Annotated in this window: 87 protein-coding genes, 3 rRNA genes and 6 pseudogenes (2 of these 96 cut by a window edge); 74 read left to right on the plus strand and 22 right to left on the minus strand. The window is 68.9% G+C overall.

Annotated elements, in window-relative coordinates:
* The 4 genes from yajC to J4H86_RS25735 all read left to right on the plus strand — a co-directional run.
* Positions 1 to 244: the 3' portion of a preprotein translocase subunit YajC gene (gene yajC / locus J4H86_RS25720; protein ID WP_394356421.1), read on the plus strand. Its footprint begins 143 nt before the window's first position; only the last 244 of its 387 coding nucleotides appear in the window; its start codon lies beyond the left edge, outside the window; it ends in the stop codon at positions 242 to 244.
* Positions 245 to 775, plus strand: coding sequence for an adenine phosphoribosyltransferase (locus J4H86_RS25725; RefSeq protein ID WP_236540893.1), 531 nt, complete (start codon positions 245 to 247; stop codon positions 773 to 775). It abuts the gene before it with no gap.
* Between the two features lie 184 nt (positions 776 to 959).
* Positions 960 to 3,350, plus strand: a complete 2,391-nt coding sequence (locus J4H86_RS25730; protein WP_394356540.1) for a RelA/SpoT family protein — start codon at positions 960 to 962, stop codon at positions 3,348 to 3,350.
* A 108-nt stretch (positions 3,351 to 3,458) separates the two neighbouring features.
* Positions 3,459 to 3,791: a cupin domain-containing protein gene (locus J4H86_RS25735; protein ID WP_236540894.1), complete on the plus strand. Its 333-nt coding sequence runs from the start codon at positions 3,459 to 3,461 to the stop codon at positions 3,789 to 3,791.
* Here the strand turns inward: J4H86_RS25735 and J4H86_RS25740 are convergent, their stop codons facing one another.
* A complete protein-coding gene (locus tag J4H86_RS25740; protein ID WP_236540895.1) occupies positions 3,792 to 7,112 on the minus strand; it encodes an SCO7613 C-terminal domain-containing membrane protein in 3,321 nt (1,106 codons plus the stop codon). It abuts the gene before it with no gap.
* An 890-nt stretch (positions 7,113 to 8,002) separates the two neighbouring features.
* Positions 8,003 to 9,225 (minus strand): annotated as a pseudogene (locus J4H86_RS25745) (DUF349 domain-containing protein).
* 289 nt (positions 9,226 to 9,514) lie between these two features.
* Between J4H86_RS25745 and J4H86_RS25750 the strand changes: the two are divergent.
* Positions 9,515 to 10,189, plus strand: coding sequence for an MBL fold metallo-hydrolase (locus J4H86_RS25750; RefSeq protein ID WP_236540896.1), 675 nt, complete (start codon positions 9,515 to 9,517; stop codon positions 10,187 to 10,189).
* A 119-nt stretch (positions 10,190 to 10,308) separates the two neighbouring features.
* Positions 10,309 to 12,057: an aspartate--tRNA ligase gene (gene aspS / locus J4H86_RS25755; RefSeq protein ID WP_236540897.1), complete on the plus strand. Its 1,749-nt coding sequence runs from the start codon at positions 10,309 to 10,311 to the stop codon at positions 12,055 to 12,057.
* A gap of 93 nt (positions 12,058 to 12,150) precedes the next feature.
* Here the strand turns inward: aspS and J4H86_RS25760 are convergent, their stop codons facing one another.
* Complete coding sequence (locus J4H86_RS25760; RefSeq protein WP_236540898.1) at positions 12,151 to 13,137, minus strand: DUF4352 domain-containing protein; 987 nt, start codon at positions 13,135 to 13,137, stop codon at positions 12,151 to 12,153.
* A gap of 275 nt (positions 13,138 to 13,412) precedes the next feature.
* On the opposite strand from J4H86_RS25760, the gene J4H86_RS25765 reads away from it, so the two are divergent.
* Positions 13,413 to 14,777: a replication-associated recombination protein A gene (locus tag J4H86_RS25765; RefSeq protein ID WP_236540899.1), complete on the plus strand. Its 1,365-nt coding sequence runs from the start codon at positions 13,413 to 13,415 to the stop codon at positions 14,775 to 14,777.
* Here J4H86_RS25765 and J4H86_RS25770 read toward each other — a convergent pair.
* Positions 14,765 to 16,339 carry a protein kinase domain-containing protein gene (locus J4H86_RS25770; protein ID WP_236540900.1) on the minus strand — a complete coding sequence of 525 codons (1,575 nt, stop codon included), beginning with the start codon at positions 16,337 to 16,339 and terminating at the stop codon, positions 14,765 to 14,767. The genes J4H86_RS25765 and J4H86_RS25770 overlap by 13 nt on opposite strands.
* Before the next feature lie 311 nt (positions 16,340 to 16,650).
* Between J4H86_RS25770 and J4H86_RS25775 the strand changes: the two genes are divergently transcribed.
* The 17 genes and pseudogenes from J4H86_RS25775 to J4H86_RS27745 all read left to right on the plus strand — a co-directional run bounded on the left by J4H86_RS25775 (position 16,651) and on the right by J4H86_RS27745 (position 35,389).
* Entirely contained in the window at positions 16,651 to 17,055 is a 405-nt protein-coding gene (locus tag J4H86_RS25775) for a DUF948 domain-containing protein (RefSeq protein ID WP_236540901.1), read from the plus strand.
* Complete coding sequence (locus tag J4H86_RS25780) at positions 17,052 to 17,273, plus strand: hypothetical protein (RefSeq protein ID WP_394356422.1); 222 nt, start codon at positions 17,052 to 17,054, stop codon at positions 17,271 to 17,273. Before J4H86_RS25775 ends, J4H86_RS25780 begins: the two co-directional genes overlap by 4 nt.
* Positions 17,274 to 17,582: 309 nt before the next feature.
* Positions 17,583 to 20,249, plus strand: a complete 2,667-nt coding sequence (alaS, locus tag J4H86_RS25785; protein ID WP_236540902.1) for an alanine--tRNA ligase — start codon at positions 17,583 to 17,585, stop codon at positions 20,247 to 20,249.
* A gap of 55 nt (positions 20,250 to 20,304) precedes the next feature.
* Complete coding sequence (gene ruvX / locus J4H86_RS25790; RefSeq protein WP_236540903.1) at positions 20,305 to 20,787, plus strand: Holliday junction resolvase RuvX; 483 nt, start codon at positions 20,305 to 20,307, stop codon at positions 20,785 to 20,787.
* Complete coding sequence (gene mltG / locus J4H86_RS25795) at positions 20,784 to 22,364, plus strand: endolytic transglycosylase MltG (protein ID WP_236540904.1); 1,581 nt, start codon at positions 20,784 to 20,786, stop codon at positions 22,362 to 22,364. Before ruvX ends, mltG begins: the two co-directional genes overlap by 4 nt.
* A 565-nt stretch (positions 22,365 to 22,929) precedes the next feature.
* Positions 22,930 to 23,814: a shikimate dehydrogenase gene (locus J4H86_RS25800; RefSeq protein WP_236540905.1), complete on the plus strand. Its 885-nt coding sequence runs from the start codon at positions 22,930 to 22,932 to the stop codon at positions 23,812 to 23,814.
* Between the two features lie 400 nt (positions 23,815 to 24,214).
* Positions 24,215 to 24,781: a translation initiation factor IF-3 gene (gene infC / locus J4H86_RS25805; RefSeq protein WP_236544184.1), complete on the plus strand. Its 567-nt coding sequence runs from the start codon at positions 24,215 to 24,217 to the stop codon at positions 24,779 to 24,781.
* A 102-nt stretch (positions 24,782 to 24,883) separates the two neighbouring features.
* Positions 24,884 to 25,084, plus strand: a complete 201-nt coding sequence (gene rpmI, locus J4H86_RS25810; RefSeq protein WP_236540906.1) for a 50S ribosomal protein L35 — start codon at positions 24,884 to 24,886, stop codon at positions 25,082 to 25,084.
* A 112-nt stretch (positions 25,085 to 25,196) separates the two neighbouring features.
* A complete protein-coding gene (gene rplT, locus J4H86_RS25815) occupies positions 25,197 to 25,580 on the plus strand; it encodes a 50S ribosomal protein L20 (RefSeq protein WP_236540907.1) in 384 nt (127 codons plus the stop codon).
* Positions 25,581 to 25,591: 11 nt separating this feature from the next.
* Positions 25,592 to 26,403, plus strand: a pseudogene (locus J4H86_RS25820) (TrmH family RNA methyltransferase).
* A gap of 371 nt (positions 26,404 to 26,774) precedes the next feature.
* A complete protein-coding gene (locus J4H86_RS25825) occupies positions 26,775 to 27,818 on the plus strand; it encodes a sensor histidine kinase (protein ID WP_236540908.1) in 1,044 nt (347 codons plus the stop codon).
* Positions 27,819 to 27,935: 117 nt separating this feature from the next.
* The gene (pheS, locus tag J4H86_RS25830; RefSeq protein WP_236540909.1) at positions 27,936 to 29,054 is read left to right on the plus strand and encodes a phenylalanine--tRNA ligase subunit alpha; all 1,119 of its coding nucleotides are present in this window, start codon (positions 27,936 to 27,938) and stop codon (positions 29,052 to 29,054) included.
* The gene (gene pheT / locus J4H86_RS25835; RefSeq protein ID WP_236540910.1) at positions 29,054 to 31,552 is read left to right on the plus strand and encodes a phenylalanine--tRNA ligase subunit beta; all 2,499 of its coding nucleotides are present in this window, start codon (positions 29,054 to 29,056) and stop codon (positions 31,550 to 31,552) included. Before pheS ends, pheT begins: the two co-directional genes overlap by 1 nt.
* Before the next feature lie 308 nt (positions 31,553 to 31,860).
* Positions 31,861 to 32,457, plus strand: coding sequence for a TIGR00645 family protein (locus J4H86_RS25840; protein WP_236540911.1), 597 nt, complete (start codon positions 31,861 to 31,863; stop codon positions 32,455 to 32,457).
* 58 nt (positions 32,458 to 32,515) lie between these two features.
* Positions 32,516 to 33,559 carry an N-acetyl-gamma-glutamyl-phosphate reductase gene (gene argC, locus J4H86_RS25845; protein WP_236540912.1) on the plus strand — a complete coding sequence of 348 codons (1,044 nt, stop codon included), beginning with the start codon at positions 32,516 to 32,518 and terminating at the stop codon, positions 33,557 to 33,559.
* 348 nt (positions 33,560 to 33,907) lie between these two features.
* A complete protein-coding gene (locus J4H86_RS25850) occupies positions 33,908 to 35,251 on the plus strand; it encodes an L-lactate MFS transporter (RefSeq protein ID WP_236540913.1) in 1,344 nt (447 codons plus the stop codon).
* A 30-nt stretch (positions 35,252 to 35,281) separates the two neighbouring features.
* Complete coding sequence (locus tag J4H86_RS27745; protein ID WP_449451340.1) at positions 35,282 to 35,389, plus strand: MFS transporter small subunit; 108 nt, start codon at positions 35,282 to 35,284, stop codon at positions 35,387 to 35,389.
* Between the two features lie 275 nt (positions 35,390 to 35,664).
* Here J4H86_RS27745 and J4H86_RS25855 read toward each other — a convergent pair whose 3' ends face one another.
* Entirely contained in the window at positions 35,665 to 37,917 is a 2,253-nt protein-coding gene (locus tag J4H86_RS25855) for an FdhF/YdeP family oxidoreductase (protein ID WP_236540914.1), read from the minus strand.
* A gap of 96 nt (positions 37,918 to 38,013) precedes the next feature.
* Here J4H86_RS25855 and J4H86_RS25860 point away from each other — a divergent pair, with 96 nt between their 5' ends.
* The 16 genes from J4H86_RS25860 to rrf all read left to right on the plus strand — a co-directional run bounded on the left by J4H86_RS25860 (position 38,014) and on the right by rrf (position 58,656).
* Entirely contained in the window at positions 38,014 to 38,970 is a 957-nt protein-coding gene (locus J4H86_RS25860; protein ID WP_236540915.1) for a LysR family transcriptional regulator, read from the plus strand.
* 213 nt (positions 38,971 to 39,183) lie between these two features.
* Positions 39,184 to 40,335 (plus strand): bifunctional glutamate N-acetyltransferase/amino-acid acetyltransferase ArgJ, encoded by a 1,152-nt coding sequence (gene argJ / locus J4H86_RS25865; protein ID WP_236540916.1) that lies wholly within the window; start codon positions 39,184 to 39,186, stop codon positions 40,333 to 40,335.
* Positions 40,332 to 41,276, plus strand: a complete 945-nt coding sequence (argB, locus tag J4H86_RS25870; protein ID WP_236540917.1) for an acetylglutamate kinase — start codon at positions 40,332 to 40,334, stop codon at positions 41,274 to 41,276. The genes argJ and argB overlap by 4 nt, the downstream gene beginning before the upstream one ends.
* Positions 41,277 to 41,335: 59 nt before the next feature.
* Positions 41,336 to 42,505, plus strand: a complete 1,170-nt coding sequence (locus J4H86_RS25875; protein WP_236544185.1) for an acetylornithine transaminase — start codon at positions 41,336 to 41,338, stop codon at positions 42,503 to 42,505.
* Positions 42,506 to 42,507: 2 nt separating this feature from the next.
* On the plus strand, positions 42,508 to 43,470 hold the full coding sequence (argF, locus tag J4H86_RS25880) for an ornithine carbamoyltransferase (RefSeq protein ID WP_236540918.1): 963 nt from the start codon (positions 42,508 to 42,510) through the stop codon (positions 43,468 to 43,470).
* Positions 43,467 to 44,015, plus strand: coding sequence for an arginine repressor (locus tag J4H86_RS25885; RefSeq protein WP_236540919.1), 549 nt, complete (start codon positions 43,467 to 43,469; stop codon positions 44,013 to 44,015). The genes argF and J4H86_RS25885 overlap by 4 nt, the downstream gene beginning before the upstream one ends.
* Positions 44,016 to 44,149: 134 nt before the next feature.
* On the plus strand, positions 44,150 to 45,568 hold the full coding sequence (gene argH, locus J4H86_RS25890) for an argininosuccinate lyase (RefSeq protein ID WP_236540920.1): 1,419 nt from the start codon (positions 44,150 to 44,152) through the stop codon (positions 45,566 to 45,568).
* Positions 45,569 to 46,432: 864 nt separating this feature from the next.
* Positions 46,433 to 49,000, plus strand: a complete 2,568-nt coding sequence (locus tag J4H86_RS25895; RefSeq protein ID WP_236540921.1) for a sensor histidine kinase — start codon at positions 46,433 to 46,435, stop codon at positions 48,998 to 49,000.
* Positions 48,997 to 49,446: a roadblock/LC7 domain-containing protein gene (locus J4H86_RS25900; protein ID WP_236540922.1), complete on the plus strand. Its 450-nt coding sequence runs from the start codon at positions 48,997 to 48,999 to the stop codon at positions 49,444 to 49,446. Before J4H86_RS25895 ends, J4H86_RS25900 begins: the two co-directional genes overlap by 4 nt.
* On the plus strand, positions 49,443 to 49,805 hold the full coding sequence (locus tag J4H86_RS25905; RefSeq protein WP_236540923.1) for a DUF742 domain-containing protein: 363 nt from the start codon (positions 49,443 to 49,445) through the stop codon (positions 49,803 to 49,805). Before J4H86_RS25900 ends, J4H86_RS25905 begins: the two co-directional genes overlap by 4 nt.
* Positions 49,786 to 50,394 carry a GTP-binding protein gene (locus J4H86_RS25910; protein WP_236540924.1) on the plus strand — a complete coding sequence of 203 codons (609 nt, stop codon included), beginning with the start codon at positions 49,786 to 49,788 and terminating at the stop codon, positions 50,392 to 50,394. Before J4H86_RS25905 ends, J4H86_RS25910 begins: the two co-directional genes overlap by 20 nt.
* Before the next feature lie 83 nt (positions 50,395 to 50,477).
* Positions 50,478 to 51,389 (plus strand): sirohydrochlorin chelatase, encoded by a 912-nt coding sequence (locus J4H86_RS25915; protein WP_236540925.1) that lies wholly within the window; start codon positions 50,478 to 50,480, stop codon positions 51,387 to 51,389.
* Positions 51,390 to 51,549: 160 nt separating this feature from the next.
* Positions 51,550 to 52,848 carry a tyrosine--tRNA ligase gene (gene tyrS, locus J4H86_RS25920; RefSeq protein ID WP_236540926.1) on the plus strand — a complete coding sequence of 433 codons (1,299 nt, stop codon included), beginning with the start codon at positions 51,550 to 51,552 and terminating at the stop codon, positions 52,846 to 52,848.
* Positions 52,849 to 53,462: 614 nt separating this feature from the next.
* Positions 53,463 to 55,001 (plus strand): 16S ribosomal RNA (locus J4H86_RS25925).
* Between the two features lie 311 nt (positions 55,002 to 55,312).
* Positions 55,313 to 58,404 (plus strand): 23S ribosomal RNA (locus J4H86_RS25930).
* Positions 58,405 to 58,539: 135 nt separating this feature from the next.
* Positions 58,540 to 58,656, plus strand: a 5S ribosomal RNA gene (rrf, locus tag J4H86_RS25935).
* Together the 16S, 23S and 5S rRNA genes form the textbook arrangement of a ribosomal RNA operon.
* 158 nt (positions 58,657 to 58,814) lie before the next feature.
* On the opposite strand, the gene J4H86_RS25940 is transcribed toward rrf, so the two are convergent.
* From J4H86_RS25940 to J4H86_RS25960, 5 genes are read right to left on the minus strand one after another with little or no spacing between them, the layout of a single operon-like run.
* A complete protein-coding gene (locus tag J4H86_RS25940) occupies positions 58,815 to 59,567 on the minus strand; it encodes a LytR/AlgR family response regulator transcription factor (RefSeq protein ID WP_236540927.1) in 753 nt (250 codons plus the stop codon).
* A 3-nt stretch (positions 59,568 to 59,570) separates the two neighbouring features.
* Positions 59,571 to 60,863 carry a sensor histidine kinase gene (locus J4H86_RS25945; RefSeq protein ID WP_236540928.1) on the minus strand — a complete coding sequence of 431 codons (1,293 nt, stop codon included), beginning with the start codon at positions 60,861 to 60,863 and terminating at the stop codon, positions 59,571 to 59,573.
* The gene (locus J4H86_RS25950; protein WP_236540929.1) at positions 60,860 to 62,548 is read right to left on the minus strand and encodes a sodium/solute symporter; all 1,689 of its coding nucleotides are present in this window, start codon (positions 62,546 to 62,548) and stop codon (positions 60,860 to 60,862) included. Before J4H86_RS25950 ends, J4H86_RS25945 begins: the two co-directional genes overlap by 4 nt.
* Positions 62,545 to 62,892 (minus strand): hypothetical protein, encoded by a 348-nt coding sequence (locus J4H86_RS25955; RefSeq protein ID WP_236540930.1) that lies wholly within the window; start codon positions 62,890 to 62,892, stop codon positions 62,545 to 62,547. Before J4H86_RS25955 ends, J4H86_RS25950 begins: the two co-directional genes overlap by 4 nt.
* A gap of 3 nt (positions 62,893 to 62,895) precedes the next feature.
* On the minus strand, positions 62,896 to 63,312 hold the full coding sequence (locus J4H86_RS25960; RefSeq protein WP_236540931.1) for a hypothetical protein: 417 nt from the start codon (positions 63,310 to 63,312) through the stop codon (positions 62,896 to 62,898).
* A 283-nt stretch (positions 63,313 to 63,595) separates the two neighbouring features.
* Between J4H86_RS25960 and J4H86_RS25965 the strand changes: the two genes are divergently transcribed.
* From J4H86_RS25965 to J4H86_RS25975, 3 genes are all read left to right on the plus strand, one after another.
* Positions 63,596 to 63,973 (plus strand): DUF4212 domain-containing protein, encoded by a 378-nt coding sequence (locus tag J4H86_RS25965; RefSeq protein ID WP_236540932.1) that lies wholly within the window; start codon positions 63,596 to 63,598, stop codon positions 63,971 to 63,973.
* Positions 63,970 to 65,667, plus strand: a complete 1,698-nt coding sequence (locus tag J4H86_RS25970; protein ID WP_236540933.1) for a sodium:solute symporter family protein — start codon at positions 63,970 to 63,972, stop codon at positions 65,665 to 65,667. Before J4H86_RS25965 ends, J4H86_RS25970 begins: the two co-directional genes overlap by 4 nt.
* Before the next feature lie 144 nt (positions 65,668 to 65,811).
* Entirely contained in the window at positions 65,812 to 66,804 is a 993-nt protein-coding gene (locus tag J4H86_RS25975; protein ID WP_236540934.1) for a tetratricopeptide repeat protein, read from the plus strand.
* Between the two features lie 1,039 nt (positions 66,805 to 67,843).
* Here J4H86_RS25975 and J4H86_RS25980 read toward each other — a convergent pair.
* The 3 genes from J4H86_RS25980 to J4H86_RS25990 are packed head-to-tail and all read right to left on the minus strand — an operon-like array spanning position 67,844 to position 70,057.
* A complete protein-coding gene (locus J4H86_RS25980) occupies positions 67,844 to 68,284 on the minus strand; it encodes an ester cyclase (protein ID WP_236540935.1) in 441 nt (146 codons plus the stop codon).
* 37 nt (positions 68,285 to 68,321) lie between these two features.
* Positions 68,322 to 69,227: a GNAT family N-acetyltransferase gene (locus J4H86_RS25985; protein WP_236540936.1), complete on the minus strand. Its 906-nt coding sequence runs from the start codon at positions 69,225 to 69,227 to the stop codon at positions 68,322 to 68,324.
* Positions 69,228 to 69,286: 59 nt separating this feature from the next.
* Positions 69,287 to 70,057, minus strand: coding sequence for an alanyl-tRNA editing protein (locus tag J4H86_RS25990; protein ID WP_236540937.1), 771 nt, complete (start codon positions 70,055 to 70,057; stop codon positions 69,287 to 69,289).
* Positions 70,058 to 70,208: 151 nt separating this feature from the next.
* Here J4H86_RS25990 and J4H86_RS25995 point away from each other — a divergent pair, with 151 nt between their 5' ends.
* Positions 70,209 to 70,808 carry a TetR/AcrR family transcriptional regulator gene (locus tag J4H86_RS25995; RefSeq protein ID WP_236540938.1) on the plus strand — a complete coding sequence of 200 codons (600 nt, stop codon included), beginning with the start codon at positions 70,209 to 70,211 and terminating at the stop codon, positions 70,806 to 70,808.
* Between the two features lie 83 nt (positions 70,809 to 70,891).
* A complete protein-coding gene (locus J4H86_RS26000; RefSeq protein ID WP_236540939.1) occupies positions 70,892 to 72,160 on the plus strand; it encodes an MFS transporter in 1,269 nt (422 codons plus the stop codon).
* Here the strand turns inward: J4H86_RS26000 and J4H86_RS26005 are convergent.
* A complete protein-coding gene (locus J4H86_RS26005; RefSeq protein ID WP_236540940.1) occupies positions 72,144 to 72,617 on the minus strand; it encodes a GNAT family N-acetyltransferase in 474 nt (157 codons plus the stop codon). The genes J4H86_RS26000 and J4H86_RS26005 overlap by 17 nt on opposite strands.
* A gap of 4 nt (positions 72,618 to 72,621) precedes the next feature.
* Complete coding sequence (locus tag J4H86_RS26010) at positions 72,622 to 73,395, minus strand: MerR family DNA-binding transcriptional regulator (protein WP_236540941.1); 774 nt, start codon at positions 73,393 to 73,395, stop codon at positions 72,622 to 72,624.
* Positions 73,396 to 73,689: 294 nt separating this feature from the next.
* Here J4H86_RS26010 and J4H86_RS26015 point away from each other — a divergent pair, with 294 nt between their 5' ends.
* Entirely contained in the window at positions 73,690 to 75,987 is a 2,298-nt protein-coding gene (locus J4H86_RS26015) for an ATP-binding cassette domain-containing protein (protein WP_236544186.1), read from the plus strand.
* Positions 75,988 to 76,121: 134 nt separating this feature from the next.
* On the opposite strand, the gene J4H86_RS26020 is transcribed toward J4H86_RS26015, so the two are convergent.
* Positions 76,122 to 77,792: a DUF885 domain-containing protein gene (locus tag J4H86_RS26020; RefSeq protein ID WP_236540942.1), complete on the minus strand. Its 1,671-nt coding sequence runs from the start codon at positions 77,790 to 77,792 to the stop codon at positions 76,122 to 76,124.
* A gap of 90 nt (positions 77,793 to 77,882) precedes the next feature.
* A complete protein-coding gene (locus tag J4H86_RS26025; RefSeq protein WP_236540943.1) occupies positions 77,883 to 78,881 on the minus strand; it encodes an MBL fold metallo-hydrolase in 999 nt (332 codons plus the stop codon).
* A 173-nt stretch (positions 78,882 to 79,054) separates the two neighbouring features.
* Between J4H86_RS26025 and J4H86_RS26030 the strand changes: the two genes are divergently transcribed.
* Together J4H86_RS26030 and J4H86_RS26035 are read left to right on the plus strand one after the other, a co-directional pair.
* A complete protein-coding gene (locus tag J4H86_RS26030; RefSeq protein ID WP_236540944.1) occupies positions 79,055 to 79,426 on the plus strand; it encodes a single-stranded DNA-binding protein in 372 nt (123 codons plus the stop codon).
* A gap of 852 nt (positions 79,427 to 80,278) precedes the next feature.
* Entirely contained in the window at positions 80,279 to 80,596 is a 318-nt protein-coding gene (locus J4H86_RS26035) for a MerR family transcriptional regulator (protein WP_236540945.1), read from the plus strand.
* A gap of 77 nt (positions 80,597 to 80,673) precedes the next feature.
* Here J4H86_RS26035 and J4H86_RS26040 read toward each other — a convergent pair whose 3' ends face one another.
* Positions 80,674 to 81,669 carry an HAD-IIA family hydrolase gene (locus J4H86_RS26040; protein WP_236540946.1) on the minus strand — a complete coding sequence of 332 codons (996 nt, stop codon included), beginning with the start codon at positions 81,667 to 81,669 and terminating at the stop codon, positions 80,674 to 80,676.
* Between the two features lie 74 nt (positions 81,670 to 81,743).
* Positions 81,744 to 82,085 (minus strand): SCP2 sterol-binding domain-containing protein, encoded by a 342-nt coding sequence (locus J4H86_RS26045; protein ID WP_236540947.1) that lies wholly within the window; start codon positions 82,083 to 82,085, stop codon positions 81,744 to 81,746.
* Positions 82,086 to 82,226: 141 nt separating this feature from the next.
* On the opposite strand from J4H86_RS26045, the gene J4H86_RS26050 reads away from it, so the two are divergent.
* Genes J4H86_RS26050 through recN form a run of 5 tightly spaced genes read left to right on the plus strand, consistent with a single transcriptional unit; the run spans position 82,227 to position 86,754 of the window.
* A complete protein-coding gene (locus tag J4H86_RS26050) occupies positions 82,227 to 82,997 on the plus strand; it encodes a hypothetical protein (RefSeq protein ID WP_236540948.1) in 771 nt (256 codons plus the stop codon).
* Positions 82,994 to 83,164, plus strand: a complete 171-nt coding sequence (locus J4H86_RS26055; RefSeq protein ID WP_236540949.1) for a hypothetical protein — start codon at positions 82,994 to 82,996, stop codon at positions 83,162 to 83,164. Before J4H86_RS26050 ends, J4H86_RS26055 begins: the two co-directional genes overlap by 4 nt.
* A 3-nt stretch (positions 83,165 to 83,167) precedes the next feature.
* Positions 83,168 to 83,968 (plus strand): TlyA family RNA methyltransferase, encoded by an 801-nt coding sequence (locus tag J4H86_RS26060; protein WP_236540950.1) that lies wholly within the window; start codon positions 83,168 to 83,170, stop codon positions 83,966 to 83,968.
* A gap of 51 nt (positions 83,969 to 84,019) precedes the next feature.
* On the plus strand, positions 84,020 to 84,982 hold the full coding sequence (locus tag J4H86_RS26065; protein ID WP_236540951.1) for an NAD kinase: 963 nt from the start codon (positions 84,020 to 84,022) through the stop codon (positions 84,980 to 84,982).
* Positions 84,983 to 85,041: 59 nt separating this feature from the next.
* Complete coding sequence (gene recN, locus J4H86_RS26070) at positions 85,042 to 86,754, plus strand: DNA repair protein RecN (protein ID WP_236540952.1); 1,713 nt, start codon at positions 85,042 to 85,044, stop codon at positions 86,752 to 86,754.
* On the opposite strand, the pseudogene J4H86_RS26075 reads toward recN, so the two are convergent.
* Positions 86,751 to 87,628 (minus strand): annotated as a pseudogene (locus J4H86_RS26075) (IS5 family transposase). The gene recN and the pseudogene J4H86_RS26075 overlap by 4 nt on opposite strands.
* Before the next feature lie 117 nt (positions 87,629 to 87,745).
* Between J4H86_RS26075 and J4H86_RS26080 the strand changes: the two are divergent.
* Positions 87,746 to 88,620 (plus strand): annotated as a pseudogene (locus tag J4H86_RS26080) (IS5 family transposase).
* Here J4H86_RS26080 and J4H86_RS26085 read toward each other — a convergent pair.
* Positions 88,617 to 89,609, minus strand: a complete 993-nt coding sequence (locus J4H86_RS26085) for an IS481 family transposase (RefSeq protein ID WP_236539480.1) — start codon at positions 89,607 to 89,609, stop codon at positions 88,617 to 88,619. The pseudogene J4H86_RS26080 and the gene J4H86_RS26085 overlap by 4 nt on opposite strands.
* 629 nt (positions 89,610 to 90,238) lie before the next feature.
* Here J4H86_RS26085 and steA point away from each other — a divergent pair.
* From steA to J4H86_RS26130, 9 genes and pseudogenes are all read left to right on the plus strand, one after another.
* A complete protein-coding gene (gene steA / locus J4H86_RS26090) occupies positions 90,239 to 91,093 on the plus strand; it encodes a putative cytokinetic ring protein SteA (protein WP_236540953.1) in 855 nt (284 codons plus the stop codon).
* Positions 91,090 to 92,070 carry a copper transporter gene (locus J4H86_RS26095; RefSeq protein WP_236540954.1) on the plus strand — a complete coding sequence of 327 codons (981 nt, stop codon included), beginning with the start codon at positions 91,090 to 91,092 and terminating at the stop codon, positions 92,068 to 92,070. The genes steA and J4H86_RS26095 overlap by 4 nt, the downstream gene beginning before the upstream one ends.
* Positions 92,071 to 93,641: 1,571 nt before the next feature.
* Complete coding sequence (locus J4H86_RS26100) at positions 93,642 to 94,511, plus strand: hypothetical protein (protein WP_236540955.1); 870 nt, start codon at positions 93,642 to 93,644, stop codon at positions 94,509 to 94,511.
* Positions 94,508 to 96,136, plus strand: coding sequence for a murein biosynthesis integral membrane protein MurJ (murJ, locus tag J4H86_RS26105; protein ID WP_236540956.1), 1,629 nt, complete (start codon positions 94,508 to 94,510; stop codon positions 96,134 to 96,136). Before J4H86_RS26100 ends, murJ begins: the two co-directional genes overlap by 4 nt.
* Before the next feature lie 102 nt (positions 96,137 to 96,238).
* Positions 96,239 to 97,351, plus strand: a complete 1,113-nt coding sequence (locus J4H86_RS26110; RefSeq protein WP_236544187.1) for a glycosyltransferase family 4 protein — start codon at positions 96,239 to 96,241, stop codon at positions 97,349 to 97,351.
* Between the two features lie 174 nt (positions 97,352 to 97,525).
* The gene (locus J4H86_RS26115; RefSeq protein WP_236540957.1) at positions 97,526 to 98,572 is read left to right on the plus strand and encodes a TerC/Alx family metal homeostasis membrane protein; all 1,047 of its coding nucleotides are present in this window, start codon (positions 97,526 to 97,528) and stop codon (positions 98,570 to 98,572) included.
* Between the two features lie 201 nt (positions 98,573 to 98,773).
* Positions 98,774 to 101,607: pseudogene (gene uvrA / locus J4H86_RS26120) on the plus strand (excinuclease ABC subunit UvrA).
* Positions 101,608 to 101,660: 53 nt separating this feature from the next.
* Complete coding sequence (locus J4H86_RS26125; RefSeq protein ID WP_236540958.1) at positions 101,661 to 102,290, plus strand: RDD family protein; 630 nt, start codon at positions 101,661 to 101,663, stop codon at positions 102,288 to 102,290.
* Positions 102,291 to 102,388: 98 nt separating this feature from the next.
* The gene (locus J4H86_RS26130) at positions 102,389 to 103,633 is read left to right on the plus strand and encodes an RDD family protein (protein WP_236540959.1); all 1,245 of its coding nucleotides are present in this window, start codon (positions 102,389 to 102,391) and stop codon (positions 103,631 to 103,633) included.
* 187 nt (positions 103,634 to 103,820) lie between these two features.
* Here the strand turns inward: J4H86_RS26130 and J4H86_RS26135 are convergent, their stop codons facing one another.
* A complete protein-coding gene (locus J4H86_RS26135) occupies positions 103,821 to 104,897 on the minus strand; it encodes a mechanosensitive ion channel family protein (RefSeq protein WP_236540960.1) in 1,077 nt (358 codons plus the stop codon).
* A gap of 312 nt (positions 104,898 to 105,209) precedes the next feature.
* On the opposite strand from J4H86_RS26135, the gene uvrC reads away from it, so the two are divergent.
* The 11 genes and pseudogenes from uvrC to J4H86_RS26190 form a co-directional block, all read left to right on the plus strand.
* On the plus strand, positions 105,210 to 107,204 hold the full coding sequence (uvrC, locus tag J4H86_RS26140; RefSeq protein WP_236540961.1) for an excinuclease ABC subunit UvrC: 1,995 nt from the start codon (positions 105,210 to 105,212) through the stop codon (positions 107,202 to 107,204).
* A complete protein-coding gene (gene rapZ / locus J4H86_RS26145) occupies positions 107,194 to 108,096 on the plus strand; it encodes an RNase adapter RapZ (RefSeq protein WP_236540962.1) in 903 nt (300 codons plus the stop codon). The genes uvrC and rapZ overlap by 11 nt, the downstream gene beginning before the upstream one ends.
* Positions 108,097 to 108,128: 32 nt before the next feature.
* Positions 108,129 to 109,118, plus strand: coding sequence for a gluconeogenesis factor YvcK family protein (locus tag J4H86_RS26150; protein ID WP_236540963.1), 990 nt, complete (start codon positions 108,129 to 108,131; stop codon positions 109,116 to 109,118).
* Positions 109,119 to 109,150: 32 nt separating this feature from the next.
* On the plus strand, positions 109,151 to 109,531 hold the full coding sequence (locus J4H86_RS26155; protein WP_236540964.1) for a DUF488 domain-containing protein: 381 nt from the start codon (positions 109,151 to 109,153) through the stop codon (positions 109,529 to 109,531).
* 125 nt (positions 109,532 to 109,656) lie between these two features.
* Entirely contained in the window at positions 109,657 to 110,637 is a 981-nt protein-coding gene (gene whiA / locus J4H86_RS26160; RefSeq protein ID WP_236540965.1) for a DNA-binding protein WhiA, read from the plus strand.
* A gap of 272 nt (positions 110,638 to 110,909) precedes the next feature.
* Positions 110,910 to 111,916 (plus strand): annotated as a pseudogene (gap, locus tag J4H86_RS26165) (type I glyceraldehyde-3-phosphate dehydrogenase).
* Positions 111,917 to 112,090: 174 nt separating this feature from the next.
* Positions 112,091 to 113,290: a phosphoglycerate kinase gene (locus tag J4H86_RS26170; protein WP_236540966.1), complete on the plus strand. Its 1,200-nt coding sequence runs from the start codon at positions 112,091 to 112,093 to the stop codon at positions 113,288 to 113,290.
* 126 nt (positions 113,291 to 113,416) lie between these two features.
* A complete protein-coding gene (tpiA, locus tag J4H86_RS26175; protein ID WP_236540967.1) occupies positions 113,417 to 114,196 on the plus strand; it encodes a triose-phosphate isomerase in 780 nt (259 codons plus the stop codon).
* 149 nt (positions 114,197 to 114,345) lie between these two features.
* On the plus strand, positions 114,346 to 114,582 hold the full coding sequence (secG, locus tag J4H86_RS26180) for a preprotein translocase subunit SecG (protein WP_236540968.1): 237 nt from the start codon (positions 114,346 to 114,348) through the stop codon (positions 114,580 to 114,582).
* Between the two features lie 87 nt (positions 114,583 to 114,669).
* Entirely contained in the window at positions 114,670 to 115,041 is a 372-nt protein-coding gene (locus J4H86_RS26185; protein WP_236540969.1) for an RNA polymerase-binding protein RbpA, read from the plus strand.
* Positions 115,042 to 115,238: 197 nt separating this feature from the next.
* Positions 115,239 to 115,343: the start of a ring-cleaving dioxygenase gene (locus J4H86_RS26190; RefSeq protein WP_236540970.1), read on the plus strand. 846 nt of this gene lie beyond the right edge of the window; only the first 105 of its 951 coding nucleotides appear in the window; the start codon lies at positions 115,239 to 115,241; the stop codon falls past the right edge of the window.

Here is a 115,343-nt window from a genome sequence, read left to right on the forward strand (position 1 = left end):
CCAGATGCAGAACTCGCTGCTGCCCGGTCAGGAGATCATGACCAAGAGTGGCATGTTCGGGACCATCGTGGACGTACACGACAATGACATCGAGGTCGAGGTGTCGCCGGGAACCCGAATCCGCATGATCAAGGCGGGCATCGCCGAGGTTCTCACGCCGCAGGACCCGAGTGGGATCGAGGACCACCCCGACTTCCCGACCACGGGCAGCGACGACGATCGCGACAACCCGAACCGGCCCTGAATGTCGCAGGATCTCGCCACACTCATCGACAAGCGCGTACGCACCATCCCCGACTATCCGAAGCCGGGGGTGGAGTTCAAGGACATCACTCCCCTGCTGGCCGATCCCGCGGCCTTCCGGGCGGTGGTGGACGGCGTGCGGGAACGCTACGACGCCGAGTCGGTCGACGCGGTGGTGGGGATCGAGGCACGTGGCTTCATCCTCGCGGCGCCGATCGCCTACGCGATGGGGGCGGGATTCGTTCCGATCCGTAAAAGCGGGAAACTTCCCGCGCGGACGCTCGACGCGACCTATGATCTCGAGTACGGAACCGAGACCATGGAGATGCACGCGGACGGCGTCTCGCCCGGCGATCGAGTCCTGATCGTCGATGACGTCCTCGCGACCGGTGGTACCGCGGAGGCCGCGGTGCGACTGGTCCGGGCCGCGGGTGGAACGGTGGTCGGACTCTCGGTCCTGATGGAACTCGGTTTCCTGAACGGGCGTCAAAGACTCACAGACGTCGAACCCTACGCGTTGACCGTCGCCTGATCCGGGCCGCCTTGAAGGCGGTCGATAAACTAGCTGGTAAGCGGCGGTCGGCCGTACTCTCACAGCGCCGTGCGGTCACGATGAGTGTCCGCACTCGCTGTGTTCTCCACAGGTGCGCGGCTCCCGCCGCGCATACCCGGCCGCGGGAGGTGTGTCCATGCAACGCGACACGGTTTCGACTGACATGCCCCTCGCGCACGGCGCGCCGGACCCCACCGAGGTGGACAGCGCGGCCAGCGCGACCGACGACGCCACGCCGCCGACCACGGAGTCGACGAGCCAGAGTGCGCCCACCCCCGCGGCTGAGCCGGAGGCTCCCGCGGCGCCGACGCCGGCGAGCGTCGCCGCGGCGAACACCACGGGCGCGCGGCGCAGGCGATCGTGGCTGGGCGCCCAGCGTGGGGTCGCGATGAATCCGATGCTCGAGCCGTTGCTGAACACGGTGCGGGCCACCCATCCCAAGGCCGACACCCGACTCATCGAACGCGCCTACGAGGTGGCCGCTTACCACCACCGCGACCAGCGGCGCAAGAGCGGTGATCCCTACATCACCCACCCGCTGGCGGTGGCGACGATCCTCGCCGAGCTCGGCATGCAGGAGCCGACGCTCGCGGCCGCGCTACTCCACGACACGGTGGAGGACACCGAGTACACGCTGGACGAGCTGCGATCTGAGTTCGGTGACGAGATCGCGGAACTCGTCGACGGAGTCACCAAGCTCGACAAGGTGACCTACGGTGAGGCCACCCAGGCCGAGACCGTCCGCAAGATGGTCATCGCGATGTCGCGGGACATCAAGGTGCTGCTCATCAAGCTGTGCGACCGACTGCACAACATGCGGACACTGCGCTTCCTCCCCCAGCACAAGCGGGAGCAGAAGGCGCGGGAGGCCCTGGAGATCTTCGCGCCGCTCGCGCACCGCCTGGGCATGAACACGATCAAGTGGGAGCTGGAGGACCTCTCCTTCGCCACGATCTACCCCAAGCGGTTCGACGAGATCGCCCGGCTGGTGTCGGAGCGGGCGCCTCGGCGGGACGTGTACCTCCAGGAGGTCATCGAGTCGGTGTCGTCGGACCTGGCCGACGCGAAGATCAAGGCCGTGGTGAAGGGCCGCCCGAAGCACTACTACTCGATCTACCAGAAGATGATCGCGCGCGACGTCGGGTTCAAGGAGATCTACGACCTCGTCGGGATCCGCGTCCTGGTGGACAGTGTGCGTGACTGCTACGCGGCGTTGGGAACGATCCACGCGCGGTGGAATCCGGTACCGGGACGGTTCAAGGACTACATCGCGATGCCGAAGTTCAACATGTACCAGTCCCTGCACACGACGGTGATCGGCCCGGAGGGCAACCCGGTCGAGTTGCAGATCCGCACGCACTCCATGCACCGGCGCGCCGAGTACGGGATCGCGGCGCACTGGAAGTACAAGGAGGACCGTCAGGCCGGCGGAGGCAAACCGGCCGGGGACATGGAGTGGCTGCGCCAGTTGATCGACTGGCAGCAGGAGACCACTGACCCCGGGGAGTTCCTGGAGTCGCTCCGGTTCGACCTCTCGGTGCAGGAGGTCTTCGTCTTCACACCGCAAGGCGACGTCATCGCCCTGCCGCAGGGTGCCACTCCCATCGACTTCGCCTACGCCGTGCACACCGAGGTGGGACACCGCACGGTGGGGGCGCGGGTGAACGGGCGCCTGGTACCGCTGGAGAGCGAACTCGGCAACGGCGACACCATCGAGATCTTCACCTCGAAGTCGCCGGAGGCGGGGCCGAGCCGGGACTGGCTGACGTTCGTCAAGAGCGGGCGCGCGCGTAACAAGATCCGGCAGTGGTTCACCAAGGAGCGGCGAGAGGCCGCGATCGAACAGGGCAAGGACGCGATCGCACGGTTCATGCGTAAGCAGGAGCTGCCGATCAAACGCATGCTCACCAGCGAGTCCGTTCTCGCCCTCGCGCGCGACCTGCGCTACCCGGACGTGTCCGCCCTGTACGCGGCCGTGGGTGAGGGGCACATCAGTGCCCAGAACGTCGTCCAGAAGCTCGTGGACTCCCTCGGGGGGCTCGCCAGCGCGGAGGAGGACCTCGCCGAGACGGCGCTGCCGACCCGTAAGCGCGGGCCACAGCGGATGCACGGCAACCCCGGGGTTGTGGTGGACGGCGATCCCGACGTGTGGGTGCGTCTGTCCAAGTGCTGCACCCCGGTTCCCGGGGACGAGATCATCGGTTTCGTCACCCGTGGCAACGGTGTGTCCGTGCACCGCTCCGACTGCGCGAACACCACGCACCTGGATCCGCAGCGCCGCGTGGCGGTGGAGTGGCGTCCCACCGAGGACTCCATGTTCCTCGTCGCTCTGCAGGTGGAGGCGTTGGACCGGACCCGACTGCTGTCCGACATCACCCGGGTTCTCTCCGACCAGCACGTCAACATCCTGTCGGCGACGGTGCAGACCCGCCGTGACCGCGTGGCGCTCAGCCGGTTCACCTTCGAGATGGCCGACCCGGCGCACTTGGGACACGTGCTCAAGGCGGTGCGCAAGGTGGACGGCGTCTACGACGTCTACCGGATGCGTAGCTGACCCCGTGCCGGCCGCGCCCGCGGTGCCGGCGGGGGCCTGAGGGGCGCTGTGATCGGCGAGCCAAGTCGGTGACCTTGAGGTGGGCGTCATCGGGGTAGTTATCCAGGCATGGGAAACAAGCTGTCCCTGCAGGCCCTCGTGCGGTCCCTCACCGAGCAGGCGGCCTCGGCGCCGTCGGGTCGGAGCGCGGACACCGTGTACGGCGGGCACGAGCGGGCGCTGCGCCAGACCGTGATCGCGTTGCGTGCGGACGCGGGGATGGCCGAACACGGAAGCCCGGGGGAGGCCACCTTGCAGGTGCTCCAAGGGCGGGTGCGCCTGGACGCCGAGGAGACCAGTTGGGAGGCACGGACCGGTGATCTGCTCATCATCCCGGAGGAACGGCACTCCCTGACCGCACTGGAGGATTCCGTCGTCCTGCTCACGGTCGCGCGGACCTGACTACTCCAGCGACCGGAGCGCCGATCCCGCGCGCCGCAGTTCGGCGACGGTCCGTTCGAACCGCGTGGCGACCACCAGGATCACGACTCCCGCGAAGCCGAGCGGCACCCACGCCGGTACGGCGACCACGAGTTCCCACAGTGGGGTCCCAAAGGCGCGCTGTGCGACCAGCGCCAACACGGCCGCACCCACGACGAGGGGGCACTGCGAACGCCGCCACGCCCCGACCAGCGTGCACGCCAGGCCAGCGACGGCCAACGCGCCGAGCCGTATCGGATCGGGGTCCGGCGCCAACACCAGTACGGCCGTGGGGCCGAGCAGCGCCAGGCCGGGACCCGCGCTCAACCACGACGAGGGTGCCGGCCGGCCCGCCACCACCGCCCGGCGACGCCAGTCCCAACCGAGGACGAGCGCGGCCAGCCCGGGCGGAAGCAGATACGGCTCGGGAATCGTGACCCGGAGCCAGCCCATCGCGCACCACAACGCCGCGAGCAACAGGATCCCCGCGACCGGAACGTACCAGCGGCGTTCGGGGCGGGTCGCGCCGCCCAGCGCGATCACCCCGAGGACGGCGAGACACACACTGGTGAGCTCCAGCCGCTGCGTCCCCGCCAGGGTGAGACAGACGGCCACGAGCCCCAGCAGCCCCGAGGCGACCTCCACCGACATCGACAACGGGCGCGGTAGCGAGACGGTGCTCGTGACCCCGATCCCCCCGGCCACGACCGCGACCGCTCCCAAGGACGCGACCTCGGCGGGCTGGCCGAAGGTGAGCATCAACGCGACGGCGAACCCACCGGTGGCCAACGTACACAGGGCCGCCGCCCCGGAGACGAGCGGGACGTCACGCCCCAGGATCTGTACTCCCAGGCCCGCCCCCACCACGACGACGAGACCGACCAAGGTCGGAGTGGACTCGGCGAGGGACCACGACAGCATCGTGAGCAGCACCCATACCGAGCCCACGGCGGCGACGCGGCCGGCGAGGGGCGTGGGCCGGATTCGCGGCGGGAGCGCCGGGACACCGAGAAGCGTGAGCGCCAGGACGACCAACACCAGGATGACGAGCCACACGGGTGCGTTGGCCATCACCGGGAGTGGGGCCAGCACGACCGCGAAGACCGCGCCGGCGACCGGCGCCGCGAGTCTCCGCCGCGTCGCCCACACGCCGAGCGTGATCGCCGCGCCGACCGCCGGGAGGGCGAGAAGATCCGGCCACGAGGCGGGGAGAACCGAGTCCACCATGAGGGCGTCAGCCGCACGGGATCCGAGGATTCCGCGCTGCGACCACGGGGCGACGACCCAACGCCACGTCCCGAACTGCGCCGTGAGCCACGGACCGGCCATCGTGGCACCGGCGGCGATCACCAGTCCGGCCGTGACGGTGAGTCCGACGGGCCGCACCCTGCCAGCGGAGAGCGCGGCCGAGCTCGCCGTGACGACCGCGGCGCCGGCGAGAAGGAGCGGTGGGATACCGGTACCGACCCACGAGATCACGGCACTCGCCCCGGCGAGCGCGACAACGGTCCAGGCCAGATCGGTGCGGCGGTTGCCGTTCGCGCGCCGTGCGAGCCACGTCACGGCCAACGCGCCGGCCGCCACGGTCAGCACGGGCGCGGAGAACCAGCGGGGGTCCAGCTCGACGCCCCGGTCGTGGAACGCGAACCACGCCGCCGCGCCGGCCAAAGCGAAGCTGACGGTGGCCGTGACCGAAAGCGCCGCCGGGGCGGTCCGCGGACCGCCGCTCGCGGACCGTGTGGTGAGGATCGGGAGAACAGCGCCAGCGACCGCGCACACGCCCAGCGTCACCAGTACGAGCGTCAGGAGGAGCGGGTCGAACGCCGACCACGCGACCACCACGTAGCTCGTGACGAGACCAGCCCACACCACCAGTCGGGCCCGCCAGCCGGCGAAGACCGGGACGGAGGCCAGGAGGGCGCCAGCGACCACCACGCTGACCGTCAGCGCGACACCGTACGGAACGGGCACGGCCGCGACACTCGTGGGCAGGAGAACCGAGAGGCTGGACAACGCCGTGGCACCCGCCGCCCAGCGGCCCGAACGCCAGCCCGCCCACCCCACGAGCGTGGCCGTCGCCAGGGCGAGTGTGGTGAGCAGGAGGGGGTGCCCGGCGTGCTCCATGAGCGCGAGGGTGCCGGGCCGCTCGAACGTGAGGATCCCGACGAGCGGCGACGCCATCACCTCGACCAGTCGAGGGGCCACCAGAGTGGGAACGGCGCAGGCGGCCACGAACGCGACCGCGCCGACCGCGACCCGATCCGGTTCGGCGAGGCGCGGCCCCCACACCGCGAGGAGCATCGCGGGCAATGCGACCAGGGTGAGCGTGAGAACCGGGAGGACGGGGACCTCGGCGAAGATCACCGCCGCGGGCGCCACACCGAGAGCCAGTGACGTCGTCGCCACCACCAAGGCACCACGATGGCGGCTGCGCGGCCAGAGTACGAGGCAGGTGACACCCACGAGCGCGCACCCCAGGAACTGAACCGGCGGGGCCCATCGGATCCCCCCTGTCGCGACGTCCAATCCATGGACGTCCGGGGGCAACGCCACCCAGGCCAGCGCGACCACGATCGCGGCGGCCCAGGAGAGCAGGAGGCTCCAGCGCGCGACCGTCCCCACGACGCGGCCCGGAGCGGGAAGGGTCCGCAGGCCGAGGCCGAGCACGACGGCGTTGATGATCGGGGCGAGACCGAGCCACAACGCTGGATCGCCCCACAGGGCGAGCGCCGGAGCGACGAGTTGGCCGACGACGACCGCGAGCACCCGAGGGGCCCGCAGTGGGACGGCCCACGAGTATCCGACCAACACCACGGTGATCACGGCCGCCGCGGACGCCACGTAGGCCGGCGTACCGATCCGGTCGACCGGTACCACGCTCCACAGCGCCAACGCGTCGATCACGAGCAGAGCGGCGCCCAACGCGCCCAGAGTCTCGGCCGTCGCCGTCAGCCGGTACCGAAGGAACACCAGCGGCAGACCGGCGACGAGCACGGTGACGCCGCCCAGGATCGTTCCCCGGGTCGCGACGGAGAGCTCGCTCCAACTGACGACCGCGAACACCAACGACGCGACGCCGAGCAGCACCGCGCCCAGGACGAGCAGCAGGTTGCGCACCGATGTACTGGTGAACTCCCACCGACGCGCGCGGCTCGGTGCCGGCACGGAACCCGAGTAGACGGGGCGCGAACCCTCCACCGGAGGACGGGCGTCGGCGACCGGCGGTGCGGCGGTCTGTGGCCGGGACACGGCGGAGAGCAGGGAGTCGCGCACGAACACCAACTCGGCCCGCTCCCGCTCCAACGCCCCGAGCCGATCCTCAACGGCCCGAAGCCGCGCCGAGTGGACGGGCGCCCACGGGGCCCCACACCCGGGACACGTCGACGGAGCCCCCGGGAAGACGCCCCCACAGTGGGGGCACTGCGTGTGTAGCGGCCGTGGCATCACGCCATGCTCCCAGGTCATCATCGGTCCGCCCTACTCGGGTCCCGGGAGTTCACCGCCCGGTCGGTCAACGGAGGCGGGGTCTCAAGGTGGGGACGAGGCGTCCGTTGGACGCGCCGTGGTGGACACCCGGTTCCGGCGGAGACCGGCGGTGTGTCGAGGGTAGTCGACCCGGCGAATCCGCGCGGTGCGTCCGGTCGCGGGGAGAGGGACCGCTCGGCGGGCGGGTGGGCGTTCGCGGAGGCCGGTAGGCGTTGGCCGTGGCGTCGCGTCGTGCTCCCGGGTGAGCGTCGGGGTCCGCCCCCGTTCGGGTCCAGGCGTTGACCGCCCGTCGGTCCACAGGACGGGTGGTGCCCAGGCTGGCCGAGGAACCGATCGCGGGGAGGTCGTGGGGCGCGTCGTGGCGAACCCAGGGTCGGTGGCTGGGAACTCGGCGCGTTTGGCGTTGGGCGTGCTGTGGGCGCATCACAGGAGGTGGCCTGGCCCCAGTCGCGCACCGTCGTCCGAGGGGGGAACGGTGCGCAGCGGCCGGCCGGGGGACCGAGTCCGGTGATGCCCCCGGTGGGCGCACCGTTGGACGTTCGCGCGGGGCGGTGCGAGGGCGTCCCCGTGGGCGACGGACGTCGGTTGCCGTCCCCACGGCGTCCACGTGGCGGGTCGTCGGCCTGGCCGTCATTGTCGGGAGGCCGTGGGGGCGCCGCTGGCGACGCCAGCGCCGGGACCCCGTGGAGTGCCGGCACTGGCGTCGGTCAGCGCATCTGGCCCATCTGGCGTTCGGCCGCGCTCAGGAGGGACTGGCCGTTGTCCAGGGCCTTCTCCGCGGCACGGATCTTGCCGGTGTCGCCGGTGGCCTTGGCTTTCTCGAGGTCGTCCTGGAGACGTTGTACCGAGGCCTGCAGCTTCGCCACCATGGACTCGGCGTGCGCCGGCCCGCTGCGGCGCCACTCCTTGTCTTCGGAGTTGCGGACCTCGTCCTCGATGCGGCGGAACTCGCCTTCCAGCCGGTCACGCGACTCGCGTGGGACCTCTCCGGCGTCGTCCCACCGCTGCTTGAGGTCGCGGAGTTGCTGGCGCGCGTCGCGTGGATCGGACACCGGCAGCAACCGCTGCGCCTCGGCGAGCAGCGCCTCCTTCGCGTCGGCGTTGACCTGAAGTTCGGCGCGACGCTCGGAGAACGCGGCCTCACGTGCCTGGAAGAAGACGTCCTGGGCGCCCTTGAACCGGGCCCACAGTTGGTCCTCGCTCGCGCGGTCCGCGCGGCCGGCCGAGCGCCACTCGTCCATCAGGTCGCGGTAGCGACCCGCGGTACGGCCCCAGTCGGTGGAGTCGCAGATCGCCTCCGCCTCGGAAACGATCTTCTCCTTGAGCGCTCGGATGTTCTCCCGCTCGGAGTCCAGGTTGGCGAAGTAGGCCTTACGCCGCTTGGAGAAGGCGTTGCGCGCGCTGGACATGCGTCGCCACAGAGCCTGCTCCGTGGCGCGGTCCGTCCGGGGCGCCGCCTTCCACTCATCCATCAGTTGACGCATCCGCTCCCCACCCGACTTCCAGTGGGTGGTCTCCTCGGCGACTCGTTCCGCCTCGGCGACGATGCGTTCCTTCGTTTCTCGGGCTTCGGTTCGCGCTTCTTCCTGCGCCTGGCGCTGCTCCACCTTGCGCTGTTCGGCGGTGCCGGCGAGGCGATCAGTCGCGCGACGAGCGAGTCGAGGTCACCGACCGCGTTCGCCCGCACGATCTCCTCCCGCAGGCGGGTGACGCTGTCCAGCGCCTGTCCCCCCGCGATGTCGGTGTTACGAAGGCGCTGTTCGAGCAGCTCCACCTTCGTGCGCAGATCGTCGTACTTGCGTCGGAAGAAAGCCAGCGCTTCTTCGGGGGCACCTGCCTGCCACGAACCGACGATGCGTTCGCCCTCCGCTGTGCGCACGTAGACCGTTCCGTCCTCATCTACGCGGCCCCAAGGGTCCGTCGAGGTCACCGTGTCCTCCCCAATGTGAAGAGCACCCACCCTGACTGGTGCGGTGCGTCATGAGCGGCGGACGGTCACAGCCCGGCTCATCGTGGCATGGACCAATATGTCACTGCGACGGCGTTTGGCAAAGAGTTGATGTGCCGGAGGTGACCGATTAGTGATCAGCGGTGCTGCGACCGTGGCCCGGAGGGGGTCACCATCTCGGTAAGCTCGGGCGCGAGGTCGGGCCGCCACAACGCCGTTCCAGCAGGTCGGTCCCTCGCGTACCGAGACCAACCAGACCAGTGAGGTCAGTGTGCTCATCGTCGAACGTCCCGTCGGTCCGCTCGCCGCGAACTGCTTCGTCGTCGCGTCCGGGCCGGACGCGACGTGTGTCGTCATCGACCCAGGTCAGGAAGCGGAGGACGCCGTCGCGGAGAGCGTAGGCGAGCATGGGCTGCGGCCTGAGGCGGTCCTGCTGACCCACGGACACTTCGACCACGTCTGGTCCGCCGCGGCGCTCTCGGAGCGGTACGGGATTCCCGTGTACGTCCATCCGGAGGACGCGGCCCTGCTGAGTGATCCCGCGAAGGGACTCGATCCCGCTCTCGCCGCGCAGTTGACCGCGCTCTTCGGCGACGGCCAACTCAACGAGCCGGAGAACACCTACCACCTCCGGGGCGAGCAGACCCTCGCCCTCGCCGAGATGACGTTCACCGTGCACCACGCCCCTGGACACACCCCCGGTTCGGTCGCGTTCTCCACGGACGACGACGGGACACCGACCCTGTTCGCGGGGGACCTGCTCTTCGCCGGATCCATCGGCCGCACCGACTTCCCCGGCGGCGATCCGGAGGCGATGGCGGAGAGCCTACGGCGCGTCTGCCTGGACCGGCCCGACGAGACGGTGGTCCACCCAGGACACGGCCCGGTTACGACGATCGGACGGGAACGCGTCAGCAACCCGTTCCTGCGTGGCCTCACCTCATGAGCGAGGCACATCCGGTCCGGTCGGTCGCCGCCTTCGGCGCTCGAGATAGCGGCGCCGGCGCCACAAGCCGGAGACCACGCCCAGGGACTGCCGAAGAGCTGAGACAAGGAGACTGAAAGTTGATCCGCAACGCAGAAGCCGGTGAACTGCGGGCCGAGGACGCCGACCGCACCGTGGTCCTGGCCGGGTGGGTCGCCCGCCGACGGGACCACGGGGGAGTGGTCTTCCTCGACCTGCGTGAGGCGTCGGGCGTGGTCCAGGTGGTGGTACGTGAGGACGACCTCGCGCACGACCTTCGCGCGGAGTACTGCCTGAAGGTCACCGGGCGCGTCCGGGTGCGTCCCGCGGGAAACGAGAACCCCGAGATCCCCACGGGGGACATCGAGGTCGTCGCCGACGAGATCGAGGTCCTCAGCGAGTCCGCACCGCTGCCCTTCCCCTTGGACGGCAGCCAGGAGGTCGCCGAGGAGACCCGGCTGCGGTACCGCTACCTCGACATGCGCCGCCCGGAAACCGCCGCCGCCCTACGGCTGCGGTCCACGGCGACCTACGTCGTGCACGACGTCCTGCGTGACAACGGGTTCGTCAACATCGAGACGCCCTACCTCACCCGATCCACCCCCGAGGGAGCCCGGGACTTCCTGGTGCCCGTCCGACTGCAGCCCGGCCACTGGTACGCACTGCCACAGTCCCCACAGCTCTTCAAGCAGCTCTTGATGGTGGGCGGCATGGAGCGGTACTACCAGATCGCGCGCTGCTTCCGTGACGAGGACCTCCGCGCCGACCGCCAGCCGGAGTTCACCCAGATCGACATCGAGATGAGCTTCGTCGACCAGGAAGACGTCATCGCCGTCAGCGAGGAACTCGTCGCACGCCTGTGGCGGGAGACGCTCCGGGTCGAGCTGCCCACGCCACTGCCCCGCATGGCGTTCCTCGAGGCGATGGACCGCTTCGGTTCCGACAAGCCCGACCTCCGGTTCGGTCAGGAACTCACCGAACTCACCGACGTTTTCGCCGACACCAGCTTCCGCGTGTTCCAGGCACCCTACGTCGGCGCGGTCGTCATGCCGGGTGGCGCCAGCCAGACCCGCAAGGAACTGGACGGCTGGCAGGACTGGGCCAAGGCGCGGGGCGCCAAGGGGCTCGCCTACGTGCTCGTGCAGCCCGACGGGACGCTCACCGGCCCCGTCGCCAAGAACCTCACCGAAACCGAGATCACCAACCTGGTGAACCGCGTCGGAGCCGACCCCGGAGACGCGGTGTTCTTCGCGGCGGGCAAGCGCCGTCCCTCCCAGGAGCTCCTTGGCGCGGCGCGGCTGGAGATCGGCAACCGACTCGGCCTCATCGACGAATCCCAGTGGTCCCTGCTGTGGATCGTGGACGCCCCGCTGTTCGAGGAGGACAGCGAAGGGGGGTGGACGCCGGTGCACCACCCGTTCACCAGCCCCAAGCCCGAGTGGGTCGAGACGTTCCACAAGGACCCGGGCAACGCGCTCGCCTACGCCTACGACCTGGTGTGCAACGGCGTGGAGATCGGCGGGGGCTCGGTCCGTATCCACCGCGGCGACGTTCAGCAGCGGGTGTTCGAGGTGTTGGGCATCGACCGGGCCGAGGCCGAGTCGAAGTTCGGGTTCCTGCTGGAGGCGTTCAAGTACGGTCCACCCCCGCACGCTGGGATCGCCTTCGGGTGGGACCGGATCGTCAGCCTGCTCTCGGGCGGCGAATCGATCCGCGACGTCATCGCCTTCCCGAAGACGGCCTCCGGTGGTGACCCCCTCACGGGTGCGCCTACCCCGATCACCGCCGTACAGCGCAAGGAGGCGGGAGTCGACGCGGTACCGGTGACCCCGGAGACCGCCGAGAGCTGATCCGACGACCGGCACCACACGGATCGCATACGCCACGGGGTGGGTTCCCAACGTTGGGAACCCACCCCGTGTTCGTCGTTCGGCCCGTGGGCCTCACGAGAGGTCGACGTAGACCTCGTTCCCGCCGTAGGTCTCCGAACTGAGGCCGATGTGCGACACGTCTGACGCGCTGGGCACGTCGAAGACGATCGTGACCTCCTTCGTCGAACCCGTCCCGATGTCGTCGTACCAGGACCCGCCGTTGCTCTCGTGGGCGTCCTCGGCGTAGCCCTGGACGGTTCCGTCCTCCAGGTAGATGTTCTGCTCGTCGGACCAGAAGCTGCGCTGGATCGTCCCGATGTTGGTCACCTCGACGGTGACCGCGACGAACTCCCCACTGGCGGTCGCGCCGGAGACGTCGACCGTCTCGAAGTCCGTGACGACGAACTCCATCGGGTCACGGGTCGCGGTGTCACCCATGGCGACCAGGTCCTCGTCCGAGGAGTCCGCGTCGGAGTCGGAGCTCCCCCCGGACAACTCGGCGACCTCGTCCAGGAGCTGAACGTCGACCTCGTCGCCGCCGAGCGTCTCCTCGCTGAGACCGATGTGGGAGACGTCCGCCGCGCTGGGAACGTCGAACACGATGCTCACCGTGGTGGTCTCGTTCGGCGCGATGTCGTCGTACTGGGATCCACCCAGAGCGGAGTTCGCGCCGGTGTCGTAGCCGTGCGCGGAGCCGTCGGTCGTGTAGAGGTTCTGCTCGTCGGACCAGTACGTCCACTCCGAGCTGGAGGTGTTGGTCACATCCAGGGTGACGGCGACATACTCGCCGCTCGGAGACTCGCCGCTGACCTCCACCGCCTCCGCGAACTGGACGGTGTATTCCAGGTTCCCGGTGCTGACGGTGTCACCGATGCCCGCCTCGGAGGAGCCGCCACCACCGGCGGGTGGGGGCGGCGGGTCCGGCTCGTCGTTGCCGAGGCGCCCGATCACGAGCACGATGGCGACGATCACCAATACGACGACCAGGACACCGCCCAGGATGACGATCAGGATGGGAGAGGTCGAGCGCTGCGGGGGAGGGGGAGGTCCCGGCGGCATACCCTGCGGTCCAACGCCGTATGGCGGCATACCCGGCTGGGGACCAGGTGGTGGCCCATAGGGGGGTTGACTCATAACGGCACACTTTTCCTTCCCGCATGCTGCGAAATGTGTGAATTGATCACGATAGTGCAGGACAACGCACCATACCGTTCCCTAGTGACCGGAGTGGCCGATGGGCCTGCGGGCGCCCATGTGACCAACCACGGCACAGCATTGGACGCACGAGGACGCCGCGGGGTTTCCCTACCGACGGCACGGATACGCTGGGGAATGTGTCCGAAACACTGTTCGACGACGCCGGCGCGGAGGCGCAACGGGCGGAGGAGCCGCTGGCGGTCCGTATGCGTCCCCGCACCCTGGACGAGGTCGTGGGCCAACGCCATCTGCTGGGGCAATCCAGCGCGCTACGCCGCCTGGTCGAGGGTGACGCCCCGATGTCGCTGTTCCTTTGGGGTCCACCGGGGACGGGGAAGACGACACTCGCCACGGTGGTCAGTCGCACCACCAAACGGAAGTTCGTCGAGCTCTCCGCGGTGAGCTCCGGAGTGAAGGACGTTCGGGCGACCATCGACACCGCCCGTCGGGAGATGGGGATGCGCGGCACACGCACCCTTCTCTTCATAGACGAAGTACATCGCTTCAACAAGACACAACAGGACGCGTTGTTGCCCGCGGTCGAGAACCGTTGGGTGAGTTTCATCGGCGCGACGACGGAGAACCCGTTCTTCTCCGTCGTCTCACCGTTGTTGTCGCGCTCGTTGATGTTGACCCTGGAGCCGTTGACGGACGAGGACGTCCGCTCCGTCATCCAACGCGCCCTGACCGAGGAACGCGGCCTGAACGGGATCTACGTCCTGGACACGGAGGCCGAGGACCATCTGGTGCGGCTCGCCGGGGGCGACGCCCGCCGCGCCCTGACCTACCTCGAGGCCGCCGCTCTGGTGTCCACCCGGGACGGAACCCACAACACGATCACCACGGCGGACGTGGAACGCGCCGCGGACCGCGCGGCGGTGCGATACGACCGCGCGGGAGACCAGCACTACGACGTGATCAGCGCGTTCATCAAGAGCATCCGCGGGAGCGACGTCGACGCCGCCATGCACTACCTGGCGCGTATGATCCACGCCGGCGAGGACCCTCGGTTCATCGCGCGGCGCCTCATCGTGCACGCGAGTGAGGACGTCGGCATGGCCGACCCGACGGCGCTGCAGACCGCGATCGCCGCCGCGCAGGCCGTCGAGTTCGTCGGGCTGCCCGAAGCACGGATCAACCTCGCCCAAGCCGTCATCCACCTCAGCCTGGCCCCGAAGTCCAACGCCGTGATCAGCGCGATCAACACCGCGGCGAGTGACGTCACCCAGGGCCGCGTCGGAGCGGTTCCCCCACACCTGCGCGACGCGCACTACTCGGGCGCCGACAGTCTCGGACACGGCGAGGGCTACAAGTACGCCCACGACTACCCCGGCGGCGTCGCCCCACAGGTGCACGCGCCCGACGCCGTCGCCGGTCGGCACTACTACCAGCCGACGACGCACGGCGCGGAACGCCGCTACGGCGAGGTGTGGGAGCGGATCCAGGGCATCCTGCGGGACGGCCCGCCAACGCCTGACTCCCGCGGGGGTCACGGGTCGTAGAGCTCGACGACCTCCACGATCAACGGGAACCCGTCCTCCGTGGCCTCGGGCGCGAACTCGACCTCGGCGATGATGTCCTCGCCGTACTGCAGGTAGTTGATGAAGTCGCGGCCGGTCAGCTCCGCGCCCTCGGTCTCGCCGTAGGTGCCCCGGCCGTCCTCGTCGACCGTGACATCCCCAGGGTTGTGGCAGTACTGCGCGCACAGGACGACGGCCTCGGGATCGATGTCGGCCTCGAACAGGGAGTCGTCCGAGGCCTCAGCCCAGCGATCCAACCACGGGGCGTCCGCCGCGGCGTCGTCGTCGGCCTCCACGATCGTGTAGGCCCAGGGGCCTGACTCGGGGTTCTCCTGGTTCTCCGCTCCGAGCCGGATCACGATCGGCGCCTCGTTCTCGCCCGCCTCCTCGTCCACCTGCGGTTCGTCCCCGGCCGCGGCCTCCGCGTCGTCGTCACCGCCCAGGAGCGCGTGTACCCCCGCCCACACCCCACCCCCGACCAGGGCGATGGCCAAGGCCCCACCCGCCGCGACGACCACGGCCCGAGGCAACGGTCCCTTGGTTCCGTCCTTCTGCCTCGGGTCGGAGAGGTAGTACACGCGGGGGAGGCCGACCGGCTCCACGACACTGTTCCACTCGCGGGTGAGAATCCGCTCCAAGCCGCCGGACAGGGATCCCTCGTCGGTCTCGTCGCCGTCGTCGGGGTCCTCGTCCTCGGAGCGCAGCGCCTCCCACGCGGCGAGCGAGGCTCCCAACAGCTCCCGGGCGGATGGTCGCTCCGCGGGATCGGCGTCCAGCGCTCGCGCGACCAGCGGGCGCAACTGTTCGGTAACGGTGTCGAGGTCGAACTCCCCCGACCGGACACGCTCGGAGACGTCCTCGGCCGTCCCGTCGCCGAACGGCAGGGAGCCCGACGCGGCGAACGCCACCACCGCACCCCAGGAGAAGACGTCCGACGGAGGTTCGGCGGGCGTGTCCACGGCACGTTCGGGACCCGCCCATCCCGTCTGTCGCCGCAACTGGTCCTCGTCCGGTGTGAGCTCCACGCCGAGCAGGCGCGGACCGGACGCGCTGAGCACGATGTTGTCCGGGCGTACGGCGCCGTGTGCGACGTCGGAGCCGTGCAGACCGACCAACGCGTCGGCGATGCCGGCGGCCAGCGCGATGAGCATCCCGGAGTTCAGGGCGCCCCGCTTGCGTACGTGGTGTGCCAGGGAGAGGCCGGGAACGTGGGGTTCCACGACCCAGGGTGGATCTGCGTGGACGTCCACGGCGATCGGGCGGGCGTCGTTCCGCCCGGAGACGGCCTCGACCTGACTCAGCCGTTGCGCCAGGGCGTCACGGTCGGAGTCCGGGGGCCAGTGCGCGGGGTCGAGGATCTTGACCACACGTACCGCGTCGGTCCCGCTCGTGGCGCTGATCGCCGCGTAGGTGACACCGTGCGGCCCGCCACCGAGTCGTCCGACGAGGACGTGGTCACCAATCGTCCGCGGGTCACCGTCGGTCAGGGCGGCGACATCCGGCGGGAGGGTCACAGAGACGGAACGTTGCGTACGTCGGCTCATGCTGGTCCTAGACGATGAGGGCGGGGGGTGCGGGCGGGTGGTGTTCGGACGGAGAGTGGCGCGCGGCCGGTCGAAGTGGGACAAAGCGCCGTCCCGCACATTATCCGCTGATCGTTCACGAACGTCGACCGAGCGACGGAATCGGTGGGAGGGAGTGAAACTCGCCCGGGGAGCGGACACCGACGACGCGTGAAGCGGTAGGGTCGACCCCAATCCCCGCCCAGTCCGCCGCGACCGTCGCGCGACGCAGCGCCGTGAGGCCGCGACACTGGGCACGACCACCATCGACGTCGCGCTGTGCGGAGCCGCTCATGACCGTGCTGGAACTGGTCGCCTTCATTGGCGTGGTGTTGTTCGCCGTACTCGTGGGAGCTCTCTGTGTCGTCCTGGTGCGGTTCAATCGACTGATCGGTGAAGCCACCCGGGTCGTCGAGGTCCTCGGCGACCGTACGGGCCCGATCCTCGACGACGCCGCCGCGACCGTCGCCCGGACCGGGGAACAGCTCGACCGTGTGGACGAGATCACCGGGAACGTGGCGACCACGTCGGAGGACATCGCGAGCGTCACCGCGTTGACACGGTCGGTGGTGACGGGGCCCCTGGTCAAGGTGGCCTCCTTCTCCTACGCCGTGCGTCAGGTGGTGGGCCAACGTCGCGCCCTGGCGTTGATCCGCACACGCCGTCGGCGTCGGGAACTGGAAGGGCGGCTGCGGTGATGCGGCGTCTGATCTATCTCGCCGTGGGCTTCGCGCTCGGAGGGTACGCGGTGCACCGTCTCAACCGTTCGGCCCGGTCCTGGGGGCCCAACGGGTTGGCGCAGCGGGTCGAGGGCCGGGTGGCCGACTACCGCAGCGGGATCCGGGAACTCGGTGAGGACGTCGCGGATGTCATGGCGGAGCGTGAGTCGGACCTGCGGCGACGTTACGGAGGGTGAGATCGGCCCGCCAAACGTGGCGATCAAGGCCGCGACCGCCGATGGAGTCCTGATAACGTCGTCCCGTCCACAGGCCCGCGGGTGGGGCAACCGCCGCGACAGCGACGTTGGTGACCCTTCGGAGTCGATAGCCTGGTAGGTAGCGGAACGCCTGGTCCGGAGCCTTCCCGACCGGCGTGAGTCCTGCCGACGTCCAACGTCATGGTGTCGCCCGTCCGACCTCGGTGGTCGCGGCCCGCGGACTGGACGTGACGACCGACCAGGTCGGCACCCCGCACGGGGCACACAACCCATGGGAGCGCATTAAAGATGGAGACCGCGGAGATCGCGCGCCGATTCCTGTCCTATTTCGAGGACAACGGCCACGCAGTGGTGCCCTCGGCCAGCCTCGTCGCCGAGGACCCGACACTGCTGCTGGTGAACGCCGGAATGGTGCCGTTCAAACCGTACTTCCTCGGTCAGCGCATCCCCAAGTGGGACCGGGCCACCAGCGTGCAGAAGTGCGTGCGGACCGTCGACATCGACGAGGTCGGCAAGACGTCCCGCCACGCTTCCTTCTTCCAGATGCTCGGGAACTTCTCCTTCGGGGACTACTTCAAGGAGCGCGCGATCCCCCTCGCGTGGGACCTCCTGACCCGTCCCGCCGACGAGGGCGGCTTCGGCCTCCCCGCCGAGCGCCTCTGGGTCACCGTCTACCACGACGACGACGAGGCGGCCGACATCTGGGCCGACAGCGTCGGTGTCGCCCCCGACCGCATCCAGCGGTTCGGCATGGAGGAGAACTACTGGTCCATGGGCGTTCCCGGCCCGTGTGGTCCGTGCTCGGAGATCTTCTGGGACCGGGGCCCCGCGTTCGGCGAGGAGGGGGGTCCCCTGGCCGACGAGGACCGCTACATCGAGCTGTGGAACCTGGTCTTCATGCAGTTCGAGCGGGGACCGGGTGGGGTCAAGAAGGACTACCCCATCCTCGGCGAGCTTCCCAAGAAGAACATCGACACCGGGATGGGGCTGGAGCGTCTCGCCGGCGTCCTGCAGGGCGTCGACAACATCTACGAGACCGACACCCTCGGCCGGATCCTGCACCGCGCCGCGGTCCTGACCGGAACCCGGTACGGCGACCACCACACCTCGGACGTGGGCCTGCGCGTGATCGCCGACCACATGCGCACCGCGACCATGCTCGTGTCCGACGGCGTGCAGCCGAGCAACGAGAAGCGCGGATACGTGCTGCGTCGCATCCTGCGCCGGTCCGTGCGCAACCTGCGGCTGCTCAGCGGTGAGGACCGGAACTACCTGCACGACCTCACCGAGACGTCCATCAACGCGATGGCCGACATCTACCCGGAGCTGCGGACGAAGGCCGACGCGATCCACAACGTGATCGACACCGAGGAGAAGAACTTCGCCGACACCCTCCGGTCGGGCACCACGTTGTTCAACCGGGCGGCGGAACGCACCAAGTCCACCGGCGGAAGCGTGGTGTCGGGTGCCGACGCGTTCCAGCTCCACGACACCTACGGCTTCCCGATCGACCTGACGCTGGAGATGGCGGCGGAACAGGGACTCAGCGTCGACGCCGACGCCTTCGCCGAACTCATGCAGCGTCAGCGCGACGCGGCCAAGGCGGACGCGCGGGCCAAGAAGCAGGGCAACGCCGACCTGAGCACCTACTCCGCGCTGGTGGACAACGCGGGCGCCACCGAGTTCCTCGGCTACAGCGAGTCCGAGGCCGAGGCGCGCGTCCTGGGGATCATCTCCGGCGGGGAATCGGTGCCCGCGGCGCGCGAGGGTGACAAGGTCGAGCTCGTCCTGGACCGCACCCCGTTCTACGCCGAGTCCGGTGGGCAGTTGGCCGACCACGGGACCATCGAGGTCCCCGGGCAGGGGGTCGTCGACATCGCCGACGTCCAGCGCCCCGTCCCGGGGCTCTCCGCCCACCGGGGCACCGTGCGCAGTGGCGTCATCACCCTGGACGACACGGTGCGCGCGGTGATCGACATCGACCGCAGAGCGTCGGTCTCCCGGGCCCACTCGGCGACGCACCTCATCCACTCCGCGCTGCGCAACCTGCTGGGCACCGGCACCGGTCAGGCGGGGTCGGAGAACCAGCCCGGCCGGCTGCGCTTCGACTTCACCGCCAACAGGCAGCTCGGTAACGCCGACCTCGCCCAGGTGGAGGAGGAGGTCAACGCGGTCCTCGCCAACGACATCGAGGTCCGGGACTTCCAGACCACACTGGACGAGGCTCTGTCCATGGGCGCGCTCGCCATGTTCGGCGAGAAGTACGGCGACCGGGTGCGCGTCGTGGAGATGAGCGACTACTCGCGCGAGCTCTGCGGTGGCACCCACGTGAACGCCACCGGACAACTGGGCCTGGTGAAAGTCCTCGGCGAGTCGTCGATCGGCTCCGGTGTGCGACGCGTGGAGGCCGCGGTCGGCATCGACGCCCTGCGTCGGGTCTCGCGGGAGTCGCTTCTGGTCAGCCAGCTCTCCGAACAGCTCAAGGCGCCCCGGGAGGAACTGCCCGAGCGAATCGACGGACTGGTCGGCCGGCTCCGCTCCGCCGAGAAGGAGATCGAGCGCCTGCGCGCCGAGCAGGTGTTGGCGTCCGCGCCGCGTCTGGTGGCAGAGGCACGGGAGCTCGGCGACACGCTGCTCGTCGCCCACCACGCACCCGATGGCACGACAGGCGACGACGCTCGCAGACTCGCCCTGGACGTGCGGGGTAGAATCCCCAGCGATCGTCCCGTTGTCGTCGCTGTCGCGGCGGTGCCGAAGGACCGTCCAGTCGTCGTCGTCGCCACCAACGAGCCCGCGCGCCAGCGCGGATTGCGGGCGGGTGACCTGGTCGGGGTCGCGGCGCGCGCCCTGGGAGGCGGCGGAGGCGGTAAGCCCGACGTCGCTCAAGGCGGTGGCACCGATGCGGGAGCTGTTGACGCGGCGCTGCGTGCCGTCACGGAGGCGGTCGCACAATGACTTCCTGGTTAGAACCGCACGGACCGGTGTGTCCGTGGGGCGGAAGGCACGCCCGTTGAGGCACGGCGTTCGGCTCGCGATCGATCCCGGCGGAACCCGGGTCGGCGTGGCCCGCAGCGATCCCGCGGGGATGCTGGCCACACCGGTACGCACACTGCGTCGGGGCGACGGCGACATCAAGGAGATCGGTGCGCTCGTCGAGGAGCTCGACGTGTGTGAGGTCATCGTCGGCTACCCGGCCTCTCTCTCCGGAGACGAGGGCCCCGCGGCGCGAAAGGCCCGCGGTTACGCCGGTGCCCTGGCCAGCAAGCTGGCCCCGGTTCCGGTCCGGCTGGTTGACGAACGCCTGACCACCGCGACCGCGCAGGCCCAGCTTCTGGGCAGCGCGGGCCACGGGGGGCGCGGCCGTCGCGCTGGGGAGCAGCGACGCGCGGTGGTGGACCAGGCGGCGGCGACAGTCCTGTTGCAGGGGGCGTTAGACACCGAGCGGCGGACGGGGCGGCCGCCCGGCGAACTTGTCGGGAGTCCACTGTCATGAACGGTGCCGGCCATGGCGACCGCGAGTATCGCGGCACCCGACGGCGTACCGAACCCACACCCGAGATCGACCCCGCGGCGGCTCCCGAATGGGAACAGTTCCGGCCACGGGGACGTCGGCACAAGCCACCGACGGACGAGCGCGAAGCGGTGACGCCACCGCCCCCCGCGCCGGCGGCGGCCGAGCCGCGGGCCGCGCGTGCCGGGCAACGTCGCCGCGCCCCAGATCCCGAGTCGGTCTTCACCCCACCGCGTCGAGGCGGACCCGCGCCAACCCCCGACCAGGGGTTCGAGTCCGCTCCGCCGGAACCGCCACAGCCGTCGGTCCCGGACGTACCGGAGCCACCGCCCTACGCCCTACCGGCCGACGGTCCCGCGCAGGAGCCCGAGCGGCACCGCGAAGAGGCACAGCTCGCCTCCCTCGGCTTCGACGGCGAAGACGACGGGGGAGACGAAAGGTCCGGGCGGCGCCGGCCGAAGGACCGATCATCCTCGCGTAAGCGCAAAGGCGGCAAGGCGCGGCCCCGACGTCGCGTGTTCCCGCAGGTTCTCGCGCTCGTCATCCTGCTGGTGTTCGTGGTCGGCGGGGGCGGTGTCGCCGTGATGTGGATGCGCGGCTACTTCGCGCCGCCCGACTTCGAGGGTGACGGTAGTGGCGAGGCGCAGGTCGTGATCGAACCCGGCCAGACGGGGGAGCAGATCGGGGAGATGCTCGTCGCCGAGGGCGTCATCGCCAGCACCCGTGCGTTCACCAACGCGCTGCGGATCGAGGGCGTCAACGACATGCGTCCCGGAACCTACATGCTCCGTCAGGAGATGAGCGCGGAGTCGGCCGTCGGCCTGCTGACGGACCCCGCGGCGCGCATCGGGTTCCAGGTGACGATCCGCGAGGGCCTGCGCCTCACCCAGATCCTGGACGAAGTGCACGAGGCCACCGAGGTGCCGCTGGAGGAGTTCGAGGAGATCGCCGAAGACCCGGAGAGCTTCCTGGAGATGCCCGAGTACGCCGACGCGCGCCTCGACGGGTATCTCTTCCCCGACACCTACACCTTCGAGCCCGACGTCGAAGCGGTGGAGATCCTGCAGAAGATGTTGGACCGCTACGAGGCCGCGAACGAGGAGATCGACTTCGAGGGACGTGCCGAGGAGCGGGGATACGATCCACAGGAGATGATGGGAATCGCCGCGATCGCGCAGGCCGAAGCGGGCAGTGCCGAGGACATGCCCAAGATCTCCCAGGTGGTCTACAACCGGTTGGACGCCAACATGGAACTGGGGATGGACAGCACCTGCTTCTTCGTCATCAACGACTACGGCATCGCTCTCACCGGCGAACAACTGCGAGAGTGTCAGCAATCCGGGAGCGAGTACGCCACCTACGGTCGGGACGGTCTGCCGGCGGGGCCCATCGTCAACCCCGGACTGGACGCGATGAACGCCGCGTTGGACCCTGAGGTCGGGGAGTGGCTGTTCTTCGTGACCACGGACCCGGAAAACGGGATCACGGAGTTTGCGGAGACCGAGGCGGAGTTCGACGAGTTGGTGCGGCGCTTCCGTGAGACGCAGGAGGCGGAGTGAACGGGGGCGGATCCGGAAAACGGACTCTGCTGCGGTGTTCGCTGAGACCGAGGCGGAGTTCGACGAGTTGGTGCGGCGGTTCCGTGAGACGCAGGAGGCGGAGTGAACGGGGGCGGATCCGGAAAACGGACTCTGCTGCGGTGTTCGCTGAGACCGAGGCGGAGTTCGATGAGCTGGTGCGGCGCTTCCGTGAGACGCAGGAGGCGGAGTGAACGGGGGCGGATCCGGAAAACGGACTCTGCTGCGGTGTTCGCTGAGACCGAGGCGGAGTTCGACGAGTTGGTGCGGCGCTTCCGTGAGACGCAGGAGGCGGAGTGAACGGGGGCGGATCCGGAAAACGGACTCTGCTGCGGTGTTCGCTGAGACCGAGGCGGAGTTCGATGAGCTGGTGCGGCGGTTCCGCGAGACGCAGGAGGCGGAGTGAACGCGAGTGTGCGCCGGTGTTTGTCGGGTTCGAGGTGGGGTGAGCGCGGATCCGGAGAACGGGCTGTGTCGCGATGTTCGCGGAGACCGAGGCGGAGTTCGACGAGTTGGTGCGGCGCTTCCGTGAGACGCAGGAGGCGGAGTGAACGCGGGTGAGAACGGGGTGCGAACCGGGGTTCGCCAGGCAGCCGTGCTGGGGTCACCCATCGGGCACAGCCTCTCGCCCGTCCTGCACACGGCGGCCTACCAGGCGATGGGCATCGCGGACCGGTGGTCCTACGTCGCCCAGGAGTGCACCGAGCCTGAGCTCGCGCACTGGCTGGACTCCCGCGACGAGAGCTGGGCCGGTGTCTCGCTCACCATGCCGCTGAAGCGGCACGCCATGTCCCTGGTGGACTGGTGCGACCCGGTTGGTCGTGAGGTAGGCGGAATCAACACGGTGGTGTTCACCTCCGCCGGGCGTCGTGGGTACAACACCGACGTGAGCGGGATCGTCGCCGCGATTCGGTCCGTGGGGGTGCGCTCGGTCCGCTCCGTCACGGTGCTGGGGGCGGGAGCCACCGCGGCGTCGACGATCGTCGCCATGCGGACACTGGGCGTTGAGGACCCGGTCACGGTACTGGCGCGGGACCTCACTCGCACCGACGCGCCGCGCGCCGCCGGGGAACGGGCCGGGGTGCCGGTGCGGTTCGCGCCGCTCACCGACATCGCCGATCACCTGGACGTGGACCTCGTCGTCTCGACGCTGCCTGCGGGGGGCGCCGACGCGATCGCGCCGATCGTCGCGGACAGCCCCGCCGCCGTGTTCGACGTCGCCTACGGAGCGGAGCCGACCACACTCGTCCGGGCGGTCACCAGCCGGGGGCGTCCCGCGGCCGAGGGATTCACGATGTTGCTGCATCAGGCATGCGCCCAGGTCGAGCTGATGACAGGACTCCCCGCACCGCTGGACGCGATGCGACGTGCTGGAGAGGCCACGCTGCGACGCGAGGATCCAACCAGCCATGGCACCGCGAGGGGGCGCTGACACCCGCGCGGGTGCCCCCAGAGCGCATATGGCGCGAGGGAGTCGGATCCGCGCGGCTCGGACGAATTCCCCGCCCGGCGCAGTTGGTCGGCCTCGGCGGCGCGCATGGTATCGTGAGAGGCGAAACTTAGTCTGGACAACGCAGCACGACAGGTCCAGACGCGTAAGCGGAGGAGATCCTCCCACCTGGCGGGACGAACCCGTTCCAGGTCTCGGTCCGGAACCCTGTGGTGTTCCGCCGCCCAGTGCTGTCGCTGGGCGCCGCCGATGGATCAACCCCGCTTGCGTTATCGCTGGCGGGGTTTCTGTGTTGTTGGACCCACACAGACCCCACCCATGATCGACCACCTAATAGTGAGGGAGGGGTCCCATCACCGCTGAGCCCCGCATCAACGACCGTATCCGCGTCGCCGAGGTCCGTCTTGTCGGTCCTAATGGCGAGCAGGTCGGAATTGTTCCGGTCGGTGACGCTCTTCGGCTTGCGCAGGAAGCCGAACTCGACCTGGTCGAGGTAGCTCCGACCGCGCGGCCGCCCGTCTGCAAGCTCATGGACTACGGAAAGTTCAAGTACGAGTCGGCGGTCAAGGCCCGCGAGGCGCGCAAGAACCAGGCGAACACGATCATCAAGGAGATCAAGCTTCGGCCGAAGATCGACCCGCACGACTACGAGACCAAGAAGGGTCACGTCGTGCGGTTCCTGAAGGCCGGGGACAAGGTCAAGGTGACGATCATGTTCCGTGGTCGGGAGCAGTCCCGGCCCGAGTTGGGGTTCCGTCTGCTCCGCCGGCTGGCGCAGGACATCGAGGACCTCGGTCAGGTGGAATCTCAGCCCAAGCAGGACGGGCGCAACATGGTCATGGTCGTGGGTCCGCACAAGCGTCGCTCCGAACGAGGTGGCGGCCGCGGCGGTGGCGGCAAGTCCCGCGCCGCGGAACCCGCGCCCGCCCAGGCCGAGCAAACTAGCTGAGTCCAGTTCAGTTCCGGCTTCTTCCCCGCCGGATTGGCAAGTACGTACGGTGCTCTGGCCCACGTGTGCCCAGACACCTCCACGAGAGGAGACGACGGCCTCATGCCGAAAGGTCCCAAGAACAAGACCCACAGCGGTGCCAAGAAGCGCTTCCGTGTGACCGGCTCCGGTCGCATCATGCGTCGTCAGGCCAGCCGGGCGCACTACAACGAGCACAAGCCCTCGAAGCGCACGCGGCGTCTGAAGGACGAGGTCGTGCTGGCTCCGAGCGACGTCAAGGCGATCAAGAACCTGCTCACCTGAGCGTCTGACAGCACCACCCCCAACCGCGGCGGGTCGGACCGGCCAGCCGTAGGAGACACGTGCGGGGCGTCAGACGCCAAGCACCCGAAGAAACGTTCGTGAGGGAGTCACAGTGGCACGCGTGAAGCGAGCGCTCAACGCCAAGAAGAAGCGCAGGGTAGTCCTCGAGCGCGCGAAGGGTTACCGCGGTCAGCGGTCACGCCTGTACCGCAAGGCCAAGGAGCAGATGCTCCACTCGATGACCTATTCCTACCGGGACCGCAAGGACCGCAAGGGCCAGTTCCGGCGTTTGTGGATCCAGCGCATCAACGCGGCCGCGCGTGCGAACGGGCTGACCTACAACCGTTTCATGCAGGGGCTGAAGGCCGCGGACATCGACCTCGACCGTCGTGTCCTCGCCGAGCTCGCCGTGAACGACCCGGCCGCCTTCACGGCCCTGGTCGAGAGCGCCAAGAAGGCCCTGCCGGAGCTGCCGGCCGCCTCCGCCGCGGCCTGAGTCGGTCGGAAATGGCGGGTCACGAGTTCACGAGCCTGCGGTCACCGCGCATCAAGGCAGCTCGGCGGCTCGCCAAACGCACTTTTCGATCACGCGAGCGGCGCTTCCTCGCGGAGGGCCCCCAGGCGGTGCGGGAGGCTCTCGCGAGAGACGGTGTCGTCGAGGAACTCTTCGCCGTTCCCGACGCCCAGCAGCGCTACGAGGACCTGATCGCGCTCGCCCACCACGGGGACGTCCCCGTCAGTTGGGTGAGCCGGAGGTCATGAGTGGTCTCGCGCAGACCGTCACCCCTCAGGGTGTGGTGGCGGTCTGCCGTTTCATCGACGTCCCGCTTCCGTCACGGCCGACAGCCGACCTGGTCGTCGTGTTGTCCCACGTCCGTGACCCGGGGAACGCGGGAACCGTCCTGCGCACGGCGGACGCCGCCGGCGCCGGACTCGTCGTCTTCACCGACGCCTCCGTGGACCCCTACAACGGCAAGTGCGTCCGCGCCTCGGCCGGCAGCCTGTTCCACGTGCCCGTGGTGATGGGGTGTCCGCTGGAGGAGGCCGCGGCCATGCTCCGTGCCAGTGGGCACCGCGTGTTGGGCGCCGACCACGCCGGAGCCGCCGACCTCCACAGTGAGGCGGAGTCGGGTGCCCTGCGCGCGCCCACCGCCTGGGTCTTCGGCAACGAGGCCTGGGGCTTGCCCGAGACGGCCCGCGCGACGTGCGACGAGATCGTCAGCGTGCCGATCTACGGGGAAGCCGAGAGCCTCAACCTGGCCACGGCCGCTGCCGTGTGCCTGTACGCCACGGCCCGGGAACAACGTCGCCCACGCTGACCCTGGCCGAACGGACGACCCTCACGCCGTCCACCGTCCCAAGCGTGGTCCGCCGGAACGGCCACACCACCTCTCGAGCCTAGGGCCCGGTTGACACACGGGGACGTTCGTGGCCCGGTCATCGGGGCCCGCCCGGACGTGGCCGCCGTCGCGGTCCCTCGGCGCGGCTCGGTCACGGTCCTCGGCGCGCGCGTCCGCCCCAGGAACCAAGTTAGGAATTGCGGTGCGGAGAGCCCGTCGCTTCGATAAGGTCAAGTCTGGGTTCCAGTGGAGGCGTGGCCGAGGCTCCTTGTCGTCACGCGTGGGCACTCGCCTGGGGAGGGCCGACTGTGGGCGCTGATCCGTCAGCACGCCACGCCGATGGACGCGACGTGGCTGGCGAGGCTGATGTGTTCACGCCCGACGAACTTCCCGACGGACTCGTGGTGGTCAACGACCAGGGCCGTGTCAGCCTGTTCAACCGCGAGGCCGGCCTCATCACCGGGCTGAAGCCCAAGGAGGTCCTCGGGGAGCCCGCCGCCGTGGTGCTCCCGCTCTACGACGCCGGTGGACGTGACTGGTGGCAGTGCGGCAACTATCACCACGTCGTCCCCGCGCGGACCCGACACCCCGAGCGCAGCCTCCACCTGGTGGACGGAACCGAGGTCCTGGTGACAGGACGGTGTGTCCGGGACGACACCGGAGCGACCATCCGCCTCGTGCTGACCCTGCGCAGCGTGGAGGAACGTCAAGAGCACGTCCGGGACCAGGCGGAGCTCGTCTCCACCGTCGCCCACGAGCTGCGTTCTCCCCTCACCAGTGTGAAGGGCTTCACCGCGACCCTGCTCACGAAGTGGGACCGCCTCACAGAGAAGCAGCGGATCTTCATGCTGCGCACCATCAACGCCGACGCCGACCGGGTGACCCGATTGATCACGGAGCTGTTGGACGTCTCCCGTATTGAGTCGGGACGACTGGAGCTACGCCGGCAGTTGGTCGACCTTCCCGCGCGGGCGCGCAGCGCGATCGCGGGGCGCGTCGCCTCGGGCGACGAGGAGGAGCGGTTCCGGTTGGAGATTCGCGGCCCCCTCCCGGAGATGTGGCTTGACCTGGACAAGATCGACCAGGTTCTGAGCAACCTCACGGAGAATGGGGTCCGGCACGGCGCTGGTACGGTGAGCATTACGGTCGAGCCGTGCGAGGAAGGAGCAGCGGTGTCGGTGCGCGACGAGGGCGAGGGGATCCCCGCGGACGAAGTGTCGCGTGTCTTCCGCCAGTTCTGGCGTGGTGAGCGCCGTGGCGGCACCGGTCTGGGCCTGTTCATCGTGAAGGGGCTCGTTGAAGCGCACGGCGGAACCATCTCGGTCGGGCGCGCGCCCACGGGTGGCGCCGAGTTCCGATTTACCTTGCCCGCCGGCACCCCCGAGTTCGTCTGAACAAGGGCGGAGCGGCGGGCAGCTCCCAGTTCTGGCCCTGTCCGATCGGGTTCGGTGCCGCGCGCACGCGGACCCTGGCGGCCGTCGGCCTGTGCGCGACGGCGAGGCGATCACATCATGTCTGCACCCAACAGTTCCTATGATCCGGTTGAGGTCACTCCGCTGCATCCCGAGGAGGTCGACCGCATGCGGGCCGAAGCGCTCGCGGCGATCACCGCGGCCAACGACCTCGGCGAGCTGAAGGAAGTCCGGCTCGCCCACGCCGGAGACCGTTCACCCCTGGCCCTGGCCAACCGCGAGATCGGCGCGTTGCCGCCGACGGCACGCAAGGAGGCCGGACAGCGTGTCGGCACCGCGCGCCGCGACGTCTCCGACGCCCTGAAGCGGAGGGAGGCCGACCTCGAGGCCGAGCGCGACGCCCGCGTCCTGGTGGAGGAGGCCGTCGACGTCACCCTGCCCTGGGACCGGACGCCGCGCGGGGGTCGGCACCCCGTCACCACCATCGCCGACCGGATGGCGGACATCTTCGTCGGTATGGGCTTCGAGGTGGTCGAGGGGCCCGAGATCGAGGCCGAGTGGTTCAACTTCGACGCCCTGAACTTCCTCCCCGACCATCCCGCGCGGGCGATGCAGGACACCTTCTACGTCGCCGACGACGAGGGCGGTGAGTCGGGGCGCCTGCTGCGGACACACACCTCACCGGTCCAGGTGCGGGCCCTGCTCGACCGAGAGCTGCCGGTCTACGTGGTGGCTCCCGGTAAGACGTTCCGCACCGACGAGCTGGACGCCACCCACACGCCGGTGTTCCACCAGCTCGAGGGCTTGGTGGTTGATCGCGGCATCACCATGGCGCACCTGCGGGGCGCGATGGACGCATTCGTCGCCGGCATGTTCGGCGCCGGACTGGCGACCCGGTTCCGCGCGTCCTACTTCCCCTTCACCGAGCCCTCGGGCGAGGTCGACATGCAGTGCTTCGTGTGTCGGGGGGCCTCCGTGGGCGACCCGGACGCTCCCTGCCGCACCTGCTCGTCCGAGGGGTGGATCGAGCTCGGAGGGTGTGGGCTCGTCAACCCGCGCGTCCTGCGGGCCGCGGGAGTCGACCCCGACGTGTACAGCGGTTGGGCCTTCGGCGTGGGTGTCGAGCGCACCCTGATGTTCTCGCAGGGGATCGCCGACATGCGGGACATGGTCGAAGGTGACGTGCGGTTCACCCGCGCCTACGGGATGGAGATCTGATGCGCGTTCCAGTGTCCTGGCTTCGGGACTACGTGGACATCCCGGAGAGCACGACGGGCCGCGACCTGGCCGCCGCCCTCACCCTCGCGGGACTGGAGGTCGAGACGGTCGAGGACACCGCCGCCGGGATCGACGGATCCCTCGTCGTGGGCACGGTGCTGGCCATCGAGGAACTGACCGGCTTCAAGAAGCCGATCCGGTACTGCCAGGTGGACGTCGGCGACGCCAACGGTACGGGTGAACCCCAGAACGTCATCTGCGGCGCCGTCAACTTCGCGGTCGGCGACAACGTGATCGTCGTGCTCCCCGGATCCACCCTGCCCGGCGGATTCGCCGTCGGCGCCCGCAAGACCTACGGCCGCATGTCCGAGGGCATGATCTGTTCCGCGAAGGAACTGGGCATGTGGGAGGAACACGCCGGCATCCTCGTGCTCGGGGACGCCGCGCCCGCACCCGGGACCGACGCGGTGCGCTACCTCGAACTCGACGACGAGGTACTGGACATCGCGGTGACGCCCGACCGCGGGTACGCCCTGTCACTGCGTGGCGTGGCCCGCGAGGTCGCCGTCCTCTACGGTCTCGACTTCCGTGACCCGGCGGAGCTGGTGGTGGACGCCTCGGAGGAGGATAGCTACCCCGCCGAGGTGGAGGCCCCCGAGGCCTGCTCCCATTACGTGTTGCGCGCCGTCCGTGATTTCGACCCCGACGCCGAGTCGCCGCTGTGGATGAAACACCGACTGGCCAAGGGCGGGGTTCGGCCCATCTCGCTGGCGGTGGACGTCACGAACTACGTCATGTTGGAGCTCGGGCAGCCGCTGCACGCGTGGGACCGCCGCGCGCTCAAGGGCCCGCTCCGGGTGCGCCTGGGACATGCGGGGGAGACCCTGGAAACCCTGGACCACGTCACCCGGTCCCTGGACACCGACGACATCCTGATCTGTGACGACACCGGGCCGGTGAACATCGCCGGCGTCATGGGCGGACTGACCACCGAGATCGGGCCGACCTCCACCGACGTCGTGATCGAGGCCGCGCACTTCGAGGCCGCCCACATCGGCCGCACCTCCCGCCGCCACAAGCTCAGCTCGGAGTCCTCCCGACGGTTCGAGCGCGGTGTGGACAACGCCGTGCAGGAGGTGGCCGCGACCCGCGCGGTGCGACTCCTCGCCGACCTCGGTGGAGCGGTGCTGGAGCCCGGGATGACGGTCGTGGACAACACGTCGCCCCCCGCCACGATCTCGGTGGCCGAGAGCCACGCCGCCGCCGTGTCGGGAGTTGACTACGCTCCCGGGACCTCCCAGCGGCGGTTGCGCCAGATCGGGTGCACCGTGGAGGAACTTGGCGAGGAGTTGCGGGTCACGCCGCCCAGTTGGCGGCCAGACCTCACCGACGTCAACGACTTCGCCGAGGAGGTCGTGCGGCTCGAGGGCTACGACCTGATCCCCTCCGTCCCGCCGCGCGCACCGGCGGGTCGTGGCCTCACCCCTTCCCAGCGCCTCCGGCGTGGCGTCGGTCGGACCTTGGCGGAGTCCGGCTTGGTGGAGGTCCTGAACTATCCCTTCATCGGGGAACGCGACTTCGACGCGCTGCAGTTGCCGGCGACCGACGAGCGTCGCCGCGCCAACCGCCTCGCCAACCCGCTCAGCGAGGACGAGCCGCTGCTGCGTACCACTCTGCTGCCGGGCCTGTTCACGACCGTGACGCGCAACGTCGGTCGAGGCTTCCCCGACGTGGCGCTGTTCGAGCTGGGCCTGGTGTACCGCCCGCGCGCCGGACAGCCCTCCGTGGCGCCGGTCCTTCCGGTGGACCGGGGGCCTTCGGCGGCGGAACTGGAGTCGATCGCCGCGGCGCTGCCCGACCAGCCTCGAATGGTGGGCGCCGTGCTGACGGGTGACCTCCAACCCGCCGGCTGGTGGGGTGAGGGGCGGCCGGCGATCTGGGCCGACGCGATCGCGGTCGCACGACAGGTGGCGCGAATCGCGAACGTGGACCTACGGGCCGTCGCCGCGAGCTACGAACCGTGGCACCCCGGGCGCTGCGCCGCGCTCTACGCGACACTTCCCGACGGTGCGGAGGTGCTCGTGGGGCACGCCGGGGAGTTGCACCCCCGGACGGTGAGCGCCTTCGGTCTCCCCGAGCGTACGGTCGCCATGGAACTCAACCTCGACCTCGTGGAGCGGGCCCGCCAGACGGTGAGTCCACCTCGCGTGTCGTCCTTCCCGGTCGCCACGCAGGACATCGCTCTCGTCGTCGACGCGGGCACCCCGGCGGGGGACGTCGCACGTACGCTGCGCGAGGGCGCTGGGAATCTTCTCGAGGATCTGCGGCTCTTCGACGTGTTCAGTGGGGAACAGGTCGGCGAGGGCAAGAAGTCCCTCGCCTACACCCTGCGTTTCCGCGCCGCCGACCGGACCCTGACCGGTGAGGAGGTCGCCGTGGCCCGCGACGCCGCCGTCGCGGCGGCGACCGAGCGCTTCGGGGCGGCACTGCGGTCCTGACCGGGGCTTCCACCTGGATCGCGCCGGACGCGCCTCGTGTGACGAGTTGGCCACCGACACCCCGTGTCGGTGGCTAATGGCGTCCCGGCGGGCGGGTTCTCGGTCCCGCGTGGGGACGAGCACCCGGAGTCGTGGGGTGACCACTTGTGGCAAACCGGCGTGTGGCGGCCGGCCTCCCGGATCATGCCAGGTGACAGGGGCGGTGCCGTCTCTGGGAGGACCGCGACCGTCCGGTCATGGCACCACCGCGCACTACTCTAGGGACGTTTCCCCTCAGACATCCCCCCTGTCGCAGGAAGTCCACAGGTATGCCACAAATCGCGTCCGTGCCGGGTCTGGACCGCCGTCACCTCGGCTACGTGATGTTCGTGAGTCGTTGGTTGCAGGCCCCGTTGTACTTGGGGCTGATCGTGGCGCAGGCTCTCTACGTCTGGGTGTTCGTGCAGGACGTGTGGCATCTCGTCCTGGAGGCGTTCCACGGCAGACTCGACGAGACCTCCGTGATGTTGATCGTCCTCGGGCTGGTGGACGTCGTCATGATCGCCAACCTCCTCATCATGGTGATCATCGGTGGCTACGAGACGTTCGTGTCGAAGGTGAAGGTGCGCGGGCACCCGGACGAGCCGCAGTGGTTGGACCACATCAACCCCAACATCCTCAAGGTGAAGCTGGCGATGGCGATCGTGGGCATCTCCTCGATCCACCTGTTGCAGACGTTCATCGAGGCGGGGGAGAAGGAACCGCACACGCTGTTCTGGCAGACGATGATCCATCTGACCTTCGTCGCCTCCGCGTTGGCCCTCGCCGTGATCGATCGGATCCTGCTGCCGCCACCGGCGCCGGCGCGGGATCAGGACGGTGCCGCCGCGGATCCCGAGACACCTGATCGAGTGTCTATGCAGTGATTTGCATAAATTTACATCCTCCTCCATGATGTGCGGAGACGATGCGCGAGGAGGGTTCATGACTTGGTCGGCCGCGGTTGCTGGTGCCAGCGGGTACGCGGGCGGTGAGGTGCTTCGGTTGCTGTTGGGGCACCCGGAGTTCGCGATCGGTACCGTGAGCGCCGCCAGCAGCGCTGGCAGTCGGTTGGGCGAACACCAGCCGCACCTGCCGGACCTGGCGGACCGGACCATCGCGGAGACGAACGTCGAGACCCTCTCCGGGCACGACGTCGTCTTCCTCGCGCTCCCACACGGCCAGTCGGGCGTCATCGCGCACGCGCTGCGTGAGCGCGGAGAGAGCCCACTGATCGTGGACTGCGGTGCCGACTTCCGACTGAGCGACGCCGCCGCGTGGGAGACCTTCTACGGTTCCCCGCACGCGGGGACCTGGCCCTATGGGCTGCCGGAGCTTCCGGGGGCGCGGGCGGCGCTGGCCGGAACCGACCGGATCGCGGTCCCGGGATGCCACGTCACCACCGCCACGTTGGCCCTGATGCCGGGTGTGCGCAGTGGTCTGGTGGATCCGGTGGCCACCATCGTTTCGGTGACGGGCACCTCGGGTGCGGGGAAGGCGCCCAAGGCCCATCTCATCGGCAGTGAGGTCATGGGCTCGGTGAGTCCGTACGGAGTGGGCGGAACGCACCGTCACCTCCCCGAGATCGTGCAGAACCTCCGCCACGTGGCCACCGGTCCCGACGAGCCCCGTGTCTCCTTCACCCCGGTTCTGGCGCCGATGTCGCGGGGGATCCTCGCGACCTGCACCGTTCCCCTTCGTAGCGGGGCGACCCTGGACACCCTGCGCCGCGCCTACGAGGACCAGTACGCCGACGAGCCGTTCGTGCACTTCCTGCCCGCCGGAACGTGGCCGACGACGGCGATGACCGCCGGCGCGAACACGTGCTACGTCCAGATCGCGGTGGACGAGGCCGCGGGGCAGCTCGTCGCGATCGCCGCGCTGGACAACCTGACCAAGGGCACCGCGGGGGCGGCGCTGCAGAGCGCGAACATCGCCCTCGGCCTGCCCGAGGCCACCGGCCTCCCCAGCGCGGGCCTGGCCCCGTAGGCCATGCGGCTCCTGGTGACACGCACGGTCACCAGGAGTCTTCGCTCACCCGAAACACTCCCGTGGGTGGCGAACGATCACGGCTGGTTATGGAACGGTCGCTGCCCTCGACGGATCCATACGGTACGTGTGGCGTACCACGGAGCTCCGTCCGGGTGAGTCGTGATCCCCGTGGGTTCCACCGTCCGACTCGCCGGCGGCCTCGCCACCACCGTCACACAAGTTCTCCGCCGCCCCGTGGTCGCGCCGGACCGGGACGAAAGGGCGACATGTAATAACTTGTGGTTATGGAAGATGCTATGGAATCTATTTGCCATGATCGTCGGTAGGTCGGGAAAATCATGATTCATGCTGACATTCCTGGACCGCGAACGGTCCGTGGCCCCGCATGGATTCAATCGCTGGTTGATCCCGCCCGCCGCACTGGCGGTCCACCTGTCGATCGGACAGGTGTACGCCTTCAGTGTCTTCAACAACCCACTCGCTGAGCGTTTCGGCACCCAGCAAACCCCCATCGCCGTCATTTTCAGTATCTCGATCGTCATGCTCGGCCTGTCCGCCGCATTCGGTGGAAAATGGGTCGAACGGAATGGCCCACGCAAGGCCATGTTCGTTTCCGGGTTGTGCTGGGTTTCCGGATTCCTGGTGAGCGCGGTCGGTGTCGCGACCGGCCAACTGTGGCTCGTGTACCTGGGATACGGGTTCATCGGAGGCATCGGCCTGGGGATCGGGTACATCTCCCCGGTCTCGACGCTCATCAAGTGGTTCCCAGACCGTCCCGGCCTCGCCACGGGCATGGCCATCATGGGCTTCGGCGGCGGCGCCCTCATCGCCTCACCGCTCTCCGACGCGCTGATGAACGCGCTGGGTGCCAGCCCCTCCGAGGCGATCGTTCCCACATTCCTCGTCCTGGCGGGGGCCTACCTCGTCGCGATGATGCTCGGCGCCGCCACGGTCCGCGTACCTCCCCCCGGCTGGACGCCGCAGGGCACGCCGGCCGACGCCGACCGCCCCAAGAAGGACCCGGCCACCGAGGGAGTATCGGTCGAGGACGCGTTCCGCACCCGCCAGTTCTGGCTGTGCTGGATCGTGCTCTTCTGCAACGTCACCGCCGGAATCGGCATCCTGCAGCAGGCCGCGCCGATGATCCAGGACTACTTCCCCGCGGTCACCGCCGCCGCGGCCGCGGGCTTCGTCGGGGTGCTCTCCCTGTGCAACATGGGTGGCCGGTTCATCTGGTCCTCGACCTCCGACATCATCGGGCGCAAACCCACCTACATCATGTACCTCGGTGTGGGCGCCGTCCTCTACCTGCTCGTCCTCACGTTCGGTACGAGCTCCGTAGTGCTGTTCGTGGCGCTGACCGGGATCATCCTGACCTTCTACGGCGGTGGCTTCGCCACGGTGCCGGCCTATCTGAAGGACCTGTTCGGCTCCCGCAACGTCGGCGCGATCCACGGCCGTCTGCTCACGGCCTGGTCCGCCGCGGGTGTCGCCGGCCCCCTGATCGTGAGCGCGATCGCCGACCACCAGAAGGACGCCGGATATGAAGGCGCGGACGTCTACACCCTGTCGCTGCAGGTCATGATCGGGGTCATGGTGGTGGGCTTCATCGCCAACATGCTGATCCGCCCCATGGCCGAGCGGGCGAAGAACACTCGTGGCGACACCCGCGTCGCCACGGAGGTCTAGGTCATCGAGAGGTCGGAGAGGAGCGCGGCAATGGGATCCACCCTCGCGTCCAGTGTGTTGTGGGTGCTCGTGATCGCTGCCCTGGGCTACGGAGTCGTCATGACGGCGATCCAGGCCGCGGCACTGTTCACGGCGTAACCGGAGGAGGCCTCGGTCGCCGGGCCGCTGGGATCGCGGTGTGTGGCGCGCCCACCCCGCGATCGTCCGGGTGGTCGGCGGCAGGGGCCTCTCCATCGCGGCCAGGAATCAGGACGCCCGCCCCGCGAAGAGAGCGGGACAAGGCGCGACCTGACGACGGTCGCGGGCGATCCGAGACACTGAGGGGCCCTGGGGGTGATCCCCAGGGCCCCTCAGTGCTTGGGCCTGTCGATGGTCGTCCCCCACCGGCGAGGTGGGGATCCGGACCGGTCGCGTCAGCCGGTCGCCGACTCCAGTCGAATGATGACGGACTTCGAGGTCGGCGTATTGCTGCCCTCGGCCGTGCTGTCCAGCGGAACCAGGGCGTTGGTCTCGGGGAAGTACGCCGCCGCGCACGACCGCGCCGTCGGGTAGGCGACGACGCGGAAGTTGTCCGCCCGGCGCTCGCCCGCGACCAGGTCGACCATGTCGCCGTCGGCGAAGCCGAGCTTCGCGAGGTCGTCGGGACTCACGAAGACGACCCGTCGGCCCTGTTTGATGCCCCGGTAGCGGTCGTCCAGTCCGTAGATGGTGGTGTTGTACTGGTCGTGGGAGCGCAGGGTCTGCAGGATCAGCTCGTCCTCCTCCACGTTCAGCACGTGGAGGGGGTTGACGGTGAAGTTGGCGGCGCCGGTGGATGTGGTGAACCGGCGCTCGTCACGCGGCGGGTGGGGGAGGACGAAGCCCTCCTCCGCGCGCGCGTTGAAGTCGTCGAAGCCGGGAATGACCCGCTCGATGCTGTCACGGATCAGGGAGTAGTCGCCCTCGAAGTCGCTCCACGGGGCGCTGTCCTCGCCGAGGACCGCGCGCGCCATTCGGCACACGATCGCGATCTCGCTCAGCAGGTGGTCCGACGCGGGAGCCAGGCGCCCGCGGGACGCGTGCACGACCGACATGGAGTCCTCGACCGTCACGTACTGCGGTCCGGTGGCCTGGACGTCGGTCTCGGTACGTCCCAGCGTGGGGAGGATCAACGCCTGGCGGCCGGTGACGCCGTGTGACCGGTTCGGTTTCGTCGAGATCTGCACGGTGAGTTCGCACCCGCGCAGCGCGGCCTCGGTGACGGCGGTGTCGGGAGTGGCCGAGACGAAGTTGCCGCCCATCGCGATGAAGACCTTCGCCTTGTCGTCCCGCATCGCGGCGATGGAGTCGACGACGTCGTACCCGTGCTCCCGCGGCGGTTCGAAGGAGAACTCGGCGCCGAGCGCGTCCAGGAACTCGCTCTTGGGCTTCTCGTAGATGCCCATCGTGCGGTCGCCCTGCACGTTGCTGTGGCCACGGACCGGGCAGACCCCCGCTCCGGGCCGGCCGATGTTGCCGCGCAGGAGGAGGAAGTTCACGATCTCGCGAATGGTGGGTACCGAGTTGCGGTGCTGCGTGAGGCCCATGGCCCAGCACACGATGATGCGCTCGGAGTTGGTGACGAGCTCCAGGAGGGCGTCGATCTCCTCCCTGTCCAGGCCGGTGGCGTGGAGTACCTGGTCCCAGTCCAGTGTCGCGAGGTGCTCGCGATACGCCTCGTATCCGGCGGTGTGGGAGTCCACGAACTCCTGGTCGACGGCGCCGGCCTCGACCAGCAGGGTGTTGAGCGCCTGGAAGAGCGCGAGGTCACCGTTGAGGCGGATCTGGAGGAACTGGTCGGTGAGGGTGGTGCCCTTCCCGACCACACCCGACGGCTTCTGGGGGTTCTTGAACCGGGTCATCCCCGCCTCGGGCAGCGGGTTCACCGTGACGATCTTGGCGCCGCGCTTCTTGGCGGCTTCCAGGGTGGACAGCATCCGGGGGTGGTTGGTGCCCGGGTTCTGTCCGACCACGAAGATCAGGTCGGCCTGTTCCAGGTCGTCGACGCTGACGCTCCCCTTGCCGACGCCGATGGTCTCGGTGAGGGCCACGCCGCTGGATTCGTGGCACATGTTCGAACAGTCCGGCAGGTTGTTCGTGCCGGCCATCCGGACGAACAACTGGTAGAGGTAGGCCGCTTCGTTGCTGGTCCGGCCCGAGGTGTAGAAGACGGCCTCGTCGGGGGAGGCGAGGTTCCCCAGTTCCCGCGCGATGACCGTGAAGGCCTCGTCCCAGGCGATGGGTTCGTAGTGGTCGCTGTCGGCGGCCTTGTACATCGGGTGGGTGAGCCGGCCCTGCTGGCCGAGCCAGTAGTCGCTGCGCTGGGCCAGGTCGCTCACGGGATGTTCGGCGAAGAACTCCGGTGTGACCCGGCGAACGGTGGCCTCCTCGGCGACCGCCTTGGCGCCGTTCTCACAGAATTCGGCGGTGTGTCGCTTGCCCGGCTCGGGCCACGCGCAGCCGGGGCAGTCGAAGCCGTCTTGCTGGTTGACTTTCAGCAGGGTCAGCATGGTCCGCTTCGGGCCCATCTGGTCCAGGCCGTGACGGAGGGACGAAACCACCGCGGGGATGCCGGCGGCGGAACTCTTGGGGGCGGACACCGACAGATGGTCGTCGTTGACGTCTGCTTTTGGCGCGTGACGAGGCATAATGTCAAGCTTCCCGAGAGGGACCGTGAGAGGTCAAAACGATTCCACGACTCACACCATAATCGAGATGTATCAAACGCCAGGTAACCTGCGATTATGCTTCTGCGCCACCTTGAGTACCTCGCCGCGCTGGCTCGGGAGCGACACTTCGCTCGGGCGGCGCAGGCGTGCTTCGTCTCCCAACCAGCCCTCTCCTCGGGTATTCGCAAGCTGGAGGCCGAGTTCGGCGTGATGATCGTCCGACGGGGGAACCGGTTCATGGGGTTCACCTCCGAAGGCGAGCGCATCGTCGAGTGGGCCCACCAGGTGCTGATCGACCGGGACCAGCTCGTCAAGGACGTCAACGCCCTGGACTCCGAGGTCTCTGGCCGGCTCAGGGTCGGCGTGATCCCGACCGCCCTGAGCACCGTCTCCATGTTGACCACGCCCTTCTGTCACACCTATCCGCGGGCGCAGGCCACGGTGGCGTCCCTGTCGTCCATCGAGATACAGCGGCAGATGCTCGACTACGAGATCGACGTGGGCATCACCTACATCGACAACGAGCCGCTGTCGGGTGTCCGTGGCGTCCCCCTCTATCGGGAGCGCTACGTCCTGCTCACCAGCGCGGCGCTGCAGTTCGCCGGCCCGGTGACCTGGCGGGAGGTCGCGGAGCTGCCGTTGTGCCTGCTGACGCCGGACATGCAGAACCGACGGATCATCAACAACACGTTCCGTGGTGTCAACGTCGAGCCCTACGCGACCATCGAGACCAACTCGGTGACGGCGCTGTGCGCCCATGTGCGGGACGGCGGGTGGGCGACGGTCATGCCGCACGCGTGGCTGCACCTGTTCGGGCAGCTCGACGGTCTGCGTGCCGTGGCCCTGCGCGACCCCGAGGTGTCCTACACCGTGGGACTCGTCGTCCCGGACCGCAAACCCGAACCACCGCTGGTGCGAGCCTTCCGCGAGCACGCGGTCAAGGTCGGGCTCCAGGAGAAGCTGGACCGCTTGCTCCACGGCGCGAGCGGCACGACGGTCCATCCGGACACCGCGAAGCCCCGCCTCTCCTAGCGTTTCTCCAGCGATTCCAGTTCAGCGCGTTGGTGACCTGCCCCGGGGGTGTCGCCGGTAGGGCGGTCGCGTCGGGGTCTCGTTCCCGGATCCCGCCCTCAGGGCTGATTGTTTATGCATTGATTTGCATATGATTTCATGCGGCTGGCATGATGGATCCACCGTCCGGACCGCTCGTGCGACCGGTCGGCCACCGACGCAAAGGGGTAGAACGTGAGCGTGACCGCCGCGCGTGGTTTTCGGGCGGCCGGAGTGACCGCCGGTCTGAAGGACTCGAACAACAGAGACGTCGCAGTCGTCATCAACGACGGACCGTCACGCGCCGCCGCCGGCGTCTTCACCCGCAACCGCGTCCGTGCCGCCCCCGTCCTCTGGTCGGAACAGGTGCTCGGTGGCGGTCGGGTGCGCGCGGTCGTCCTCAACTCCGGCGGAGCCAACGCCTGCACCGGGCCCGCGGGCTTCCAGGACACCCACGCCACCGCCGAGCACGCCGCGGACGCGTTGGCCGACTCCGCCTCCGAGATCGCCGTCTGCTCCACCGGACTCATCGGTGAGCGCCTGCCGATGGAGTCCCTGCTGCTGGGAGTCACCGACGCCCTGTCCTCCGCCGACGTCAGCGGAGGGCTCGCCGCGGCCGACGCGATCCGCACCACGGACACCGTCGCGAAGATCGGGTTCCGCCGCGGAGAGGGCTACAGCATCGGCGGCATGGCCAAGGGGGCCGGAATGCTCGCCCCCGGTCTCGCCACCATGCTCGTCGTGCTCACCACCGACGCCGATCTTCCCTCCGAGCGGCTGGACCACCTCCTGCGGGCGGCGACGGCGACGACGTTCGACCGGCTCGACTCCGACGGCTGCATGTCCACCAACGACACCGTCCTCCTGCTGGCCAGCGGCGCGAGTACCGTGCGCCCAGAGGAGGAGGACTTCGCCGCGCTGCTCACCGAACTCTGCCAGGACCTGGCCGAACAGCTCCTGGCCGATGCCGAGGGAGCGTCGCACACCATCGCGATCCAGGTGGTCGGGGCGGCGAGCGAGGACGAGGCGGTGGACGTGGGCCGTGCCGTCGCCCGCAGCGCCCTGTTCAAGACCGCCATCTACGGACGCGACCCCAACTGGGGACGCATCGTCTCCGCCGTGGGAACCACCGACGCGCGCTTCGAACCCGACCGGATCAACGTCGCGGTCAACGGGGTGTGGGTCTGCCGCGCCGGAGCCGCGGGCGAACCCCGTGACAAGGTCGACCTCAGCGGGCGGGACGTCGACGTCACCATCGACCTGGGCGCCGGATCCCACGGCGCCACCGTCTGGACCAACGACCTGACCGTCGACTACGTCTACGAGAACTCGGCCTACAGCACATGACGCACCCCAACCCCCACACCGACGCCCAGGAGAAGGCGGCCACCCTCATCGAGGCCCTGCCCTGGTTGAGGCGCTTCCACGGCAGGATCGTCGTCGTGAAGTACGGCGGCAACGCCATGGTCGACGAGGAGCTCCGCGTGCGGTTCGCCGAGAACATCGTGTTCCTGCGCTACGCGGGCCTGCGCCCGGTGGTCGTGCACGGCGGCGGCCCCCAGATCAACGCCCAGCTCGACCGGCTCGGTGTCGAGAGCACGTTCACCGCCGGCTTGCGGGTCACCACCCGCGAAACCCTGGACGTGGTCCGCATGGTGCTCACCGGGCAAGTGAACCGCGACATCGTCGGCCTCATCAACGCCCACGGCCCGCTGGCCGTCGGCATGTCCGGTGAGGACGCCCAGTTGCTGACCGCCGAGCGCAAGACCGCCGAGGTCGACGGTGAGACCGTCGACATCGGCCACGTCGGCGAGGTAGTGCGCGTGGACCCCAGTGTGCTCACCACGCTGCTGGACGACGGCCGGATTCCGGTCGTCTCCAGCATCGCGCGCGCCCCCGAGGGCGTGTACAACGTGAACGCCGACACCGCCGCGGCGGCTCTCGCCGTCGGCCTGGGCGCGAGCAAGCTCATCATGCTCACCGACGTCGAGGGCCTCTTCGCCGACTACCCCCAGAACACCGACCTGATCAGCCGACTCACGGCGTCCCGGCTACGGGCGATGCTGGGCGACCTGTCCGCCGGGATGGTGCCCAAGATGGAGGCGTGCCTCCGCGCCGTCACCGGCGGCGTTCCCCAGGCGCACGTGATCGACGGCCGCGTCCCGAACTCGATGCTCCTGGAAGTGTTCACCAACCGAGGGATCGGCACGATGGTCGTCCACGACTCCGAGCAACCGGCCGGCGCCGACACGTCGGCTCCCACCTCCCCTGACCAGGAGCCGACGTGAACACGAACGAAGCCGACGACACCACCGGCGGGCTGCGGGAACGGTTCGCGGCCGCGCTGATGCCGAACTACGGGTCACCGTCGATCGCGCTGGCCCACGGCTCGGGACGCCACGTCACCGACGTCGACGGCCGCACCTACCTCGACATGTTCGCCGGGATCGCGGTGTCCTCCCTCGGGCACGCGCACCCCGCCCTGGTCCGCGCGGTCAGTGACCAGGTCGCGCGTCTCGCCCACACCAGCAATCTCTTCCTGCACGAGGGAGAGGTCGTTCTGGCCGAACGGCTCCTGCGACTGGTCGGCCACGACGGGCGGGTGTTCTTCGCCAACTCCGGGACCGAGGCCAACGAGGCGGCACTCAAGGTGGTGCGTCGCGCACGCCCCGACCGCCAGGTCCTCGTCGCCGCCACCAACGGTTTCCACGGGCGTTCCTTCGGCGCGCTCGCGGTCACCGGTAAGGACGCCATCCGGACGCCCTTCGGTCCGTTCGGGATGGACGTCCGGTTCGTGCCCTACGGTGACCCGGTCGCCCTGCGCGACGCCGTCGACGAGTGCTGCGCCGCGGTGTTCCTCGAACCGACCCAGGGGGAGGCCGGCGTCGTCCCGCCTCCGGCCGGCTACCTCGCCGACGTGCGAGGTGTCTGCGACGCCGCCGGCGCGTTGATGGTGCTGGACGAGATCCAGTCCGGCATCGGCCGCACGGGACACTGGTTCGCCCACCAGCCCGCCGGTGTCCTCCCGGACATCCTCACGCTGGCGAAGGGACTCGGGGGAGGGCTTCCGATCGGAGCCTGCGTCGGGCTGGGCGACGCGGGCACGGCACTCAGCCCGGGTGACCACGGATCCACGTTCGGTGGCAATCCCGTCGCCGTCGCCGCCGCCTTGGCGGTACTGGACACCATCGAGGAGGAGAACCTTCTCGCCAACGTCGTGGAGCAGGGCGAACTTCTCGCCCGTCAACTGCGCGCCACCGCCGTCCCGCCCGTCACCGACGTCCGGGGGAGCGGGCTGTGGCTGGGGGTGACCCTGAGCGGTCCCGTCGCCGCGGAACTCCAGCGACGCGCCGCCGAGCACGGATTCCTCGTCAACGCCGTCGCCCCCGCCGTGATCCGGCTGGCACCCGCGCTGAACATCACCGGATCTGAGATCACCGAGTTCACGGACGCGTGGCCGCGCATCCTCACCGAGGTCGACGAGCGGACCACGAACCAAGGGACCGAAGGAGCCTGAGCATGACAGAGCTGACCCAGAGCCACCCCGGGGTCCGGCACTTCCTCGCCGACAACGACCTCACGCCCACCGAGCAGGCCCAGGTCCTCGACCTCGCCGACGAGATGAAGGCGAACCGGTTCCGGCACCGGCCCCTCGAGGGCCCGCATACGGTCGCCCTCCTGTTCGACAAGCCCTCGACCCGGACCCGGGTCTCCTTCGCGGTCGGCGTCGCCGACCTTGGCGGAATCCCCCTGGTCATCGACGCCCAGACCAGTCAGCTCGGCCGCGGAGAACCGCTCGACGACACCGCCCGCGTCCTGGACCGCCAGTGCGCGGCCATCGTGTGGCGCACCTTCGCGCAGTCCCGCATCGAGGACATGGCCGCGGCGAGCGCGGTCCCCGTCGTCAACGCCCTGACCGACAGCTACCACCCCTGCCAGATCCTCGCCGACCTGCAGACCATCCGGGAACGCCGCGGGAAACTGGCCGGACTCACCCTCACCTACTTCGGTGACGGCAGCAACAACATGGCCCACTCCTACCTCGTTGGCGGAGCGACCGCCGGGATGCGCGTCCGCGTCACCGCTCCCCCGGAGTACGCCCCCGACCCGGAGATCTTCGCCACCGCGCAGCGCATCGCCGCCGAGACCGGCGGTTCCGTCGAGATCATCACCGACGCCACCGACGCGGCCAAGGGCGCCGACGTGCTCGCCACCGACGTGTGGACCTCGATGGGCCAGGAGGCCGAAGCCGCCCAGCGCAGCACACCGTTCCGGCTCCACTCCGTGGACGCCGCCAAACTGGCGGTCGCCAACCCCGACGCCATCGTGCTGCACTGCCTGCCCGCCCACCGGGGAGAGGAGATCACCGCCGAGGTGATCGACGGCCCCGCCAGCGCGGTGTGGGACCAGGCGGAGAACCGGCGCCACGCCCAGAAGGCCCTGCTCGCCTTCCTCCTGGACGGTGGTTCCGGATCCCGATGAGCACGCCGGAGCCCAACCACGGGGGGACAGCACCGAGCCCCGTCACCAAGGCGGCGCGGCACGCCCGGATCACGGGACTCCTCAACCAGCACGCGGTGCGGTCCCAGGGGGAACTCGCCGAGCTGCTGGGCATGGCGGGCGTTCAGGTCACCCAGACCACGCTGTCGCGTGACCTCGACGAACTGGGCGCTGTGAAGCTCCGGACCGGGGACGGGGACCTGATCTACGTCCTGCCCGGCGAGGGGGGAGAGCGCCTGGAGCGGGCGCGACCCACCACCGACGGGCTGGACTCGGTGTCCAACGCACGCCTGACCCGCCTCGCCGAGGAACTCCTGGTGTCCGCGCGCGCGTCCGGCAACCTTGTGGTGGCCCGCACCCCGCCAGGCGCGGCCCAGTTCCTCGCCTCGGCCATCGACCACACCGACATCCCGGAGATTCTCGGCACCATCGCCGGAGATGACACCATTCTGGTGATCGCCTCCTCCGCGGACGGAGGAGAGGAGCTGGCAACGGCCCTGCTGCGACTGGCGAACCGCCGGCCCTGACCACCGGTGGCCGGCGACCACCGGCGCGGGAACGGGGCCGCGCCGACGGGCACCACCAAGCAACGAAGAGACCCGTGGGGGGGGGGCACCGACGGTGCCCCCGCCCCACGGGACGGACGGAGAAGGGAAACGTCGTGACAGACAACACCGAGCCCACGCGGCTGTGGGGAGGCCGGTTCGCGGGAGGCCCCGCGGACGCGCTCGCGCGACTGTCCGACAGCACGAGCTTCGACTGGCGGCTGGCCCGACACGACATCGCCGGCTCCAGGGCACACGCCCGGGTCCTGCACGCCGCGGACCTCCTCACCGAGGAGGACCTGACCGCGATGCTCGCCGGACTCGACCGCCTCGAAGCCGACGTCGAGTCCGGAAACTTCCAGCCGGTACCCGACGACGAGGACGTCCACACCGCGCTGGAACGCGGACTCATCGAACGCGTCGGTCCCGTCCTGGGCGGGCGCCTACGCGCGGGGCGCTCCCGCAACGACCAGATCGCCACCCAGATCCGGATGTACCTGCGCGAGCAGGCCCGCGCGATCACCAACGACCTCCTCGACCTCGTCGACGCGATCGTGGACCAGGCCGAGGCGCACCCGCACGCGCCGATGCCCGGGCGCACACACCTGCAGCACGCCCAACCCGTGCTCCTCGCGCACCACCTGTTGGCGCACGCCTGGCCCCTGCTCCGTGACACCGAGCGGTTCCGGGACTGGGACCGCCGCGCGGACGCCTCCCCCTACGGCTCCGGCGCCCTCGCGGGGTCGTCCCTGGGCCTGGACCCAGAGGCGGTCGCGGTCGACCTCGGCTTCTCCGCGGCCGTGGGCAACTCCATCGACGGGACCGCGTCCCGCGACGTGGTCGCGGAGTTCGCCTTCGTGGCCGCCATGGCCAGCGTCGACCTGTCGCGCCTCGCCGAGGAGATCATCATCTGGGCGACCGCGGAGTTCGGCTTCGTCACTCTCGACGACGCGTTCTCCACCGGGTCCTCGATCATGCCGCAGAAGAAGAACCCGGACATCGCCGAGCTCGCCCGTGGCAAGGCCGGACGGCTGGTCGGCGACCTCACCGGTCTGCTCACCACGCTCAAGGGCCTGCCCCTCGCCTACAACCGAGACCTCCAAGAGGACAAGGAGCCGGTGTTCGACGCCGCGGACACTCTGCGACTGCTGCTGCCGGCGTTCACCGGAATGGTCTCCACCCTGACCTTCGACACCGAGCGCATGGCGGAACTCGCCCCACGGGGCTTCTCCCTGGCGACCGACATCGCCGAGTGGTTGGTGCGCCAGCGGGTGCCTTTCCGAGACGCGCACGAGATCGCCGGCGCCTGTGTCCGGGCCTGCGAGGAGCGAGGCATCGAACTCGGCGACCTGACCGACGCCGACCTGGCCAGCGTCTCCCCATACCTCACACCGGAGGTCCGCGAGGTTCTCTCCGTCCCCGGCTCATTGGCGTCCCGGTCCGCGAAGGGCGGCACCGCCCCGGCGCGGGTCGCCGAGCAGATCGCGGACCTGCGCGAGGCAGCGGGCACCATGCGTGAGTACGGCCGCGGGTAGTACCCCGGGACCCCTGTCCCGGTCTGTCCGTCCGCGTGGAGTCGCGGCGCCCTAAACGGACGGGCCGGGCGGGGCGCGCGTCGGGTCAGTACGGGCGTCCGGGGGGTCCCCGAACGCCCGCGTCCGCGGCTCCGACCGCGACTGACGGTGATCTCGTCGGGCGCGTGTTGGCGTCCGCTCGGCGAGAACGCGGGGGAGCGGTGCCGCCAGGGGTATCCATTCCGGTCCGGTGCTCTTGCCGCGCACGACAGGCGCCGTGCGTCCGCCCCGCGTCCTTCGCCACCACACGCACCGACTGACGAGCGGAACCGCCGGCTCGCGGTCCTCGGTTCGTCGGCACCTCTCCTCTTGGCGCCGCACCGCCCCGGAGACCGACGAACGGCTCTCCCCGCCCCGTTCTTCGGGTCCGGAGGGGACCGACGGAACGAGCGGTGGCCAGGACCGAAGAGGCGCCCACTCCACGTGGCGTCCACTCCACCCGCGCCCGACGCCCACCCGGGTGGGTGAACGTCCCCTCCGGCCAGTACGTGGCGGCGCGCACCAAGGGCTCCTCCGGCCGCCGGTGGGGTTCTTCGCGGCCCATGCCGTGGGGCGAACCAGTGAGGTCGCGGCGGCCTGTCCCAAACCCGCGAACGACTTTTCCCAAACGAGCCCGCGCGTGGAGTCGGTTGCGATAACGTCACAGCTCAGCGTGAATCCTTGGGTTCACACCGGGTCACATCGATGGACTTCGTTGTGCCGCGGACGCGGCGACGACGGGGTCCACACCATGGCGACGACCAACGCGACCGCTCTCGGGGGGAACGGCCGCCGTCGCCAGCTCGGCACGCGAGGGGGGTAGGGCGTTCCACCGCCATGATCCGTATGGGGCAGGGGCAACAGCGGGAGGAAGCCACCGGGATAAGGTCACAGCTTCGACGGATCGTACTGATCCCTGGCGTGACCTTCGTGGTGCTGTTCTGTGTGCTCAGCGGGGCCGCGCTCATTCAGGCGGTGTCGCTGAAGCTCGCAGCCGTGGACGGTCGCGCGGCGGCCGACCTTTACCAGGCGAGTACACAACTCCAGGAGGAACGACGACTCGCTCTCGTCTACCTCGGGGAGACCGACCAAGGGAGTGACACCGAGGACGAGCCGGCGGGCGACGCGCTGCGCTCGCAGTTCGTCGCCACCGACGACTCGCTGCGTGACGTTGGGGATCGGGCCCGAGGGCTCACCAGCCGGGGGGCACCCGAGGTCCGGGAACACGCGGCGGAGTTCCTGGACGCGTTGGAGGGCCGTGACTCCCTGCGGGAGGACGTCCTCAACGGGGAACAGGACCGGCTCGGGGCGTCGAACGCCTACACCGAGCTCATCGACGCGGGCCACCGCCTCTTCGACGCGTCGGGACGCAACGTCCAGGACGCCGAGGCCGTGGCGATGGCCTCCGCGACCCAGGACGTCGTGCGGGGCCAGGAGGCCCTGGCCCAGGCGGACGCCGTGTTGTCCGGCGCGGTCGCGGCGGAGGAGTTCACGCCGCAGGAACAAGCACGGATCACCGGGCTGGTGGAACACGGCACCGCGTCTCTGGAGACCGCCTCGGGGCGGCTCACCGACGACAACGAGGAGACGCTCACGGCCCTCGTCGAGGGAACGGACTGGCAGAACGTCCAGGCCACGACGAACGAGGTGGCGACCAACGAGCCGATCGCGACGGTCGACTCCTTCGGCGTCCCCAACTCGCCCGACAGGACCGTGCCGGTGGACATCGAACAGTGGCGTACGGACATGGACGCGGTGAGCGGCGGCCTTGTCGGCCTGGCCGAGGCGCAGTGGCGCGAGCAGCTTGACTGCGCCGACGTCGCCGGCACCAACCACCTGACCTGGTCGGTCGGCGGGGGGATCTTCTCCCTGTTCGCCGCCGCGCTCGCCTACGGCGTCGCGTCGCGCTCGTCGAAGGAACTCATCGACCGGCTGCGCCGCCTGCGTCGCGACGTCCTCGAACGTTCCGAGCGTGACCTTCCCCGGATCGTCGGCCAGCTCGAGCGGGGTGAGCGCGTGGACCCCGGCGACGACGTGCAGCCACTGGACCACGGGGAGGACGAGATCGGGGAGGTCGCCAACGCGTTCAACGCGGCCCAACGCACCGCCGTGGCCTCCGCGGTGCGTCAGGTGGAGATCCGGGAGGGTGCCAACCGCGTGTTCCTCGCCATCGCGCACCGGAACCAGTCGCTGGTCCAGCGCCAGTTGGAGCTCCTGGACCGGATCGAACGCGACCAGGAGGACCCCGACCTGCTCAGCGACCTGTTCCAACTGGACCACCTCGCGACCCGGGGCCGCAGACACGCGGAGAACCTCATCATCCTCGGCAACGGACGACCGGGGCGGCAGTGGCGTGACCCCGTCCCGCTGACCGACGTGATCCGCGGGGCGATCTCGGAGACAGAGGAGTACGCGCGGATCAAGCTCCGCAACGTGCCGGAGGTGTCGATCGTGGGGTCGGCCGTCGGCGACGTCATCCACCTCATCGCCGAACTCGCGGAGAACGCTACGTCGTTCTCCCCGCCACACACCGTGGTTCACGTCAGCAGCGAACTCGTCCCCAAGGGACTGGTGATCGAGGTCGAGGACCGGGGGCTGGGCATGGAGCCGGAGGACGTCGATCGCGCCAACCGCGCGTTCGCCTCCCCACCCCAGTTCGACGTGGTGGCGCCGAACAACGACTCACGACTGGGACTGTTCGTCGTCGCCCGGCTCGCCGCCAAGCACCAAATCGCCGTTCAGCTACGCGGATCGCCCTACGGGGGGATGCGGGCCATCGTGCTGGTCCCGGCGCGCCTGGTCGCCCAGGGCCGGCCTTCGTACCCCGCCACTCCCAGAGACGGCGTACCGCGACCCCCCACCGGGCCGAACGACACCGCCACCGGGGCACAACGACAGACGACACCCGGGACCTTCGAGCGGGAACCCGGGCGAAACACCCAGCCGGAGGGCGTGCCCTCCGCCGAGATACACACGCTCGGTGTCAGTGTTCCGAAGGACCCGTTCTCCGAACCGAACCGACGCCCATCCCCCACTGGTGGCGAGCAGCGGCCCGCGTTGCCGCGCCGGCAACGTCAGGCCAGTCTCGCGCCGCAGCTCAGGACGACGCCGACGGTGTCGGAGGGAGCGCCAGCACCGCGAACGGCGTCCGACGTCCGCCAGACGATGACGGCACTGCAGACCGGAACCCGCCGTGGACGTCAGCAGGACAGCGACCTTGTACGGCGTACGGAGGGCGAAGCGCGTCCCGACACCGCGCGACGGACGCGGTCGGGAGACAACGCCGAACCCGCGGGGGACGCGGAGCACACCGAGAACGTGGAGCACACGGAAGGGACGGACCCGGGCACTCGACCAGTCGAGGTCGAGACCACCGAGCCGTCCGTGGGGACACGACCCGAGGAGGGTGCATGACGACGCAACGAGAAGGCGCCAAGGACGACTTGGGCTGGGTGCTCGACGATCTCGCGAACCGTGTTCCGGGCATTCGGCACGCCATCGCACTGTCCGCCGACGGACTCCTGCTCGGTCGCTCCCAACAGTTGTCCACAGCCGACGCCGAACACCTTTCCGCGGTCTCCTCGGCACTTCAGAGCCTCGCGTTGGGGACCGGCCGCCACTTCGGCGGGGGAGCGGTGCGCCAAACCGTCGTGGAGATGGAACACGCCTATCTCTTCGTGATCGCCGCCGGATCGGGCGCCTGCCTCGCGGTCCTCGCGGAGCAGAACATCGACGTCGGCCTCGTCGCCTACGAGATGAACCTCCGGGTTCGCCAGGTCGGCCGTAGTCTCTCGGCCCCACCCCGTGGCGACGCGCGCGACGCCGTTCCGCCCTCCTCACCCGCGGCGGCCCCCTCATGAGACCCCCGCAACCGAGCCAGGACACCAGCCCCCTGGTTCGGCCCTACACCGTGACCGGCGGACGAACCCGTCCCGTCCAGCCCGGTCTCGACATGATCAGCACCGTTGTCGCGACCCGAACACCGCGTGACCTGCCGGGTCTCCAGCCCGAACAGGTCGCGATCATCAACCTCTGCCAGCGCGCCATCTCCGTGGCCGAGGTGGCGGCACATCTTGACCTTCCACTCAGTGTGGTCAAGGTCCTGATCGGTGATCTCGTGGCGGAGGGAGCGATACTCGCCCGTGCCCCCGTGCCCGTGGCAGACCTACCGGAGATGAACGTTCTGCAGGCGGTACTTGATGGAATCCGCAGGATCTGACGTCGTTCCCGAGATCGAACCGATTCCCATGGCGATCAAGATTCTGGTCGCCGGGGGGTTCGGCGTGGGCAAGACGACTCTCGTTGGCTCGGTCAGCGAGATCACCCCATTACGCACCGAGGAGGTGATGACAGAGGCGAGCCTGGGCGTCGACGACCTCGCGGGAGTCGAAGACAAGCACACCACGACGGTCGCCCTCGACTTCGGCCGGATCACGATCGACGACTCGCTGATGCTGTACCTCTTCGGAACACCGGGCCAGGATCGGTTCTGGTTCATGTGGGACGAACTGTGCGAAGGGGCGTTGGGTTCGGTCGTCCTGGCCGACACACGCCGGCTGGAGTCCTGTTTCCCCGCTGTCGACTACTTCGAGCGGCGAAATATCCCGTTTATGGTGGCAGTCAACCAGTTTGACGGGATATGTCCCTACGGTGAAGAGGAAGTCCGTGACGCCCTGGACCTGATTCCGGAAGTCCCCATTGTCCTCGCCGACGTTCGTGAGCGGGCATCCAGCAAGCAGGTCCTGGTGGAGCTTGTCCAGCACGTCATGGCTCGTCGAGCCGCGGCTCGCGGGCCACGGCGAAACTGAGGGTTCCCCCGAAATGACACAATGCGCTAGCCTCCGTGGTCGCGCCGCAAGATCAGTAACCCCCTACTCGTTAGCATTGACGCGTGAATCCTGACACAGCACCCAATCCTGGCGGGCTCCCCCCGCGAGCACTCCCCAAGCGTCGTTCCGGTCGCCACCGGGACCCGCTGTCCTTCGACTCATGGATCGGTACCCCGCCGCTCCTGCTCGCCGTGCCGGGAGCGGCCGGTGACGAGGATGCCGCCGCGCGGATGGTCGACCTGGCCGGTTCGTACCGACCCGAGGTCGAACGCAGGGTCGGCTACCTCGGCGGGGACAGCGAACTCCTTCGCGACGTCCTCACCGAGAAGCGCGGCTCCGGCGGCGCTCTCGACGCCGTCGTAGTGCCCTTCACCGCGGGTCCGCGCCGGTCCGCCCAGGAGGAGGTGGAGGCGGCGGTCGCCGCCAGCGGGGCGCGGGTTCGTGTCACCGAGCCCCTGGGGCCGCACCCCATGCTGGCCGAGGTTCTGCACATGCGCCTCGCCGAGGCGGGCTTCGTGCGGGCCGACCGGATGCGGTTGATCAGTGTCGTGGCGGCCAGCGCCGAGATGGCCGATGGTGTCATCGTGGGCTCTGTCGGTGGTGGGGAGGGCCTGGAGGCCGCTGGTGTCGCCGCGGTTCTCCTCGCGGCGCGCCTGGGTGTCACCGTGCTCCCGGCCGCGATCGACGATCCCACCCATCTCGCGCAGACCGTCGAACGGCTGCGCCACAGTGGGTCGATGCGGCCGGTCCTGGCGCCCTGCGTCCTGGGGCACGAGGTGGACGTGTCAGTGGTGGACCGGCTCGTCGCGGACAACCAGATCCGCCGTTGCCAGGACCTCGGCTCGCACAGCACACTCGCCAAGATCGTGGCACTGCGCTACGCCGAGGTGCTGAACTCACTGGAGGCGGAGGGACCGCAGTCCCTGGACGAGCTGCCGGCGCCGACGGGAACGCGCCACCGCCGCGACTCCTGACCGACTCGACTCCCGGTGTCGGCGCCGGGCACGCCGCTCGGCGCCTTCCGAGTTCCCGTCTGTGACCTCGGGAATGAGGATGCGGCCAGAAAATCGATGTCGTACTCGTGGGACTCGATAGCGTTAGAGGTCCAACGCAGGGACGAGAAGGAAGACGATCGTGGCCGACATCATCGAGGAACTCGAGTGGCGCGGACTCCTCGCGCAAACCACCGACATCGACGAGCTACGCAAGGCGCTCGCCGACGGCCCGATCACGCTCTATTGCGGCTTCGACCCGACGGCGGGGTCCCTGCACGTCGGTCACCTGATGCAGATCCTGACCCTGGCCCGTTTCCAGCGGTGCGGTCACCGTCCCATCGCGCTCGTCGGTGGCGGAACCGGACTGATCGGTGACCCGAAGCCCAGCTCCGAGCGATCCCTCAACTCCCCGGAGACGGTGCGGGGATGGGTCGGCGCCATCCGGGATCAGCTCGCGGCGTTCCTCCGCTTCGCGGATCCCGAGCAGCCGGCCGCCGCGAGCGACGCGGTCCTCGCCAACAACGCGGACTGGCTCACCGAGATGACCGCCCTGGAACTGATGCGGGACATCGGCAAGCACTTCAGCCTGAACCCGATGCTCCAGCGCGACACGGTTCGCACCCGGTTGGCAGGGTCGGGAATGAGCTACACCGAGTTCAGCTACGTGTTGCTGCAGTCCTACGACTACCTGGAGCTGTACCGACGTTATGGGTGCACGCTACAGACGGGCGGCAGCGACCAGTGGGGCAACATCACCTCGGGACTCGACCTGATCCGACGGATCGCGGGCAACGAGCCGCACGGCGCGGCACACGGTCTGACGACCAACCTGTTGACCAAGAGTGACGGCACCAAGTTCGGCAAGACCGAAGGAGGGACGATCTGGCTGGATCCCCACCTGACGAGTCCCTACGCCTTCTACCAGTTCTGGTTCAACACCGACGACAACGACGTCGTGGACTTCCTCCGCAAGTTCACCTTCCGTACGCGGGGGGAGATCGACGGCCTGGAGGAGGAGACGCGGGATCGTCCGGCTCGGCGTGCCGCGCAGCGCGCACTCGCGGAGGACATGACGCGCCTCGTCCACGGAGACGGTGAGTACTCGAAGGTCCGGGAGGCGAGTCAGGCGCTCTTCGGTCAGGGCGAGCTCGACCAGGTCGACGCCGCCACTCTGGACGCCGCGCTGCGGGAGGTGCCGCACACGACGGTGACGTCGTTCGCGGAGTGCCCCACCGTGGTGGACCTGTTCGCCCAGACTGAGCTCGCGGCCAGCAAATCAGCCGCGCGGCGCACCGTGCAGGAAGGCGGCGCGTACGTCAACAACGTCAAGGTGGGGGACGTGGACGCGAGGCCGGCGAACGAGGACCTGCTCCACGGCCGGTATCTGGTCCTTCGCCGCGGCAAGCGGAACGTGGCCGGAGTCGTGATCGGCACCTGACCGGGAGGCCCGGAGCCCCGTCCACACACGGGTTCCGGGCCGATTTGACGTCACCCCGGTCACGCCATAGAGTTACTCATCGCGCCACGGGGCGTGGGAGGCCAAGCCCCCGGACCGAACCGTGGAGCACTCTGCGAAGTTCACTCCCTGGATCACACGGTCTGGTTCTGCGGAACTGGGTCGAAGGACTCTGGGTGGGGGTTACACTAGTAACCACGGCGGGGAAAGCCAAGAGGTTTTCCGCCGGAGATTGGAAAATCCCAGGGGTTTTCACTCGGAATTCGCCGGTTTGCGGGGAATTCGGGGGGATGCTAAATTGGGGTTAACAAAGTGAAGAGAGCCGCTTCCACGCGAAGACGCTGAAGGTTCCCGGTTTCGGGGGTGTTTGGTTGTTGTGGGTGGTGGGTGGTTGTTTCTTGAGAACTCAACAGCGCGTACGTTTGTTCTTGTGCCTTTATGGTTTGCCCCTGTTTAGGGGTTCCTTTGATGAACAAGCCGAAACACAGTAACCGTTCTTCGGGATGGTTGGTGTGTTGTGGTTGATTTTGTCGGGAATTAGATTTCTCTAAAGGTTTACACCTACTGGCCGTTGGCTGGTTGGGTGTGTTTGGCCTTTGATGGAGAGTTTGATCCTGGCTCAGGACGAACGCTGGCGGCGTGCTTAACACATGCAAGTCGAACGCACCGCACCCTTTCGGGGGTGTTGGTGAGTGGCGAACGGGTGAGGAACACGTGAGTAACCTGCCCCTGACTTTGGGATAAGCCCGGGAAACTGGGTCTAATACCGAATGTTCACTCTTCTCCGCATGGTGGAGGGTGGAAAGGATTCGTCTGGTCGGGGATGGGCTCGCGGCCTATCAGCTTGTTGGTGGGGTGATGGCCTACCAAGGCGGTGACGGGTAGCCGGCCTGAGAGGGCGACCGGCCACACTGGGACTGAGACACGGCCCAGACTCCTGCGGGAGGCAGCAGTGGGGAATTTTGCGCAATGGGCGAAAGCCTGACGCAGCGACGCCGCGTGGGGGATGACGGCCTTCGGGTTGTAAACCTCTTTTCCTTTTGGCGTAGGCCACGGTTTCTGCCGTGGTTGACGGTAGGAGGGGAATAAGGACCGGCTAACTACGTGCCAGCAGCCGCGGTAATACGTAGGGTCCGAGCGTTGTCCGGAATTATTGGGCGTAAAGAGCTCGTAGGCGGCGTGTCACGTCTGCTGTGAAAGCCCGGAGCTTAACTCCGGGTGTGCAGTGGATACGGGCGTGCTTGAGGAAGGTAGGGGAGACTGGAATTCCTGGTGTAGCGGTGAAATGCGCAGATATCAGGAGGAACACCGGTGGCGAAGGCGGGTCTCTGGGCCTTTCCTGACGCTGAGGAGCGAAAGCGTGGGGAGCGAACAGGATTAGATACCCTGGTAGTCCACGCTGTAAACGTTGGGCGCTAGGTGTGGGACCTTTCCACGGGTTCTGTGCCGCAGCTAACGCATTAAGCGCCCCGCCTGGGGAGTACGGCCGCAAGGCTAAAACTCAAAGGAATTGACGGGGGCCCGCACAAGCGGCGGAGCATGTTGCTTAATTCGACGCAACGCGAAGAACCTTACCAAGGTTTGACATCGCCCTTATATCCACAGAGATGTGGTGCCCTTCGGGGGTGGGTGACAGGTGGTGCATGGCTGTCGTCAGCTCGTGTCGTGAGATGTTGGGTTAAGTCCCGCAACGAGCGCAACCCTTGTTCCATGTTGCCAGCACGTCATGGTGGGGACTCATGGGAGACTGCCGGGGTCAACTCGGAGGAAGGTGGGGATGACGTCAAGTCATCATGCCCCTTATGCCTTGGGCTGCAAACATGCTACAATGGCCGGTACAGCGGGGTGCGAAGCCGTGAGGTGGAGCGAATCCCGAAAAGCCGGTCTCGGTTCGGATCAGGGTCTGCAACTCGACCCTGTGAAGGTGGAGTCGCTAGTAATCGCGGATCAGCATTGCCGCGGTGAATACGTTCCCGGGCCTTGTACACACCGCCCGTCACGTCATGAAAGTTGGTAACACCCGAAGCGTGTGTCCCAACCCGTAAGGGAGGGAGCGCGCGAAGGTGGGACCGGCGATTGGGACGAAGTCGTAACAAGGTAGCCGTACCGGAAGGTGCGGCTGGATCACCTCCTTTCTAAGGAGCCTCAACCTTCAAGACAGGCTCGCAGTCACATCACACTCGCGTGATGTGCCGACCTGTCGGGTGGCTCGAAAGTGGACACACACCCGCGGGGGTGTGTGGGGTGTCAAGAACTTACGGTCCTCCATGGTCATGCTCTGCGGAGTGTGGGTGTGGGGGGCGCGCTGTTGGGCTCTGAAGAAGCCACTGCCCGTTTTGGGTGGGTTTCTTTCCGGGCTGTCTGCTGTTCACGGTTGTGGGTGGTGGGTGGTCGCGGGTGGGGTTTTGGTTTGTGGATAGTGTGCGCGAGTGTCTTGTTGTTGTGGTGGTCAAGTGAGTGTGGCATACGGTGGATGCCTTGGCACCAGGCGCCGATGAAGGACGTGGGAGGCCGCGATAGTCCACGGGGAGTTGTCAACCGGGCGTTGATCCGTGGGTGTCCGAATGGGGAAACCTGGCTCGAGTCATGTCGAGTCGCTGCCGTCTGAATGTATAGGGCGGTTGGTGGTGACGCGGGGAAGTGAAACATCTCAGTACCCGTAGGAAGAGAAAACAATACGTGATTCCCTGAGTAGTGGTGAGCGAAAGGGGATGGTGGCTAAACCATGCGCGTGTGATAGGCGGCGGCCGTTGCGTGTGTGGGGTTGTGGGAGCATGCTGGATCCTTCTGCCGGAGGGTCGCGTGTCATCGTGGGGTAGTCGAAGTCGTTGGGATGCGACGCCGGAGTGGGTGAGAGTCCCGTAGGCGAAGTTTCACGGTGGTGTGTGGGTGTGTTTCCCGAGTAGCGCGGGGCTCGAGGAATCCCGTGTGAATCTGGCAGGACCATCTGTCAAGCCTGAATACGTCCTGGTGACCGATAGTGGATTGAGTACCGTGAGGGAATGGTGAAAAGTGCCCCGGTGAGGGGTTGTGAAATAGTTCCTGAAACCGTGTGCTGTCAAGCCATCAGAGCCTGATGCTTTTGTGTTGGGTGATGGTGTGCCTTTTGAAGAATGAGCCTGCGAGTCATGCTGTGTGGCGAGGTTAACCCGTGTGGGGGAGCCGTAGCGAAAGCGAGTCTTAAATGGGCGTCTGAGTCGCGTGGTGTGGACCCGAAGCGGAGTGATCTACCCATGTCCAGGGTGAGGCGGCTGTAAGAGGTCGTGGAGGCCCGAACCCACCGGGGTTGAAAACCCGGGGGATGAGGTGTGGGTAGGGGTGAAAGGCCAATCAAACTCCGTGATAGCTGGTTCTCCCCGAAATGCATTTAGGTGCAGCGTTGTGTGGTTCTTGGCGTGTGGTAGAGCGACTGGTTGGTTGATGGGCCCGCGAGGGTTACTGATGTCAGCTAAACTCCGAATGCCGTCAAGTGGAGCATGGCAGTGAGACTGCGGGGGATAAGCTTCGTGGTCGAGAGGGAAACAGCCCAGATCTCCGGTTAAGGCCCCTAAGGGTGTGCTGAGTGGGTAAGGTTGTGGAGTTGCAGAGACAGCCAGGAGGTTGGCTTAGAAGCAGCCATCCTTGAAAGAGTGCGTAATAGCTCACTGGTCGAGTGGTTCTGCGCCGACGATGTAGCGGGGCTAAGCACACCGCCGAAACCGAGAAGCTAGCCTTTGTGGCTGGTTGGTAGGGGAGCGTCCTTCACGCGGTGAAGCATTGGTGTGAACCGGTGTGGAGTGTGGGGGAGTGAGAATGCAGGCATGAGTAGCGAAACCAACGTGAGAAACGTTGGCGCCGATTGACTAAGGGTTCCTGGGGCAGGTTAATCCGCCCAGGGTGAGTCGGGGCCTAAGGCGAGGCCGACAGGCGTAGTCGATGGATGACGGGTTGATATTCCCGTACCCGCATACACGCGCCCGATACTGAAACTCTTGATACTAACCATGGAATCGTGCTTCGCTCCCTTCGGGGGGTGTTGTTGTGGTTCTGTGGGACCTGAGGGGGGAGTAGGTAAGTGATGGGGTGACGCAGAGGGGTAGCTCTACCCGGCGATGGTTGTCCGGGGGTAAGCGTGTAGCCCGAGGCCTAGGTAAATCCGGGTCTCATAGGGGTGAGGCGTGATGCCGAGCCGTTGTGGTGAAGTGAGTGATCCCGTGCTGCCGAGAAAAGCCTCTAGCGAGTGTGTGTGCGGCCCGTACCCGAAACCGACGCAGGTGGTCAGGTTGAGTAGACCGAGGCGTTCGGGTGAACCATGGTTAAGGAACTCGGCAAATTGTCCCCGTAACTTCGGGAGAAGGGGAGCCCCGGCCGGTGATACGCCGTGCGTGTTGAGCTGGTGGGGGTCGCAGAGGCCAGGGAGAAGCGACTGTTTATTAAAAACACAGGTCCGTGCGAAGCCGTAAGGCGCGGTATACGGACTGACGCCTGCCCGGTGCCGGAACGTTAACAGGACTGGTTAACCCTTTGGGGTGAAGCTGGGAATGTAAGCGCCGGTAAACGGCGGTGGTAACTATAACCATCCTAAGGTAGCGAAATTCCTTGTCGGGTAAGTTCCGACCTGCACGAATGGCGTAACGACTTCTCCGCTGTCTCAACCATGGGCCCGGTGAAATTGCACTACGAGTAAAGATGCTCGTTTCGCGCAGCAGGACGGAAAGACCCCGGGACCTTCACTGCAGCTTGGTATTGGTGTTTGGGTGGGTTTGTGCAGGATAGGTGGGAGCCGGTGAAACCTTCACGCTAGTGGGGGTGGAGGCGTTGGTGAGATACCACTCTGATCTTCTTGGGCACCTCAACCTCGGTCCGTGATCCGGATCAGGGACAGTGCTTGGTGGGCAGTTTAACTGGGGCGGTTGCCTCCCAAACGGTAACGGAGGCGCCCAAAGGTTCCCTCGGCCTGGTTGGAAACCAGGTGGTGAGTGTAAGTGCTTAAGGGAGCTTGACTGTGACACTGACGGGTGGAGCAGGTGCGAAAGCAGGGACTAGTGATCCGGCACTCCCGTATGGAAGGGGTGTCGCTCAACGGCTAAAAGGTACCCCGGGGATAACAGGCTGATCTTCCCCAAGAGTCCGTATCGACGGGATGGTTTGGCACCTCGATGTCGGCTCGTCGCATCCTGGGGCTGAAGCGGGTCCCAAGGGTTGGGCTGTTCGCCCATTAAAGCGGCACGCGAGCTGGGTTTAGAACGTCGTGAGACAGTTCGGTCCCTATCCGCTGCGCGCGTTGGAGACTTGACAGGAGCTGTCCCTAGTACGAGAGGACCGGGATGGACGAACCTCTGGTGTGCCAGTTGTCCCGCCAGGGGCATGGCTGGTTGGCTACGTTCGGAACGGATAACCGCTGAAAGCATCTAAGCGGGAAGCCGTCCTGGAGATGAGGTCTCCCACCACCATCGAGTGGGTAAGGCCCCCTAGAGACCATGGGGTTGACAGGCCAGACGTGGAAGCCCAGCAATGGGTGGAGCTGACTGGTGCTGATAGGCCGAGGGCTTGCCCACCACAACACACTGGACACTCGCGCACACACAAACACACACCCCCCCGAGGGTCCCCACACACACAAACACGTGTGCACGGGACACCCCGGAGGGAACACCCCACAACAGGGGTGTGTGACCGCGAACCACACGAACGTGCGGTGGTGACAGCGGAAGGGAAACACCCGGACCCATTCCGAACCCGGCAGTTAAGCCTTCCAGCGCCGATGGTACTACCCCCACGCCGGGGCGGGAGAGTAGGACACCGCCGCACAACACCACACGATTTGAGGCCCTGCCGATCCAGAACACCTGGACCGACAGGGCCTCAAACGCATACCCACACAACCCCCGTTGATCTTGCTGTGCGCGGCACCGTCAACACCACACCTCCCGACGACAACAAGACCAACAACTGTCATCGCCCGGCTCTCAGAGGCCGAGCACCCGCCGTAGTTCCCGTGCCTGGCGACGCGACACCTCCACCCGGCTGCGCCGATCGTCGTTCATGACGAGCTGCAGGGTCCCGCGGAAGTCGGGCGCCAACTCGCTGACGTAGTCCAGGTTGACGAGGTAGGAACGGTGCGCCCGGAAGAAGTGGTGGCCGCGCAGCCGTCGCTCCAGCTCGTTGAGCGAGAAGCTCACGAGGACCCGCCCGTCGATGAGCTGAAGATAGGAGTAGCCGCGGGCCGCCCCCGCGTAGATGATGGACGACTCGCTGACCAGGACGGTCCGGTCGCCCTTCTGTACGGGGATGCGGTGCGGGGCCTCGCCGGGCTCCGGCGACCGGTGTTGCGGCGCGCTCGGTGTCGCCTCCTCCGGTGCGGGAGCGAGCGCCCGGTCCAACGCCCGGGCCAGCCGTTCGGCGTCGAACGGCTTCACGAGATAGTCCGCGGCGTCGAGGTCGAAGGCTTCGACGGCGTGATCGGGGAAGGCCGTGGTGAAGATGACCTTCGGCGGATCGCTGCGCCCGCGCAGTGTGCGCGCGATGTCCAGCCCGGTACCGCCGGGCATGCGGATGTCCAGCAGCACGAGGTCGTAGTCGAGAGAGGCCAGGAGGAGCAACGCCTCCTCGGCGTTGGACGCTTCGCCGACGACCTGAACGCGGTCGAACCGGCCGAGAAGAAACCGTAGGTCCGCCCGCGCCGGAGCCTCGTCATCGACGATGAGGCAGCGGGCGCGCATGGTTCAACCCAATGGAATCCGCAGATCGACGACTGTTCCACCGTTTTCGGTGGATTGTATGTCCAGACGATATCGCTCCCCATACAGAGATGCCAGGCGTCCGGCGATATTGCGAAGCCCCATTCCGTCGGCCTCGCCGTGCTCTCCGTTCGAGATGAGAGCGAGCTGGTCGGCGGGGATCCCCACACCGTCGTCGGTGACGCGGATCGACGTGGTGCGGGTGAGCGGGTCCACCCGGGCCTTGAGGGTGACGGTCCCTCCTTCCACCTTGCCCGCGAGCCCGTGCTTGATGGCGTTCTCCACGACGGGCTGGATGATGAGGACCGGGACGTGCGCGGTCAGGACCTGGGGATCGATGTCGTAGCGCACCCGGACCCGGTCCCCGTACCTGGCCTGTTCCAGCGCCACGTAGGTGCGGACGAAGAAGTACTCCTGTCCGAACTCCGCGAAGTGCCCGTCCTGGCGCACGGCGTAGCGGAAGAAGTCCGACAACCGGACGAGGAGCTGCCGGGTCTCCTCGGCGTCGGTGTGGGCCTTGGACGCGATCGTGTTCAGGGTGTTGAAGAGGAAGTGCGGGTTGATCTGCGCCCGAAGCGCGTCCAACTTCGCGTCGACCGCGAGACGTTGCTGCCGATTGAGTGCCGCGAGCTCGAGGTGCAAGGAGAGGATTCCCGCGAGTCCCTCGACGACACCGCGGGGGGTGAGGGTCTCGTCCCGCCGGTACACCTGCAGAGTGCCGACCACCTCGGTGCCGTCGGTCAGCGAGGCGATGACCGCGGTATGCAGTGGACAGTCGTTCTTCGCGCAGCCGAGGTCCGAGCGTCGGCGGACCAGCGCCGTCTTGCCTCCACCCAGCACGCGGCTGGCCGCGGTGATCTGAGTGGAGGGACCCGACCCGTGGTGGTCGGCTCCAGGGCCGACGAACGCCAGTACTCGCTCCCGGTCGGTGATGGCCACGGAGTCGCCCCCGAGTAGGGGCTGGAGAAGCTGTGCCGTGCGGCGTGCGCCGTCGGTGGTCAGCCCGGAACGCAGCGGCATCGACCGACCGACCGCCGCGATCGTCGTACCGTGTCTGCCCTGTTGCTGGACGGTCAGCGGAAGACGATGGGATCCGGTGCTCCGAGGGCCACGGAGAGCGGACGGGTACCCCATGACGAGAGCGATGGTGATGCCGACCCCGATCGCCACCGTGGTTCCTGGGCCCAGCGGTGGCTCGCTCACCCGCTGGGTCACCAGGTAGACGATCGCCCACGCGACGGCGATGACGCCGGCGAGCGGCAGGCTACCGCTGCTCATGAGCGGTCCCGTGAGCGTCGGGCGATCCCGGCCAGCGTGAGCTGCGCGATGCGGACCGCGCGCCGGTCCCGTGCCGTTCCGTGCATGCGGGTCCAGATCCGCGCGATGTCCTCCGGTGGGCGGGTCAGCAACGAGACCACGACCGTGACGAGCGTCGCGGCCGGTGCGGCGACGATGGTGGGGGTGAGGAGGAGTTCGCTGTAACTCGTGTCCCCGACAAGAACGCCTCCCGTGCACATGGCGATGGCGATGACCGCGCCGGTGATCATCCCGGCGGTTCCGCCCGCCCCGGTGGTCCGGCGCCACCAGATGGCCAGGACGAAGACCGGGGTGAGCGCCGAACCGGCCAGCACGAACGCCCAGGTGACCATCGTCGCGATGATCGACGGGAAGACGCCGGCCAAGGAGTCGGGCGGGATCACCAGGGCCAGGGCCGCGGAGAGAGCGGCGACCAGCGCCACCGAGGCGCGCCCCACCCAGAGGGCTTCGCGCTGGGTGGCCTTGGGGTTGATGTGGCGTTCGTAGACGTCGTGTCCCCATGAGGCAGCCGACGCCAGCAGTAGTCCGGCGATCGTGGACAGCACCGCGATGAGCGCTCCCACGGCGATCAGGCCGAGCCCGGCTCGGCCACCGAAGATTTCCCCCAGGGCGAGGAGGGCGTGCTCGGGGATCCGCAGCACCCCGTCGGTGGTGATCGACCGGAGCCAGGCCGTCTTGTCGGCCTCCTCCAGGACGACCCAGCGGGCCGCGGTGCCGAGCATGACCGCCAGGGTGTAGTAGACGCCCGCCATCCCGAGAACCCAGACCGTGGTCATCCGGGCCGCAGTGCCGGTGGGGCTGGTGAAGTAGCGGTTCATGATGTGCGGGAGTCCGGCGGTTCCCATCGCGAGGGAGAACATCAGGGCGAGTTGTCCGAGCTGGCTGTACTGGCCGCCGGGCTCACCGAAGAACGCGAAGGAGTCGGAGTCCAACCGGTTGGTGACGTTCTCCAGCCGCCACTCGCCGTCGACGAGTTCGGGATTGGCCAGCGGCTCCGCCGACAACGCCGCGGTGGCACCCGCGTAGTCGAACCCGGCGGCGACGACCATGGCGGCCAACCACAGGAAGATCGCGAGGAGGAGCAGGAACTGCACCGCCTGGGTCCACGTCGTTCCCCGCATACCGCCGAGCGAGACCATCAGGGTGATGGCTGTGGTGGACACGAGCACACCGGTGGCATAAGGGGACACGCCGGCGATGCCGTAGCCGACGAACAGTTCCCAGGTGATTCCGCTGGCTACCGCCTGGGGGACCAGGTAGGCGAGGATCACGAGCTGGACCACTGCCACCGAACTGAGGCGGACCGTGCTGGACCCGAGTCGACGGCTCAGGAAGTCGGGGATCGAGAACTCCCCGAAGCGGCGCAAGGGGGCCGCGATGAACAGCAGCACCGGGACGAACCCCGCGGCGAACCCGGCCGCGTACCACATGCCGTCGAGGCCGGAGGCGTAGACGGCGGCCGCCACACCGAGGAACGACGCGGCGGAGAAGTAGTCGCCGCAGATCGCGCAGGCGTTGGTGACGACCCCCACCCGCCGCCCAGCCAGGTAGAACTCGAAGGTCGACGCGCGCCGTGGCCGGATCAGTACGGCGACCGAACCGACGGTCACCAGCAGAACCACGAGCAGGAGAATGCTCGCGGTCATCGGGGTGGCGCTCGGTCAGGAGGTGGGGACTCGCGGCTCGGGCCGCCGAGCATGCGTCCCTCGACCGCGTTGGACAGGGTCGCCGCGGCGAGGCAGATGCCGAAGAAGAACACGTAGAGCCCGAACGCCGCCATGGCGAACATCGGGCTCATCCCACCGACGAGGCGTCCCTGGGACCACCAGCCGAGCAGCCCGGCCAGGACGGGGACCGTGACGACGACGCCGACGAACACCACCACGTGTCCCACGGCGACGCGCCGTAGGGTCCGGAACGCCGCGTCCACCTCGGCCGGGGTGTCATGCTCGTCGAGCGGGTCGGGGGGAAAACGGGAGGAGGAGTCCACGACTCAGGTCGCGGTACGGATCCGCCGTGCGGCCCTGAGGAGGAGAACCACACCCCCCGCGACGAGGACCATCCCGATACCCGGCAGCGCCTTGCCCCAACTGTCTGTGGCGGCGCTGAGCTGTATGAGGTGGACGCACTGCCATCCCACGAGTATTCCGCTGACCGCCGCGGGAACGAGAGCGTGGACCAGCGCGAGGGTCCGGTACGGCAGCAGCCCCCCGGCGATCGCGATCACGCCGGCGCACAGCACCCACAACCCGGGCCCTCCCATCCCCGAATGGTTACCCAGTGGTGTGAGAACCCAGGGAAGGAACGCGCCCAGCGACAGCAGACCACCGCCGAGGAACATCCCGATACTGCCTTGGTGGAGCACCCGCCGGGTCGGCGACGCGGCGGCGGAGGCATGGAGGGACGACATGGCGGCATCCTAACCGTTCACCTCGGCGGTGTTGGGGGACAGCCAGCGGGCGGTTCCACCGTCGTCCTGAACGGTTCGATCCGGCTGTTGAACGGCCAGGGAGTGTGATTTGTGCCATTCGCCGGGTTCTGTTGACCGTTGGCGGGACAAATCGGCCGTTCGCCGCGATCGCACTTGTGTGAGGGGATCCACATGCGCTGGTCTCGTGATCACCGGAGTGGCCGGTACGGGGGTCCACCGGTCGACAGGAGTCAGAGTCTCTGCGCAGTGAGGAGCGGTGATCGTGACCGATACGGAACGAGAAAGCCTGGGCCCCCCGGGCGGTGACTGGCGGAGGGAGTACTGGCGCAGCAACCTCCGACTGATGGTCGTCCTGCTCGTCATCTGGTTCACCGTGTCGTTCGGCTTTGGCATCCTCCTGGTCGAACAGCTCAACCAGGTGACCTTCCTCGGTTTCCCGCTGGGGTTCTGGTTCGCCCAGCAGGGATCCATCTACGTGTTCGTGGTGCTCATCCTGGTGTACGCGATGATGATGGACCGCCTGGACAAGAGGTTCGGCGTCGAGGAGCGCACCGAGGACACCGTCTTCGATCCCGGCGAGGACGAGACCGGGGTTGACCCCGAAACCGGTGGATCCACCGACAAGGGGGCCGCGGAATGAGCGACATCCAACTGTGGACCACCATCGCCATCGTCGCCTCCTTCGGCTTGTACATGGTGATCGCCTGGCGGAGCCGGGTGAAGGAGACCGAGGGCTTCTACGTCGCCGGGCAGGGGATCCCGACGGTCGCCAACGGCGCCGCGATCGGAGCGGACTGGATGTCCGCCGCGTCGTTCATCTCCATGGCGGGACTCATCGCCTTCATGGGCTACGACGGCACCGTGTACCTCATGGGGTGGACGGGTGGCTACGTCCTGCTGGCCCTCCTCCTGGCGCCCTATCTGCGTAAGTGGGGCAAGTTCACCGTGCCGGAGTTCGTGGGGGACCGGTACTCCGAGCTGGTGCGGACCATCGCCGCCGTCGCCGCGATCATGATCTCCTTCACCTACGTGGTGGGGCAGATGAACGGTGGCGGTATCGTCTTCAGCCGGTTCCTCGGCATCGACATCATCTACGGCGTGGCGATCGCGTCAGTGATCATCTTCGTCTACGCGGTGCTCGGCGGAATGAAGAGCATCACCTGGACGCAGGTGGCGCAGTACACGGTGCTCATCATCGCCTACCTGATCCCCGCGTTCGCGGTCGCGCAGGTCATCACCGGGATCCCCGTCCCCCAGGTGACCTTCGGCCAGGTCCTGAGTGAGCTCAACGACCTCTCCGTGCAGCTCGGCCTGGGTGTCTACACCGACCCCTTCACCACGCGACCGATGATCGACGTCTTCCTGATGACCATGGCCCTGATGATCGGCACCGCGGGGCTGCCGCACGTGATCATCCGGTTCTACACCACGAAGACCGTGCGCGGTTCGCGCTACTCGGCCTTCTGGGCCCTGCTGTTCATCGCCCTGCTGTACACCACCGCTCCGGCGGTGGGCGCGTTCACCAAGTTCAACATGCTGGAGGGCGTGAACGGGACGTCGGTCGACGCGCTGCCGTCGTGGATCGAGAACTGGGCCACGACCGGACTCGTCACGGTCAGTGAGACCGCCGATGTCATCAACTCGGTGAGCAACGATCCCGCGGCCGGTGCGGACCTCACCGTCAACAACGACATCCTGGTCCTGGCCTCACCCGAGATCGCCAGCCTCCCGGCGCCCGTGGTCGGACTGGTGGCGGCAGGTGGCATGGCCGCGGCGATGTCCACCGCGGCGGGTCTGCTGCTCGTCATCTCGTCCTCGGTCTCCCACGACCTCTACTTCCGCGGTTTCCGCAAGAACGCGGGGGACTCCGAGCGGCTGCTCGTGGGCCGGATCGCCATGGGCGGCGCGATCGTGGTCGCCATGTTCGCGGGAATGAACCCCCCGGCCTTCGTGGCCGAGGTCGTCGCCTTCGCCTTCGGTATGGCGGCGGCGAGCTTCTTCCCCGCCCTGGTGCTGGGGATCTTCTGGAAACGCTGCAACGCCTATGGTGCGGCGAGCGGCATGATCGCGGGCCTCACCCTGACCGTGGGCTACATGCTCTACACACTGGAGCTCTTCGGAACCGAGGCCAACGACCACATCTTCGGGATCAGCCCGGAGGGCATCGGAGCAGTCGGCGCCGCGGTCAACATCGTCGTCGCCGTCGTGGTGTCGTTGCTGACACCACCACCCTCGAAACGGATCTCCAGCATGGTGGAGGGAATCCGTTACCCAGCGGCCCGCCGCCGAACGCCGGCGGGTTCGGGGGAGCAGTCCGGAACCCCAGACGAGTGATCACTCCCCTGACGCCCTCCGTGCCCTCCGGCACGGAGGGCGGTTCCCGGGCGCGAATAACGTAAAGTTAGGGAGCGTAATCCACAGATTTCCCTCGCGCTGCCGCGCGCGTCGCGGCAGCGCTTTCAAGTGCATCGGGTGACCATGACTGACGACTCACGGCGCGGCCGAACCAACCCATCCGGCCGGGGCGACGGACCGCGATCCGGTGGGACTGGCCGCGGCCGCGGTGACAGCGGCGCGTCGGGCGATCAGGGGCATCGGCGCGGTCGGCCCGATGGGGACAAGGGCGGACGCGGCGGCCGGGACGGCCGCCGGGGCGGCGGTCCCGCCTCGCGTGGGGGGCGCGGTGGTGACCGCCAAGGGCGACGGGACCACCAGCGTCCCGACACCGAGCGGCGGGCCAAGGACCCCGACCAGCCGCCGGTCCCCGAGAGCGTCACCGCGCAGGAACTCGACGCGGAGATCCGTCAGGAACTCATCACCCTGCCCAAGACCCTGGCCGACCACATCGCCCGTCACCTGGTGATGGTCGGCACCTACCTGGACGAGGACCCCGAGCGCGCGCACCTGCACGCCGTCTACGCGCGCAAGAAGGCGTCCCGGGTCGGAGCCGTGCGCGAGGCGTCCGGCCTCGCCGCATACCGCGTCGGCAACTGGCAGGAGGCCCTGGCGGACCTGCGGGCCGCACGCCGTATGTCCGGACGCGACAACCTGCGCGCCGTGATGGCGGACTGCGAGCGCGGCCTGGGCCGTCCCGAGCGGGCGCTCGAACTGGTTCACTCCGCCGAGCTCGCGAACCGCCCCGACGAGGAACGCGTCGAGTTGCGCATCGTCGCGGCGGGCGCACGCCGGGACCTGGGCGAACCCGAGGCGGCACTGGTCGAGCTCAACGGCCCGGAACTCCAGGAACGCCGCGCCCGCCCCTGGGCCGCGCGCCTGTTCTACGTCTACGCCGACGTCCTGCTCGAGCTCGGTCGGGACAAGGACGCACGCGAGTTCTTCGCGAAGGCCTCCGCCGTGGACGCCGAAGGCGTCACCGACGCCGACGAACGCCTCGCCGAACTCGAGGGTCTCCACATCGTCGAAAGCGATGGCGACATCACCTGGACCGACGCCGAAGCCCCCGACGCCTGAGGCCCGAGCGAACGAACCGGGCGTCCCTCGCCGTCCGCGTTCGTCGCGATTCGCGTTTCCCCGGTTGACCACCGCCGTGGTTGAGGACCGCACCATCCTGCGTGGTGGCAGGGGTCGCCGGGTGCGGCGTGTTGGGAGAGCGGTGTCTCTGTCCGCTCCGTCCACGCTCATGGCGCCCCACGCAGGGCGTCACCCACGGGGCGATGGCGAGGGTGCGCCATCCGGTGTCGGTGCTGGCCGCTGTTCGTGGTGCTCGTGCTTCGTGTGTTCCCCGGTCGACCACGCCGGGCACGGCGGTCCTGCGTCGCCTGGCCGGCAACCTGAGGTGCGTCGCGTCGCCCGTACCCGGTCGTCGTGCCGTGGTGGGGCTGTATGTGCCCGCTTGAGGTAGACGTCGCCGTGTGGGTCGTGGTGTGTTCGTGGGGCGGTGTCTCTGGTCGCGTCCGCCGACGTTCGTCGTGCCGCACGCAGGGCGTCACCCACGGGGCGATGGCGAGGGTGCGCCATCCGGTATCGGTGCCGGGACACCGACGTTCGAGGTGGTCGTGCTTCGCCCGGCAGTCCTCCGCGGTGCCACCGGACCGGGGTACGGGCGCCATCCAGGGGCACACAGTGCGCGTCCTCCGTCCCCACGGCCGACGCGCCTCGCACGGCTGTCACCGTCGTGTGGGAGCCATGGTGTTGGAGGCAGGGATCGTCATCCTCCGTCGAGGACGCGGTGGAGCTCCGTTTCCCGCCCACCCGTCGCCGTCTCCCTCGGAGGGAAGCCTCGTCGTGGCCAGGTGTCGGCGCGGTGGGGCCCATGGCGTTTCGCGTGCGCCCCACCCACGGCGCGGAGTGCGCGTGCCACGGGTGGCCGATCCCGGTCGGCGCGCGGACGACCTCGGCGGGGGCTTCTCGTCCGCGGCCGCAACGGTGGCGAGTGGTGGTTCCGGCAGGGTGGAGCCCTCGTGTGGTGCCGAACCCGGGGCGTACTCAGCGCGCGACGTCCGGACGATGGGGCCCGGACGTGCGGGAGCCGCTACGCGCGGCGGGCTTGTCAGTGGGCGGAGAGCTGGTTCATGAGGTGTTCTCCCTCGGAGACGCTCCAGTACTCGACGAACCGCCCGTCGCGCACGCGGAGGATGTCGTGGCCGTGGAACTCCACGGGGGTACCCGCGGGGGCGGTGACTCCGGGGATCGCGTGGTCCCCGCCGGCGTAGGTGCCGCGACCCGCCCAGCGGGCGGCGACGAGGGTGTCGTCGATGACGGGGCCGACCACCGGTGTGAAGGTCAACGGAGCGAAGGGGAGTCGCCCCTCGCGGATGGTCGCGGCCAGGGCCTCGGGGCCTCGGACGGACGCCGGGCGTCCGGGCCAGTGGCCGACGAAGTCCGGGGTGACGAGTTCGGCGGCGATGTGCTCCAGGGTGTCGAGGTCACCGTTCCAGAGATCCGCCAACCAACGCCGGTAGAGTTCCGCATTAGTACCTGTGTTCGACATGTCGACACGGTATCACCGGGGCACTGTCGGCAGCGGGTCAGTCGAGGTCGCGGCGCAGTTCCACCTCGGTGATTCTCGGCCGGTAGCCAAGCCAGCGGTTCACCGCGAGCATGGGATCGTTGGTGGAGTCGTTGCCGGTGGTCGCCTCGCGTATGCCACGGTCCCGTGCCGCGTGCAGCGACACGGCCTTGACGTACTTGGCGTAGCCGCGACCACGGAACGCGCGCCGTACGCCGGTGAGGCCGGACCGGTAGCGGTGGCCGTCCACGAACGCCGTGGTGTGTCCCGCCGGGACGTCGCCGCTGAACACGACCAGACTCAGCTCGGGGTCCAGTGCGGGGTGATCCTTCCATCGCTCCCGCCACTCCTCGTAGCCGAATCCCGCGGTGCCGGATCCCGGCTCGTCGGAACTCGCCTCCAGGTCCAGTTCCCAGACGGTGCGTGAGACGGCGCCGACCTGTGCGAACGGGCGGACCTCCAGACCCTCGGGTCGGTCGGGGACCGGCGGCAACTCCTCGCGGAGATCCAACCACTGCTGGGACGCGGTGCGCTGGCGCCGATAGCCCCGGGCCTCGGCCCACGCGGCCGACGCGGCCTCCACCCACAGCTCCACCGTGCGCACACCCTGGGAGCGCAGATGGTCCTCGGCGGCTTCGAGGAGCCGAGTGCCGGCGCCCATCGCCCGGTGGGCGGGGTCGACGGCGAGGTCGATCACGCCCAGGGTGTCGGAGTCGGACTCCCAGTCGTGTTGGGCACGGACGAACCCGAGGACGTCGCCTCCGTCCGCGGCGACGAGGGCCGTCTGCCGTGCCACCGCCGGGGTGGACTCCACGCTCCACCGGATGACCTCCGGCGTGGAGACGAAGTGCGGAGCCACCACGGTCGCGATGGCGCTGACGAGCGTGCAGTCGTCCGGTGTCCAGGAACGAATGGAGTAGGCCATCGACGGACCGTAGTGGAGTCCCGACATGGTGGTCCACCGATTTTCCCGGGGCGAGGCCCTCAGTCGTGGTCGGTGACCTCCAGACGCACGCGCTTGTTGGCCTTGCCCTTGGACTCGGTCTTCGTCACGACCACGCGTCGCACCTCGGCCGTGCTGACGACGTGGGTTCCGCCGTCGGCCTGTTTGTCCAGCCCAACGATGTCGATCACTCGTAGCGGGTCGATCTCCCTCGGGATGAGGTTCGCCGCGGTGCGGATGAGGGCGGGGTCGCTGTCGGCGTCGTCGCGGCCCACGAAGTCCACGACGATCTCGCGCGCCCGCTCGATCTCGTCGTTGATGCGGCGTTCGAGGAGCGAGCCGAACTCGGTGGTGATTCCCTCCAGTGGGAAGTCCAGGCGCCCCTTCCCGGGCTCCATGTTGCCGCCCGTCACGGGAAGCTGGAACTCGCTCCAGAGCACGCCGCAGAGGATGTGCAGGGCGGTGTGGGTCCGCATCGTCAGGTGGCGTCGCGGCCAGTCGATGGACCCGGCGACCTCGGTGCCGACCGTGGGCACCTCGGGAGCGTCCACCCAGTGCCACAGGTGTTCCCCGTCCCGCTTGACCTTGGTGACGGGGGCCGATCCGCCGTCCCAGCGCAGGGTTCCGACGTCGTGCGGTTGCCCACCGCCCCCGGGAAAGAAGGCCGTGCGCGCCAACGCGACCCGCCCCTGGTCGTGGTCGGCCGCCACGACGGTCGCGTCGAAGTCGGCGAGGTAGGCGTCCACGGCGAACAGCTCGGTGCGTGCCAGCTCGGCCGGTGCGTTGCGTGTGGTGTGACCCGGGACTCCCATGGTGTGCTCCCTCACAGGTGACGGTGTGGCGGAAGCCTACCGAGGCCGGAGGGTCGTGGTGAGCGGCGTCGCCCGATCCCATCGTGGGAGTGCGGTACCTACCGCCAATAGTTTTGTACTTTCCGATACAGAATGGGGTAGGCTGCGACACATGGCGAGACCACGAACGTTCGACGAAGACGCCGTCCTGGACGCGGCGGCCGACGAGTTCCGAGTCCACGGATTCGCGGATACGTCGACCGAGCGGCTCTGCGTCGCGACCGGGGTGCGTCGGAGCAGCCTGTACAACGCCTTCGTCTCCAAGGAGGAGCTGTTCGTGCGCGCTCTGGAGCGTTACACGAGGACCACCCGTCAACGCCAGGCCGAGGCCCTCGAGGTCGACGGTAGCGGGGGGGACCGCGTTCGCGCGCTGGTCGAGCTCGTGCTCAACGAGGAGCGGATCGCCGCGCGCGACGGACACGCGGCGGGTTGCATGGTCGTCCACACGTTGATGTCGCCCGAGGTGAGGGAGCGGGACCCACGCGTCGCCCGAATCCTGGACGACGATGTCGAGCGACGCCTCGGTGCGATCGCCGACGCCCTCAGGATTGGTCAGAGTGACGGCTCGGTGCGCGCCGACGTCGACCCGCGCGAGGGTGCGCTCCTGCTGACGACCCTCATCGCGGGCTTGCGGGTCACGGCCCAGGCGGGCACCGACCCCGAGGTGCTCCAGCGCGTGGCCGAGAGCGGCCTCGGGGCCCTCCTGTCCTGACTTGACGAGACATCCCCACGGCGGGTCCCGTTCGCATGCCCTTGTTTTGGATCACAAAATACAAATCGATCTCTGGAGTCCCTGTGCCCCGATCGGTATATGCCCTCGCGTTGGGCGTCTTCACAGTGGTGACGAGCGAGTTCGCGGTCGCCGGACTAATGCCCCAGCTGGCCGTCGGCCTCGAGACGACGGTGTCGGAGATCGGGTACCTGGTCGCGGTCTTCGCCCTGGCGATGGCCGTGGGCGGGCCACCGATCGCCGGCGCGATGCTCCGTCTGTCAGGCCGGACCTCGCTCTTGATACTGCTCGGGGGGTTCATCCTCGGCAATCTGGTCGCGGCGGTCGCCACCGACTACTGGGTGATGGTGCTGGCGCGTCTCGTCACCGGGGCCTCGTCGGGCGCGTTCTTCGGCGTGGCCGTGACGCTCGCCGGCACATTGGTTCCCGTCGGCCAGCGAGTGCGCGCGATCGGGACGACGATGCAGGGCCTGATGCTAGGCACGACGCTCGGGTTGCCGTTCGCCACGTGGCTCGGCGGGCAGTGGGGGTGGCGGTGGGCGTTCGGGGCGATCGTCCTGCTCGCGGTGAGCGTGGCTCTGGTCATCCTTCGGCTCGTTCCTCGCGTGGCGACGAACGCCGGCGGCTCGATGCGTGGCGAACTCGGCGTCTTCCGGTCGGTTCGACTCTGGGGCACGCTGACGACGTCCACGCTGGTGATCGCGGCGACGTTCGCGGCGTTCTCCTACTTCACTCCGGTGCTCAACGACGTGACCGGCATGCCGCTGAGCTCAGTCCCCTGGCTCCTCATGATGTACGGAGGGGCGACCGTGCTGGGCAACGCCGTCGTGGCGCGTCTCGCGTCGGGGAACCCACTGCTCGTCCTGGCCGCCGGGATCTCCCTGAACGCGGCGTTCCTGACGGTGTTCGCGGTCGCTGCGGGCACACCATGGCTGGCGATCCCCGCGATGATGGGGATCGGATTGGTCGGCGTCACCATGAACCCGGCGCTGGTCAATCGGGTGCATCGTGGGGAACGCCGGAACGCTCGTCAACACCGTGCACGGATCCATGATCACCCTTGGCGTGATGCTCGGGTCCACGGTGGGCGGAGTCGGCATCGAGGTCGCCGGCCTGCGGGCTCCGTTGTGGATCGGTGTGGGCCTGGCGGTCCTCGCGCTCGTCACGCTCATCCCGGACCGGCGCCCCCGCGCCGTCGGTACCGTCCCAGGGCCGGTGTCCACCGACGCCAACGGACACCCAGACGCCGCAGGGGAGGGTCGCGTGCGCTGACCGCGACCGGGCCATGGCGGGGACGCGGTCCGACGGGCCGGTCGGTTACAGGGCCAGTTTGAGGCCCTCGTGCGTGGCGGTGTAGCCCAGGCGGTCGTAGAACCGTCGCGCGTCGACGCGGGTCTTGTCCGTCGTCAGTTGGGCGAGTGTGGCGCCGTTGCGGCGTCCGAAGTCGTGGGCCCAGTCGAAGAGCCGCGATCCCAGGCCTGTTCCCCGGGCCGTGCTGGCCAGGCGCACCGCCTCGATCTGCAGGCGGGTCGCACCGCCCCGGGACAATCCGGGGATCAGGGTGAGCTGCATCGTTCCGGCCAGTGCACCGTAGGCGTCGCGGACGACAGCGAGGAACTGGTTGGGGTCTTGGTCGATGGCCTGGAACGCCCGTTCATAGGCGCTGGAGTCCGCGTTCTCGCGTCCCGCTCCGAGCACGTCGTCCCGGAGCAGAGCGACCAAGGAGGTCACGTCCTCGGCGGTGGCGCGCCGCACGGTGAACTCGTCGCCGTTGACATCGATAACGTCCATCCCGTCATTCTTCCTGGTCGTCCTCGCGCGTCGGGCATCCGGGTGCGGGCACGACGACGTGGGTTCGACCTTCGCCATGGGCGTCCACCGCGGGGTTGTGTCCCTCCAGGTAGTGACTCAGCGCCGCGGAGGCGCGCAGGCGACTGCGGCTTCGGGTGTCCAGTTCCTGTTCGCGTTTGGCGAGTTCCGCCCGGACGCGTTCCGGATTCCCGGTGGCGCGCAGCTCCGCGACGATCGCCCGGACGATCGGTAGTGGGTAGTCGGCGCGCCGCAGCAGGGCGACCACGCGCGCCAGACGTTGTTCCCTGGCGTCGAACATCCGGTAGCGGTTCTGTGGTGTGCGGACCGGTCGGAGTAGACCGTGGTACTCCCACAACCGCAGCGCCGACGTCCGCACGCCGGTCACCGCCGCGACCTCGCCGATACGCGCGGGCCGGCCGCTGTGCACCGGGCCCAGCTCAGGGTCGACCACGAGGACGTCCAGCGCGCTGAGCACCTCGGCGATCTCGCGGCGCTCCTCGTGCAACGCCGCGTGGCTCTGGTCCAGCAGGGACAGCGCCGTGGCGACGTCGCCGGCGTGGACCGCCCGCATGATTCCCGGGGTCCGTGTCCAGCCGTGCCCCTCCAACATGGTGCGGACCAGGGTGATGGCCTCGGCGTGGTGAGCGGTGAACAGGCGGTAGCCGGTGGGGGTGCGTTCCACGGCGGGGAGCAGGCCCAGCGCCACGTAGTTGCGTACCTGTTGGGTGGAGATCCCGGCCCGGCGCGCGAGATCCACGGTCCGTAAACGTCGACCCCGCGCCGCGCCGTCGTGAGCATGGTCCACTGACACGCACCCGATGCTACAACCTCGCGTCCTAGTTGAGACTTCTGACCCCGGACGGAAGCTCGACCAGTGACAGCGGACGAAAAAGTCTTAATGGGACGTTCAATGAGAGAATTGAATCATCCCCGACCATTCCGTCGTCAGACGATCATGCCTGGAGGACGTGTGTCCGAGTACTCGACATCGGCAGAACCAACCAGTGACACCACGCCAGGCGACGTCCGCGCCCCCGCGGACCGACACGACGTGATCCACGTCCGTGGCGCCAGGGAGAACAACCTCACCGGAGTCGACGTGGACATCCCCAAGCGCCGCCTGACGGTGTTCACGGGGGTCTCCGGGTCCGGAAAGTCGTCGCTGGTGTTCGGCACGGTCGCCGCGGAGTCGCGTCGCCTCATCAACGAGACCTACACCGCGTTCCTGCAGTCCTTCATGCCGGCGATGGGCCGTCCCGACGTCGACGACCTGCGCAACCTCAGTCCCGCGATCATCGTCGACCAGGAGCCCATGGGCACCAACTCCCGGTCGACGGTCGGTACCGTCACCGACGCGTCCGCCATGCTGCGGATCCTGTTCAGTCGCCTCTCCACCCCGTCGGTCGGGTCCGCCAGCGCCTTCAGCTTCAACACCGCGGAGGGTATGTGTCCCGACTGTGAGGGACTGGGACAGATCCGCACCATCGACGTCGCGCAGGCGGTCGACACCGACCTCAGCCTGAACCAGGGCGCCATCAAGGTCCCTGGATACGGCGTCGGGTCGTGGTACTGGCAGATCTACATCGCCTCGGGGTTGTACGACCCGGACAAGCCGCTGCGGGACTTCACGCCGCAGGAGTGGGACGACCTCCTGTACAAGCCGACCACCAAGCTCCCGGTGCCGGAGGGGGCCGGAGTGGGAACCAGCACGATGACCTACGACGGTCTCGTCCCCAAGATCCAGCGCACCTACCTGGCCAAGGACCGTGACTCGATGAAGGGGCAGATCGCGGAGTTCGTGGACCGCGCGGTCACCTACGGGACCTGCCCGGCCTGCGACGGGACCCGGCTCAACGCCGCGGCGCGCACCGCCACCGTCGAGGGGCGCACGATCGGGGAGTGCTCCTCGGAGCAGGTCAGCGACCTGCTGGACTTCGTGCGCTCCCTCGACGCGCCCTCCGTCGGGCCGCTGCTGGCGAACCTGACCGACACGCTGGACTCACTGGTCGAGATCGGGTTGGGATACCTCAGTTTGGACCGGGTCTCCTCCACGCTCTCGGGCGGCGAGGCACAGCGCGTCCGCATGGTGCGCCACCTGGGATCAAGCCTCACCGACATCACCTACGTCTTCGACGAGCCCACGGTCGGTCTGCACCCCCACGACATCCAGCGCATGAACGACCTGCTCCTGCGGCTCCGGGACAAGGGCAACACTGTGCTGGTGGTGGAGCACAAGCCGGACGTCGTCGCGATCGCCGACCATGTGGTGGACATGGGTCCGGGCGCGGGGACCAGCGGAGGGCAGATCTGCTACGCGGGCGACGTGCCGGGACTGCGCGCGTCGGGGACACTCACCGGCCGCTACCTCGACCACCGGACGGCGCTACGGGAGAGCACCCGCCACCCGTCCCGCTGGCTGGAGATCCGTGGCGCGAACCAGCACAACCTGCGCGACGTCGACGTCGACATCCCCCTGGGGGCCCTCACCGTGGTGACCGGAGTCGCGGGATCGGGGAAGAGCACCCTGATCCACGGAGCGCTTCCCGGGCGGGACGGGGTGGTGGTCGCCGACCAGTCCGCGATCCGTGGCTCACGTCGGAGCAACCCCGCCACCTACACCGGTCTCCTCGCCCCGATCCGCACCGCGTTCGCGAAGGCCAACGGCGTCTCCGCCTCCCTGTTCAGTGCCAACTCGGCTGGAGCGTGCCCCACCTGCGGCGGGATCGGCCTCGTGTACACGGACCTGGCGATGATGGCGGGCGTGGCGTCGGTCTGCGAGGACTGTGAGGGGCGCCGGTTCACCCCGGAGGTCCTTGGCTACACCCTGCGCGGCCGGAACATCAGCGAGGTCCTGGAGATGCCCGTCGCCGAGGCCCGGGACTTCCTGACCACCGGGGGAGCGCGTCGGATCCTGGACCGCCTGTACGACGTCGGGCTCAGCTACCTGCGCCTCGGCCAGCCCCTCAACACGTTGTCCGGTGGTGAGCGGCAACGCCTGAAGCTCGCGATCCACATGGCCGAACAGGGCGCCGTCTACGTCCTGGACGAGCCCACCACGGGGCTACACCTGGCCGACGTGGACAAGCTGTTGGGACTCATGGACCGGATCGTCGACTCGGGGAACACGGCGGTGGTCATCGAGCACCATCCGGCCGTGATGGCGCACGCCGACTGGATCATCGACCTCGGGCCCGGCGGGGGACACTCCGGCGGGCAGGTGGTCTTCACCGGAACACCGGCGGAACTGGTGGCGAAGGCGGACACTCTCACCGCCACGCACCTACGGGCCTACTGCGAGGGGCTCTCCGCCACGGCGTCGGCGCCACGTGAGGAGATGCGGGCCAGATAGGTCGCTGGGACGGCGGTGCGCCGTTCCGGCCACGGGGGAGTGGGCGGCGGCCCAGCGGGGGCTGGGCCGCCGTCGTGGTCGCGAAGGTGGCACCGGGAGACCGATCCGGGCGGAACCGCCTCCGTCGGCCTTCGTCAGGACTCCGCCCAGCGCTCGACGCGTTCGGCCAGGATCGGCAACGGCACCGCGCCCTCGGCCAGGACCACGTCGTGGAAGTCGGCGATGTCGAACCGCGCGCCGCGGACCTGTCGCGCGTTCTCCCTCAGGCGGAGGATCTCCCGGCGCCCCATCATGTACGCCAACGCCTGCCCAGGCCACGCGACGTAGCGGTCGACCTCCGCCGCCGCGAGTTCGAGCGTGGCGGGGCTGTTGTCGACGAGATACTGGATGGCGCGTGCGCGTGACCATCCGAAGTGGTGCAGTCCCGTGTCGACGACCACCCGACAGGCACGCACCGAGTTCTCCGACAGCATGCCGAGTCTGGTCAGGTCACTGGTGTACAGCCCCATCTCGTCGGCCAACACCTCGGCGTAGAGCCCCCACCCCTCCACGTAGGGGGTGACGTTGCCGAACCTGCGGAACTCCGGGAGGGCGAGGAGTTCCTCCGCGAGAGCAACCTGAAGATGGTGGCCGGGGATGACCTCGTGGAACGCCACGGCTTCGGCGTTGTGGCGGTGGGTGACCGGCCCGTGGGTGTTGATCCAGTAGACGCCGGGACCGTCCGTGGCGCCGCCGGGCTGGTACATCGCGACGCTGTGCCCCCGGGACTCGATCTCGGAGAACTCGCGAATCGTGTAGGGGCGTCGCGGCAGGTGCCGGAACCACGCCGGAGCCGCGGCCTCGGCGCGCTCCACGGCTCGGCTCGCCGCGGTGACCGCCTCCTCCCGAGGGTCGAACACAAGGTCCGGGTCCTCGCGGAGTCGCGTGAAGATCTCGGTCAGGTCGGTGGTGCCCAGGGCGCTGCGGGCCAGGGCGCGGTACTGGTCCGCGAGGTCGGCGACACACTCCAGACCGATCTCGTGGATGGTCTCCGCTGGTGTGTCGAGGGTGGTGTGGTGGCGAACGGCCTCGGCGTAGATGTGGTCTCCACCGTCGAGGTGGGCGAGACCGCACCGTTCGTCCGGGCGCGCGGCGGGCAGGAGCTCCGAGTCGAGTGTCTCGGCCAGGCGCGCGATCGCCGGGCGGACCTCCTCGCTCAGGATTCGGCTCAGGGATTCGCGTTGCGCGGGTGACGCCGGGCTCTCCTCGGCGTCGATCGGTTCCAGGAGAGGGTCGGCGTCGAGGTCCATCGCGAGGTAGTCGTGGATCTGGGTGATGGAGGCCCGAATACCCGTGGCGTAGGGAGTCCGGCCCCGCCGCAGGCCCGCTCGGAGTCGCTCGGCGCACGCGTCCAGGAACCGGCCGAGCTGGGCGGTTCGCTCCAGGTACGCGTTGGCGCCCTCCCGGTCGGTGACGCGGGCCTTCGGCACGAGTTCGAGGACCTGGCTCTGCGGCCCGAACTCGAACGTGGTCGCGGTGTACTCGGGGGAGCGCCAGAGCAGCGTCTCGATCTCGGTGTCGATGGACCGTTCCACCATGCGGCGGGTGATGTCGTCGGACGGGGACAGAGGCGCGTCCGCGAGTTCCGTGACGCGGTGCCGGAGCGCACGATAGGTGGCCAGGAGTCGCTCCTCACCCGCCTCAGTGCGATCGGGGACCTCCGCGTCGTAGCCCGGGATCCCGCCCAGGGTCGCGTGGAACGGTTCGGCCCGTTGCTGGGCAGCGAAGAAGTCAGTGGCGATCGCGGCGAGTTCCTGGTCGGACACGCTGGGCCTCCGGGGTGGTCGTCGACCGACCCCTCCCTGGGGCCGGTTCCGGTGGGAGGCTACGCCGATGAGGAGCGGATCTCGAGCGGATTATTGGCGGACGTCCCCGTCCCGCTCCGCTCGCTGTTGGGCGGCCAGCCGGTCCAGCCAGTGCCAGATACCCGCGGTGTTGGGTTCCGGGCCGGAGAGGATGTCCAGCACCTCGCGGGTGCGTTCGTCGGCGGGCTCGGCGGGTTCCTGGTAGCGCGACGTCACGCGTTCCCGCACCAGCGCCACGGCGTGGTCGAGGTCGCCGGGTCCGGAGTGGGCCTCACGCACGGTCTCCACCCAGTGATGTAGTTCCTCCCGCGCGAGGTCCAGCAGCCGCCCCGTGTCCCGCGAGGCCGCGAAGTGGGAGAACATGAGCCGCCGGGGCGCGATGTCGGAGAGGAGGTCGAACGTGGCGCGAGCGGCGTCCAGGTCGAAGTCCGGTGGTGGCGTCGCCGGGTGTACCTCGCCGGTGCGGGCGTCGTAGATCCCGAGCGCGTCGCCCACGTACAGGTCGCCGTTCTGGGAGTCCACCAGACCGATGTGGTGTTTGGCGTGCCCCGGCGTGAAGTGGGTGGCGAGCTCCCGGCCCCCGCCCAGGTCGATCGAACCGCGTTCGCCGACGGCCTGGATCCGGGCCGGGTCGGTTGGGACGAGGTCACCGAAGAGCGTGTCGAACGCCGCGCCGAAGACCTGGCGGGCGCTGCGGATCAACCGCTCAGGCTGGGCGAGGTGTCGTGCCCCGTTCTCGTGCACCACGATCGTGGCGTTGGGAAACATCGCCGCGATGTCGCCGGTGCCACCCGCGTGGTCGAGGTGGATGTGCGTGACGGCGACGGTCGCCAGGTCCTCCGGAGCGACGCCCAGTGCCGCCACCCGGTCCCGGAGGAGTGGCGCCGACCCGGCCGCCCCGACTTCCACCAGGCACGGCTTCTCCGCGCGGATCAGATAGCTGGAGGTGATTCCGGGGCATCCGGCCATCCGCGTGTCGATCGCGTACACCTCGTCGCCGAGGTCCACCGTTTCGGTGGTGTCCGTGCTGGGTCGGTCGTTCGCAGTCATGGGCTCGGCTCCGTCCGGTCTGGCAGCTCCCGCCGCACATTATCCACAGCGCGGCCGTCCGGTGTTGGGAGCGGGCGCCGTTTCGACGATCCTGGCCGGAGACCCCCGTTCCCCACCAGCTCACCGCCGAGGTACCCCGAACAACCACAGAGCGACGAGGAGCACGAGACGAGATGACGAGTCCCACCACACACCGCAACTCCGTCGTCATCGCCGGCAGGATCACCGCCGAGCCGGCGCTGCGTGAGCTGTCCTCCGGTCACACCCTGGCGCGGTGGCGTGTCGCCGTGACCCGCCCCGTCGCGGACCAGCGGGGTCGGGTCAAGACCGACGCGGTCACCTGCGTCACCTTCGACCCCTCGATCCACGACTCCTTGCGGGAGTGGCGGTTGGGCGACGTGGTGGAGGTGTCGGGCGCCCTCCGCCGTCGGTTCTGGCGCGCCGAGTCCGGCCCGGTCAGCACCTTCGAGGTCGAGGCGCGCAGCGTGTCCTGGCTGGCTGCCGGCTCCACCGCGTCGGTCAAACGTGCTTCCCGGCCGAGCTGACGTCCCCTTGCGGTGAGCACAGACCGTGCGGGTGCGGCGCCACCGCCCTACGGCCGCACCCGCACCTGGCCGCACGACCTGAGCCCACTCCAGTGGCTGGCGCGTGCATGCGTCGTGGCGTTCAACGGATCCCCGCAATCTGGAGGTCAACTACCTGGTACTCCGAATGGCAGGAAGCCTTGCCTCGAAGCACTCGGAAAGTTGCAGCGGCCAGAGTAGACATGGCTGTTCCGTGCTGCTATATTTCTTGTCGTAGCCACCGAGCAACACGGCTACACCATCGGATCCGTCCGGTGGTGAGCAGGACGGCCCGACCGGCGCACGGTTGTGCAGCGTCGGGGGTCGGTTGGACCGGCAGCCCGCCCGTTCGGGGGATGCCGCGCAGGAAGCGAAGCAGGACGGCTCGCCGGTGGTACACGTGCTTGAGGACACCGGGAGCCGGTAGGACAGCAGTACGGCAGTTGAGCAGTATTCGCAGGACCGGCGTCCCGCCAGGACGGGGGAGGCCGGAGCAGGAGAGTAGAGCGCAGTAAGGCTCAACCGGCACAGGGTTGTACAGCATTGGGTGCCGGTTGGACCGTAGTCGAAGCAGTGCACGAAGTGAGGAACGAGAGGAGCAGATGCCATCAGGATCGCCCGGGCGAATGAACGTTCCGCTCGGGTACCGCAGGGCCCTCGTTTGAAAGAAGGTGGTCCCCGGTCACACAACCGCGATCCGTGCGCTCCCGCCCCAGTTTTGTTGCGGGAGGCGCAAGACCGGCAGCAGCCGGTAGGTGGCATTGAACTCTCGGGCCCCAGCGCCATACGGCGCTGGGGCCCTCGACGTGCGTTCAGGAACAGAAAGTCACGCACTTGACCCACCCCGAAACCGGTGACCGATTCGACGATGAGGACTACCCCGCCTACACCGTGGGTGCGGCGGCGGAGATGGTCGGCGCTACGCCGGCGTTCCTGCGCGCCCTGGGCGAGGCCAAGCTGATCGAGCCCTTGAGATCGGAGGGCGGACACCGCCGCTACTCCCGCTACCAGCTCAGGATCGCCGCGCGAGCACGTGACCTCGTGGACGAGGGAACACCGATCGAGGCCGCGTGCCGGATCATCATCCTGGAGGACCAACTGGAGGAGGCCCACCGCCTCAACGCGGAGCTGCGCGCCGACGAGTCGTCCTAGGAAGTCGCCGACAAAGAAGATCGTCGGGCCGACGATCCAAATTTCGCCCCGTTGTCGCGCCGGTCAGAGGTGCCCGATCACCAGTCGAGAGGGCGCAGGGCCGCCGTGACCGAGGAGCGTTCCGGGGCGGTGGTCGACATCCACGCGGCCGCGCAGAGGGCGCGCAGCGCGTCGATCCGGTCGCCCTGCCCGCGCAGCCGCAGACCGGAGTCGACGACCCAGCCGCCGCACCGTACCTCGTCGTCGGTTCGCTCCGGCGCGGGGTGCGGCTGGTTGAGTCCGGAGAGGTCCTCGGAAACGTAGGTGGGGCGCCATGGTTCGGGGGCGAGAACCAGGTCGGCGGGCGTCGTCACGCCGGTGAGGACGAGGAGGCTGTCGGCGCCGCGACGGTTCGCCCCCTCGATGTCGGTGTCCAGGCGGTCACCGATCACGAGTGGACGACGGGCCTCGGTGCGCAGGATCGCCTCGTCGTGCAGTGGTGGCTCGGGCTTGCCCGCGACGACGGGCTCCTGCCCGGTCGCGTGCGCGACCACACGGAGGAACGAGCCGTTACCGGGTCGCGGTCCGTCGGACGCGGGAACCGTGGAATCGGCGTTCGTGGCCACGAAGAGCGCTCCGGCGTGGACCGCGGCGGCGGCCTCGGAGATCACGTCGTAGCTCACCCGTGGCGAGTAGCCCTGCACGACGGCGACGGGCCGATCGGTCAGCCGAGTCACCGGGCGTAGTCCCCACTCCCGCAGCCCCACGCGCAGCCCGGTGTCCCCGACGACCAGTACGGCGGCACCGCGTCCGAACCGGTCGGCGATCAGTCGCGCCGCCGCCTGGGGCGATGTCACGACGTCCTCGGGGGTCGCGGGAACGCCCCGGCGGGTCAGCAGCTCGGCCACCGCAGCCGGCGTCCGGGAGGCGTTGTTGGTGACGAACGCGGCCCGCATCCCCGACACTCGGGCCTTCGAGATCGCCTCGGCCGCCCCCGCGACGGCGGTGGACCCGATGTAGACGACCCCGTCCAGGTCGAACAGGGCGGTGTCGTAGGCGGTGTCGAGGCTTTGGGAACTGAGCTGCGGAGTCATCGAGCCCCAGCTTAGGGGAGCTCCGTCGGGCGGCTACCGGTACTGGGGTGTGCGCCTCGCCTCAGACGCTGAGCTCACAGGAGCTTTCGCAGGCGGAGCATGTCGGGGATGCTCGCCTTGACCTTGGCGCGGCCGGAGAGGACGGCCGCGGCGAACCCCAGTCGTTCGTCGGCGAGCTTCACGAGGTCGTCGCTGCTGATGGTGATACGGACCTGGGCGCGCCCGTTCGACGTGCTGTCTCGGACGTCGACCAGCCCACCGTGGGTGAGCCGGAAGTCGAATCCGGCGTCGAGATCGCTCAGACGGAGGGTGACGGACCGTTCGACGATGTGTTCGCGCCGCTTCTCTTCGTCGATTTCACTGAGTCGTTCACCGATCCGGTCGATCGCCGCCCGGCACTGCGGGATACTGGCCATGGACCAATGATGCCCCAGGGCAGGAGCGGCGTGATCACCTCGCCCGGGTGTGGTGGGTCGCACCGCGGCGCTCTGTCGCGGGAGGACACAGGTCGGAGAGGGGACGAATTGACGTCGGTCGTCGATGTGGTGCGCACGTATATGGACGCCGCGAGCGGTCTCACCCGCCTGACGCGCCAACGCGCGGTCGTCGCGGCGAAGACTCTGCTCAAGGTGGAGGACCGCTACACCGCGGACGCGGCGCCGCGTGAGGCCGCGCCGGAGGAGACAACGCGGGGCAGCGTCGGGGCGGGGATCCAGTCGTTGGCCTCGGAGCTCGTCGCGACCAGCGCGGCGAACCGGGAGGCGCTGGGCGAACTCGTCGCGGTCGAGATGGACCGGGTGCTGAGCGAGGCGGGCTACGTGCGTCGTGAGGAGCACGATCGCCTGCTGCGCCGCGTCGCCGATCTCGAGCGTCGACTGGCCGCGTTCCCCTCCTCCGTCGCCACCGCGGTCTCCCGCGAGGCCGCGCCCGGGCAGCGGGACACGCGCGGTGACAGCGGGGAGTCCGGGGTTCCCGCGCCGCGAGAACCGGCGACGGAGGCCGAGCCCGCCGCCACGGGGGCCGCGGACGCCGAGAGCGCGTCGCCCGCGATGTCTGGCAGTGAGCGGGGCAAGGCCGAGGAACCGGCGCCGGACCAAAGCACGTCCACGAGTGAGTCAGTACCGGACGCGGAAACGGACACCGGCACGCCCGAGGAGTCCAGCGGCGCGGCGGACACCGACTCCGCGACCGACGCCGACGCCCCGGCCGGCGGCTCCGGCGGACGAGCGCGGTCCGGTGCCAAGACCACCACGAAGGCGGCCGGACGGACCCGGTCCACCAAGTCGACCGCCAAGAAGTCCTCCGGCAAGACGGGCAAGTCCAAATGAGCGCGGCGGAGCCCGGTCAGGACGAGGCCGAGGAGGTGCGGGCCGGTGTGGAACGACGTCTCTCCGCGCTGGCCGAGACGGAGGTCGACGAGCACGTCGCCGTGTTCGACCAGGTCCGTGCTGATCTGTCCGACGCCCTTCAGGGGCTCACGGAGGATGGGAGATAGGACGTGGCCCAGCGGCGACGTCTGGACGTCGAGCTCGTCCGTCGTGGTTTCGCGCGTTCACGTGGCGACGCCGACGAACTCATCAACACCGGCCGGGTCCGGGTTGGGGGCGTCGTCGCGACCAAGGCGGCACGGCAGGTGACGGGGGATGAGTCGGTCGCGGTCTCGGAGGCGGAGTCTGAACCGACCTACGTCTCCCGCGGCGCGAAGAAGCTCCTCGGCGCGCTCGCGGCCTTCGACGTCACGGTCGAGGGACGCGACGCCCTGGACGCGGGAGCGTCCACCGGCGGGTTCACCGATGTACTGCTTCGGCGTGGGGCGCGACGCGTCCTCGCGGTGGACGTCGGCTACGGGCAGCTCGCCTGGTCGCTGCGGACCGACGAGCGCGTCGTGGTCCTGGAGCGGCAGAACGTGCGAGAGCTCTCGCCGGACATCCTGCCGGACCCGCCGGCCGACCTCGTTGTCGCCGATCTCTCCTTCATCTCGTTGCGTCTGGTCCTGCCGGCACTGCGTCGCGTGACCGCTCCCGAGGCGGACTTTCTGCTCATGGTGAAGCCCCAGTTCGAGGTGGGGCGGGAGCGTGTGGGGTCCGGTGGAGTCGTCCGCGACGCGGAGACCAGGGCCGACGCGGTGCGTGAGGTGGCCGCGGCCGCCGCCGCCGAGGGGCTCGGCGTCGCCGGGGTCGCGGCAAGCCCCCTGCCTGGACCGTCGGGCAATGTTGAATACTTCCTCTGGCTGCGGCAGGACGCGGCGGGGTTGCTCGAGGACGTCCTGTCCCGCGCGGTCGCCGAAGGACCACAGTGAGCCGCGGTTAATCTGGGGGCGGACCGCCTCAGTTCGACGGAGAGAGTTGGCGTGAGCACCACGAGCGGCACGGAAGCGTCCCCTGCGCAGCGACGGGTGCTGCTGCTCGTGCACACGGGCCGGGCCGAGGCGGTGCGAAGCGCGGAGTTGGCGCACCGCAAGCTCACCGACGCGGGCATGCGGGTGTGCATGCTGGACCACGAGCACGCGGAGTTCGCCCGCTCCGGAGTGTCCCTGGATCCGATCGAGGTCGTGGAGGCGGGGGACGACGCCGCCAAAGGGGTGGAACTCATCCTGGTGCTCGGCGGGGACGGAACCCTGCTGCGCGGGGCCGAGCTGGCCCGACCGGCGGGCGCCCCCCTGCTGGGCGTCAACCTCGGCCACGTGGGGTTCCTCGCCGAGGCCGAACGCAAGGACCTGGCGACGACGGTGCGCGCGGTGGTGAACCGTGACTACGCCGTCGAGGAGCGGATGACGCTGGACGTCGCCGTCTACAACGGTGGTCGCGCCGACGCCCAACCCCCGATCCGTGGGTGGGCGTTGAACGACGCGACGTTGGAGAAGGCCGCGAGTCCACGCATGCTGGAGATGGTGCTCGAGGTAGACGGGCGTCCCCTCTCCCGGTGGGGATGTGATGGTGTGGTGTGCGCCACACCGACGGGGTCGACGGCGCACGCCTTCTCGGCGGGTGGACCGATCGTGTGGCCGGAGGTTGAGGCCCTGCTGGTGGTGCCGTTGAGCGCCCACGCCCTGTTCGCCCGTCCCCTTGTGGTATCCGAGAATCGGACGGTCGCGCTGGAGGTACTGCCTGGGACGACCAATGGCGTGCTCTGGTGCGATGGACGCCGTATGGTCGAATTGCCGGCCGGGGCACGAATCGAGGTTTCACGCGGTGCCCTGCCGGTGCGGTTGGCTCGCCTCCAGTTGGCGGCGTTCACGGACCGGTTGGTGGCGAAGTTCGAGCTGCCCGTGACCGGTTGGCGCGGGCGCAACGAGCACGCCGACGGCGTGTGAGTCTCGGGCGGCCACCGGTCGAGGAATTGACCGCGGCAACGCAGGGCGGGAGAGAGTCGGTGCTGGAAGAGGTCCGCATCCAAGGTCTGGGTGTGATCGAGGACGCGGTTCTGGAACTATCACCGGGACTGACAGTGGTGACCGGCGAGACCGGTGCCGGAAAGACGATGGTCGTCACCGGGCTCGGGCTCCTGTTCGGGGGGCGCGCCGATCCTCGGCGGGTCCGCCCGGGCGCGGAGCGCGCCGTGGTGGAGGGACGGATCGAGGTGTCACCTCAAGGGCGGGTGGCCGAACGCGTCGTCGACGCCGGAGGGCAGCTCGACGAGGACGTGGTGATCCTCAACCGGTCGATCTCGACGGAGGGGCGCTCCCGGGCCGCCCTCGGCGGTCGCTCGGTACCGGTCAGCGTGCTGGGGGTGCTCGCCGACGACCTGGTGGCGGTGCACGGCCAGTCCGACCAACACCGTCTGCTGCGAACCGACCGTCAGCGCGAGGCGTTGGACCGCTACGCGGGTCCGTCCCTGCGCACCGTGGCCTCCTCCTACGCCTCCGCCTACCGCCGCTTCGGCGAGGTGCGGGCGGAGCTCGAGGAGCTGACGGAGCGTGCCCAGGAACGGGAACTCGAGGCGGATCGACTCCGGTTCGGGGTCAACGAGATCACCGAGGCGGACCCCCGTCCGGGCGAGGACACCGAGCTGCTGCACGAGGAGAACCGCCTCGCCCACGCCGACGCCCTGCGCCTCGCCGCGTCGACCGCCCACGAGGCCCTCGCCGGTGACCCCGCCGGCGACGTCGAGGTCGACGTCATGGCTCTGCTGTCGACCGCGCGTCAGGCACTCGGAGGTGTCTCCGAACATGACAGCGCGCTCCAGGCGCTCGCCGACCGCCTGGAGGAAGTCACCTACGTGGTGACCGACACCGCGACCGAACTCGCCTCCTACACCGAGTCGGTCGAGGCCGACCCCGCACGCCTCGCCGTCGTGCAGGAACGCCGGTCCCAACTGACCGGACTCGCCCGTAAGTACGGCGAGACGACCGACGAGATGCTGGCCTGGGCCGAGGACGCGGCCAAGCGCCTCGAGGAGCTCGGCGGCGACGACGAGCGGATCGAGTCGCTGCGGGCGGAGCTCGAGCAGGTCCACGCCACGCTCGAGGAACTCGCCGACTCCATGACCCGGCTACGTGGGGACGCGGCACACCGCTTCGGCGCGGACGTCACCGACGAACTCAAGTCCCTCGCCATGCCGCACGCCAGCGTCACCGTGCGCGTCACCACAGGGGAGGAGTTCGGTCCGCACGGTCGGGACGAGGTGGAGATCCTCCTCGCCCCACACCCCAGCGCCCCGCCGCTTCCGCTGAACAAGGGAGCGTCCGGCGGCGAGCTGTCCCGGGTGATGCTCGCGATCGAGGTCGTCTTCGCCGGCAGTGACCCGGTGCCCACCTTCGTCTTCGACGAGGTCGACGCGGGCGTCGGCGGCAAGGCCGCGGTGGAGATCGGACGCCGCCTGGCCCGCCTCGCAGCCAACGCGCAGGTCATCGTCGTCACCCACCTTCCGCAGGTCGCCGCGTTCGCCGACGCCCACCTCGTCGTGGAGAAGTCCCACGACGGCCTGGTGACGGAGAGCGGTGTCCGGTCGATGGACCGCGAGGGCCGCCTGCGCGAACTCGCCCGAATGCTCGCGGGCCTGGAGGACTCCGAACTCGGCCGAGCCCACGCCGAGGAGCTCCTCGCGGTCGCCGACCAGGAACGCACCCAGCACCGCGACGGCTAGGTCGTGTTTTTTGAACGGGTGAGGTCGCGGAGCCAGATCCGGATGGAGGCGATTTGCGTGGTTCCGTCGTAGATCGCGGCGCGTTTGTCGTATCTGGTCGCGACTGCTCGGTTTTGTTTGAGTAGGTTGATGGATTGTTCGACGGTGTTGCGGTTTCGGTAGGTGTCCCGGTCGAAGGTCGGGGGTCTGCCGCCTTTGGCTCCTTTGCGTTTGCGGTTGGCGCTTTGGTCGTGGGGTTGGGCGATGGTCGCCCGGATGCCTCGTCTGCGCAGGTGGGCCCGGATCGCTGATGAGGAGTAGGCCTTGTCGGCCAGCAGACGGTCTGGGCGAGTTCGCGGGCGGCCGGCGCCGCGCGGCAGCCGTAGCGCGGCCATCAGCGGCTCGAACATGCGGGTGTCACCGCGCTGGCCGGGGCTGGTGGCCAGGGCCAAGGGGCGGCGACGGTTGTCGGCGATCAGGTGAATCTTGGTGGTCAGTCCTCCCCGGGAGCGTCCCAGTGCTTCGGACCCGTCCGGTTCGTTCCGGGCCGCTCCCCCTTTTTTGTGGCGCCGGCGGCGTGGTGGTGGGCGCGCACGGTGGTGGAGTCGATGCCGACCTCGAGGGCCTCACCGGTGGCGGCGTCGATACGCAGCCGTTCGGCGATCCTGTCCCAGGTCCCGTCCAGTGACCAGCGGCGGTGCCGCCCGGCAGCGGTCTCCCAGGGCCCGTACCGCTCGGGCAGATCCCGCCAGGGGATCCCGGTGCGGGTTCTGAACAGGATCGCGTTGATGACCTTGCGGTGGTCGGCCCACCGCTTTCCTTTGTGGGGGTGGGCGGGCATGAGCGGGGCGAGCAAAGCCCATTCCTCGTCGGTGAGTTCATGGCGTCGAACCATGCCACCCAACACTTCCAGACCACCCACCCACCCCGCAGACCCTCCAAAAAACACGACCTAGGTTGTGTTTTGTGGTTCGGCTGTGGTTGTTGGTCGCGTGCTGTTAGTGATGGGTGTGTGGTTCGACGACACGAGATCACTGACCAAGCCTGGGAACACGTCCGACCGCTGCTTCCCATCAATCAGGGCCGAGGTGGGCGCTGGCACGATCATCGCAGGATGCTCAATGGCATGATCTACAAACTCGCTACCGGGTGTCCGTGGCGTGACCTGCCCGAACGCTACGGGCCTTGGCAAAGTGTCTACGGCCGTTACCGGCGCTGGGCCAACGACGGCACCATCAAGGCAATCCTTGAACACGTCCATGTCCGCCACGACGCCGTCGGCCGCATCGAATGGGAGGTCAGCATCGATTCCACCACCGTGCGGGCCCACCAACACGCGGCCGGGGCACGAAAAAAGGGACCGAGCACCGAACAAAGCAGGACCAAGCCCTCGGACGCTCCCGAGGCGGACTGACCACCAAAAGCCACCTGGCCACCGACGGGCGCGGACTCCCCCTGGCCATGGTCATCACCACGGGCAACACCAACGACTCCACAGTCTTCGCCCAGCTCATGAACACCATCCGCGTGCCCCGCCCCGGCCCAGGACGACCCCGCACCCGCCCCGAACGCGTCATCGCGGACAAGGCCTACTCCTCCAAAGCGATCCGACAGCTACTACGCAACCGCCGGATCGCCTGCACCATCCCCCAACGCAGCGACCAAAAAGCATGGCGACACCAACGAGGCTCCTACGGCGGACGCCCACCCGCCTTCGACCGCAGCGCCTACAAACGCCGTAACCTCGTCGAACGCTGCATCGCCAAACTCAAGCACTACCGAGCCATCGCAACCCGCTACGACAAACACGCCACCCACTACCAAGCCGGAATCACACTCATCAGCGCCCTACTCTGGCTCAACCACAACCCACAAAACACAACCTAGGTGTTCTGTCCTGTGAGGTTGGTGACGCGGGTGGTGGGTGGGCCGTTGATGGCGGTGTGGAAGCGGTGGTGATTGTAGTGGTGCAGCCATCCGGTGAATGCGTGGCGGCGTTGGGTCTCTGAGGTGTAGGGGCGGGCGTAGGCCCATTCGTCGGTCAGGGTGCGGTGGAAGCGTTCGACCTTGCCGTTGGTTTGGGGCCGGTAGGGGCGGGTGCGCTTGTGTGCGATCTGGGTCTGGGTCAGCGTTTCGCGCCACAGACCGGATCTGTAGCAGGACCCGTTGTCGGTCAGGACCCGCTCCACGGTGATGCCCACCGAGGCGAAGTAGGCCGCTGCGCGCTGCCAGAAGGCGGTGGCGGTCTCTTTGCGTTCGTCGGCCAGGATTTCGGTGTAGGCCAGGCGGGAGTGGTCGTCCAGGGCGGTGTGCAGGTAGCTGTGGCCGATCACCGGGGACCCGTTGCGTCGGGCGGTGGTGGCTGCCTGCTTGTTGCGTACTCCCGCGTGGCGGCCCACTGCGCGGTGGCCGCCGCCGTCGGGGATGGAGCCGAGTTTTTTGACGTCGACATGGACCAGTTCGCCGGGGCGGGCGCGTTCGTAGCGGCGCACGGTGCGGCCGGTGGCGCGGTCCAGGTGGGCCAGGCGAGCGCAGCCGTGGCGTGTGAGGATGCGGTGGACGGTAGAGGCGGGCATGTGCAGGTGCCCGGCGATACGGGCCGGTCCCCACTGGTTGAGGTGGCGGAGTTTGATGACGCGGCGCTGACGGCGGATGGAGGTGCGCCGGGGCGAGCGGGCGGGACGGCTGGAGGCATCGGTCATGGCGGCTGGGCCGCCGGTGCGGTAGCGCGCGGCCCAGCGCTGGGCGGTGGTGGCCGAGACCTGGAAGCGTTCAGCGGCCCGGCGCAGCGGCCATCCGTCCTCGACAATGCAGCGGGCCAATGCCAGGCGGCCAGCCGGTGCGAGCTTGGCGTTGGGATGGGTAGCGTGAGGCATCGAGGGCCTTCCGGTCCGGTGATGATGTCGCAATCCCCATCGATACCGGAGGCCCTCTTCGTATGCATCACGCGGGGTGGGTGTTACCAACCTCCATGGTCAGTACACCTAGGGCGCTGACGGGGGTTGTTTATCGCGTCAGAGCAGGTGGATGCGCACCCCCACCGGATGGATGTGGGCAACCCTGACGGGGGTGGCCGGCGCGGGGATGCCAATGTGACACGCCCACGCTTACGGTAATCATCGCAGGTCAGGTCGGAATCTGACAGCATCGCGAGCTGTGAAGGTACCAGCCGTCCTCGCAGCGCGGCTGCCGAGGATGCGCCGGAAGCCGAGCGAACCGGACCCGGCGAGCGGGATCGTGCGGTTGGACCAGCGGACCAAGAACCTCACCAAACGCCTGCGGCCCGGCGACATCGCCGTCATCGACCATGTGGACCTCGACCTCGTGAGCGCGGAGTCCCTGGTCGCGTGTGGCGTCAGCGCGGTCCTCAACGTGGCTCGCGGGATCAGCGGGCGCTATCCGAACCGAGGGCCCCAGGTGTTGGTCGAGGCTGGGATCACGGTCGTGGACGACGTGCCGCCCGACGTGTTCACCCTGGTCCAGGAGGGGGAACGGCTCTCGGTTCGTGACGGCGGGCTACTCCGGGACGGCGTCCTCGTGTGCCAGGGGACACCGCAGGACACGGAGTCGGTCGCGGCCGCGATGGCGGAGGCGCGCGCCGGGAGTGTCGGCGCAGTTGGAGTCCTTCGCGCTGAACACCATGGAGTACATCCGCCGTGAACGCGATCTGCTCGTCGACGACGCCCGCGTGCCCGACGTCGCCACCCACATCCGAGGGCGTCACGCGCTCATCGTCGTTCGCGGGTACCACTACCGGGAGGACCTCGCCGCGCTGCGCCCCTACATCCGGGAGTTCCGCCCCGCCATCCTCGGAGTGGACGGCGGAGCCGACGCCTTGGTCGACGCCGGGTACCGACCCGATCTCATCATCGGTGACTTCGACTCGATCTCCGACGCCACGCTGACCTGCGGCGCGGAACTCGTCGTGCACGCCTACCCCGACGGGCGCGCCCCCGGCCTGGAACGGATCCACGACCTCGGCCACGGCGCCACGGTGTTCCCTGTGCTCGGTACCAGTGAGGACGCCGCCATGCTGCTCGCCGACGGCCACGGCGCCGCTCTGATCGTCACGGTCGGCACGCACGCCACCCTGGCGGAGTTCCTGGACAAGGGCCGGTCCGGGATGTCCAGCACCTTCCTGACCCGGCTGCGCGTCGGCGGGAAACTCGTGGACGCGAAGGGGGTGAGTCGGCTCTACCGGAGTCGTATCTCCCCCTGGTCCCTACTGGGGCTCGTCGCCGCCGCCCTCGTCGCGATCGTCGCCGGCGCGTTCAGCTCACCCGCGGGCCAGTTCTACATGACCCGAATCGCCGCCCAGTGGGAAGTGTTCTACTACTGGCTGACGGGACTGTTCACGTGATCGACTTTCGGTATCACCTGGTCTCCCTCGTCGGCGTCTTTCTCGCCCTGACGGTCGGCATCGTGTTGGGCAGCACCATGCTGCAGGATCCCCTGCTCGACCGGCTCAACGCCGACGCCGCGCAGATGCGGGACGAGGCCGAGGAGCTACGCGCGGAGAAGGACGCCGCCGACCGGCGCTACGCCGGCGTCACCGCACTCGTCGCGGCCTGGTCCGGCGACATGGTGGCCGACCAACTGGACGACGAACGCGTCGTCATCGTCGAGGCGCCGGGAGTGGACGCGACCACCCGCGACCAACTGGCCGATCAGGTCACCGCCGCCGGTGCGACGATGACGGGTCGCGTCTCGTTCACCGAGCGCTACCTCGACCCGGCGGAGGCGCCCCACGTTCGCGACCTCACCGACGACCTCGTGAGCGAGCCTGAGCTCGATTCCCCCGAACTCCCCTCGGGCGGTGCCTACGAGCGGGCGGCCGTCCTGCTGGCATCCGTCCTGTTGACGGCGCCCGAGGACGCCGACGAGCGTTCCGCCCGGGAAACCGTCCTGGACGGCTTCCACGACGGTGGCCTGCTCGGCTACGGAGGCCAACCCGCCCGGGGCGCCGACCTCGCGCTCTTCCTCGGTCCCGAGGGGATGGGAACACCAGCGGACTCCACGAATCCCGACGACCCCGACGCGGGATACGCCCCCATTCTCGCCCTGGCGGAGGCCGCGGACGCGACCGGAGACGGCACGGTGATCGCCGGCGCTCCCGAATCCGCCCAGGAATCCGGTCTCGTGGCCCACGCCCGTGCCGCCGGCGACGCCATCACCACCGTCGACATCGCGGGCGATCCCGCCGGCGACATCGTCACCGTGTACGCCCTGGCCGGCGCGGCCCACGGGAACGTCGGCCACTACGGCATCGGCCCCGGCAGTGACGACTACCTCCCCGACCCCGTCCCCCCGGCCCCCGACGAGGAGGACGACGAGTGATCGCCACGTCCGGAGCCGCGCGGGGCCACGCTCCCGCGTCGTCGCCCCACACCTTCCCCGCGGGGGCACCTGGTCGGGAGACCTCGGCCCGCGGGGCTCCTCGCCGCGGTGCCGGATACGTCGGTGCCGCGCGGGGAATGATGAGGATCGGTCCGACCCCCTCGCACCGGGCTGGCGGAGAGGGTGTGGGGGAAGCCGGATGGGCGACATGGGCGACACGTGGAGGCGCGGCACGACCGAGGCGCCGTCCGCACCTCCTGGACACGCGGAGGGGGACGTTCGGGGATCAGCCCCGCTGCGGGAGAGCGCCGTGAACGCCCTGACGGGTGCGGCGGGCGCTCGGTGGCGCGACCGGCCCACGACGGCGACGATCACCGATCAACCGGCCGGAGAGCCGGAGCGTGGTCCGCTGACGACCGGCGCGGCCTGTCGCCTCGCTCGCTCAGGCGGCGCTCTCGCGTCAAGTACTCCTCCCTTGGTCCGGTCGTCCGTTCGGGTGGGGGCGGGTCGGGGGCGCGATCGGTATCGGTGGGCTGGGGGAGCGCGCGTGAGGTCGCGTTCGGCTTCGCGAGGGCGGAGATTGCCCGGTGCGGCCGTCGTGCTGGCGACCGGGATGACCGGGGCCGTCGTCACGTGGATTGTGGATCGGCGGGCGGGTCGGAGTGCGGGGGTGTGGTCCTTCGGTGATCGATGGGGCCCGTGGATTCGTTCTCTCCGATGGTGCCCACGTGTGGAGGACTTCACCGTTGGCCATGCTGTCGCTTTCGAGTCGGCGTCGGTGGGTGTGGTGTGAGGACGCGTTCGACTCCGCGGGGGCGGAGACTGCCCGGCATCGCCGCCGTCACCTGGATCGGGTACCGGTCGACGGGTCGGGGGGCGGGGCGTTCCCTTTCGGTGACCGATGGGGCCCGTCGCTTCGCCCGCCCATGCGGCGCTCGCGCGCCAAGCACTCCGCCACCGGTCCCGCCGTTGCGGCGTGTGGGCGTCGGTGGGTGTGGTCGGGGATGCGTGACGCGGCGGGCCGTGGACGGGACCGGTCCCGGTGGGTCGGGGGAGTGCGTGTGAGTGCGCGTTCGACTTCGTCGGGGCGGAGACCTCTCGGCATGGCCGCCGTACTGGGTACCGGGGGCGACGGGGGCCGTCCTCACGTGGATCGGTTGTCGGCCGACGGGTCGGACGGCGGGGGTGTGGTCTTTTGGTGACCGATGGGGCTGATGGCTTCGCTCACTCGGGTGGTGCCCACGTGTGGAGGACTTCACCGTCGGCCGGGCTGTCGCTTCGAGTCGGTGTCGGTGGATGTGGTGGGGGGACGTGTTCGGCCGCGCGGGGGCGGAGGCCCCCTGGCCGCGGGCATCACGTGGATCGGGTGCCGGCCGACGGGTCGGAGGGCGGGGGTGAGGTTTTGGTGACCGACGCGGCCCCTCACTTCGCCCGCTCGGGCGGCGCTCGCGCGTCAAGTACTCCACTACTGGCCGGCCGTGGCGGCGAGCGGGCGTCGGTGGGTGTGGTCGGGGATGCGTGACGAGGCGGGCCGTGGACGGGACCGGTCCCGGTGGGGCGGGGGAGTGCGCGTGAGGGCGCGTTCGGCTTCGCGGGGGCGGAGGTCTCCCGGTGCGGCCGCCGTGCTGGCGACCGGGGTGACGGGGGCCGTCGTCACATGGATCGGGTACCGGGGGACGGAACGGATTCTCGGGGAGCGCTGGCGGCGGGAGAACTTCCAGGGAGTCCAGGTGACGTTGGCCGAGGGGACGGCGTTGAGCCTCGGAGCGTGTGTGGGGGCCGCCTGCGCCCCTGGTGTCCCGGGGCGGGCGCGACTCGCGGGAGTCCTCGCCGCCGGGTCCGCTGCGGTGTTGGGGGCCTACGACGACGCCGTTGGTGGTCGGGGTGCGCGCGGGTTCCGGGGACACCTCAAGGCACTGCGTGAGGGACGACTCACCTCCGGAACGGTCAAGCTCTTCGGGATCGCCGCCGGGAGTCTGGGTGCCGCGGCCCTGGTCTCCACGAGACCGCGCGACGTCGCGGTCAACACGATCCTGATCGCGGGCAGCGCCAACCTCGTCAACCTGCTCGACCTGCGTCCCGGACGCGCGGCCAAGGCCGCCCTCCTGATGGGAGCCCCGACACTGCCCGGCGAAGGCGCCGCCTTCTCCGCCGCCGCCCTGGGACCGGTACTGGCCGTCCTGCCCGCCGACCTCCACGAGGACGGAATGCTCGGGGACGGCGGAGCCAACACCATCGGCGCCCTCCTCGGTCTCTCCTACGCTGTCGGCGGAACCTCACGGACCCGCGCCGTGAGTGCCGCGTCTCTCGTCGTCCTGACCGTGGCCAGCGAAGCCGTCAGTTTCTCCCGCGTCATCGACGCGGTCCCGCCGCTGCGTTGGCTGGACCGTCTGGGCCGTGGCGCGGAGGCGGGACCGGAGACCGACGCGCGGCGCCCATGACACGGCGCCGACTCGCAGCCATCACCGGAGGAGTGGCGGGCGCGGCGGCGCTGATCGCGGTCGTCACCGCCGCCGCGCGCGTCGCCGGGTTCGGGCGCGTCGTCGTGTTCTCCCAGACCGTCGGCGACACCTGCCTGGGTACCGCCTACCTGACCGCGAACCAGATCCCCACGATCCTCTTCGAGGTCGTCGTCGGCGGCGCGGTGGCCGGCATGGTCGTGCCGATCCTGGCGGGACCGGTGCGGCGCGGCGACACCGAGGCGGTCCGTCGCATCTCCGCCGCCGTGGTCACGTGGGTGCTCCTGGTCAGCACCGGTCTCGCCGTCTTGCTCGCCCTCGTCTCCGCCCCGCTCGTCGCCCTCCTCATCGGCGACATCGATGGCTGTGGCGGACTCGGCGAGGTGGTCCTGCCCCTGACGGCTCGTTTCCTCCTGATGTTCACGCCCCAGATCGTCTTCTACGGTCTGGCCGCGGCCCTCTACGCGGTCCTGCAGGCCCACCGCCGCTTCCTCGGCCCCGCACTGGCCCCCCTCCTGTCGAGCCTCGTGGTGATGGGCGTCTACGTCGCCTTCGTCCCGCTCGGAGGCGGCTACGTCAATGACCTCGCCCACCTTCCACTCAGTGCGGAGCTCACCCTGGCGCTGGGCACGACGGCCGGCGTCGTCGCCCTGTTCCTCACCGCACTGGCACCGGCGCTGCGCCTACGGGTCGGACTGTTCCGACCCACCCTGCGCTTTCCGCCCGGGGTCGCGGCGCGCGCGGGCGCTCTCGCGTTCGCCGCCCTCCTCCCACCGGCGGGCATGCAGCTCACCCAGTTGCTCGCGATCGCCCTCGCCAACCGAGGTGGCGGCCCCGGCGCACTCGCCCTGTACAACTACGCCTGGGCCCTGTTCACCCTGCCCTACGGCGTCGTGGCGATCCCCATCGCGCTCAGCGCCTTCACGACCCTCTCCGAGCACCACGACCTCGGCGACACGACCGCCTATCGTCGGCTCGTCGCCGGCGCGGCGAGATCCGTGCTGGTCACCGCCGCCGCTGCCGCCGTCGCGTTGGCCGCCGCCGCCCGCCCCCTGGGCGGCTTCCTCGCCCACGACCAGGGAACGGCGGGGGCCGAGCTCACCTGGGCGATCATCACCTTCGCCCCGGGCATCGTCGTCTTCGGTCTCGTGGCCCTGTACAGCAGGGCGTTGTACGCCGCCCATCACGGGCGACAGGCCGCGGTGGCGCAGCTCGCCGGGTGGGCGATCGTGATGACCACCGCGGTGGCGCTCGTCGCCGCGGTGCCCTCGACCTGGGCGGTCGCGGCGCTCGGTGCGGCGACGTCTCTCGGGCTGGGTGTGGCCTGTGTGGCGTTGATGGTGTCCGTGGTCCGCCTGCGGGGGAGTGAGTGTCTTAGGGGGATGATCCGTTCGGCCGTCGCGGTGCTGGTGGCCACCCCGCCCGCGTTCGCCTGTGGGGCGTTCGTCGCGGGGGAGCTACTCCGGCCGGGCGCCGCGGCCCAGGCCGGCGCCGCGGTACTGGCGGGAGTCGTCGCGATCCTGGTGTTCGCCTTGGTGACGGCGCTGGTCGACCGGGACGCCGGACGCTTCGCCCTCCGCGCGGTCCTCCGTCGGGCCACGCCCTGACGCGAAGGCGGGAGGCGATACGTGGAACAGGAACCGGCGACGGTGAGCGTCACCCAGGAGCGAGCGACGGAGGGTGGCGGTACGGCGGAGGAGTGGGGAGCGATGCGGATCGCGCTGGTCGTCGGGTCGAGCACCGGCGGCGTGGGCGCACACGTGCGTGGCCTGGTCGCGGGTCTCGTCTCGCGGGGGCACCTGACCACCGTGGTCGCTCCGGCCCAGGTCGAGGAGCTGTTCGACTTCGCCGGCGCGGGCGCCACGGTCGTGCGGGTCGAGATCGGGGACCGGCCGCACCCCCTGCGCGACCTCGGTGCGGCGCTGCGCCTTCGCCGGGCCCTGTCGGGGAAGATGGACGTCGTCCACGCTCACGGTCTGCGCGCGGGGGGCGCGTCGGCACTGGCGCGGCTGTCACCGCTCGCCGTCACGGTTCACAACGCGCCACCGGAGGTGCGCGGACCTCTCCGGGGCGCCTACCCGGCCCTGGAGGCGTTGGTCGCGCGGCGCGCCGAAGCCGTCCTCGGCGTCTCGGTCGACCTCGAACGCCGCATGCGCGACCGGGGGGCACGCCGGGTCGTGTCCGCGACCGTCGCCGCGCCACAGGCCCCCGAACCGTCGCGGGACCGTCGTTCGGTCCGTCGGGAACTGGGCGTAGCCGAACACGAACCCTTGATCCTCACCGTCGCCCGGCTCGCCCCCCAGAAGGGGCTCGACACCCTGCTGGACGCCAGCCGCCGGTGGGCGCGCCGGACGTCCGCCCCCCGCGTCGCCGTCGCGGGCGAGGGGCCACTGCGCGCGGAACTCCAGGAGCGCGTCGACGCCGAACGACTCCCGGTGCGTCTGGTGGGACACCGGGACGACATCGCCGACCTGATGGCCGCGGCCGACGTGTTCGTGTTGCCGAGCCTGTGGGAGGGACCGTCACTGGTGATGATGGAGGCGATGCGGGCGGCCCTGCCCGCGGTCGCCACCCGGGTCGGGGGAATCCCCGAGCGCTACGCGAACGCGAGCCTGCTCGTCCCTCCTCGCGACGCCGGGGCTCTGGCCACCGCGGTGGACCGGGTCCTGGACGACTCCGACTTCGCCAACCGACTCCGGGCGGCCGCCGCTATGAAAGCGGTCACACTTCCGACGGAGTCCGACGCCGTGGCCCAGCTCGAGGCGTTGTATGCCGAACTGGCGACAGATCGTGGTTTCCCGCCGCGCCAAAGCACGGTATGAAGGAGACAGACAACTGAACAGGAGGGGAGTATCCCCCCGCGGCGGAATCGTCAGCACGGCTCCTAGGGGCCCGGTTCCGTCGGTCCTCGCGTGAGCGTGGGCGGGAGAGACCTCCGGAAGTAGGCAGTCCGCGTCCCATGGCGCGGACCAATGCTGCGACCGGAGGTTTCGACAGTGGATGTTCCTTTCTGGGTGTGGGCCGTCACCATCGGCGGCATCATCCTCATTCTCGCGGCCGACCTGGCCATCGTGGACCACCCGTGGTCAAAGAAGTCGGGCCCGAAGGAGTTCGGTGTTCGTCAGGCGGCCTGGTGGGCCCTGTTCTATCTCCTGCTCGCCGTGGCGTTCGGCATCGGTGTCGGGATCGTCGGCGGTCCCACCGTGGCAGGGGAGTACTTCGCGGGGTTCCTGACCGAGAAGAGCCTCAGCGTCGACAACCTGTTCATCTTCTACCTCATCATCACCGGGTTCGCGGTACCACGTCAGTACCGGCACGAGGTGCTCCTCGTCGGCATCGTGGTCGCCCTGATCATGCGCGGCATCTTCATCTGGATCGGCGCTGCCGCGATCAACCAGTGGAGCGAGGTCTTCTACCTCTTCGCCGCGCTGCTGATCTACACCGCCTACAAGATCCTGAAGGGCCAGATCAAGGGCGAGGAGGCCGGGGCGTTCGACTACACCGACAACGTTTTCCTGCGCCGGGTGCGCAAGGTCATCCCCTTCACGGACGACTACCGTGGCGGCGCGCTCTTCGTCCGTGGCGAGGGTGGGGTCCGGATGGCCACCCCGATGCTGCTGGTGATTCTGGCGATCGGCGTCACCGACCTCGTCTTCGCCGTGGACTCGATCCCGGCCATCTTCGGCCTCACCCAGGACGCCTACATCGTGTTCACCGCGAACGCGTTCGCGCTCATGGGCCTGCGCCAGTTGTACTTCCTGCTCGCCGGCTTGATGGACCGGCTGTCCCAGATCGGCTGGGGACTGTCGATCATCATGTTGTTCATCGGCGTGAAGATGTTCCTGCACGCCCTGCACGAGAACGGCGTTCCGGTTCCCGAGATCGGAATCGGGGTCTCGCTCGTCTTCATCACCAGTGTGATGGTCATCACCATCGTGGCGAGCCTGTGGGCGTCCAAGCGCCAACGCGCGGTCGCCGAGACGGACGAGAGCGGCGCCGCGACCGGCGTCGGAGGCGAGGACCGGGGCGAGGAGCCGCGGTAGCGTTCCGTTTCGAACGAACGTACGGGTATAGTCGTGGACTGCGACGGCGCTCGCCGTCGCGGTCTGTCGGGCACGCGCCACACGCGGGCCGATCGGCGCACCGGTTCGGAACATTGGGTGCGCACGTTTGGTTACCCTTCTGGGACACCCGGTACGCCACACCATTCATCCGCGTCGCAATGTGGGGGAGTGCGTCACACCATGGCCGAGCATCTGGAGGTACGCGGAGCCCGCGAGCACAACCTCAAGGATGTCTCGGTGGATCTGCCCCGCGAGGCCATGATCGTGTTCACGGGCCTGTCCGGTTCGGGCAAGAGCTCGCTCGCCTTCGACACGATCTTCGCCGAGGGTCAGCGCCGGTACGTGGAGTCGCTGTCGGCCTACGCGCGACAGTTCCTCGGTCAGATGGACAAGCCCGACGTCGACTTCATCGAGGGACTGTCCCCGGCGGTCTCCATCGACCAGAAGTCGACCAGCCGCAACCCCCGCTCCACCGTGGGCACCATCACCGAGATCTACGACTACCTGCGCCTGCTGTACTCGAGGATCGGCCACCCCCACTGCCCCGTCTGCGGTCGTCCCATCGCGCGGCAGTCGCCGCAGGCGATCGTGGACCGGTTGCTGGAGATGCCCGAGGGCACGCGCTTCCAGGTGCTGGCCCCCGTGGTGCGGGGCCGTAAGGGCGAGTACACCGAACTCTTCCGCGACCTGCAGACCAAGGGCTTCACCCGCGCGCGCGTCGACGGTGAGCTGGTGCGTCTGGACGAGGCGCCGAAGCTGAAGAAGTACGAGAAGCACGACATCGCGATCGTGGTCGATCGGCTGGTGGTGCGGGAGTCGGCGCGTGGTCGGCTCAACGACTCCGTCGAGACCGCGCTGGGGCTCGCCGGCGGCACCATCATCCTGGACTTCGTCGACGTCGCCGAGGACGACGCCGAACGGGAGAAGGTGTTCTCCGAGCACCTGTACTGCCCCTACGACGACCTGTCCTTCGAGGAGCTCGAGCCGCGTTCGTTCTCCTTCAACTCCCCCTACGGCGCCTGCCCGGAGTGCAGCGGTCTGGGCACCCGGATGGAGGTCGACCCCGAACTCGTCGTCCCGGACCCGGAGAAGACCCTCAGTGAGGGAGCGATCGCCCCCTGGAGCGGCGGCCACGCCACCGAGTACTTCGGCAGGCTCATGCAGGCCCTGGGCGACGCCCTCGGATTCGACCTGGACACCCCCTGGGAGCGGCTGCCCAAGCAGGCCCGAAAGGCCCTGCTGGAGGGGCACGACACCCAGGTACACGTGCGCTACCGCAACCGGTACGGGCGCACCCGCTCCTACTACACCAGCTTCGAGGGCGTGTTGCCGTGGGTGCGGCGTCGGCACTCCGAGAGCGAGAGCGACACCAGCCGGGAACGGCTGGAGGGCTACATGCGGGTCGTCCCCTGCGCGAGCTGCGGTGGCGCTCGCCTCAAGCCGGTCATCCTGGCCGTGACGGTGGGCGGCAAGTCGATCGCCGAGGTGGCGAAGCTCCCGCTGGGCGAGTGCGCCAAGTTCCTGCGGGAGATGAGCCTGAGCGAGCGGGAGACCACCATCGCCGCGCAGGTCCTCAAGGAGATCCACGCCCGGCTGGGGTTCCTGCTCGACGTCGGCCTGGACTACCTCAACCTGGAACGTGCCGCCGGCTCCCTCTCCGGTGGGGAGGCGCAGCGCATCCGACTGGCCACCCAGATCGGTTCCGGGCTGGTCGGGGTCCTCTACGTGCTGGACGAGCCCTGATCGGGCTGCACCAGCGCGACAACTACCGACTGTTGGAGACCCTCGGCCGGCTACGCGACCTCGGCAACACGTTGATCGTCGTGGAGCACGACGAGGAGACCATCCGCGCGGCCGACTGGGTCGTGGACATCGGCCCGGGAGCGGGTGAGCACGGCGGTAACGTCGTCGTGTCCGGACAGGTCGAGGACCTGCTGGCCAGCACCGACTCCCTCACCGGTGACTACATGTCGGGCCGGCGCCAGATCCCGATCCCGACCGAGCGACGCCCCCTGACCAAGGGGCGCGAGATCGTGGTCAAGGGTGCGCGGGAGCACAACCTCGTGGGGGTGGACGTCGCGTTCCCCCTGGGGGTTCTCACCGCGGTGACCGGTGTCTCCGGATCCGGGAAGTCCACCCTCGTCAACGACATCCTGTACCGTGCCCTCTCTCGGGAGCTCCACGGCGCGCGACACGTCCCCGGGCGGCACCTGCGTGTGAACGGCATGGGCCAACTGGACAAGGTCGTCCACGTGGACCAGAGCCCGATCGGGCGCACGCCGCGGTCCAACCCCGCCACCTACAGCGGGGTCTTCGACCACATCCGCAAACTCTTCGCCCAGACCACCGAGGCGAAGGTGCGGGGCTACCAGCCGGGCCGGTTCTCCTTCAACGTCAAGGGCGGACGGTGTGAGGCCTGCGCCGGCGACGGGACGATCCGGATCGAGATGCAGTTCCTGCCGGACGTCTACGTGCCCTGCGAGGTGTGCCACGGCGCCCGGTACAACCGGGAGACCCTCGAGGTCCACTACAAGGGCAAGACCATCGCCGACGTGCTCAACATGCCGGTCTCGGAGGCCCTGGACTTCTTCGAGCCCATCAGCGGGATCCGGCGTCACCTGCAGACCCTGGACGACGTGGGGCTCGGATACGTCCGTCTGGGCCAGGCCGCCACCACCCTGTCCGGTGGCGAGGCCCAGCGGGTGAAGCTGGCCTCCGAACTCCAGCGTCGCAGCAACGGTCGCACCATCTACGTCCTCGACGAGCCCACCACCGGGCTGCACTTCGAGGATGTGCGCAAACTCCTGGGTGTGTTGGAGCGCCTCGTCGACGCCGGCAACACCGTGATCGTGATCGAACACAACCTGGACGTGATCAAGACCGCGGACCACATCATCGACATGGGTCCCGAGGGAGGCTCCGGCGGCGGCCGTGTCGTCGCGGAGGGCACACCCGAGGAGATCGCCAACGTTCCCGAGAGCCACACGGGCCGTTTTCTCGCTGAACTGGTGTGAGCAAGCGGTTGCTAAGCTCGGAAACCACGTATCCACCCGAGTGATGAATGGCGATGCCGGTGAGCCGAGACGACGGCACCAACGACGCGGTGTTCCGGCCAAACGGCTTCGGCCCCGAGGCAACCGCACCCCCGGCGGGCGTGGCGCGTCGCGTGGCGGCGCGTCTGATCGACACGCTCCTGCTGATGTTCCCCAGTTCGTTGCTCATTCAGGTCCTCGTCGATCGGGTGATGGGCCTGCCCATGACCACGCTGGAGTCGCTGGAGGAGATCGCCGAGGGCGGTGCGTCCCCGCTGTTCGTCGGCGACATCGCCGCGGCGTTCATCCTGTTCGGTCTCTGGGTGGGGTACGAGACCTACTTCGTCACCCGTTGGGGGCGCACTCCGGGCAAGATGCTGGTCGGTATCAAGGTGATCCCCGTCAACGAGGACATCATTCCCCTGGGTGTCACCGCCGGCGACGCCTCGCGGCGGGCGATGCTACTCAACCTGCCCACGGCGGCTGCCTGGACCCCCAGCCTCGTGATCAACACCCTCAACGTGTTGGTCATCGTGTCGGCGGCGTGGGCTCTGTGGGATCGGCCCTACCGACAGGGCCTCCATGACAAGATCGTCCGTACCCGGGTGGTGCAGATCGTGGCACCCCGCCACAGCCGCCTGACCGCGGACCCACGGCGAACGTGACACGCTGAGCGGCGCGGACACAACCGCTTCGAGCTGATCGACAATGGGGATGAGTCGATCAATGCGAAATGATCCCGAAACCGAAGGTGCAAGCGTCGATGAGTTACCCACCGCAGTCGCCTGACGAGCCGGAGAACGGTTCTGATCCGCAGCAGCCCGGGCAGGGACACCCGGGACAGCCGGCCAGCGGCCCACAGCAGCCCTACCCAGGCCAACCGAGCGGCGGCTACCCGGCCGAGGGCCAGCCCCAGCCACCGCAACCCCCGGGGCAGCAGCCGTACCAGGGGCAGCCGTATCCGGGCCAGCAGTCGCAGGGTTACCCAGGGCAGGAGTCCGGGGGCTACCCGGGCCAGCCCCCGCAGGGGTACCCGGCCCCACCAGGCAACGGTCCGCAGCAGCCATATGGTGGTCAGCCCAGTGGTGGGTATCCGGGTGAGGCCCAGCCGCAGCAGCCCTATCAGGGGCAGCCGTATCCGGGCCAGCAGCCGCAGGGTTACCCAGGGCAGGAGTCCGGGGGCTACCCGGGCCAGCCGCCGCAGCCCCAACCGGGGTACGGAGCGCGGCCCGGTAGTGGTCCGCAGCAGCCCTACCCAGGACAACCGAGCGGTGGGTATCCGGGTGAGGCCCAGCCGCAACAGCCCTACGGCCTGCCGCCCAACGCGGGGCAGCAGCCCTATCAGGGGCAGCCGTATCCGGGCCAGCCGCAGGGCTACACCGGGCAGGAGCCCGGGGGCTACCCGGGACAAGCGCCACAGGGATACCCGGCCCCGCCAGGTACTGGTCCCCAGCAGCCCTACCCCGGCCAGCAGCCACCCGGGTATGACCCCTATGCGCAGCAGCTCGGATACCCGCCGCCGCCCCAGGGCGGCGGTCAGCTCGCCGAGTGGTGGCAGCGCCTGGTCGCGCGGATCATCGACGGCGTGATCGTCGGTGTTCCCTTCGGCATCATCTACGGGATCCTCACCGCGCTCCTGTACGACCCCTTCGCTCCCACCGGACTGCTCGTGCCGATCCTGATCAGCGGGATCCTGGCGTTCGTGGTGGGACTGGTCTACGAGGGCCTCATGCTGGGCTCGGGCGGGGCCACCGTGGGCAAGAAGGTCATGGGACTCGTCGTGGTGCCACAGACCGGTCCCGGACCGCAGCCGGGGCTCGCAGGTGGGACCGCGTGGACTCGCGCCGCCTCGTGGTGGGGGTTCTACATCCTCTACGCGATCCCGTTCGTCACCTACATCGCGTGGATTTACCCGCTGCTCAACGGGCTGTGGCCGCTGTGGGACAAGCCCAACCGGCAGTCCCTCAACGACAAGTTCGCCAAGACCGTGGTGATCACGACACGCTGAGCCTGGTGACCGTGACGTCGTGGGATCGCACGCCCGTCTACACCGTTGTACGGGGGCGGCCCACAGTGACGGTGTGACGGGCCGCCGCTTCCCCTGGGGCCACCCCCGAGGAAGCGGCGGCCCGTCCGTTCGCGGCCTGGTCGGTGCTGGCGGCGTCCCCGCCGGGCACCGACCACGTCAATCGTCGTCACTCGTCCCGGATCAGGGTGCGCAGCTCACCCGGCTCGCGCCCGGTGCCGTCCAGGAGCTGGGTCCGGCGGTGCGGTAGGGCCTCCGGGTACTGCTCGGTGATGTAGGTGATCAGGAACTCCCGGACGTCGCAGCACAGGTCCCACTGGGCGTCGGAGTCGGCGGCGGTGACCACCACCCGCAGTTCGACGGATCCGCTCTCCAACACGTCGGTCGCCTGGAGCGACCAACGGCGCCCGTCCCACAGGGGGTGGCGGCCGATGTAATCCCCGGTCTGCTCCCGCAGCTCACGCACTGGTACCTGCCAGTCGACCCGCAGGTACACCTTTCCGGTGACGGTCGCCCCGTGCTTGGTCCAGTTCTCGAAGGCGTTGTTGGTGAAGTAGGAGACCGGCAGGACCAGACGACGCTCGTCCCAGATCCGCACCACCACGGTCGTGAGGGTGAGCTCCTCCACCCGTCCCCACTCGTTCTCCACCACGACGATGTCGTTGATGCGCAGTTGGTCCCCCACCAGTTGGATGCCGGCGAAGATGTTGCCGAGCGTCGACTGGGCCGCGACGCCGGCGACGATACTCAGCACACCGGCGGTACCGAGCAGACCGGCGCTCAGGGCGCGGATCTCGGGGAAGGTCCACAGGATCGAGGCCAAGGCGATGAACACGATGAGCGAGGTGATCACGCGTCTGGCCAGCCGGATCTGGGTGCGCAGCCGGCGCGCCTTGCGGTCGGTGTCCTCGTCGTAGACGCTCAGCCGCTCCAGGATCCCGTCGCTCAGGGCATAGGCCACGGACACGCCGAGCCACGTCAGCGTAATGATCATCCCGATGCGGATGCCGTGCTCGTAGACGGTGTACCAGGCGCGTTCGCTGAAGACCGACGCCCCGGGCACCACGATGTTGACCGCGACGACCACGGCCGCCGCGTAGGCGGAGTACTTGCACCGCTCCACCAGGGGGGTGGCCAGTGACCACACCGAGCGCAACTTGTGGTTGAGCACCCAGTGCGCACCGGTCACGAGTCCCACCGCGACAGTGATCGCGACGAGACTCCACAGCCAGGTTGCCAGATTCACCGCGACTCCAGAGTCCTTCGGCCCGTACTTCCCATGGGCACACCCGTTTGCGTTCCCCTGCCCACGACCAGCGCCCACCTGGCGAGGATCTTGCTCCGCTCGGGTGAAATCCCAGGTCAGAGGTGTTTGTGGCGTCGTGAGTGCACGCCGTTCGACCAGTCCACTCCCACGACCCCCCACAATAGGATCGGGGTCCTTCCCCTGTCCGGAGCCGCATGGCTCGTACCACACGCGGAGAGGAGAAACGGCAGGAGCGGTTGGCGGTCTCTCCGCCCCGACGGCGGTGGCGGCTCCCTGCCGAGAGACACCTCGATGGCCTCCCACAAGCAACTACGCCCGGAACCCGCATCCATCCCCGACGCTCCCGGCGTCTATCGGTTCCGTGACGAGGGTGGACGGGTGATCTATGTCGGAAAGGCGAAGAGCCTACGCTCTCGCCTTGCATCATACTTCCAGGACTACGCGGCACTGCACCCACGAACGCAGACCATGGTCTCCACGGCCACCGACGTCGACTGGACCGTGGTCGGCACCGAGGTCGAGGCGTTGCAGCTCGAGTACTCCTGGATCAAGCAGTACGCGCCCCGCTTCAACGTGCGCTACCGGGACGACAAGAGCTATCCCTACCTCGCGGTCACCATGGACGAGGAGTATCCGCGGGTCCAGGTGATGCGCGGGGCCAAGCGTCGCGGCGTGCGGTACTTCGGCCCCTACCCGCAGGTGTGGGCCATCCGTGAGACCGTCGACCTGCTGCTGCGGGCCTTTCCCGTGCGTACCTGCTCGGCCGGGGTGTTCCGCCGTGCCCGCACCAGTGGCCGGCCCTGCCTGCTCGGCTACATCGGCAAGTGCTCCGCCCCCTGCGTCGGCCGCGTCACCCCCGAGGAGCACCGTACGCTCGCGGAGGACTTCTGCTCGTTCCTCGCTGGTGACACCGGGCGTTTCCTGCGCCAACTGGAGTCGGAGATGCGGGCCGCCGCCCTCGAGGAGGACTTCGAGCGCGCCGCGCGGCTGCGTGACGACGTCGCTGCGTTGCGCACCGCGATGGAGAAGCAGTCCGTCGTGCTCAGTGAGGCCACCGACGCCGACGTCATCGCCCTGTCGGCGGAGCCGTTGGAGGCGGCGGTCCAGGTCTTCTACGTGCGCGGTGGCCGAATCCGGGGTCAGCGGGGCTGGGTGCTGGACCGTGTGGACGACGCGGACGTCCCCGAACTCGTCGAGCGGTTCCTGCAGCAGCTCTATGGCGGCACCAACGGCGAGGGCACCACGACCGTGCCCCGGGAGGTGCTCGTCTCCGCCCTGCCGGACGACGTCGACGCGTTGCGCGAGTGGCTGGGCGGAATCCGTGGCGCCAAGGTGGACCTCCGCGTACCGCGACGTGGGGCGAAGCTGTCCCTCATGGAGACGGTCACCAAGAACGCCCGGGAGACCCTCGCTCGCCACAAGACGAAACGCGCGAGCGACCTCACCACCCGCAGCCACGCGCTCACCGAGATCGCCGACGCCCTCGGTATGGAGCAGGCCCCGCTGCGCATCGAGTGCTTCGACGTCTCCAACCTGCAGGGCAGTCATGTGGTCGCCTCGATGGTCGTGTTCGAGGACGGCCTGGCCCGCAAGTCGGAGTACCGGCGCTTCAGCATCCGCGGCGTCGACGGACAGAACGACGTCGCCGCCATCGGCGAGGTGATCACCCGCCGCTTCAAGCGATACCTGGAGGAGAGCCAGAAGTCCGGTGAGCTCGTGGGCGCGGAGTCGGCCGCGGAGGCCGGCCAGGCCGCGGCCGCGGCCCAGCGCGCCGCCGACGGTGAGGTGCCCGAGGCACCGGCGAAGTTCGCCTACCCCCCCAACCTGGTGGTGGTGGACGGAGGTAGACCCCAGGTCGAGGCCGCGCAGCGGGCTCTCACGGAACTCGGGATCGACGACGTCGCCGTGTGTGGCCTCGCCAAGCGGTTGGAGGAGGTCTGGCTTCCGGGGGAGGAAGATCCACTCATCCTTCCGCGTTCCAGTGAGGGGTTGTACCTGCTGCAGCGGCTGCGGGACGAGGCACACCGCTTCGCGATCTCCTACCACCGTTCCAAACGCTCAGCCGCTGTGGGGGGAAGTGCCCTGGACCAGGTCGCCGGGGTGGGGCCGGCGCGACGCGCGGCGCTACTGAAGCACTTCGGTTCGCTGCGCCGTATGTCCCGCGCGACCGTGGAGGAGATCGCCGCGGTTCCCGGTGTGGGAGAGGCGACGGCGCGGGCCATCCAGCGAGCCTTGCACGAAGACTCAGCCCAGGCGGGCGATCGGGGGGACACCAATGGGCACTGACAGTCCGGGGGGCACTCTGCCTCCGGAGCAGCTACCGCCGGAGATCGTCATCATCACCGGCATGTCGGGGGCAGGGCGCAGCACCGCGGCCCGGGCCCTGGAGGACCTGGAGTGGTTCGTCGTCGACAACCTCCCTCCGGGACTGCTGCCGACCATGATCGACCTGGCGGGCCGTACCCACGGAGCCGTCCCACGCGTCGCGGCCGTCGTCGACGTGCGCAGCATGGCGTTCACCGAGGACCTGCGGTCCACGATGGAGATCCTGCGGCAGCGCGGAATCGCCGCCCGAGTGGTGTTCCTGGAGGCGGCCGACGACGCGCTGATCACCCGGTTCGACGCCGTGCGCCGTCCACACCCCCTGCAGGGCGACGGGCGGGTCACCGACGGCATCGACCGGGAGCGTGAGCTGCTGCGCCCGGTGCGCGGTGACGCCGACCTGGTCATCGACACCTCGCGGCTGAACCCACACGAGCTGAAGGCCAAGGTCATCGGCGCGATCGGTGAGAACCGCGACATCACCCTGCGCGCGAACGTCGTGTCCTTCGGCTTCAAGTATGGTCTGCCGGCGGACGCCGACCTGGTGATCGACTGCCGTTTCCTCCCGAACCCACACTGGGTCCCGGGCCTGCGGCCCCTCACCGGACACGACGACGCCGTGCGTGAGTACGTGCTGGCCCAGCGTGGAGCCAAGGAACTCCTGGACTCCTACACCGAGGTCCTGCGCCTCCTGGTCCCCGGCTACCTGCGGGAAGGCAAGCACTACATGACCCTCGCCGTCGGCTGCACCGGTGGCAAGCACCGCAGTGTGGCCATGGCCGAGCAGATCGGCCGGAGACTGGCCGAAGATGGTGTGGAAGCACAGGTCAGTCACCGGGACCTGGGCCGCGAGTGACAGCACCCCGTGAGCTCGGCGAGAGGGCGCACATGACGCCGTTGGATTCGCAGTCGGACGGGACCCCCGTCAAAGGGCCACGTGTCGTCGCCCTGGGCGGCGGGCACGGTCTGTTCGCCTCCCTGTCCGCGCTGAGACGGGTCTCCGGTGAACTCAGCGCGGTGGTGACCGTTGCAGACGACGGCGGGTCGAGCGGGCGGCTGCGCGGAGAGTTCGGGGTCCTCCCCCCAGGGGACCTACGGATGGCGCTCGCGGCCCTCTGTGGTGACGACGAGTGGGGCCACGTCTGGAGCGAGGTCATCCAACATCGCTTCCACTCCGACGGTGAGCTCGACGGACACGCGGTCGGCAACCTACTGATCGCCGCGCTGTGGCAGCTCCTGGACGACTCGGTCGCCGGCCTGGACTGGGTCGGCCGGCTGCTGGGGGCGCACGGTCGCGTGTTGCCCATGGCCTCGATTCCCCTGGACATCGTCGCCGAGGTGCAGGGGGCCGATCCCGAGCACCCCGACGAGGTGACGACCGTACGCGGACAGGTGGCCTGCGCGAGCACGCGCGGGCGGGTCCGGTCGATCTCCCTCGTTCCCCCGGAACCGCCGGCGTCACCCCACGCTCTCAAGGCGGTGCGTGAGGCCGAGTGGGTCGTCCTCGGCCCGGGGTCGTGGTTCACCAGCGTGCTTCCCCACCTCCAGGTTCCCGAACTCGCCCGAGCGATCGCCCGCACCTCCGCCCGGCGCGTGGTCGTTCTGAACCTCTCGCCCCAGCGCGGCGAGACCGACGGATTCGCGGGCCACGACTACCTCGAGGTCCTCGGAGCACACGCCCCCGAACTCGCTCTGGACGCGGTGCTGTGCGACACACGCAGTGTCGCCGATCGAGAGGAGCGGCGTCAGTTGGAGAAGGCCGCGGCCAAGTTCGGCGCCTCCCTCGTCGTCGCGGACCTCGCGGCCGGCGACGGGACGGCACGACACGATCCCTGGCGCCTCGCCGGCACCTTCGACACCCTCTTCCGAGATGCGTGACCCCGTGGGTGAGCTGTGCGATCGTCAACGCCATGACAGGGGACGACGTTGAGATCATGCGCGTCTACGACGTGGTTCACGGTCGGGCGACGCCACGGGGCGCGACCTTCCTCGTGGACCGCCTTTGGCCCAGGGGTGTGCGAAAGGACTCGCTGAGCCTGGACGACTGGACCAGGGACGCGGCCCCGAGCACCGAGCTGCGGGAGTGGTTCAACCACGACCCGGCGCGGTGGGAGGAGTTCCGGCGCGCCTACCACACCGAACTCGACCAGAAGCCGGACGCGTGGCGGCCGATCAGGGAGGCCCTGCGTTCCGGGCCCGTCACTCTGCTCTTCGCGACGTCCGACGCCGAACACTCCAACGCCGTCGTGCTTCGGGAGCACCTGCTGGAGCACGACGCCGACAAAGGCTGAGGATCCGGGCGCTCTTGAGTGACGGAAGGGAGACACGCCGTGGTGGTCGTGGAAGTGCGGCCACGGGCCAGTAATGTGCTTGTCGGCAGGGGACGGCGTGAAGTAATGAGGGGGAGGACCGCTCCATGGCGATGACCGGGCTGGTGAAGGACGAGCTCAGTCGGCTCACCATCCTCAAACCCTGCTGTCGTAAGGCGGAGGTCTCAACGATCCTGCGCTTCACCGGCGGGCTGCATCTCGTGGGTGGACGCATCGTGATCGAGGCGGAGCTGGACACGGGCGCCGCCGCGCGGCGGCTGCGCAAGGACATCGCCGAGATCTACGGGCACGAGTCCGAGGTCGTGGTGTTGTCGCCCGCGGGGTTGCGCAAGGGGAACCGGTACGTGGTACGGGTGATCCGCGAGGGCGAGAGCCTGGCCCGCCAGACCGGTCTGGTCGACAACCACGGGCGCCCGGTCCGAGGACTGCCGCGCCAGGTCGTCGTCGGGGGCGTGTGCGACGCGGAGTCGGCGTGGCGCGGCGCGTTCATCGCGCACGGTTCGCTCACCGAGCCGGGACGGTCCATGTCGCTCGAGGTGACCTGCCCCGGCCCGGAGGCAGGACTCGCCCTGGTGGGATCCGCCCGTCGCCTCAAGATCCAGGCCAAGGCGCGTGAGGTGCGGGGCGTGGACCGCGTCGTCGTGCGTGACGGTGACTCGATCTCCGCTCTGCTGACCAGGCTGGGAGCGCACGAGAGCGTGCTCGCCTGGGAGGAGCGACGGATGCGCCGCGAGGTTCGGGCCACCGCCAACCGGCTCGCCAACTTCGACGACGCGAACCTGCGCCGCAGCGCCCGTGCCGCCGTCGCCGCCGGGGCACGGGTCGAACGCGCACTGGAGATCCTCGGTGAGGAGGCTCCCGAGCACCTCGCCGCGGCGGGACGGCTGCGTCTGGCCCACAAGCAGGCCTCCCTGGAAGAGCTTGGCCGTCTGTCCGACCCGGTACTTACCAAGGACGCCGTGGCTGGTCGGATCCGGCGGCTGTTGGCGATGGCCGACAAGCGCGCCGACGACCTCGGTATCCCGGGAACCGACGCGAACCTGACTCCAGAGATGATGGCCTGCTGAGTCGGGCCAGAGGAACATGGCGGTCTTGACCTGCTGACCTCCGTCGCGGGCACCATTTTTTACGGTGCCCCGGCGTCCACACGATTGGTCTAGACCTATACTGGAAACGCGTGGAAGGATGGCTGTGGCCGGCCGCGCGTGACGGGGGACGAACGCAGCCGGGACAAGCCGCTGGTGTCCGCCGCGCTCATGGACGGCCACCGGCTCCGATAGGCTCGAATGCGCCTCAGTGTGTGGCGTCATCCCAGTAATCAGGTAAGGAGATCGGTGCTGTGACCATCCGTGTAGGCGTCAACGGCTTCGGCCGGATCGGTCGGAACTTCTGGCGCGCGGTCCAGGCGACGGGCTCGAACGACGTGGAGGTTGTCGCGGTCAACGACCTCACCGACACCGCCACGCTCGCGCACCTCCTTAAGTACGACACCGTGTTGGGCACGCTCGACGGCGAGGTCGAGGTCTCGGAGGACCGGATCAGCGTGGGCGGGATCTCGGTCCGTACGCTCGCCCAGCGCGACCCCGCGGCTCTCCCGTGGGGGGACCTCGGAGTGGACGTGGTCATCGAGTCCACGGGCCACTTCACCAAGGCCGAGGACGCGCGCAAGCACCTCGACGCCGGTGCCAAGAAGGTCGTGATCTCCGCCCCGGCCAAGGGCGAGGACCTGACGGTGGTCATGGGCGTGAACGACGACGCCTACGACCCCGCGAACCACCACATCGTGTCCAACGCGTCCTGCACCACGAACTGTGTCGCGCCGATGGCCAAGACGCTGCTGGACAACTTCGGCGTCGTCAAGGGTCTGATGACCACGGTGCACGCGTACACCAACGACCAGGTCATCCTGGACTTCCCGCACAAGGACCTGCGTCGTGCGCGGGCCGCGGCCCAGAACATCATTCCCACCAGCACCGGTGCCGCCAAGGCGACCGCGCTGGTGCTCCCGGAGCTCAAGGGCAAGCTCGACGGCATCGCCATGCGTGTCCCCGTCCCCGACGGCTCCGTCACCGACCTCGTGGTCGAGGTCGAGCGTGAGGTCAGCAAGGAAGAGGTGAACGCCGCGTTCAAGTCCGCGGCGGAGGGCCCGCTGAAGGGGTACCTGCACTACACCGAGGACCAGATCGTCTCCTCCGACATCGTCGGGACGGCGCCCTCGTGCACCTTCGACGCCAGCCTCACCATGACCTTCGGCAACCAGTCAAGGTCCTCGGCTGGTACGACAACGAGTGGGGCTACTCCAACCGTCTGGTCGACGTGGCCAAGCTCGTCGGTTCGGGTCTGTGACGCCAACCGGCTCCGCCGGCGTCAGGACCGCGGACCCGCGGTAGTGCTGCGGGAGCGGCGTCGAGGCGGCCATGTTCCCGGCCGCCGGACGCCGGTCCCGTATGTACGGCCGCGCCCCAGTGATGCGCGCGGCCGCTTCGGACACCAGGAATCCCGAACTTGGAGAGGCCCCACATGCGCACGATCGAGGATCTCGACGTCGCGGGCAGGCGCGTGTTCGTTCGCGCCGACCTCAATGTGCCGTTGGACGACGGGCACATCACCGATGACGGCCGCATCCGTGCGAGCCTTCCCACCATCCAGCGCCTCCTCGAGCGCGGCGCACGTGTCGTCGTCGGGGCCCACCTCGGGCGCCCGAAGGGCACACCCGACCCGCGCTACTCGCTCGTCCCTGTCGCGGAGAGACTCGGCACACTGCTGGACCGTCCGGTCGCCATGGCCGCCGACACCGCCGGCGAATCCGCGCGCGCGGTCGTCGCGGGCCTGGGAGACGGTGACGTCGCCGTGGTGGAGAACCTCCGGTTCGAAGCCGGCGAGACGAGCAAGGACGACGGCGAACGCGCGGCGTTCGCCGACCGACTGGCCGCGCTCGCCGACCTCTACGTCGGCGACGGCTTCGGGGCGTTGCACCGCAAGCACGCGAGCGTCTACGACCTCCCCGCCCGGCTACCCCACGCCGCCGGTGGGCTCGTTCTGGACGAGATCGCCGTACTGCGCCGTCTGACGGAGAAGCCGGACCGGCCCTACGCCGTCGTGCTCGGCGGGTCGAAGGTGTCGGACAAGCTCGGCGTTATCGACAACCTCCTGGGGACCGCGGACCGAATCCTCATCGGTGGGGGAATGGTGTTCACCTTCCTCGCGGCCCAGGGGCACTCCGTGGGCGCCAGTCTGTTGGAGACCGACCAGTTGGACACGGTCGGTGAGTACCTCCGGCGCGCCGAACGCGACGGTGTGGAGATCGTGCTCCCCGACGACGTGGTGGTCGCGGCGGCTTTCGCGGCGGACGCGGAGCACGCGGCCGTGGACGTCACGGAGATTCCCGACGGCTGGATGGGCCTGGACATCGGTCCCCGCTCCACCCGGCGGTTCGCCGAACGGCTCGCGGACACCGCCACCGTGTTCTGGAACGGCCCCATGGGCGTGTTCGAGATGGCGCCCTACGCCGAGGGAACCCGAGGCGTGGCCCAGGGCATCATCGACTCCGAGGCGTTCTCCGTCGTCGGCGGCGGCGACTCCGCCGCGGCGGTACGCCAGCTCGGCTTCGACGAGGCGGCCTTCGGCCACATCTCCACCGGAGGCGGGGCGAGCCTGGAGTACCTCGAGGGTCGGACCCTGCCCGGCATCGAGGCGCTCGACGGCGCCTCCTCCGACTGAGCCGCCGTACCATCCCGCACAGCGTTCTCCCAGCGGACCCCACGGTGTGTGACCCCACGGGGTCCCCGTGGGGCCCCGCTGTGCCCCACACAGTGCCTTCTACTCCCCGAGGGGTGACCCAGACCAATGACCGACCGTCTTCCGCTGATCGCCGGCAACTGGAAGTTGCACAACAACCACTTCGAGGCGATCGCCCTCGTGCAGAAGCTCGCGTTCACCCTGAACGAGGCTGACTTCGACGCGGCCGAGATCGCCGTGCTGCCGCCGTTCACCAGCCTGCGCAGCGTGCAGACCCTGGTAGACGGGGACCGGCTCAGTATTCGCTACGGCGCCCAGGACATCTCCGCGCACGACTCCGGTGCCTACACCGGTGAGGTCTCCGGACCGATGCTGGCGAAACTGGGCTGCCACTACGTGCTGGCCGGACACTCCGAGCGTCGCCAGTACCACAACGAGGACGACGCCGTCGTGAACACCAAGGTCGTGGCCGCGCTGCGTAACGGCGTCGCGCCGATCCTGTGCCTTGGTGAGGGCCTGGAGGTGCGTGAGGCCGGCGAACAGGTACCGCACACCCTGGCCCAGCTCGAGGGCGCGCTCAACGGCGTCACGGCCGAGCAGCTCGCCCAGGTCGTCATCGCCTACGAGCCAGTGTGGGCCATCGGAACCGGACGGGTCGCCACCCCCGACGACGCCCAGGAGGTCTGTGGCGCACTGCGCGAGCATCTGTCCGAGCTGTACGGCTCGGAGGCCGCCGACAAGGTCAGGATCCTCTACGGGGGCTCGGTCAAGCCCGACAACATCGCTGGAATCATGGCACGTGCGGACATCGACGGGGCCCTGGTCGGCGGCGCGAGCCTCAAGGCCGACGATTTCGTGGCACTGGCTCGGTACCGTGAGTTGTCCTAGTCAGCGTTTGGACTTATCGTGGGGACCCTGTGAATCCGCCGGTCGTGGGTACGGCCGCGCGGTAGACTCCGTGGTGTCCCCCTGCCCACTGCGGGCACCAGCCGTCGCAAACCCCCGTTCAGCGGGGCTTTCGAATTTCGGGTGAGCACGTGATCCTGGGACTGTCCATCTTCCTGATGATCCTCAGCGTTCTGCTGATTCTTCTGGTCCTGCTGCACAAGGGCCGGGGCGGTGGGCTCTCGGACCTGTTCGGTGGGGGCGTCACCACGTCCCTGGGGGCCTCGTCAGTGGTCGAGCGCAACCTGGACCGGATGACGATCATCACCGGTGTGGTGTGGTTCGCGTGTGCCGTGTTCCTCGGGGTTTTCATCACTCGGGGGTTCTGAGCGTCCAGGCACGGGCCTGGACTTCAGTGACCGGATCCGAAAGATCGACCGCCCTGTGCGGGATTCTTTCCTCCGAAGGAGTATTTCGTGGCTACTGGCAGCGCCATTCGTGGCAGCCGTGTAGGCGCCGGTCCGATGGGCGAAGCGGAGCGGGGCGACACGGCGCCGCGCGTCAGGGTCTCGTTCTACTGCGCCAACCGGCACGAGACCGTTCCCAGCTTCGCGAGTGAGGCGGCAGTCCCCGAGGAGTGGGACTGCCCGCGCTGCGGTTTTCCCGCGGGCAAGGAGCGGGACAACCCGCCGGCACCGCCGCGGACCGAGCCGTACAAGACGCACCTCGCCTACGTGAAGGAGCGCCGCAGCGACGAGGAGGGAGAGGCCATCCTCGAGGAGGCGCTCAGCAAACTGCGGGCCGACCGTGCCGCGATCGCCGCGGCCGTGGCGAGCGCCGACTCCTGAGGTCGCTCACCTGACGGCCTTCGCGCCGTCGTTCTCTTCACCGTTGAGTCGCGTGCCCGACCAAGGTCTGGCACGCGACTTTGGTGTGTCCGCGCCCCACTGGCGCCAGGACCCGCCCTCGACACGGTAGTTTAATCTTCAACTGATTGCTAGACTCGAGATGGTCCGGGTAGGCCACTGATCGGGGGGCAATCAGTATGACGATCCAACCGGCCGGAATTCACCACGTCACGGCTGTGGCGAGTGACCCACAGGCCAACGCCGACTTCTACCTCTCCGCACTCGGGATGCGGATGGTGAAG

It is taken from the genome of Spiractinospora alimapuensis, from assembly GCF_018437505.1.
Lineage (GTDB): Bacteria > Actinomycetota > Actinomycetes > Streptosporangiales > Streptosporangiaceae > Spiractinospora > Spiractinospora alimapuensis.

Excerpts from the sequence above, each read along its gene's own strand:
- J4H86_RS25725 (WP_236540893.1), top strand. The coding sequence starts at position 245 with ATGTCGCAGGATCTCGCCACACTCATCGACAAGCGCGTACGCACCATC.
- J4H86_RS25730 (WP_394356540.1), top strand. The coding sequence starts at position 960 with ATGCCCCTCGCGCACGGCGCGCCGGACCCCACCGAGGTGGACAGCGCG.
- J4H86_RS25735 (WP_236540894.1), top strand. The coding sequence starts at position 3,459 with ATGGGAAACAAGCTGTCCCTGCAGGCCCTCGTGCGGTCCCTCACCGAG.
- J4H86_RS25760 (WP_236540898.1), bottom strand. The coding sequence starts at position 13,137 with ATGCCGCCGGGACCTCCCCCTCCCCCGCAGCGCTCGACCTCTCCCATC.
- J4H86_RS25770 (WP_236540900.1), bottom strand. The coding sequence starts at position 16,339 with ATGAGCCGACGTACGCAACGTTCCGTCTCTGTGACCCTCCCGCCGGAT.
- J4H86_RS25775 (WP_236540901.1), top strand. The coding sequence starts at position 16,651 with ATGACCGTGCTGGAACTGGTCGCCTTCATTGGCGTGGTGTTGTTCGCC.
- alaS (WP_236540902.1), top strand. The coding sequence starts at position 17,583 with ATGGAGACCGCGGAGATCGCGCGCCGATTCCTGTCCTATTTCGAGGAC.
- mltG (WP_236540904.1), top strand. The coding sequence starts at position 20,784 with ATGAACGGTGCCGGCCATGGCGACCGCGAGTATCGCGGCACCCGACGG.
- rpmI (WP_236540906.1), top strand. The coding sequence starts at position 24,884 with ATGCCGAAAGGTCCCAAGAACAAGACCCACAGCGGTGCCAAGAAGCGC.
- pheS (WP_236540909.1), top strand. The coding sequence starts at position 27,936 with ATGTCTGCACCCAACAGTTCCTATGATCCGGTTGAGGTCACTCCGCTG.
- pheT (WP_236540910.1), top strand. The coding sequence starts at position 29,054 with ATGCGCGTTCCAGTGTCCTGGCTTCGGGACTACGTGGACATCCCGGAG.
- J4H86_RS25840 (WP_236540911.1), top strand. The coding sequence starts at position 31,861 with ATGCCACAAATCGCGTCCGTGCCGGGTCTGGACCGCCGTCACCTCGGC.
- argC (WP_236540912.1), top strand. The coding sequence starts at position 32,516 with ATGACTTGGTCGGCCGCGGTTGCTGGTGCCAGCGGGTACGCGGGCGGT.
- J4H86_RS25850 (WP_236540913.1), top strand. The coding sequence starts at position 33,908 with ATGCTGACATTCCTGGACCGCGAACGGTCCGTGGCCCCGCATGGATTC.
- J4H86_RS27745 (WP_449451340.1), top strand. The coding sequence starts at position 35,282 with ATGGGATCCACCCTCGCGTCCAGTGTGTTGTGGGTGCTCGTGATCGCT.
- J4H86_RS25855 (WP_236540914.1), bottom strand. The coding sequence starts at position 37,917 with ATGCCTCGTCACGCGCCAAAAGCAGACGTCAACGACGACCATCTGTCG.
- J4H86_RS25860 (WP_236540915.1), top strand. The coding sequence starts at position 38,014 with ATGCTTCTGCGCCACCTTGAGTACCTCGCCGCGCTGGCTCGGGAGCGA.
- argB (WP_236540917.1), top strand. The coding sequence starts at position 40,332 with ATGACGCACCCCAACCCCCACACCGACGCCCAGGAGAAGGCGGCCACC.
- J4H86_RS25875 (WP_236544185.1), top strand. The coding sequence starts at position 41,336 with ATGCCGAACTACGGGTCACCGTCGATCGCGCTGGCCCACGGCTCGGGA.
- argF (WP_236540918.1), top strand. The coding sequence starts at position 42,508 with ATGACAGAGCTGACCCAGAGCCACCCCGGGGTCCGGCACTTCCTCGCC.
- J4H86_RS25885 (WP_236540919.1), top strand. The coding sequence starts at position 43,467 with ATGAGCACGCCGGAGCCCAACCACGGGGGGACAGCACCGAGCCCCGTC.
- J4H86_RS25895 (WP_236540921.1), top strand. The coding sequence starts at position 46,433 with ATGGGGCAGGGGCAACAGCGGGAGGAAGCCACCGGGATAAGGTCACAG.
- J4H86_RS25900 (WP_236540922.1), top strand. The coding sequence starts at position 48,997 with ATGACGACGCAACGAGAAGGCGCCAAGGACGACTTGGGCTGGGTGCTC.
- J4H86_RS25905 (WP_236540923.1), top strand. The coding sequence starts at position 49,443 with ATGAGACCCCCGCAACCGAGCCAGGACACCAGCCCCCTGGTTCGGCCC.
- J4H86_RS25910 (WP_236540924.1), top strand. The coding sequence starts at position 49,786 with ATGGAATCCGCAGGATCTGACGTCGTTCCCGAGATCGAACCGATTCCC.
- J4H86_RS25940 (WP_236540927.1), bottom strand. The coding sequence starts at position 59,567 with ATGCGCGCCCGCTGCCTCATCGTCGATGACGAGGCTCCGGCGCGGGCG.
- J4H86_RS25945 (WP_236540928.1), bottom strand. The coding sequence starts at position 60,863 with ATGAGCAGCGGTAGCCTGCCGCTCGCCGGCGTCATCGCCGTCGCGTGG.
- J4H86_RS25950 (WP_236540929.1), bottom strand. The coding sequence starts at position 62,548 with ATGACCGCGAGCATTCTCCTGCTCGTGGTTCTGCTGGTGACCGTCGGT.
- J4H86_RS25960 (WP_236540931.1), bottom strand. The coding sequence starts at position 63,312 with ATGTCGTCCCTCCATGCCTCCGCCGCCGCGTCGCCGACCCGGCGGGTG.
- J4H86_RS25970 (WP_236540933.1), top strand. The coding sequence starts at position 63,970 with ATGAGCGACATCCAACTGTGGACCACCATCGCCATCGTCGCCTCCTTC.
- J4H86_RS25975 (WP_236540934.1), top strand. The coding sequence starts at position 65,812 with ATGACTGACGACTCACGGCGCGGCCGAACCAACCCATCCGGCCGGGGC.
- J4H86_RS25980 (WP_236540935.1), bottom strand. The coding sequence starts at position 68,284 with ATGTCGAACACAGGTACTAATGCGGAACTCTACCGGCGTTGGTTGGCG.
- J4H86_RS25985 (WP_236540936.1), bottom strand. The coding sequence starts at position 69,227 with ATGGCCTACTCCATTCGTTCCTGGACACCGGACGACTGCACGCTCGTC.
- J4H86_RS25990 (WP_236540937.1), bottom strand. The coding sequence starts at position 70,057 with ATGGGAGTCCCGGGTCACACCACACGCAACGCACCGGCCGAGCTGGCA.
- J4H86_RS25995 (WP_236540938.1), top strand. The coding sequence starts at position 70,209 with ATGGCGAGACCACGAACGTTCGACGAAGACGCCGTCCTGGACGCGGCG.
- J4H86_RS26005 (WP_236540940.1), bottom strand. The coding sequence starts at position 72,617 with ATGGACGTTATCGATGTCAACGGCGACGAGTTCACCGTGCGGCGCGCC.
- J4H86_RS26025 (WP_236540943.1), bottom strand. The coding sequence starts at position 78,881 with ATGACTGCGAACGACCGACCCAGCACGGACACCACCGAAACGGTGGAC.
- J4H86_RS26030 (WP_236540944.1), top strand. The coding sequence starts at position 79,055 with ATGACGAGTCCCACCACACACCGCAACTCCGTCGTCATCGCCGGCAGG.
- J4H86_RS26040 (WP_236540946.1), bottom strand. The coding sequence starts at position 81,669 with ATGACTCCGCAGCTCAGTTCCCAAAGCCTCGACACCGCCTACGACACC.
- J4H86_RS26045 (WP_236540947.1), bottom strand. The coding sequence starts at position 82,085 with ATGGCCAGTATCCCGCAGTGCCGGGCGGCGATCGACCGGATCGGTGAA.
- J4H86_RS26050 (WP_236540948.1), top strand. The coding sequence starts at position 82,227 with ATGGACGCCGCGAGCGGTCTCACCCGCCTGACGCGCCAACGCGCGGTC.
- J4H86_RS26055 (WP_236540949.1), top strand. The coding sequence starts at position 82,994 with ATGAGCGCGGCGGAGCCCGGTCAGGACGAGGCCGAGGAGGTGCGGGCC.
- J4H86_RS26085 (WP_236539480.1), bottom strand. The coding sequence starts at position 89,609 with ATGCCTCACGCTACCCATCCCAACGCCAAGCTCGCACCGGCTGGCCGC.
- murJ (WP_236540956.1), top strand. The coding sequence starts at position 94,508 with ATGACACGGCGCCGACTCGCAGCCATCACCGGAGGAGTGGCGGGCGCG.
- J4H86_RS26110 (WP_236544187.1), top strand. The coding sequence starts at position 96,239 with ATGCGGATCGCGCTGGTCGTCGGGTCGAGCACCGGCGGCGTGGGCGCA.
- J4H86_RS26125 (WP_236540958.1), top strand. The coding sequence starts at position 101,661 with ATGCCGGTGAGCCGAGACGACGGCACCAACGACGCGGTGTTCCGGCCA.
- J4H86_RS26130 (WP_236540959.1), top strand. The coding sequence starts at position 102,389 with ATGAGTTACCCACCGCAGTCGCCTGACGAGCCGGAGAACGGTTCTGAT.
- uvrC (WP_236540961.1), top strand. The coding sequence starts at position 105,210 with ATGGCCTCCCACAAGCAACTACGCCCGGAACCCGCATCCATCCCCGAC.
- rapZ (WP_236540962.1), top strand. The coding sequence starts at position 107,194 with ATGGGCACTGACAGTCCGGGGGGCACTCTGCCTCCGGAGCAGCTACCG.
- J4H86_RS26150 (WP_236540963.1), top strand. The coding sequence starts at position 108,129 with ATGACGCCGTTGGATTCGCAGTCGGACGGGACCCCCGTCAAAGGGCCA.
- J4H86_RS26155 (WP_236540964.1), top strand. The coding sequence starts at position 109,151 with ATGACAGGGGACGACGTTGAGATCATGCGCGTCTACGACGTGGTTCAC.
- whiA (WP_236540965.1), top strand. The coding sequence starts at position 109,657 with ATGGCGATGACCGGGCTGGTGAAGGACGAGCTCAGTCGGCTCACCATC.
- J4H86_RS26170 (WP_236540966.1), top strand. The coding sequence starts at position 112,091 with ATGCGCACGATCGAGGATCTCGACGTCGCGGGCAGGCGCGTGTTCGTT.
- tpiA (WP_236540967.1), top strand. The coding sequence starts at position 113,417 with ATGACCGACCGTCTTCCGCTGATCGCCGGCAACTGGAAGTTGCACAAC.